Consider the following 87073-nt stretch of genomic DNA (forward strand, 5'->3'; position numbering starts at 1 on the left):
GTGCCCTCGGTGGTCTCACGGGGCGATGCTGACTGCGTGCTCACGAGTACGACCTCCGCTGGTCCGGAGCCGGGATCTGGGCGCCCTTGTACTCGACGGCGATGCCGCCGAGGGGGTAGTCCTTGCGCTGCGGGTGGCCCTGCCAGTCGTCCGGCATCATGATCCGCGTCAGGGCGGGGTGACCGTCGAAGACGATGCCGAAGAAGTCGTACGTCTCGCGCTCGTGCCAGTCGTTCGTCGGGTACACGGAGACGAGCGACGGGACGTGCGGGTCGCTGTCGGGGACGCTGACCTCCAGGCGGATCAGCCGGTTGTGGGTGATCGAGCGCAGGTGGTAGACGGCGTGCAGCTCGCGGCCCTTGTCGTGCGGGTAGTGGACGCCGCTGACGCCCGTGCACAGCTCGAAGCGCAGGGCCGGGTCGTCGCGCAGGGTCCGGGCGACGCGGAGCAGGTGCTCGCGTTCGATGTGGAAGGTGAGTTCGTCGCGGTCGACGACCGTCTTCTCGATGGCGTTGTCGGGCAGCAGGCCCTGTTCCTCCAGTGCGCCCTCGAGTTCGTCGGCGACCTCGTCGAACCAGCCGCCGTAGGGGCGGCTCGCCGGTCCCGGGAGGCGGACCGAGCGGACCAGGCCGCCGTAACCGGAGGTGTCGCCGCCGTTGTTGGCGCCGAACATGCCGCGCTGGACGCGGATCTCCTCGCCGCCCTGGCCCCGCTGGCCGGGGAGGTTGGAGGCGGACAGGTCCTTCTCGGGGTTCGCCCCGTTCGACCCGTTCGCCCCGTTGGTGCCGTTGGCGTCGCTCACCGCAGCAGCCCCTTCATCTCGATCGTGGGCAGGGCCTTGAGCGCCGCTTCCTCCGCCTCACGGGCCGCTTCCTCGGCGTTGACCCCGAGCTTGGAGCCCTGGATCTTCTGGTGCAGCTTGAGGATGGCGTCCATCAGCATCTCGGGCCGTGGCGGACAGCCCGGGAGATAGATGTCGACCGGGACGATGTGGTCGACGCCCTGGACGATCGCGTAGTTGTTGAACATGCCGCCCGAGGAGGCGCAGACCCCCATGGAGATCACCCACTTGGGGTTCGGCATCTGGTCGTAGACCTGCCGGAGCACCGGCGCCATCTTCTGGCTGACCCGGCCGGCGACGATCATCAGGTCGGCCTGGCGCGGCGATCCGCGGAAGACCTCCATGCCGAAGCGCGCCAGGTCGTAGCGGCCGGCGCCGGTCGTCATCATCTCGATGGCGCAGCAGGCGAGGCCGAAGGTGGCCGGGAAGACGGACGCCTTGCGCACCCAGCCCGCGGCCTGTTCGACGGTGGTCAGCAGGAATCCGCTCGGCAGCTTTTCTTCGAGTCCCATGTCTAAAGGCCCCTCAGTCCCATTCCAGGCCGCCGCGCCGCCATACGTACGCGTACGCGACGAAGACGGTGAGCACGAAGAGCAGCATCTCCACGAGCCCGAAGATCCCCAGGGAGTCGAAGGTGACGGCCCAGGGGTAGAGGAAGACGATCTCGATATCGAAGATGATGAAGAGCATCGCCGTCAGGTAGTACTTGATGGGGAAGCGCCCGCCGCCGGCCGGCGTGGGGGTCGGCTCGATTCCGCACTCATAAGCCTCGAGCTTGGCCCGGTTGTACCGCTTCGGACCGATCAGCGTGGCCATGACCACGGAGAAGATCGCAAAGCCTGCCCCGAGGGCTCCCAGTACGAGGATGGGCGCATACGCGTTCACCGCTCCTCGCTCCTCTCAGTCGGCACTGACTGCTGGCGGTTGCACTGGGCTCACCCGCCCCACCGGTCCCACGAACACCGCTCGTCCCGGCGAAGATCGAGAACATGTGAAGCAGGTCACAAGCCCAACTGCCTCGCATCTTATGCCTGCCGGTCTGTGATCTGCGACACGGGGTATTGCACAAGCTTTGTGATCTCCACCACCTGACGAACGATCATGAACACGGATGAGCGGTGATCTTCGCACGTGAAGCGTCCGAGTGATCACCAGAGGTGACATTTTCGCTCGTCGGCGCAGCTCAGAGGGGGCGTCTCCATATCAAGAGGCTTCCCGTGCATGCAAATTGGAGTTGGACCGGAAGACTTGATAGAGGACCGCGTTCACACATCAGAGGGAGCGGCGGGGACCGATGTGGACGCGTGCGCGCGTTCACGAAGTCCGGAGGCGCGATCCGGGCACCGGACGCGCACGAGCCCGTGACCGTTGCGTGACCTCCGCCACACCTGTCAGGGGTCCGTGAGAACCGGGCTTGGCCACTGGTCCCAACCAGTGGTAAGCGCGGGGCAATTCGGACTTAATGATGAAAGACCGTGATCACGGGCAGGATGAGGGCCGTCCGCAATGTCCGTTACGGCGTCAATAAAGGGCGCTCCGCCGGGAATTTGGGGCGTCCGTTGAACAACTGTGGCGCAGCCCACGTTTCTTGAAGGTATGGAGGAGCCCCTGATACCGGTTGTACCCATGTCCCACACCGCTCACATACGCAGCCACCGGAAGCCCCGCCGCACCGCGTCGACCACGATCGCGATGCGCGCCGGAGTTGCCGGTGGCGTCCTCAGCATGGCAGCGGCTGGTGCTGCGGCCACGGCGAACGCCGCCGAGCCGGTCACGCAGACCATCGAACTGCCCACCCTCTCGGGGGACCTGGCGGACCAGCTCGCCCAGTCCGCGGACGCCACGCAGCTGGCGGCGGCGAACTACGAGCTCGAGGCCGAGCGTGACGCGGCCGCCGCCGCGGCGGCCGAGGAGGCCAAGAAGGACCTCGCCCAGGCCAAGAAGAAGGCCGAGGCGAAGAAGAAGGCCGAGGAGGCCCGTAAGGCCGCCGCAGAGGCCGCCGCGTCCCGCAGCACGGAGCGCGCCACCCTGTCCGCCTCCGCGAGCGTCTCCGCCCCGGCGAGCGGCAGCGTCGCGACGGTCATCTCGTTCCTCAAGGCCCAGGTCGGCGACGCGTACGTCATGGGTGCCACCGGCCCCAACGCGTGGGACTGCTCCAGCCTCGTGCAGGCCGCCTTCAAGCAGGTCGGCGTCGACCTGCCGCGGGTCTCCCAGGACCAGTCGATGGCGGGCACCGACATCCCGCTGTCGCAGATCCAGGTCGGCGACATCCTCTACTGGGGCGGCAAGGGTTCCGCCTACCATGTGGGCGTCTACATCGGTAACGGCCAGTACCTGGACGCGGCCAACCCCTCCAAGGGCGTCGTCATCCAGGACCTGTCGGGTTACCCGGCGTCGGGCGCGGTCCGCGTGCTCTGAGCCGTAGAAGATCGACGTGAGGGCCGCAGCCGCTCGGGGGCAGCGGCCCTCACGCGTGCCCGGGGGGCTCCCCCGGGCGGGGCCGGTCAGGCCTTCGGGGCCACCTTGCTCAGGCCGTTGATGATGCGGTCCATCGCGTCGCCGCCGGTCGGGTCGGTGAGGTTCGCCAGGAGCTTCAGCGTGAACCTCATCAGCATCGGGTGGGTCAGACCGCGCTGGGTGGCGATCTTCATGACCTTCGGGTTGCCGATGAGCTTCACGAAGGCGCGGCCCAGCGTGTAGTAGCCGCCGTAGGTGTCCTTGAGGACCCGCGGGTAGCGCTGGAGGGCCATCTCCCGGCCCGCGGGGGTCGAGCGGGCGTGCGCCTGGACGATGACGTCGGCGGCGATCTGCCCGGACTCCATGGCGTAGGCGATGCCCTCGCCGTTGAAGGGGTTCACCAGGCCGCCGGCGTCACCGACGAGGAGCAGGCCCTTGGTGTAGTGCGGCTGGCGGTTGAAGGCCATGGGCAGGGCGGCGCCGCGGATCGGGCCCGTCATGTTCTCCGGGGTGTAGCCCCAGTCCTCCGGCATCGAGGCGCACCACGCCTTCAGGACCTCGCGCCAGTCGAGTTCCTTGAAGGAATCGGAGGTGTTGAGGACGCCGAGTCCGACGTTGGACGTGCCGTCGCCCATGCCGAAGATCCAGCCGTAGCCCGGCAGCAGACGGTCCTCGGGACCCCGGCGGTCCCACAGCTCCAGCCAGGACTCCAGGTAGTCGTCGTCATGGCGGGGGCTCTCGAAGTACGTCCGCACGGCGACGCCCATCGGGCGGTCCTCGCGCCGGTGCAGGCCCATCGCGAGGGACAGCCGGGAGGAGTTGCCGTCGGCGGCGACGACGAGCGGCGCCCGGAAGGTGACCTCGCGCTTCTCCTCGCCGAGCTTGGCGTGCACGCCGATGATCCGGCCCGTGCGGTCGTCGAGGATCGGGGCGCCGACGTTGCAGCGCTCGTAGAGCCGGGCGCCCGCCTTCTGGGCCTGGCGGGCGAGCTGCTCGTCGAAGTCGTCGCGCTTGCGGACGAGTCCGTAGTCGGGGAAGGAGGCGAGATCCGGCCAGTCCAGCTGGAGGCGCACGCCGCCGCCGATGATCCGCAGGCCCTTGTTGCGCAGCCAGCCGGCCTCCTCGGAGATGTCGATGCCCATGGCGACGAGCTGCTTGGTGGCGCGCGGGGTCAGCCCGTCCCCGCAGACCTTCTCCCGGGGGAACTCGGTCTTCTCCAGGAGCAGTACGTCGAGTCCGGCCTTGGCGAGGTGGTACGCGGTGGTGGAGCCGGCTGGGCCCGCTCCGACGACGATGACATCGGCGGTGTTTTCGGAGAGGGGCTCGGTCACGGCGGGAACTCCCCAAGGTTCGAAATCTGCGTGCCGACGGGCACTGGACATGGGCAGTCTATGCAGCAGAATTGATCACCCGGCTGAAGGGCTGCCCTGTGAACCGAGCTCTGCCCGTAGTACGGCTGCGTGTGCCCACCGACGAGGACGCGGTGGCCTGGCACCGGGCCTTCGCCCATCCCGACGTCATGGAGTTCCGCGGCGGCCGGGCCGCCGAACTCTCCGTCTACGAGGAGCTCACCGCCCGCCAGCGCCGGCACGACGCCGAGCGCGGCTTCTGCCTGTGGACGATGCTCGACGAGGACGACCGCGTCATCGGCTTCACCGGCGCCCAGCCCTGGGAGCGGGAGTGGGGTCCCACCGGGCAGATCGAGATCGGCTGGCGGCTGGCCCGGGAGCAGTGGGGCAAGGGGTATGTCACGGCGGCCGCGCGGCAGACGCTGGAGCGGGTCCGGGCCGCCGGGGTGCCGGAGGTCGTCGCGATGGTCGACGCCCGCAACGAGCGGTCGATAGCGGTGACACGGCGGCTGGGCATGCGGCTCGCGGAGGTGTTCGCCACGCCGGACGACCGGCGGGGGCACTGCTACCGGCTCGATCTGAACGCCCCGGCCACGCACGCAGAGTAACCGACTGTCACAGAAAGACACGTGGCGCTTCCGGACGGCACCCCCGGCGGTCTACCCTTCAAGGACCGCTGGGGGTGACATCCGTGCACACAACACCCACGACACCCGAGGTGCGGGTCCCGCGACTCGTCGGGCTGATGGCCATGGACGCCCGCGAGGCGGCCAAGTCCCACGGCCTGTCCCTGACCGCACCCGACCGGCCGGACTTCGCTCTCGTCGTCGTCGACTACGTCGTCCGTCAGTATCCGCGGCCCGGCACCCCGGTGCCGCGGGACTCGACGGTCGCCGTCTGGTTCGACTTCGGCGAGGGAGAGGGCGGCGGAGGAGTCCGCGAGCCGCGCATACCGCGCCCGCCGTCGGGCGGCAGGCCCCGCGCGCTCGACGAGCCCGGCGACCCCTACCCCGTGGTCAGCTCTGCTTGAACCCGCGGTGCAGGGCGACGACCCCGCCCGTCAGGTTCCGCCAGGCCACCTTGGACCAGCCCGCCTTGGTCAGCCGCTCGGCGAGGGCCGGCTGGTCGGGCCAGGCACGGATGGACTCGGCGAGGTAGACGTACGCGTCCGGGTTCGAGGAGACCGCGCGGGCGGCCGGCGGCAGTGCGCGCATCAGGTACTCGGTGTAGACGGTGCGGAAGGGCGCCCACGTCGGGTGCGAGAACTCGCAGATGACGACGCGGCCGCCGGGCCGGGTCACCCGGTGCATCTCGCGCAGGGCGCTGTCGAAGTCCTGCACGTTGCGCAGCCCGAAGGAGATCGTCACGGCGTCGAAGGTGTCGTCCTTGAACGGCAGCTTCGTCGCGTCGCCCGCCGTGTACGGCAGCCAGGCGTTGTTCCGCTTGCCGACGCGGAGCATGCCCTGGGAGAAGTCGCAGGGGACGACGTAGGCGCCGGTGCGGGCGAAGGGCAGGGACGACGTGCCGGTGCCGGCCGCCAGGTCCAGGACCTTCTGCGCGGGCCGCGCGTCGACCGCCTTCGCGACCTCCTTGCGCCATCGCCGGTCCTGCCCGAGGGAGAGCACGTCGTTGGTCAGGTCGTACCGTTCCGCGACGCCGTCGAACATCGAGGCGACTTCATGCGGCTGCTTGTCCAGGGATGCGCGCGTCACGGGCCCATTCTTGCAGCCGCTCCCCGGTCCGCCCGCGGCGGCTTCCCGGACGGCCGCGCGGTCAGCGCCGGCGGTGCACCAGACGGCCTGCCACGACGGTGGCCACGCAGGTGGACGCGCCCTCCCGGACGAGGGCCGCGCGGTCGGGCACGTCGAACACCGCGAACCGCGCGGGCTTCCCGGCGGCGAGGCCCGGCAGCAGGACGAGCGGCACCGGGGAGAGCGCCGGGGGGCCGGGCAGGGACGCCGGGCGTCCCGCCAGGGCGAGCCCGGCCCTGCGGACCGCGTCCAGGGCCTCACGGCCGCGTAGTTCACCGGCGATCGCGACCGTGCCGTGCGCCAGCAGGCGCTGGACGCCGCGGCGGGCGCTGGCTCCCCGCACGGACGGTCCCGCGCCGAGGAGGTCCCGGGCGCGCTCGCCGAACAGCGGCTCGGTGCCGAGCCGGTCCGCCTCGCGCGGGTCGGGATGGTAGGCCTGCTCCAGGAGTTCCGGGCCGTACGGGTTGAGCAGTCCGGGTGTCAGGATGCCGGGCCACTTCCGCAGCCGGGCGTCCGGGTGGGCGGCGGCCAGTTCCTCGTACGGGCCGACGGCGGCGATGTGCGCGCCGTCGACCAGGACGGCGTTCCCGGGCGAGGCGTCGGCGACGTGAAGGGTCAGCACGGGGACGTCAGTTGGAGGCGAGGATCTTCAACTCGGGGTGGGCCGTGCCGCCCTCGATCGCCGTCGAGGAGATGTGGGACATGACGCGGCTGTCGACGGGGTCGTTCGCCGGGTCGTCGTGCACGACGAGGTGCTCGTACGTCGTCGAGCGCTGGGCCGGGACCCGTCCCGCGGAGCGGATCATGTCGATCATCTCCTGGAGGTTGGAGCGGTGCTTGGCACCGGCCGCCGAGACGACGTTCTCCTCCAGCATGACCGAGCCCAGGTCGTCCGCGCCGTAGTGCAGCGTCAGCTGACCCGCGTCCTGGCCGGTGGTCAGCCAGGAGCCCTGGATGTGGGCGATGTTGTCCATGAACAGCCGGGAGATCGCGATCATCCGCAGGTACTCGAAGATCGTGGCCTGCGTGCGGCCCTTCAGGTGGTTGTTCATGGGCTGGTACAGGTACGGGATGAAGGCCCGGAAGCCGCCCGTGCGGTCCTGCACGTCACGGATCATCCGCAGGTGCTCGATCCGCTCGGCGTTGGTCTCACCGGTGCCCATCAGCATGGTGGAGGTGGACTCCACGCCCAGGTTGTGGGCGGTCTCCATGATCTCCAGCCAGCGCTCGCCGGACTCCTTCAGCGGCGCGATGGCCTTGCGAGGGCGCTCGGGGAGCAGCTCGGCGCCGGCGCCGGCGAAGGAGTCGAGGCCGGCCGCGTGGATGCGCCGGATGGCCTCCTCCACGCTCACCTTGGAGATGCGGGCCATGTGCTCGACCTCGCTCGCCCCCAGACTGTGGATGACGAGCTGCGGGAACTCCTTCTTGATGGCCGCGAAGTGCTTCTCGTAGTACTCGACGCCGTAGTCCGGGTGGTGGCCGCCCTGGAACATGATCTGGGTGCCGCCGAGTTCGACGGTCTCGGCGCAGCGGCGCAGGATGTCGTCGAGGTCGCGGGTCCAGCCCTTGGCGGTGTCCTTCGGCGGGGCGTAGAAGGCGCAGAACTTGCACGCCGTGACGCACACGTTCGTGTAGTTGATGTTCCGCTCGATGATGTACGTCGCGATGTGCTCGGTACCCGCGTAGCGGCGGCGGCGCACGGCGTCGGCGGCGGAGCCGAGCGCGTGCAGCGGGGCGTCGCGGTAGAGGTCGAGCGCTTCCTGCGGAGTGATCCGCCCGCCCGCTGCGGCACGGTCGAGGACGGACTGGAGGTCGGCCTTCTCGGTCACCGGGGGCGTCCCTTTCGTCAAGGTCGGGCAGATCGGACCAGCGTACGCCAGGGGCCCGGCACGGCCGACGTCAGGCCGCGTACGCCCCGATCAGCACCCCTGCCAGCGCCCCGCCGAGCAGGAACGGGCCGAAGGGGATCGCCGAGGTGCGGCCGGCGCGGCGCAGCGCGACCAGGCCCCAGCCGTACAGCGCTCCGGAGAGGAACCCGGCGAAGGTGCCGAGCATGACGGTCGGCCAGCCGTACCAGCCGAGGACCGCGCCCGCGCCGAGCGCCAGTTTCACGTCGCCGAAGCCCATGCCGTCGGGGTTGAGCAGATGCAGGCCGTAGTAGAAGGCGCCGAGCGCGAGGGACGCGGCCACGGCGGTGGGCCAGTGCCCGGCGTGTTCGGGGAGGGCGGCGACCAGGCCCAGCAGGGCGAGCGCGCCGCCCGCGAGGGGGAGGGTGAGCGGGTCGGGGAGGCGGCGCACCCGCAGGTCGACGAGCGTCAGGAGGACGCCGGCGGGCGCCAGCAGCAGCCAGGCGCCCAGCTCGGGCCGGGTGCCGGTGGCGGCGGCGAGGGCGGCGCAGACGGCGGCGGTGACGAGGACGGGCACGGTGGCGCCGGGGCCGTACCGGGTACGGGACCCGCACTGCCGGCAGCCGGCCGGCCCGAGCCATCCCAGCACCGGGTGGCCGTCCGGGCAGTGCGCCCGCCACGGCTCCTCGTCGGGCGCGGAGAAACGGTAGGCGGCGCGGGGCAGCAGGGCCCCGGCGAACGCCCCCCACAGCGCGGCCACGGCGACGACGACCGGGGTGCCCACCTCCATCAGCCGCTCCCCTCGCCGGTCTTGGACAGACGGGCCTCGGGCTCGCCCTCCGCCGAGCTCTCCGAGTGGTAGACGAGGTCGTCGCCGTCGGGTGTGATGCGGACGGTGTGCGGCTCCGGGTTGCAGCCGGCGTGGTTGCCCTTCGCGCCCACGGACGTGACGACGAGCTGTTTCGCCGTCACCTCCTTCAGGGTGAGGACGTCGTTGCAGACCCCGCCGAGCAGGTCGGTCTGGCGCAGCCTGCCCACCTCCCCGCCGACCTCGGCCTCGTGCACGGTGAGCCGGAAGGTGCCGGCGGGCAGGGAGCCACCCACGGCCGTGGCCTTCCCCTCCCAGGTGCCGAGGTAGCGGGCGGGGACGGAGCCCTCCGCCCTGCCCGGCGCCCGGGACGAGGCGGCGTCGGAGCCCGCGCTCGTGTCCGGGTCGTCCGTACCCCGGCCCGGCATCCCGTCGAGGACGACGACGGTGCCGAGCGTGACGGCGGCGAGGGCGCCGGCGACGGCCAGGGTCACCGTGCAGCTCACCCGGCGCCCGCGCGCCGCGACGGTCACCCCCGGCCCGCCGGGCGGGGACGTCTCGGTGGAGCCACCGGGCGCAGGCACCGCGTCCCGGGGCGCGGGCACCGGGGCGGGCATCACCGGGGCGGGACCGAACGCGCCGACGGTGACCGGCCGGCTGAACTCCACGGGTCCGGACGGGGCGTCCTCACCGGCCTCCAGGTTCAGCAGCCGTACGGCGCCCCGGCTGACCTGCTCGACCAGCGGGCCGGGCAGCCAGCCGCCCGCCACCAGCCGGGCCGCGCCCTCGGGCGCCAGCCGCGCGGCCAGCTCGCCCGGGGTGGGCCGCGCCCCCGGCTCCTTGGCGAGGCACTGGGCGACCAGCTCGCGCAACGTGTCGTCCAGGGCGTCGAGTTCGGGTTCCTCGTGGACGACCTTGTAGAGCAGGGCCGCCGAGGTGTCCCCGGAGAACGGCGGCTCGCCGGCCGCCGCGTAGGCGAGCACGGCGCCCAGCGAGAAGACGTCGGCCGCGCCCGTGACGCCCTTGCCCAGGATCTGCTCGGGCGCCATGTAGCCGGGCGAGCCGATGGAGACGCCGCTGGAGGTGAGGGAGGCGGTGCCGTCCAGGGCCCGTGCGATGCCGAAGTCGATCAGCAGGGGGCCGTCCAGGGTGAGCAGGACGTTCGACGGCTTCACGTCCCGGTGCACCAGGCCCAGGTCGTGCACGGCGGCCAGCGCCTCCGCGAGTCCGGCGCCCAGGGCCCGTACGGACGGCGCGGGCAGGGCGCCCGAGTCGGCGACGGCACCCGACAGCGACGGGCCGGCCGCGTACCCGGTGGCCACCCAGGGCACCGGGGCCTCCGGGTCGGCGTCCAGCACGGGCGCCGTCCACGCGCCGCCCACCCGCCGGGCCGCCTCGACCTCGCGCCGGAAGCGGGTGCGGAACTCCTCGTCCAGCGCGAGGTGCGGGTGCACGATCTTGACGGCGACCGTGCGGCCCCCGGAGCTGCGGCCCAGGTAGACCCGGCCCATCCCGCCGGACCCGAGCCGGCCGAGGAGCCGGTACGGCCCCACGGCCGTGGGCTCGTCCATGCCGAGTGGCTGCATCGGCGTCCACCTCTCCCCCGTACGGCCCAGCGCCCCCGCGGACTTCGAGCAGATTAGTGCGGATCGGGTCCGCGGTCCGCGTCGCGGGCCGGAACCGCCGCCGCCGATCTTTCAGTCCGATGGGCGCGCGCCCGATGGGTGAAGGTCGGAGCCTGGAAACGCCCTCCGCGGCCCTCCGGACGTGCGGAGGACCGCGGGCAAGCCCTCACCGTGACGCATCGCGGGTGCCGGCCTCGGCGGCCGGGCGTTCACGGATGGAGCAGATCGACCTTCACGTCCGCGGGAAATCCCGTGGTCGGTCCGACGCGGCGGGCGAACTCCGCGACCGCCTCCAGCTGCGGGCCGCCGAAACGGAAGTCGAGGGTCGTGAAGTACCGCTCCAGGACCTTCTCGTCGAAGGCCTCCCAGCGCGCGGCCTGTTCCGCGACCTTGCCGACCTCCTCGAGGGAGAGGTTGCGCGAGGCGAGGAAGGCCTCGTGGACCTTGCGGGTGATGTCCGGCTCCCGCTCCAGATAGTCGCGGCGCGCCGCCCACACGGCGAAGACGAAGGGCAGGCCGGTCCACTCCTTCCAGAGCGCGCCCAGGTCGTGCACCTGGAGCCCGTAGCGCGGGCCGTCGAGCAGGTTGGCCCGCAGCGCCGCGTCGCCGATGAGGACCGCCGCCTCCGCCTCCTGCATCATCACGCTGAGGTCGGGCGGGCAGGTGTAGTAGGCGGGACGCACGCCGTACCGCTCGGCGAGCAGCAGCTGGGCGAGCCGGACCGAGGTGCGTGAGGTCGAGCCGAGGGCGACGCGGGCGCCGTCCAGCTGGTCGAGGGGGACCTGCGAGACGATCACGCACGACATCACCGGTCCGTCGCACCCGACGGCGATGTCGGGGAAGGCGACCAGGTCGTCGGCGTTGCGCAGGAACTCGACGAGGGTGATCGGGCCGATGTCGAGATCGCCGCGCACCAGCTGCTCGCTGAGCTTCTCCGGGGTGTCCTTCGTCAGCTCGAAGTCGAGGAGCGTGCCGGTTCTCGCGAGCCCCCAGTACAGGGGCAGGCAGTTGAGGAACTGGATGTGGCCCACGCGGGGCCGGGTGCGAGAATTGTCCACATCGCGAGACTAGACCCCATGGAGTACCGTTCAGCCTTCAGGGTCGTGACCTACAGGTCATCGGCTTAGGTCAACCACTGACACGGATCTTCAAACGTCCGAGTGAAGTGATCTTGACCTCTATTGCTTTCGGCTGCCTGCGTGCTAGGCTCGCCGCAAGTTGCAGTTTGGTTTCCCTTGCAGTACAGAGCCTGCGGAGCATGTAACCGCGGGCTCTCGTCGTTTTCAGACGTATGCAGTTGTGCGGCACTTTGTTTTCACACTTGCAGGGTTCTGGAGCAGGGCAACCCTTTGGGCCCAAGGAGGGCTTATGGCTACCGGAACCGTGAAGTGGTTCAACGCCGAAAAGGGCTTTGGCTTCATCGCCCAGGAAGGCGGCGGCCCCGACGTCTTCGTTCACTACTCCGCGATCAACGCGAGCGGCTTCCGCTCGCTGGAGGAGAACCAGCAGGTCTCCTTCGACGTGACCCAGGGCCCGAAGGGCCCGCAGGCGGAGAACGTCACCCCCGTCTGATTCGGTCCTCGGAGCCTGGTGCTTTGATCCGGAACTGAGTGCAGTACCCAAGGAGCCCCGCGCCGCAAGGCGGCGGGGCTCCTGCCTTTCGCCGGGCGTCCCTACACGTGCTGCATGACGAGGACGAAGAACGTCCCCGGCTCCAGCGCCTCGTACGCGTGCGGCACGTCCCCCCGGTACGTCATGTAGTCCCCGGCCCCCAGCTCGGCCTCCTCGCCGCGCGGCCCCGCCTTCACCCGGCCCGCCCCGACGATCAGGTGCTCCACGGTGCCCGGGATGTGCGGCTCGGACTCACGGGCCGCGCCCGGCTCCGCGCGCAGGTGGTAGATGTCCCGCCGGGCGCCCGGCGGACTCGCGGAGAGCAGGGTGGCCACGTAGTCGGCGCGCTCGGACGCCACCGCGGGCCCCTCGCCCGCCCGGATCACCTGGACCGCGGGGGCCGGCGGCTCCACCAGCGTGCTGAACGGCACCCCGAGCGCCACGCCGAGCGCCCAGAGCGTCTCGACGCTCGGGTTCCCGCCGCCGCTCTCCAGCTGCGAGAGCGTGGACTTCGCGATGCCGGCCCGTTTGGCCAGCTCGGACAGGGACAGCCCGGCGCGGGCGCGCTCGCGGCGCAGGGAGGCGGCGATCCACGTCAGGGGCTCACCCATCGGCTCACTTCCAGTCGTTCGCTCTGCCGGTCCACCCGTTCGCCTTGACGAACGGCGGCCGCCTGTTCATTCTGGGAAACATGCGTTCGCTGCTCCGAACACCGATGATGGCACCCCTGGTGCGCGACAGCGCCCTCGTGTGGCTGGCGAGCGGGGTCGTCGGCGTGTCCTTCGGCGCGATCGCCGTGGCCGGGGGGCTGCCGCTCTGGGTGCCGGTGGCCATGTCGCTCGTCGTGTACGCCGGCTCGGCGCAGTTCAGCGCCGTCGGGCTGCTGCTGGCCGGGGGCGGGCCGCTCGCCGCGGTGGCCACCGGGCTGATCCTCAACACCCGTACCGCCGCCTTCAGCCTCGCCGTGGCGGACGTCCTCGGCCCGGGCCGGTTCGCCCGGCTGGCCGGGGCGCATCTGGTCACCGACGAGACGGTGGCGTTCACGCTGGCCCAGCCGGACCCGGCTCGCCGCCGGGCCGCGTTCTGGGTGAACGGCCTCGGCCTGTTCGCCGCCTGGAACACCGGTGTCCTGGCCGGGGCCCTCGCCGGCACCGCGCTGGGCGACACGGCGACGTACGGACTCGACGCCGCCTTCCCCGCGGTGCTCGTGGCGCTGGTGCTGCCCGCCCTGCGCACGGACCGCTCCGTCCGCCGGGCCGCGCTGCTCGGCGCCGCGCTCGCCCTGGCCGTCACCCCGGCCGTCCCGGCGGGCGTGCCCGTGCTGCTGGCGCTCGCGGGCCTGGTGGTCCACCGCCACAACGGCGGTGCGGCATGACCTCGACGACGGCGACGGTCGCCGTGATCCTGGTGCTCGCGGCCGGGACGTACGCCTTCCGGCTGGTGGGCCCGGCGCTGCACGGCCGGGTCGCGCTGCCCACGCGGGTGCGGGAGTCGCTGGCGGCCGGTGCGGTGGTGCTGCTCGTGGCCCTGCTGGCCACGGGGGCGCTGACGGAGGGCGGTGGGTTCGCCGGCTGGGCGCGCCCGGCGGGGGTGCTGGTGGGCGGTGTCCTGGCATGGCGGGGCGCCCCGTTCCCGGTCGTGGTGCTGGCGGCGGCGGGATCGGCCGCGCTGCTGCGGGCGGCGGGGGTGGCGTGAGCGGGCCGCGTGGGAGGATCGCCGGATGACAAGCGGTGAGAACGGCGGCGGCCCGGAGCGGGACACGGGCCTGGCGACCGGTGTGTCGCTCGGGATCTCCCTGGGGCTGGCGCTCGGCGTCGTGCTCGGGACGACGGTGTTCGGCAACCTGGCGCTCGGGCTCGGCCTGGGCATGGGAGTGGGCGTGGCGGCCGGCGCGGCCCTGGGCGGCGCACGCGGCGCCGGCCGGACCGGTGCGGACGGCAAGGGGCGGGAGCCCGAATAGAGCGCCCCGCGGGGCCGGTCGGCGCTAAGGTCGCGGCCCATGACCGACGCCGACTTCCTGACCGCCACCCGTACCTTCTACGACGCCATCGCCGAGGACTACGCCAAGCTGTTCGAGGACGAGATGGCGCGACGGCCCGTGGAGCGGGCCGTGCTCCGGGTGTTCGCCGAACTCGTGGACGGCGCCGGGCCGGTGGCCGACCTGGGCTGCGGGCCCGGCCGGACGACGGCCCGCCTCGCCGCGCTGGGCCTGGACGTCTTCGGTGTCGACCTGTCGGAGTCGATGCTCGCGATCGCCCGCCGGGAGAACCCCGGGCTGCGGTTCGAGCGGGGCTCGATGCTGGAGCTGGACCTGCCGGACGGGGCGCTGTCCGGTGCCGTGTCCTTCTACTCCTCCATCCACCTCCCGCAGGACCGGCTGCCGGCGCTCTTCGCCGAGTTCCACCGGGTGCTGGCGCCGGGGGCTCCCCTGCTGGTCGCCTTCCAGGCCGGGGACGAACACCGGCACCACGACCGGCCGTTCGGGCACCCGGTCGCGCTGACCTTCCTGCGCCGCCGCCCGGACGACATGGCCGCGCTGCTGACGCGGGCCGGGTTCGCCCCGCACTCCCGCACGGTCCGGGAGCCGGACCCCGCCCTCGACGAGACGGTCCCGCAGGCCTTCCTGCTCGCCCGCAGGGACACCGCCTGACAGCGGGGCCCGTGCCGTGCGGCTCCCGTCAGCCGAGGCCGATCGCGGCGCAGTCGGCCGCGTACCGCGGGGTGCAGATCTGGTCGACGGTGTAGACGCCGTCCCGGACGACCGTGTCGTCGATGTTCTTGCGGGTGACCGCGACCACTGTGAGCAGCGCCGCCGGGATGTCCTCGCGGGTGGGACTGTCGACCACGTCCTGGGCCAGGGCGTCGAAGGCGACGCCACGGCCCTGCACCTTGTAGACGGCCATGCGGGCGGCGGTGGTCGCCTCCAGCTCGAACGGCTTGTACACCGTCATGTACTGCTCCCCCGCGACGATCCGCTGGATGGCGTCCAGGTTCGCGTCCTGCCCGGTCACCGGCGGCACCTGGCGGGCACCGGCCTCCTTGAGCGCGTCGATGGCGGCGCCCGCCATGCCGTCGTTGGCCGAGTAGACCGCGGCGATGCCGTTCACGCCGACGGCCGCGATGGCCTTGCGCATGTTGGCCTTGGCCGCCTCGGGCGACCACTTGCGCGTGTCGTACTCCTTGACGATGTTCACGTCGCCCCGCAGCTCGGTGACCGCGCCCCGCTTGAAGCGGGCCGTGTTCGGGTCGGCGGGGTCGCCGTGCATCATGACGACCTTGCTGGTCAGGGCCTTGGAGCCGAGGCGCTGGACGAGGGAGCGGGCCTGCACCTCGCCGACGAGTTCGTTGTCGTGGGAGACATAGGCGTCCACGGGGCCCTCGGCCAGGCGGTCGTAGGCGATGACGGGGATGCCGGCGTCCTTGGCCCGGCGTACGTCGGGCCCGATGGCCTTGGAGTCGACGGCGTCCACGAGGATCACGTCCACCCGGTCCTCGATCAGCCGCTGGAACTGGCGGCTCTGCTTCTCGGTGCTGGACGCGGCGTTGGCGTAGACGACCTTGCCCTTGCCGTGGGTGAGGGAGGCGACCTCCTTCTTGATCAGCGGGTGGTCGAACCGTTCGAACCGCGCGGTGGCCGTGTCGGGCAGGAGCAGTCCGACGGTGACGTCGTCGCCCTTGTCGGGCTCCTCGGAGCCGTCGGCGCCCGCGATGCCGTCGACGACACCGCAGGCGGCGAGGGACAGCGCCGCGGCGGTCGCGACGGCGGCCGTACGGGCCCGGCGCAGGGCGGGGTGGTGGGGGGTGCGAGCGTTCACTGCTGCCTTCCGAGCGGGGGGAGTGTGGGGGGTCCGGATGGCCGTGGCCACCGCGGGAGGGGTGGGGCGAGCGGTGGTGCGGGGTCAGCCCGCGTACAGGGCCTCCACGTCGGCCGCGAAGTCGCGCATGACCGCGTCCCGGCGGAGCTTCATCGACGGGGTGAGGTGCCCGTGCGTCTCGGTGAAGTCCACCGGCAGCACGGCGAAGCGGCGGATCGACTCGGGCCGGGACACCAGCTTGTTCGCCTCGTCCACGGCGCGCTGCAGGATGTGCCGCAGCTCCGGGTCGTCCAGGAGGAGTTCGGCGGGGACCGGGTGCCGGCCGTTCATCCGGCGCCAGTGGCTGACACCGTCCATGTCGAGGGTGATCAGCGCGGCGACGTAGGGGCGGCGGTCGCCGACGACCAGGCACTGCGAGATCAGGGGGTGCGCGCGCAGCCAGTTCTCCAGCGGGGCCGGGGCGACGCTCTTGCCGCCCGCGGTGATGAGCAGTTCCTTCTTGCGGCCGGTGATCGTCAGATAGCCCTCGTCGTCCAGGGCGCCGATGTCCCCGGTGGCCAGCCAGCCGTCGGCGGCCGCGGGGACCACGCCGCCCGCCGCCGGGTCCCAGTAGCCGCGCAGCACGTGGTCGCCGGAGAGCAGGACCTCGCCGTCCGCCGCGATCCGGACCCGGGTGCCGGGCAGCGGCCAGCCGACCGTGCCGAGGCGTGGCTTGAGGGGCGGTGTCACGGTGGCCGCGCCGGTCGTCTCGGTGAGCCCGTAGCCCTCGTAGACCTCGATGCCCGCGCCCGCGTAGAACGCCGCGAGCCGGCGGCCCAGCGGGGAGCCGCCGCAGATCGCGTACTTCACCCGGCCGCCCATCGCGTTGCGCAGCCGCCGGTAGACGAGCGGGTCGTACAGGGCGCGGGCCGCCTTGAGCGCGGTCCCCGGGCCCGGGCCGGTGCCGGACTGGCGGGCCTCCAGCGCCTCGCCGTAGCGCTCGGCGACCCCCGCGGCCCGGTCGAAGGTGGACGCCCGGCCGCCCGACTCGGCCTTGGCGCGGGCGGAGTTGTAGATCTTCTCCAACATGTACGGGATGGTCAGCAGACAGGTCGGCCGGAACGCGGCGAGGTCCAGCAGCAGGTCCTCGGCCTTCAGGCTCGGCGCGTGGCCCAGCCGCACCCGGGCGCGCACACAGGCCACCTCCACCATCCGCCCGAACACGTGGGACAGGGGCAGGAACAGCAGCACCGACGCCTCTTCGCTGGTCCGCGCCTTGAAGATCGGGTAGAGGAGTTCGACGGCGTTGTCGACCTCGGCGAAGAAGTTGCCGTGGGTCAGCGCGCATCCCTTGGGCCGGCCGGTGGTGCCCGAGGTGTAGATGAGGGTGGCCAGGGTGTCGGGCACCAGCATGCCGCGCCGGACGGCCACCTCCCCGTCGGGCTGCTCCTGACCGGCCTCCGCCAGCCGGTCCATGTGCCCCTTGTCCATCACCCACAGGCTGCGCAGGTCGGGGACGCGGTCCAGTTCGGGGCCGAGGGCGTTCGCCTGGGCGACGGTCTCGGTGATCAGGGCGACGGCACCGGAGTCCTGGAGGATCCAGCGGGTCTGGAAGGCGGAGGAGGTGGGGTAGATGGGGACCACCACCAGTCCGGCGGCCCAGGCGGCGAAGTCGAGGAGGGTCCACTCGTAGCGGGTGCGGGCCATGACGGCGATGCGGTCGCCGGGCATCAGGCCCTCGCCGATCAGCCCCTTCGCGACGGCCTGCACCTGCCCGGCGAACTCCGCGGCCGTCACGTCCGTCCAGTGCCCGTCGGCGTCCCGGCGGCTGAGGACCACCGCGTCCGGCACCGCCTCGGCGTTGTCGAAGGGCAGGTCGGCCAGCGAACCATGGGTGACGGGCGGGGCGAACGGCGGCACGTACGCCTCCCGGACGGCGCCGTTCAGCCGCCGGGTCTCCGGGCGCACCAGGGCCGGGCCCGGCGCGTCGTCGAAGGCGGCCGAAGGGGCGAAGGAGGGAAGCGGGGTGGACACGGGGCGGCTCCTGCGGGCGTGCAGCGGGAAAACGCTTGCGGCATGAGGTACGTGCCTCGCGCACCGTGGTGTTCACCTGCCGAGGCCTGCGGAAGCGGGTTACCGCTGGTTAGGCACGCGATCGTACGGCGCGGTCGTGGGGACGTTGTGCGGGTTCGGCGGCGGTCCGGGGACGGGTATGTGCAACCTCGCGGGTTATGTGAGGGGTCCTCAGCTTCGCTCCAGGACCGCCGTCACGCCCTGCCCGCCCGCGGCGCACACCGAGATCAGCCCCCGGCCCGGGCCGCCGCGCTCGGCCAGCAGCGCGGCCAGCGTCGCCACGATCCGCGCGCCGGTGGCCGCGAAGGGGTGACCGGTGGCCAGAGAGGAGCCGGCGACGTTCAGCCGGGCGCGGTCCACGGGGTCGAGGCCCCGCTTCTCCCACGCCGCGAGCGTGGCCAGCACCTGGGAGGCGAACGCCTCGTGCACCTCGACGAGGTCGAAGTCGCCGAGGCCGAGCCCGGCCCGCTCCAGCATGCGCGGGACGGCGTACGCCGGTGCCATGAGCAGCCCGTCCTCGCCGTCCGCCACGTCGCCGTGCGGGAAGTCCACGGCGGCCGTCTCGTAGGCGGTGAGGTACGCCAGCGGCTCCAGGCCCCGGGCGGCGGCCCACTCCTCGCTCGCGAGCAGCACGACGGCGGCCCCGTCGGTCAGCGGCGTCGAGTTGCCCGCCGTCATCGTGGGGCCGGGCGCGTCCAGGCCGAACACCGGCTTCAGCGCGGCGAGTTTCTCCGGGGTGGAGCCGGGGCGCAGGTTCTGGTCGCGGTCGAGCCCCCGGAAGGGCACCACGAGGTCCTGGAAGAAGCCCCGCTCGTAGGCGGCTGCCAGCCGCTGGTGGCTCGTCGCCGCCAGCTCGTCCTGGGCCTCGCGGGTGATGCCCCAGGCGCGGGCGGTGACGGCGGCGTGCTCGCCCATGGACAGGCCGGTGCGGGGCTCGGCGTTGCGCGGGATGTCGGGGACGAGATGGGAGGGCCGCACCTTGGCCAGGGCCTTGACCCGGCCGCCGAGGGACCGGGCCCGGCGGGCCTCCAGGAGGAGGCGGCGCAGCCGGTCGTTGACCCCGAGGGGCGCGTCGCTCGCCGTGTCGGCGCCGCCCGCGACGGCCGCCTCGGTCTGCCCGAGCGCGATCTTGTTGGCGGCGGCGACGACGGCCTGCAGTCCCGTGCCGCACGCCTGCTGGATGTCGTACGCGGGGGTGCGCGGGTCGAGCCGTGAGCCGAGGACGGTCTCACGGGCGAGGTTGAAGTCGCGGCTGTGCTTGAGGACGGCTCCGGCGACGAACTCGCCGACGGCTCCCGGCGCTTCGAGGCCGTACCGCTCGACCAGGCCGTCGAGCGCGGCGGTGAGCATGTCCTGGTTGGAGGCGGTGGCGTAGGGGCCGTCGGAGCGGGCGAACGGGATGCGCGTGCCTCCGATGATCGCGACGCGCCGGACCGCCGGGGCCAGCAGGGCGCTCATGTGCCTCACTCCTCACGTCCACGGTGACTTACCTCCGGTAACCTTACTCCCGAGTCAGTTCCGGAGCGCACTGGGAGTCCCGCATGGCCGACCGCTATCTGAGCTTCACGGGGACCGCCCCCGGCCGGTTCCTCACCCGCCGCCTGGGGCTCCCCCAACCCGCCCCGCTGCGCCGCTGGTCGCCCGACCGGCCCGAACTCGACGGGGAGCGGCTGCTGCTGACGGCCGGCAAGTCCGTCCTCGACCTCGCGGCGGCGGACCTCGGGCTCACCACGGCCCCCGCCGAGCACCCGGCCGCCGTCGTGCTCGACGCGACCGGGGTCCGGGACGTCGAGACGCTGGCCGAGGTGCACGCGGCCCTGCACCCCGTGGTGCGGTCGGTGGCGGCGAGCGGGCGGATCGTCGTCCTGGGCGCGCCCCTCGACCCCGCCGACCACCACCAGGCCGCCGCCCAGCAGGCCCTGGAGGGCTTCACCCGCTCCCTCGGCAAGGAGATCGGCCGGGGCAGGACGGTCAACCTGGTGCGGCTCACCGACGCCCGCGCCGCCGCGTCCACCCTCGGCTTCCTCCTCTCCCCCAGGTCCGCGTACGTCAGCGGCCAGGTCGTCGAGGTCGGCCCGCAGGAGGTCACCCCGCCCGACGATCCCGGCAGCCCTCTCGCCGGGCGCACCGCCTTGGTCACCGGCGCCGCCCGCGGCATCGGCGAGGCGGTCGCCGAGACCCTGGCCAGGGACGGCGCCCGGGTCGTCGTCCTCGACGTCCCGCAGGCCGAGCAGGACGCCCGGCGGGTGGCCGACCGGCTCGGCGGCACCGCCCTCGCCCTGGACATCACCGCGCCCGACGCCGGGCAGCGGATCGCGGCGGCGCTGCCGGACGGGCTGGACGTCCTCGTCCACAACGCCGGCATCACCCGCGACCGGCGCCTGGTCAACATGCCCGCCGAGCGCTGGAACGCGGTGCTGGACGTCAACCTCGCGAGCGTGCTGCGCACCACGGACGCGCTGCTCGCGGCCGGCGCCCTGCGGACCGGCGGGCGGATCGTGGCGACCGCGTCGATCGCCGGGCTGGCGGGGAACGCCGGGCAGACCAACTACGGCGCGAGCAAGGCCGGTGTCGCCGGGATGGTGCGCGCCCTCGCGCCGCGCGCGCTCGACGGGCACGGGGTGACGGTGAACGCGGTCGCGCCGGGCTTCATCGAGACGAAGATGACCGCGGCGGTCCCGCTGTTCATCCGGGAGGCGGGCCGGCGCATGAACTCCCTCGCGCAGGGCGGCCTGCCGTCCGACGTCGCCGAGACGACCGCCTGGCTCGCGCACCCGGCGTCGGGCGCCGTCAACGGCCAGGTCGTGCGGGTGTGCGGCCAGAGCCTGCTGGGGGCCTGATGACGACCGTCCTGACCGGTGCGCCCCGGCTGCCCGCCCTGCTCGCCCGGGGCGCGGTGCTCTCCCCGTTCAAACGGCCGCGCCCCGGCGCGGAGTTCCCCCCGACCCGGCTCGTGCTGCCCGGCGTCCGCGTCGATCCGGCACGCCTCGCGGCGTACGAGCGGGTGTGCGGCTTCCCGGCGGACGGCGGCACGCTGCCCGTCACCTACCCGCATCTGCTCGGCTTCCCGCTGGCCATGCGGCTGATGAGCGCGCGGGAGTTCCCGCTGCCCCTGCTCGGGCTCGTCCACACGTCCATCGAGATCACCCGGCACACCGCGCTGCCCGCGTCCGGCACCTACGAGGTCGGGGTGCGGGTCGACCGGCTGGTGCCGCACCGCCGGGGCACCGAGGCGGTCGTGGTCACCGAGGTCCGGTCCGGAGACCGCCTCGTGTGGGAGTCGGCCGGCCACTACCTCGCCCGCCACCGCACGGACGGCCAGGCACCCCCGGCGCCGGCCGGGGAACCGGAGCCGCTGCCCGGGGTCGCCGAGTGGACGGTCCCCGCGGACATCGGACGGCGGTACGGCGCGGCCTCCGGGGACCGCAACCCCATCCATCTGCACCCGCTCACCGCCCGCCTGTTCGGCTTCCCGCGGGCCATCGCGCACGGCATGTGGACGGTGGCCCGCTGTCTGGCCGAGCACGGCACACCGGACGCGGTCCGGGTGCGGGCCGGCTTCCGGGCACCGGTGCTGCTGCCGGCGACCGTGACCTACGGCGCCCGGGACGGGCGGTTCGAACTGCGCGGCGCCGGCCGCCTCCACCTGACCGGGGAGGTCTACCCGCTGGCCTCCTGAGCGGCGTCGGGCGGCGTCCAGCGCCGGCCCTCCCTGAGGTCGCCCAGGCCGGCCCACGCGAAGTTCATCAGCGTGGCCGCCGCCTCGCGCGCGCTCACACCGGGGGTGGTGTTGGCCCAGTCGGCCAGGGACTCGGCGGCCCCCACCAGGGCCTCGGCGACCCCGGCGACCTCCCTCTCGGGAAGGTCGGGGTCGCGGTGCGCCTCACGGGCCGCGACCAGGATCAGCTGCGTGACGAACGCGACGATGTCCGCGCGCATCGCGGCGACCTCGGAGGCGAACGGCTCGCCGTGGGTGCGGGCCTGCAGGTGCAGCACGGACCAGGCGTCCGGGTAGTGCGAGGTGTGGGTGAAGAACGCCCGCAGTCCGTCCCAGAGCTGCCGGTCGGCGGGCAGCTCGGGCCGGACGCCGGACCGGATGGCCGCGACGAGCGCGGCGGACTCCCGCCGGATGCAGGCGGTGAAGAGGTCTTCCTTGGAGTTCAGGTAGAGGTACACCAACGGCTTCGAGACACCCGCGAGTTCGGCGACCTCGTCCATCGACGCGGCCATGTACCCGCGCCGGCCGAAGGTCCGCACGGCGGCGTCCAGCATCTGCTGCTCACGGACGGCCCGCGGCATCCGTTTGGTCTTCACGGCACCCATGGCGCTCAGCGTACGGGCCGGGCGGGAGATCCCGCCCGGCCCGTCGCCAACCCGCCGTCCTACTCGTCGTCGTCGCCCCGCTCCTCGGCGAGCCGTGCCACCCGGTCCGCCCAGGGCCGGGCGTCCGCGGCGGGCAGCGCCGTCAGCCGCGGCAGCAGCTGCGCGGTGAGCAGCGTGGACAGGGCCGAGGTGTCGGCGCTGGAACCGTCGGTGCGCACGACCACCGGCTGCGGGGCCCGCCCGGCGAGCTTCGCGCCCACCTCCAGGCGGCGCCGCGCCAGTTCGTACTGGAGCACGGCCCGGTTGTCGCGGTACGCCTTGGCGAGGGCGCGCTGGGCGCGGGCCTCGTTCTCGGCGGCGATCAGGCCGCTGCGGCCCCGCGTCTCGATCTCGAACCGCACCCGCTGGGCGTTGGTCTCCTGCTCCTCCAGCAGCTGGGCGACCTCCTCGCGGGCCCGGTTCAGCGCGGCCTTGACCTCGACGATCCGGGCGTCACGCACCTTCTTGGCACGCTCGATGTCCATGCCGAGCTGGTCGATGCGGCGCTTGCGGACCAGGCCCCACTCCTGCTCGTAGGCCGTGCGCTCCTTGGCGACCCGCTCCCGGGTGGCCAGGTGCTGCTGGTACTGCGTCGGCAGCTGCACGTCCGGGATGTTGCAGCCGGTGATGCGCACGCCGTAGCCGGACAGCTGCCGGTTGAGCAGCTCCTGCATGTCGGCCACGTCCGAACCGCGCAGGTCGTACGCCCGCTCGGTGCGCATCTTGCGGGCCCGCTGGCGGATGGCGTCCTGCACGGCGCTGGAGAGCACCAGGTCGAAGTTGCCCGCGCCGATCGTGCGGACGAACAGCACGGCGTCGGTGATGCGGAACTTCAGGAAGAACTCGATCGAGCGCAGCGGCACGTTCTCCTGCGTCGGGCAGGCCATCACCGGGGCCGAGTACGGGATCTCGGTGGCGGTGTCCACGACGAAGTCGACCCGGGACCACGGGTGCCACAGGTAGTGCCGGCCGGCGTCGAGGGTGCGGACGACCGCGCCGTAGCGGGTCAGGACGCCGTTGGTGCCCTGCTCGATCTCGACGATGGAGGAACGCCACCACCACAGGGCACCGATCAGCACCAGCACGGCGCCGCCCGCGTAGGACAGGGCGGCCAGGGTGCCGTAGGCGAGGTCCCCGGCGGACGACTCGGCGTCGGCCGCGTGCAGGGACAGCGTCACGCCCATCAGCAGGGCGTAGACGCCGAGCCACAGCGGCAGCATCCACCACACCCGGCGCCGGTGCCGGGGGATGATGACGGGGATCAGGGTGTCGGCCTCGCCGCCGCGCAGCAGCCTGGCGATGTCGGTCCAGGGGGCGACGGCCTCGGAGATGACCGACCGGCGGTGGGTTCGGGCGGTGCTCACTGGGCGGCCTCCTCGGAGAGCTCGATGTCGTCGGTCGCCGCGCCCGGTCCGGGCACGGTGGGCCGGTCGGCGGCCAGCAGCGCGCCGATCTCCTCCTCGCGGGCGGCGATCCGCTCGGACACCTCGCCGAGCCGGGCGCGGACGGCGGCCATGTCGGCGTCGCTGAACAGCTCCGTGCCGCGTTCGCCGACCAGTTCGCGGGCCAGCTCCAGGAAGTCGATGCCGGCGCCGTCGGAGGTGCCGCCGATGCGGACCAGGCGGGGCAGGTGGTCGGCGACCTCCTCCAGGGTGTCCAGCACCTGCTGCTGGTAGCGGTACTCCAGGATCTCCGGCGCCTCCGCGGCGGTCACCGCCCGGATGTCGAGGGCCTGCGCCTCCAGGAGCGCCGCGTTGGCCTTCGCCTCCGACTCGGCCTGGACGTAGCGCTGGCGGGCAAGGGCCTCGGCGCGGTTGGTCTCGCGCTCCACGGCCGTGTCCATCTGCGCCTGGTACTGGGCGATGTCGGCCTGGATCGCGGACAGCGTCTCCTGGCTGGAGGCGAGCTCACGGCTCAGGTCGCCCTCGTCCTGCTCCTTGCGCAGCTGGAGCGCGTACTCGTGCGTGTACGCCTCCTTGGCCATGCGGACCATCTCGGGTGCCGCGAGGTCCATGCGGTAGCGCTGGTCGGACGGCTCGGCGTGGGTGATGTTGGCGTTGGTCAGCTCGACGGCCGGACGGAACTGCTGGTTCAGCTGCTCCAGGAGCCGGCCGGTGTCCTCTCCGACCATGTCGTAGATGCCGGCGGCCTCCTGCTCGTAGATGAGGCTGCGGATCGTCTCGCTGACGGCGTTGCTCAGCTTCTCCTCGAAGCCGCGCACCGCGCCGAGCGTGTACACGAACTCGGTGGGGTCGCTGATCCGGAACTGGATGAACAGGTCGATCGACGCCTTCACCCCGCCCCGGGTCGGGGCCTCGCGCACCGGCGCGTTGAACGGGTACTCACGGGTGGTGTTGACGATGTACGACACCCGCTTCCAGGGGCTCAGCAGCACGACCCGGCCCGGTCCGACGACCTTCTCCAGCTTGCCGAACCGGGTGATCAGCGCCTGGGAGCCGTCGGGCACCATGACCATGCCCTGCCGCCACCACACGAAGGCGACCGCGGCGAGCGAGACGACCCAGTAGTGCACGCCGAACAGGGGGTTGGTCAGCACGTCGGCCCCGGCCGCGCCCACGATCGAGGCGCCCACGGCACCCAGGACGAGCAGGCTCAGCACCGGCAGCATGGAGAGGAACGAGCGGCCCTTCGGCAGCACCATCGGGCAGATGGCGTGCACCACCTCGCCGCCCTTGCGCTCCTGTTCGCTGCGTCCGAGGGCCTCACCGGCCTCGTCCAGCGGCACCGTCTTCTGCCGCATGACGGTCGCGGTCGAGCCGCCCTGCTCCCGGGCGGCCGGGAAGTCGTCCGGGTCGATGTTCCAGCCCTGGGCCTCGTACTCGCCGCCGCCGTCACCGTCCTGCCGGGCTCCCCGACCGCCCGCCTGGCGGCGCAGTTCCTCCTGCGCGGCCCTGCGTGGATCGGTGCCCGAGGCGACCGCCTCGGCCACGCGTCGTGCGCCCGCTTTCGCGCGCCCTCGTGCCACAGTTCCCCCTCTGCGTTGCGTGTACCGGGCATGTGTCGCCGCCCGGCGTGATCCTGGTGTGATCCCCGGTGTGATTCAGGCCATCCCACACCATGGGTCCGGACCAGCGTAAGGGGGGCGGACCGGGGTCTTACCGGACGGTAGGGCGGGGGCGGTCCACGGCAGTGTTGCAGCACGGACGCCGGCGCGTGTTCCTTCCCGTCCTTCGGTGAGGGCGGCGGGTAGGCACGCGCAGGCGGCGCGGCGCGCGGGCTCAGCCCTGCGCGCGGGCGGCGTCGTCGACGTCGTCCTCCTGGCTGCGGTTCGCCTCCAGGTTGGACTTCATCCGGTCGACGCGCTGCACGATGCCGGCGGAGGCGCGGTCACGTTCCTTGCGCAGGACGACGAAGCTGATCGGGGCCGAGAGCAGCAGGGCGAGCAGGATCATCCAGATGCCGTTGGAGGCGCCGAAGCCGCGCGGGACGATGCCGCTGTAGACGAGGCCCCAGACGACCACGAAGCAGCCCACGAAGACCCCGAGGCGCATCAGCGTGTAGCGGAGCATCTCAATCCACTCTTCCGTCAACGGTACGAACATTCCCAAAGGGCATCGTCCAGTGAAGCACGTCCGGGTCCCGATCTTGCAGGGGGCCCTCAGCCGAGCGGCAGCAGCATGATGATGTCGTCGCGGTCGTCGCCGGGCGCCACACGGATCGCGCCGGGGACGCGGCCGACCTCCTTGTAGCCGCAGGAGCCGTAGAACCGCTCCAGGCCGAGGCCGCCCCGGCAGGTGAGCCGGATCGCCTCGATGCCGTCGATGCCGCGGGCGGCGCCCTCGGCGGCGGCGAGCAGGTCGCGGCCGTAGCCCTTGCCCTGGTGGCGGGGGTGCACCATCACCGTGTAGAGCCACAGCCAGTGCGTCATCAGCCGGTGCGTGTTGTGGGTGAGGAAGGCGGCCGCGGCGATCCGTCCGTCCTGGTCGTGCCCGACGAGCAGCCGGGTACGGCCCTCCGCCATCGCGACCAGGTGCTTGACCAGCTCCGGCCGCACCGCCTCGGTCGTCACCGGCGGCACGAACCCGACGGAGCCGCCCGCGTTGGAGACGTCGGTCCACAGGTCGAGGATGCCGTCGCGCAGTGCGGGGGTGACGGCGGGATCCAAGGTGAAAGTAAGGGACACTCAAGCATCGTAACCCTTACGCCAGTATGCGCGCCGCCACTCTCAGATCGGACAGGAGCCCGTCGTAGGCCGACTCCCGGTCGTCCGCGCGCAGCACGGACGACGGGTGGACGGTGGGCACCAGCCGCTCCCTGCGCCCGTGGATCTCCTCCTCCAGCACGGTCCCGCGCACCTGCGTGACCCGGAACGAGGAGCCGAGCAGCGCCTTCCCGGCGGTGGCGCCGAGGACCACGATCAGCTCCGGCTCCACGACGGCCAGCTCGGCGGCGAGCCACGGCCCGCACGCCGTCATCTCCCGCAGCGTCGGCGCCTTGTGGATACGGCGCTTGCGCGGTTCGGCCCGCGTGAACTTGAAGTGCTTCACGGCGTTGGTGACGTATGCCTGGCCCGGGTCGATCCCGGCCTCGGCGAGCGCCCGGTCGAGAAGCTTCCCGGCGGGCCCGACGAAGGGCCTTCCCTGCCGGTCCTCCTGATCGCCGGGCTGTTCACCGACGAGCATCACGCGCGCGTGGGCGTCACCGGCACCGAACACCGTCTGCGTGGCGTCCCGGTGCAGGGGGCAGCCCCGGCAGTCCGCGGCGGCCCGCCGAAGGGCGGGCAGCCCACCCCGCTCAGGAACGAAGGGCTCCGCGGTGAAGCCGTCCTCAGGTGCCTTCCCAGCCATGCGGCCACGAGTACCCTCTAGGGGGTGTCTGACAATCCCCGCCTGCCTCGCGGTGTCCGGCACGCACGCTCGCCGCGCTGCCGAAACGCCCACGTGGACTCCGCCACGCGGGCGCTCCGGCGCCTTGCGATCGCACGCACCGGACGCCGCGAGGCCCGCCCTTCCGGGCGGACGACGGGAATTGTCAGACACCCCCTGGGGGCCCGGGACTGCATCGATGTGCGGATCCGCCGCCGGGCGCGACAGGCCCCGCTCACCCGCGCCCGCCACGCGACCGGTCAGACCCTCATCGGCTGCGGAGCCTCACGCCGCGCCGGGTCCGGGCCGTCGTACTCCCGGATGATCTCGTAGCGCGTGTTGCGCTCCACCGGGCGGAAGCCGGCGTCCCGGATCAGGTCCAGCAGATCGTCACGGGTCAGCTTGTTCGGCGTGCCGAAGTTGTCCGCGTCGTGCGTGATCTTGTACTCGACGACCGAGCCGTCCATGTCGTCGGCTCCGTGCTGGAGGGCCAGCTGGGCGGTCTGCACGCCGTGCATCACCCAGAACACCTTCACGTGCGGCACGTTGTCGAACAGCAGCCGGGAGACCGCGAAGGTCTTCAGCGCCTCGGCGCCGGTCGCCATCTGCGTGCGGGCCTGGAGGCGGTTGCGGACCTTGCCGTCCTTCACGTCCACGAAGTCGTGCTGGTAGCGCAGCGGGATGAAGACCTGGAACCCGCCGGTCTCGTCCTGCAGTTCACGGAGCCTGAGGACGTGGTCGACTCGGTGGCGGGGCTCCTCGATGTGCCCGTACAGCATGGTGCACGGGGTCTTCAGACCCTTCTCGTGCGCCAGGCGGTGGATACGGGACCAGTCCTCCCAGTGGGTGCGGTGGTCCACGATGTGCCGGCGGACCTCCCAGTCGAAGATCTCCGCGCCGCCGCCGGTCAGGGACTCCAGACCGGCGTCGATCAGCTCGTCGAGGATCTCGGAGGCGGACAGCCCGGAGATCGTCTCGAAGTGGTGGATCTCCGTCGCCGTGAACGCCTTCAGCGACACGTCCGGCAGCGCGGCCTTCAACTCCCGCAGCGAGCGCGGGTAGTAGCGCCACGGCAGGTTCGGGTGCAGCCCGTTGACGATGTGCAGCTCGGTGAGGTTCTCGCCCTCCATCGCCTTGGCGAGCTTGACCGCCTCCTCGATGCGCATCGTGTACGCGTCCTTCTCCCCCGGCTTGCGCTGGAAGGAGCAGTACGCGCAGGAGGCCGTGCACACGTTCGTCATGTTGAGGTGACGGTTGACGTTGAAGTGCACGACGTCGCCGTTCTTGCGGGTGCGCACCTCGTGGGCGAGGCCGCCGAGCCACGCCAGGTCGTCCGACTCGTACAGCGCGATGCCGTCCTCGCGGGACAGCCGCTCACCGGAGCGGACCTTCTCCTCCAGCTCGCGCTTGAGCCCGACGTCCATGCCAACACCTTTCCACGAAGCTCGCCCCCACGTTACGCCTGCGCCCTCAGACCTCTTCGGGCAGCTCTCCGACCCGGTTCTCCCACTTGGTGGAGAGCACGATGGTGGTACGGGTCCGGGAGACGCCCTCGGTCGCGCTGAGCCGCCGGATGATCTTCTCCAGGCCGTCCACGTCGGTCGCCCGCACCTTGAGCATGTACGAGTCGTCACCGGCGATGAACCAGCAGTCCTCGACCTCGGAGAGGTCCTTGAGCCGGGTCGCCACGTCCTCGTGGTCGGTGGCGTCCGTCAGCGAGATGCCGATGAGGGCGGTGACGCCGAGGCCGAGCGAGGAGGCGTCGACGGTGGCCCGGTAACCGGTGATGACACCGGCCGCCTCCAGCCGGTTGATGCGGTCGGTGACGCTGGGCCCCGACAGTCCGACGAGGCGCCCCAGCTCCGCGTAGGAGGCCCGCCCGTTCTCCCTCAGGGCCTGGATGAGCTGCCTGTCCACCGCGTCCATGCGATTCGAAGCCTTCCGCTGAAGAGGTCTGACGTGATTGCTGCCGTGCTGCTGCCTGAGGTGCTGAGCCCGCTCAGGCGGGGCGGGCGCCACCGCCGAGTTCGCCCTTCCAGCGGCGGTAGAGCCGGTGCTCCACCCCCGCCGCGTCGAGGACGCGTCCGGCCACGAAGTCCACCAGGTCCTGGATGTGCGTGGCCCCGGCGTAGAAGGCGGGCGAGGCGGGCACGACGACGGCGCCCGCGTCGTCGAGGGTGACGAGATGCCGCAGCGTCTGCCCGTTCAAAGGGGTCTCCCGAACGGCGACGACGAGCCGGCGGCTCTCCTTCAGGGTGACGCTCGCCGCCCGCTGGAGGAGGTCCTTGGAGAGCCCGAGCGCGACACCGGCCACACAGGCCGTCGAGGCGGGCACGACGAGCATGCCCTTCGTGGCGTACGACCCGGAGGACGGGCCCGCGGCCAGGTCCCCCGCCGGCCAGTACCGCACGTCGGTGAGGTCCGTCTCGAAGGTGCCGGGCTTGCCGTCGGCGCCACGGGCGAGCCATTCGCGCAGGTCGTCGCGCCAGTGGGCGTCCCGGAAGGAGATCCCGGTCTCGTCGAGCAGGGTGAGCCGCGAGGCCCGGCTGACCACCAGGTCGACGCTCTCCCCCGCGTCGAGGAGCGCACGCAGCACCGCGGCGGCGTATGGGGTGCCGGAAGCGCCGGACACCCCTACGATCCAAGGCGTTCGGGCCGTCTCTCCTGGCTTGGCTGGGTTCACGACACCGAGCCTATCCGGCGGCACGGGGTGGGAACCGACCAAGGGGGCCCAGGCGTTCCCGTTCGGGGACGAGTCGGACGGTGGGGTTGCCATGACAGGTGTGCGGGACGCGGTGCGCGCGGGGTCGCGCGGGGAGCGCGCGCTGACGGCGGCCAAGCTGATGCTGGGCTGGGTGGCGCTGCTGTGGCTGCTGGAGCTCGTCGACGTGCTGGGCGGACACGCGCTGGACGGCTTCGGGATCGTCCCGCGGACCCCGTCCGAGCTGGTGGACGTGGTCCCGGCGGCGTTCGTCCACTTCGGCTTCGCCCATGTCGCGGCGAACACCGTGCCGCTGCTGGTCCTCGGCTTCCTCGCCGCGCTCGGCGGCATCCGCCGGTTCGCCGCGGTGTGCGCGCTGGTCGTGGTCGCCGACGGGCTGGGCGTATGGCTGATATCGCCGTCCGGCACCAATACGGCGGGCGCCTCCGGCCTGATCTTCGGCCTCTTCGGCTTCCTGCTGGTCACGGGCTTCGTGGAGCGCCGCCCGCTCGGCGTGCTCGTCGGCGTCCTGGTGGCCGCCGTGTGGGGCGGCTCCATGCTGGCGGGCCTCGCCCCGACCCAGTCCGGCGTCAGCTGGCAGGGGCATCTGGTGGGGCTGGTGGCCGGTGTGGCGGCGGCGTTCGTGCTGCGCCGCCGGGACACCGGCCCCCGCGCGGAACCGCCGGTCTGACGGGCCGGGTCAGACGGTCAGTCCGCGCACCAGCAGGTCCAGCAGCGCGCACACGAACAGGGCGATCCCGATGAACCCGTTGACGCTGAAGAACGCCCGGTTCAGCCGGGACAGATCGTGCGGGCGCACGATCGAGTGCTCGTAGAGGAAGGCACCGGCCACGATCAGCGCGCCCAGCCAGAAGAAGGCGCCGGCGCCGGTCGCGACGCCGTACCAGACGAACAGGGCGGTGGTGACGGTGTGGCAGACACGGGCGCCCCAGATCGCCGCCGGGATGCCGAAGCGGGCCGGCACCGACCGGACGCCGATCTCGCGGTCCGTCTCCACGTCCTGGCAGGCGTAGATGAGGTCGAAGCCGCCGATCCAGACGCCGACGGCGAGACCCAGGATCACCGCGTCCCACGACCAGGAGCCGGTGATGGCCAGCCAGCCGCCGACCGGGCCCATCGCCTGGGCGAGACCGAGGATGGCCTGCGGGAAGTTCGTGAACCGCTTGCCGTAGGGGTAGACCACCATCGGCACGACCGCGATCGGGGCGAGCGCCAGGCACAGCGGGTTCAGCAGTGCCGCCGAGCCCAGGAACACGACCAGGGCGATCAGGGCGCCGGTCCAGGCGTGCCGCACCGACATCGCGCCGGTGACCAGTTCGCGGTGGGCGGTGCGCGGATTGCGGGCGTCGATCTCGCGGTCGATGATCCGGTTCACGGCCATCGCGAAGGTGCGCAGCCCGACCATGCAGATCGTCACCAGGAGCAGCCGGCCCCAGTGGATGTTCCGGTCCCACTCGAACATCGCGGTCAGCGCGGCGATGTAGGCGAAGGGCAGCGCGAACACCGAGTGCTCGATCATGACCAGGCGCAGGAACGCCTTGGTGCGTCCGGGCTGCGGGATCGCGGCGGAGGCGCTGCTCACAGGCCGTACTCCTTCCAGCGGCGGTCGACCTTCGCCGCCGTCTCCGGGTCGGACTCGACCATGTCCGGCCAGCCGCCGTCGCGGGTGTAGCCCTCCTCGGGCCACTTCCGCGTGGCGTCGATGCCGGCCTTGCCGCCCCAGAACTGCTGGTAGGAGGCGTGGTCGAGATGGTCGACGGGGCCCTCGACGACGGTGAGGTCCCGGGCGTAGTCGGTGTTGCCCAGGGCCCGCCAGGCGACCTCGTGCAGATCGTGGACGTCGCAGTCGGAGTCGACGACGACGATCAGCTTGGTCAGGGACATCATGTGGGCGCCCCAGACGGCGTGCATGACCTTCTGGGCGTGCTTGGGGTACTTCTTGTCGATCGAGACGATCGCGCAGTTGTGGAAGCCGCCGGCCTCGGGCAGGTGGTAGTCCACGATGTCCGGCACGATGATCTTCAGCAGGGGCAGGAAGAAGCGTTCCGTCGCGCGGCCGAGGGGCCCGTCCTCGGTGGGCGGCCGGCCCACGACGATGGACTGGAGCAGCGGCCGCTTGCGCATCGTCACACAGTCGATGGTGAGCGCCGGGAACGGCTCCTGCGGGGTGTAGAAGCCGGTGTGGTCGCCGAACGGCCCCTCGGGCAGCATCTCGCCGGGCTCCAGCCAGCCCTCCAGGACGACCTCGGCCTGCGCGGGCACCTGCAGCGGCACCGTCTTGCAGTCGACCATCTCGATCCGCTTGCCCGCGACGAAGCCGGCGAACAGGTACTCGTCGATGTCGCCGGGCAGCGGGGCGGTGGAGGCGTAGGTCACGGCGGGCGGGCAGCCGAAGGCGATCGCGACGGGCAGGCGCTCGCCCCTGCGGGCCGCCACCTGGTAGTGGTTGCGGCTGTCCTTGTGGATCTGCCAGTGCATGCCGATGGTGCGCTTGTCGTGGCGCTGGAGCCGGTAGAGCCCGAGGTTGCGGATGCCGCTCTCCGGGTCCTTGGTGTGCGTCAGCCCCAGATTGAAGAAGGAGCCGCCGTCCTTGGGCCAGGTGAACAGGGCGGGCAGCCGGTCCAGGTCGACGTCGTCGCCGGTGAGCACGACCTCCTGGACGGGGGCGTCCTTGACCTTCTTCGGCGGGACGTGCGCCATCGCGCCGAGCTTGCCGAACGCTTCGCGCACCCCGACGAACCCGTGCGGCAGTTCGGGCTTGAGCAGCCCGCCGATCTTGTCGGAGATGTCCGCGTACGACTTCAGGCCCAGGGCCTTCAGCAGCCGGCGGTCCGTGCCGAAGACGTTCATCGCGAGGGGCATCGAGGAGCCCTTCACGTTCTCGAAGAGGAGCGCGGGGCCGCCGGACTTCTGCACCCGGTCGACGATCTCCCCGACCTCCAGGTACGGATCGACCTCCGCCTTCACGCGCTTGAGGTCGCCTTCCCGCTCCAGGGCCCTGAGCAGGGATCGAAGATCGTCGTAAGCCATGGGGTCAAGTATCCCCGAGCGGCTACCCTGGCCTGGAACCCGGGGGCCGTGCCCCCGGCCCGACGACCGTTCCACTGGAGAGGGCCCATGCTCCGGGTGCTGATGTTCCTCGTGCCACTGGCGCTGAGCGTGTACGCGTTCATCGACTGCATCAGCACGGAGGAGAAGGACATCCGCCACATGCCGAAGCCGCTGTGGGCGATCCTCGTGCTCGTCTTCCCGCTGGTCGGCTCCATCTCGTGGCTGATCGCGGGCAAGAAGCGCAGCCCGGCCGCCGACGGCTGGTCGGGCGTACGGGACCGCCGGCGGCAGCAGTGGGTGGCGCCCGACGACAACCCGGACTTCCTGAAGTCCCTGGGCGAGGACGGGAAGACGCGCGACGAGGACGAGGACGGCACCAAGCGCGACGAGCCCTGACGCCGTCGTCCCGATCCCGCGGCACCGGGCTACCGGCCGTGGGCGTCCCGCAGTTCCCTCAGGCGGGCCGTCTCACGTGCGGCGGTCGCGCGGTCGCCCAGATCGAGGGCCATCGTGCCGCGGCCGTAGAGGTAGTACGCGTCCTCCCGGACGCACGGGTCGAGGCCGCGCACCCGGCGCAGCTGGTCGAGGTAGACGTCGAGGGAGAGCCGCGTCCCCGATCTCCAGTCACGGGCCGCCGTCGTGAGGCGGTCGCGCTGGACGTCCTTGACGTGGTCGCGGGTCTGCCGGTCGGTCTCGTCGGGACGCGGGACGCCCGGGTGGTACGGGTGCTCCTCGATGTCGCCGGCCCACCGCTCCAGCGTCGCCACGGCCTTCTCGGCCTCCCACCGGTCGGGGGGCCCGTAGCCGGCCAGGCGCGCCCCCAGGTCCCGCGCCGCACGCGCCCGCTTCTCGTCCTCGCAGCACGCGGCCACGAAGGCCGCCAGCACCCCGCCCCGCTGCCGCAGTTCGGCCACCCGCCAGGCCCGCCCCAAACGTCCCACCAGCACTCCTCACCCCGGCGTCCGTGCGACCGTCCGGGACCCGCAACCCAACACCGCCGGCCGCGCCCCCGCCAGCGAATTACCGCCGCACGCTCCCGGCGAAGGCGTCCAACGCCACGAAGTCCGCCTCCCGCAGCCCGAGCCGGGCGTCGACGCGGTGCAGCAGCGCGGGGGCGTCGTGCCGCGCGGCGACGAAGTCCCGATCGGCGGGACCGAGTTCGTCGTCGACCCACGCGAAGGGCCGCCCCCGCGCGTGCGCGACCAGCGGCCCGGTCTTCCAGAACGTGCCGTCCGGCCGCCCGCCGTCGCCGTCCGTGCCGGGCCACTCCACGACGGGCAGCTCGGGCAGCCCGAGGACGGGCCCGATGAAGGTGTTCGCCTCCGTGCCCCAGGTGGTCGCCCACACCAGCTCGTACCGCTCGGCCAGCTCGCGCAGCCGGCTCCCGTGGCCGGGGTGCAGCCACACCCGCAGGGGCTTCACCCGGTGTGCGGGGGTGTCGCCGTGCCGGGACAGCCAGCCCTCGGGCTTCATCCGGTGGGTCGTGTAGCCGTCCGGCCGGCGCTGGGCCTTGGCGGCGTACGGGTTCAGCGGGCCGTCGACGTCGAGGTAGAGCAGGGGACGCACGGGCCGCTCCTCTCGCCGGGCACGGGCGTGCGGGCGAGCGTAGCGGCGGACCGGGCGCGGGGCCCGGGAATTTCGCGCCGTTGCCCTGAGCCCCGGCGCGCAGGACAGTGGGGCCATGGATCCGGCACAGGCGCGGCGGTGGCTCGGGACCGCGCTCGCGGAGGCGCGGGCGGGGCTCGGCGAGGGCGGTATCCCGATCGGCGCCGCGCTGTACGCGGCCGACGGGACGCTGCTCGGACGGGGCAACAACCGGCGTGTGCAGGACGGCGACCCCTCCCTGCACGCGGAGACGGCCGCGTTCCGGGCGGCGGGCCGGCAGCGGTCGTACCGGGGCACGACCATGGTGACGACGCTGTCGCCGTGCTGGTACTGCTCGGGTCTCGTCCGGCAGTTCGGCATCCCACGGGTCGTGATCGGCGAGGCGGTCACGTTCCGGGGCGGGCACGACTGGCTGGCGGAGCACGGCGTGGAGATCGTGCTCCTCGACGATCCGGAGTGCGTCGCGCTGATGCGGGACTTCGTCGCCCGCCGTCCCGATGTGTGGAACGAGGACATCGGGGAGTGAGACCCCGTTTCGCGCGCCCGGCCGCGCTCAGCCGCGCTCCACGCGCTCGATCAGCCGCTCGAAGCGGGACCGCCAGCGCTGCTCGGTCTCGGCCTCGCCCTGGAACTCGTGGGTGAAGCGCAGCGCGGCCCCGTCCTCGCCGTCCCGTTCCAGGTGGAACCGGATGCGGCCCCGGTCCCCCGTGTACTCGGCGACCCGGTCCACGTCCCAGGCGGTGATGCGCCCGCCGCCCAGCTCTCCCAGGTCGACCGTGCCGCCGAGCCGGGGTTCGAGCGTGTCGACCGGGGTGCACCAGGACGCGAGGCCGTCCTCGGTGGCCAGGTAGGGCCAGACGGCGGCCATCGGACGGGGCAGCCGCACCAGGAAGTGCAGGATGTGCGTGTTCCCGTGGGTCTGGCTGGTGCCCTGTTCTATGGAACCGGTCATGACACCAGCCTGACCCCGCGGGACCCGGCGCGCACCCGTGGGCGGCGCCGGCCCCCGCCGCGGCTCAGACGCCGGCGTAGGAGTGCTTGCCGGAGACGAAGATGTTGACGCCGTAGTAGTTGAACAGCCAGCAACCGAAGGCGATCAGCGCCAGGTAGGCGGCCTTGCGGCCCTTCCAGCCGGCCGTGGCCCGGGCGTGCAGGTAGCCGGCGTAGGCGACCCAGGTGATGAAGGACCAGGTCTCCTTGGGGTCCCAGCCCCAGTAGCGGCCCCACGCGTCGCCCGCCCAGATGGCGCCCGCGATGATCGTGAACGTCCACAGCGGGAACACGGCGGCGTTGACGCGGTAGGAGAACTTGTCCAGGGACGCCGAGGACGGCAGCCGGTCCAGGACGGAGTTCGCGAAGCGGCCGGGCGTGCCGCCGTTCGCGAGCTTGGTCTCGTAGGTGTCCTTGAACAGGTACAGCAGCGTGGAGACCGCGCCGACGTAGAACACCGCGCCGCAGAAGATCGCCGTGGAGACGTGGATGTACAGCCAGTACGAGTGAAGGGCGGGAACCAACTGGTCACTGGCGGTGTACAAGACGGTGACGGCGAGACCGAGGTCGAGGAGGACCGTGGTGATCAGGAACAGCCCGAGCCAGCGCACGTTCTTCTTCAGCGCGAGCAGCCCCAGGTACACGCCGACGGCGACCGTGGAGAAGGTGATGTTGAACTCGTACATGTTGCCCCACGGCGCCCGCTGCACCGAGAGGGCCCGCGTGAGCACCCCGCCGAACTCGACGAGGAAGGCGAGCACGGTGAGGGAGATGGCGATACGCCCGTAGAGGTCGCCCTGCTCGTCACCACCGTGCGCGCCGGGCCCGTCCGGCACGTCCCGCTGTCCGGCGGCGGCCCGCACGACGACCTTCGGCCGCTCCATTACGGCCGTGGAGCCGCCCTTGGTCACGGTCACGGCGGGCGCGGCCGCCTTGGCGGACTTGGCCGGGGTGAGCGCGGCGGCGGTGCGGCCGACCTTGCTGCGGCTGCCGAGGAGCCACTCGGCGATGTACGCGAAGAAGGCCAGGGTGTAGACGGCCATCGACGAGTAGATCAGCGTGTTGCTGATACTGGCCAGGTTCTCGTTGGTGGCGGCGGCCAGATCGGTTGCGGCGGCGAGAGTCACTTCTCAGCCCCTTCGGCAGGTACGGCTTGGGGGTCGGGGGTATCGGAGGGGTCGTCGTCGGTGTCCTCGGGGGCGGCTGCCCCGGGGGCCCGGTCGTAGAGGATCCCGGCGAGGTCGCCCAGTTCCTCGGGCACCTTCGCGGACTCGCTGCGGCCGAGGCCGGCCATCTCGACGACGGTGAGGCCGTCGTCACCGGTGGTGGCCCGCACCCAGACCCGGCGGCGCTGGATGAACAGGGAGCCGGCCAGACCGAAGATCGCCGCGAGGGCGCCGGCGAGCGCCCAGCCGCTGCCCGGCTGGCGGGCGACCTGGAAGCCCGCCCACTCCTTGATCTCCTTCTCGAAGGTGATCGAGCCGGCGCCGCCCGGGAGGGTCAGGGTGTCGCCGGGCCGCAGGTTCTTCCTGAGCTGCGCGCCCTTGTCGTCCTTGAAGCCCGTCAGGTTCTTCTTGTTCAGCTGGTACACGCTCTGCGGGAGGCCCGAATTGACACCGAGATCACCGTGGTAGGCCTCGACGTTCATGATCGGGCTGAGCAGCGCGGGGAACTGCGACGCGAGCTCGTTGCCCGGGACATAGGTCGGCAGGAGGAATGCCTGGAAACCGAGCTGGTCCCACCTGCCCTTGGCGTCGCGGTAGCCGTCCATCACCTTGATCGCGCCCGTGGAGGTGACGTTGCCGTCGAGCGGAAGAAGGGGCACGGCGTCGTGGAAGACCTCGTTGCCCTTGCCGTCGCGGACGGTGATGACGGGGGCATAGCCGTGGCTGACGAGGTAGACCTTGGAGCCGCCGATCTCCAGCGGCTCGTTGACCTTGACGGTGGTCTTCTTCTCCTTGCCGCCGGCGCCCTCGCTGTAGACGAGGTCGGCCTCGTAGGTGCGCGGGGTGCCGCGGTTGGGGCCGGTCGCCTCGTAGGTGCCCTTGAACTCCTTCAGGGTGAAGCTGAACGGGTCCAGGTCGTCCTGGCCGAAGAGGCTGCCGGACTTGAAGTCGTCGTACTGGGTGAGCGTGTTGGAGAAGCCGTCGCCCTCGACGATCAGCTTGTTGCCCTCGGACTTGAACAGCTGGCCCCAGGCGAACGCGACCAGCATCACGATGAGCGCGATGTGGAAGGCGAGGTTGCCGACCTCGCGCAGATAGCCCTTCTCGGCGGCGACGGCGTCACCGGCGAGGTGCGCGCGGAAGCGGCGCTTCTTCAGCAGGGCGAGCGCGGCCTCGCGGACCTGCTCGGGCTCGGCCTCGGTGCGCCAGGTGGTGTAGGCGGGCAGCCGGGTGAGCCGCCTGGGCGCGCCCGGCGGCCGGCCGCGCAGCTGCCCGACGAACTGCCAGGTGCGCGGCACGATGCAGCCGATGAGGGAGACGAACAGCAGGATGTAGATCGCCGAGAACCACACCGAGCTGTAGACGTGGAAGAGGCCGAGCTTGTCGTAGACGGGCGCGAGCGTCCTGTGCGCCTGCCGGAAGGCGGCGACCTTCGTCTCGTCGATGCCGGTCTGGGGGATGAGCGAGCCGGGGATCGCGCCGAGCGACAGCAGCAGGAGCAGCAGCAGCGCCACCCGCATCGAGGTGAGCTGCCGCCAGAACCAGCGGGCCCAGCCGACGACGCCGAGCGAGGGCAGGTTGGGGGCGTCCTCGGCGGGTGCGGTGGAGAGCTGGGAGCCGGCGGCGCCCAGATCCTGGTCCTGGCCCTCGGGGGCGGCCGGGGCGGCCTTGTCGGTCGTGTCGCTCATCGATCAGATCCCCACAGTGAAGCCGTTGGACCAGACCTGCATCTCCTGCACGATGCGGTCCCAGGCGCCGGTCAGCAGCAGCACACCGGTCACGATCATCATCGTGCCGCCGATCCGCATGACCCAGACGTAGTGCTGCTTCACCCAGGCGAAGGCACCGAGCGCCTTGCGGAAGGCTACGGCAGCGAGGACGAAGGGGGCGCCGAGGCCGAGGCAGTAGGCGACGGTGAGCAGGGCGCCGCGGCCCGCGCTCGCCTCGTTGTACGACAGCGCGATCACGGACGTGAGGGTGGGGCCGATGCAGGGCGTCCAGCCGATGCCGAACAGCGCGCCGAGGAAGGGCGCGCCGATCAGCCCGGTCACGGGCCGCCGGTGGAAGCGGAACTCACGCTGGGTCATCCAGGGCATGAGGCCCATGAAGAAGACACCCATGGCGATCATGAGGATGCCGAGCACCTTCGACAGGACGTCCTTGTGCGCCTGGAGGTTGTCGCCGAAGTACCCGAACAGCGCCCCGCTGGAGACGAACACGGCGGTGAAGCCGAGCACGAACAGGGAGGCACCGGCGACCATCCGGCCGCGCCGGGCCTCGGCGAGGTCGGTGCCGGTGACGCCGGTGACGTAGGAGAGATAGCCGGGGACCAGCGGCAGGACGCAGGGCGAGAAGAAGGAGACGAGGCCGCCGAGCAGGGCGACGGGCAGCGCGATCAGCAGGGCGCCGCTCATCACCGTCTGGTTCGGGTCGGCGGCGAGTGGGGTGAGTGCGCTCACGTCACTTCTCCGCGAGGACGGGCTTGATCATGTCCCGCAGGGTGTCCTCACCGAGGGGCATCAGCGCGCGGGCGGCGATCTTCCCGTCCCGGTCGATGACGAGGGTGGAGGGGATCGCCTGCGGGTTGAGCGTGCCCTTCCCGAAGCGGAGCATCTGCTTTCCGGTGGGGTCGTACAGGCTCGGGTACGTGACCCCGAACTCCTTCTCGAAGGCCTTCGCCGGGGTGGTGCTGGTGTCCCGGGTGTTGATGCCGACGAACTGGACGCCCCGGTCCTTGAGGTCGGAGTAGACGGTCTGGAAGTTCTTCGCCTCGGCCCGGCAGGGCGGGCACCAGGACCCCCAGACGTTGACCACGAGGACCTTGCCCTTGTAGTCGGCGGTGGTGAGCTGCTTGCCGTCGATGGTGGCGCCGGACAGCTCCGGGGCGGCGGCGCGCTCGCCCCGCTTCACGGTGTCGACGCCGTTGCCGCCGGCGACGAAGTTGGTGTCCCCGCCACCGCCCGAGGTGCCGCCCGAGCTGCACGCGGACAGGGCCAGCGCGGCAGCGGCGGCGCTGGTGACGGCGAGCGAAGCGGTACGGCTACGGGAGCGGCGGACGGCACTCATGTGAAAAGTTTCGCATGCCCGTACGGGGGATCTTGCGCACCCCCCTCTCGGGCGTAAAACCGCATATCAGGCAGCGTTCGCCGACCCGGTGGAGGAGGTGCCGGACGGAGTGCCGGTGCCGCTCGTGGCGCCGCCCTTGGTGAAGGCGCTCCAGCCTCCGGCGGGCTTCTGCCCGACCTCCAGCGTGCGCAACTTGTCGAGAATGTCCGGCTTCTGGACGTCCAGCCAGTCCACGAACTGCCGGAACGAGACGAGCCGGACGTCGCCGCCCTTCTCCTTCTCCCGCGCCATGTGCTTGAGCGCCTCCTCGACGGCGTCCATGTAGATGCCGCCGTTCCACTGCTCGAAGTGGTTGCCTATGAAGAAGGGTGCACGATTCGTTTCGTATGCCCGCTTGAATCCCTGGATGTACGCCTGCGTCGCCTGCTTCCGCCAGGCCGGGTGGCGGTAGCTCGGGGCGTTCGTCGAGTTGACCGACTGGTTGGCGAGCATGTTGTAGTCCATCGACAGGACCTCGAACGAACGGCCGGGGAAAGGTATCTGCTGGAGCGGCAGGTCCCAGAGCCCCTTCCTCTTCACCGGCCACACCTGACGGCCGCCGGGCGAGGAGGCGTCGTAGCGCCAGCCCAGCTCACGGGCGGTGGGCAGCAGGTTGTCCTGGCCGAGCAGACAGGGCGTACGGCCGCCGACCAGCTCCTTGTCGTAGTCGAACGGCAGGGAGGGCAGCTCGGTCCAGCCGGAGTTGGTGCGCCACTCCTTGACGAAGGACTTGGCCTGGTCGATCTCGCTGCGCCACTGCTGCGGGGTCCAGTTGCCGACGGTGCCGCTGCCGCCGCAGAAGTGCCCGTTGAAGTGGGTGCCTATCTCGTGCCCGTCGAGCCAGGCGCGCCGCACGTTCTTCAGCGTCTGCTTGATGTGGTCGTCGGTGAGATAGCCGATGTCCGAGGCGCCGCGCGGGTTGTTCGGCGGTTCGTAGAGCCGCTTCTTCGACTCGGGGAGCAGATAGAGCCCCGAGAGGAAGAAGGTCATGTGCGCGCCGTGCTGCTCGGCGAGGTCCAGGAAGCGCGGGAAGAGGCCGTTGCCGACCTCGCCGGCCCCGTCCCAGGAGAAGACGACGAACTGGGGCGGCTCCTGACCCGGCTCCAGCGGCACCGGCGTGTCCGGCTGGTGGGGCTGCTTGCCGGTGTGGGAGGTGGAGCCGTCGCCTATCGGGCGGGCGCGGTCGGCCTGCGAGTCGTGCCGGTTGTCCTTGGGAGTGCCGGAACCGCCGGAGCCCGGCGTGTCCTTCGACCCGTCGGACGAGGTGGACGCGCCGCACCCCGCGAGTGTGAGGGCCGCGGCGGCTCCCGCGCCGAGTCCGATGACTCCCCGTCGGCTGATGTCGCGCATGGCTGCCCCGTCCGTCGTGCTGCTGAGCTGGTCACCCAGTCAGAGGGCACGACGAACGGGACGGTTCCCGCCCGCCCTGTGGAGGAATCGCGAGCAATGTCACCCCTGCGCCGCGAGGGTGACATCGGCCACTGGTCAGGCGCCGAAACCCTTGCTCTGCCCCTGCGCCGGCCTGGCCCCGGCCCGCAGATGCTCGGGGACGAGGTCGATCGCCGGCTCGGAGTAGCCGACGGAGACGATCCGGTCGCCCTGGTAGGTGAAGGACGTCAGCGACGCGAGCGTGCACTGGCGCTTGCGCGGGTCGTGCCACAGCCGCCGCTTCTCGACATGGCTGCGCACGATCCAGATCGGCAGCTGGTGGCTCACCAGCACGGCCTCGTGCCCGCGCGCGGCGTCCTTGGCGGCGTCGAGCGCGCCCATCATCCGCTCGACCTGCTCGACGTACGGCTCGCCCCAGGACGGCTTGAACGGGTTGACCAGGTACTTCCAGTTCGCCGGCCGCTTCAGCGCCCCGTCGCCGACGCCGAACGTCTTGCCCTGGAAGACGTTCTCGGCCTCGATGAGCCGGGCGTCGGTCGCGAGGTCGAGCCCGTGCGCCTTGGCGATCGGGGTGGCGGTCTCCTGGGCGCGCTCCAGCGGGGAGGCGCAGACGTAGGTGACGTCCCGGTCGGCGAGGTGCTCGGCGACCCGGTCGGCCATCTGCCTGCCGAGCTCGGACAGGTGGTAGCCGGCCAGGCGCCCGTAGAGGACGCCGTCCGGGTTGGCCACCTCGCCGTGCCGCATGAGGTGGACGACGGTGATGTCGCTGCTGCTGTCGGTCATCGGTGTCCCGGAGTGCTCGGGGGTGGGCGTGTCGTCGCGGGCGGTGTCGTCGCGGGGGGTCTCGCTCATTCCGCCGTGGCCTCCGCCGCCGCTCGGGCCGCCGCCGGGAGGGCGTCGGCGATCCGCTGGACCGCCCGCTCGTCGTGGGCCGTGGACACGAACCAGGACTCGAACGACGAGGGGGGCAGGTAGACGCCCTGCGCCAGCATGGAGTGGAAGAACGCGGTGAAGCGGAACGACTCCTGGCGCTTGGCGTCCTCGTAGGTGCGGACCTCGCGGTCCGTGAAGAAGACGGAGAACATGTTGGAGGCGTTCTGCAGCCGGTGCGCCACGCCCTCCTTGGTGAGGGCCTCGGTGACCAGGCCCTGGATGGTCCTCGACACCTCGTCGATCGTGTCGTACGCGGCCTCGTCGAGGAGGCGCAGCTGGGCGAGACCGGCGGCCGTCGCGACCGGGTTCCCGGACAGCGTGCCGGCCTGGTAGACGGGCCCGGCGGGGGCGAGGTGCTCCATGACGTCGGCGCGTCCGCCGAACGCGGCCGCCGGGAACCCGCCGCCCATGACCTTGCCGAAGGTCATCAGGTCGGGCTTGACCCCGTCCACGCCGTACCAGCCGGCGCGGCTGGTACGGAAGCCGGTCATGACCTCGTCGGAGATGTACAGGGCGCCGTTCTTGCCGCAGGCGTCCTTCAGTCCCTGGTTGAAGCCGGGCTGCGGCGGGACGACGCCCATGTTGCCGGGGGACGCCTCGGTGATGACGCAGGCGATCTCGCCGGGGTAGCGGTGGAACGCCTCGTGCACCGACTCCAGGTCGTTGTACGGCAGGACGATCGTGTCGCCGGCCTGGGCGCCCGTGACACCGGGGGTGTCCGGCAGGGCGAACGTGGCGACGCCCGATCCGGCGGCGGCGAGCAGCGAGTCGACGTGCCCGTGGTAGCAGCCGGCGAACTTGATGACCTTGGTGCGCCGGGTGAACCCGCGGGCGAGACGGATCGCCGACATGGTGGCCTCGGTGCCGCTGGAGACCAGCCGCACCTGCTCCAGGGGCTCGATCCGGGCGACCATCTCCTCGGCGAGCGCGACCTCGCCCTCACCGGGCGTGCCGAAGGAGGTGCCGCGGGCGACGGCCTCCTGCACGGCGGCGATCACCTCGGGGTGGGAGTGCCCGAGGATCATCGGCCCCCAGGAGCAGACGAGGTCGACGTACTCGCGTCCGTCGGCGTCGGTCAGGTACGGGCCGCTGCCGGACACCATGAACCGGGGCGTACCGCCCACCGCGCGGAAGGCGCGCACCGGGGAGTTCACGCCGCCGGGCGTCACGGCGGCCGCACGGTCGAACAGCGCCTGCGAGGCGGGCGCATCGTATGGATAGGGCGTTCCTGAAGAGGGCGCTTCGCTCATGACCTGCGACTACTCCGACCTTTTCCGACTGTCTGAGAGGGTCCGGGACTCCGGTTGCCTGTGACCTCCTCAGGGTAGGCCAGGGCCCACCGGCGGCCGCGAGCCGCCACCGGCGCGCGAACGGCCCTCCCCGGCGCCCGCGTCCCTCCCCGACCCCCGCGTCCCTCCGTACCCCCTCGTCGCCGACGGGTGATCTGCGAGACTGGGCGTGATACACACAGCTCATGCGGGCCGTGGTGATCGGGGACCGGGAACATCTCGCGCAGAGGTGTTTCGCCGCACGTTTCGGCGAGCGGCCGTGGGGGAGGTCACTGACACGATGATCGGGTTGCGCGGCGGGCGCCACGCGTCCTAGAACAGCAGTCGGGTGGAGATATGCATCGCGGTGGCGGACTGGGCGAGGGGACCGACGACCTGGGTCCTCGACGTGCCCGGCGGGGAAGGCACCGACGCGACGCGGAGGATTCGAACGAAGTACGCCAGGGACACGTTGTACCAGGTATGCCAGATGCGACGGGTGTACCGAGTGAGCACGAGCCGTTCGACCGGCGGATCGACAGCCGGGTCGACCGTCTGAGGGCGGGGAGCAGGAATGGTGGTCGGGTGGGGGTGACGTACAAGTACTTCGGCGCTCCGGACGGCGCGACCGCGGCCCGCGTCCCGATCTCGATGCGCCCCGAGGAACTCGGCGGCGACGAACTGGGCATGAACGGCATGTTCACCAAGATCAAGCCGGAGACCATGGCGGCCATGGTGCTGACCGGCATCGAAGGCGTGCCCCTGCACAAGGTGCCGCCCCTGGAGCTGGTCGTCCTCCACCCCGACTACGCCGTGGTCAAGCTGCCGATGACGGTCGTCGACCCGCTGCGCGGCATAGGCGAGGAGGCGGTGGGCGCGGCGGCCTTCATCTGGTCCACGGTCCCGGACCGCGGCGGCCCCCGCGACGCGTTCAACGTCTACCAGCTGCTCCACGAGTGGCAGGACTTCAGCCATCGCCTCCACGAGGCGGGCCACCAGCCGTACTGCCTGGTCTGGCCCTGACCCGGCCCTCCCACCCGACGGGCGGGGTCCTCGGACCTCCTCAGACCCCGCCCTGCGCGTACGGGCCTCTGAACGGCCGGTGACTCCTCACGGCACCTCCCGCGCCGTCCCCGTCCGGCCCTCCCCCGCCCGCCCCGCAGTAAAGCCGATCGCCGTGCCGCCGCCCTCGCGGTGGAAGGCGAACGGGGCGCCGCCGTGGGCGAGGGCCACCTCGCGGACGATCGACAGGCCCAGGCCCGACCCCGGCAGGGACCGCGCGTCGGGGGCGCGGTAGAAGCGGTCGAAGACGCGGAGCAGGTCGTCGTCGGCGATGCCGGGGCCGCGGTCGAGGACCTCGACGCGGACCGTGCCGGGGCGGGCCGGTCCGGCGACGCCGATCTCGATGGGCGAGGTGCCGTCGCGGTCGAACTTCGCGGCGTTCTCGACGAGGTTGGTCAGGGCGCGCTGGAGCATGCCCGGCCGCCCGGTGAGGGTCGTGTCGCCGCAGGCGCGGACCTCGATCCGGCGTCCGGTGCGCCGCCGCGCGAGCACGGCGACGTCCTCGGCGATCTCCGCGAGGTCCACGCGCTGCGCCGGCTCGGTGTCGGACTGCCCGGCGGCCAGGTCGACCAGCTCGTTGACCAGGTCGGTCAGTTCCCGGGCCTCCTGGCCCAGGTCGGCGACCAGCTCCTCGCGGGCGCCGGGCGGCAGTTCGTCGATGCGGCGCAGCAGGGAGATGTTGGTGCGCAGCGAGGTGAGCGGGGTCCGCAGCTCGTGCCCCGCGTCCTGCACGAGGCGCCGCTGGTCCTCCTCCGACTGCGCGAGCCGGCCCAGCATGCGGTCGAAGGCCCGGCCCAGCCGGCCGACCTCGTCGTACCCGGTGACGGGGACCTGGATGCCGAGGCGGCGGGTGCGGGCGACATCCTCGGCGGCGTCGGTGAGGACGACGAGCCGGCGGGTGATGCGCCGGGCCAGCCACCAGCCGAACAGCCCGGCGAGGACGACGATGGCCGACATCAGCAGCAGGGTCCGCTGCTGAAGGGCCCGCAGCAGGTCCTCGGTGTCGCTGAACTCCTGGGCGATCTGCACGGCGCCCCGGCCGCCGCCGAGCGCGACGGTGGCGACGCGGTAGACGTCGCTGCCGACGTCGACGTCCCGGTGCTGGATCATCCGCCCGGCGACCGGGGCGGCCGCCACACGCCGGTCGGCGGCCTCGACGGGCAGCCCGGGGTTGCCGGGGTCGACGACGGCCCCGTCGGGCCCCAGCACCTGCACATCGGTGCGGGCGGGCCGTACCAGGTCGTGGCCGGGCGCGGAGGAGGAGAAGTCGTCCGGTGCCATCGCCCGCTGCCGCACCTCGCCCCGCAGGTCCTGCACGACCTCGTCGAAGACGCTCTCCTGGTCCACCCGCACCAGGCGGGCCGCCGCCGTGTAGGAGAGCAGGCCGACCAGCAGGGTGACGACGGCGGTGACGGCGGCGAAGGACACCGCGAAGGTGCCGCGCAGGGAGAGCAGTCCGGTACGCCGGCGTCCGGTCAGCAGCCGTGCGAGCCGGCGGCGGGCCCGTCCGCGCACTCAGTCCTCCCGCAGCACGTAGCCGACGCCGCGCACCGTGTGGATGAGCTGCGGGGCACCGGGCTCGTCGAGCTTGCGGCGCAGGTAGCCGACGTAGACGGCGAGGTTCTTGGAGCCGGGGCCGAAGTCGTAGCCCCAGATCTTGTCGTAGATGGTGGCGTGGTCCAGCACGATGCCGGCGTTGCGCACGAGCAGTTCCAGCAGCTCGAACTCGGTGCGGGTCAGCTCCAGCTCGCGCTCGCCCCGCCAGGCGCGCCGCGCCTGCGGGTCCATCCGCAGCCCGGCGGCCTCGATGAGCCGCCCGGTGGCGTCGGCGGGGGTCTGCCGGGGTGCTTCGGCGGGGGCCGCGGCGCCGTTCGTCTCACCGCTGCGGCGCAGCAGGGCGCGCAGCCGGGCGAAGACCTCCTCGACGTCGAAGGGCTTGACGACGTAGTCGTCGGCGCCCGCGTCCAGGCCGGCGATGCGGTCCTGGGTCTCCACGAGCGCCGTGAGCATGAGGATCGGTGTGTTGTCGCCCTCGGCGCGCAGCACCCGGCACACCTGGAGGCCGTCGATGCCGGGCATCATCACGTCGAGGACGAGCACGTCCGGAGGGGTGCGGTGGGCCTGGGCCAGCGCCTCGACGCCGTCGGCGACCGCGGTGACCCGGTACCCCTCCAGGGTCAGGGCGCGCTCCAGCGCGTTGCGGATGGCGCGGTCGTCTTCGGCGAGGAGCACAGTGTGGGCCACGCCTTCATAGTGCCAAGGCTCCGGGCCCCTGCGCGGTGAGGGGGCGCCTGCGGTCACCCTTCTTACTGGGATCTCACGGTACGGGCGCCCCGGCCTCAGCCGCCGGAGCGGTCGGCCACGGCGGCCAGCTGCTCGGCGAACGGCACCACGGTGAAGGTGTCCGGGGCCGCCCGCCGCGTCCCGGCCAGGCCCCGCATCAGTGCGGCCAGCTCGCCCGCGGCCCGCTCGATCCGTCCGTCCAGGCCCTCGGCGCCCCAGTCCTCGGAGGCGGCGTACACGCCGGTCGGGACGACGACGGCCTTGAGGTGGGCGAAGAGCGGGCGCAGCGCGTGGTCGAGGACGAGCGAGTGCCGGGCCGTGCCGCCGGTCGCGGCGATCAGCACGGGCACACCGGTGAGCGCGTCCTTGTCGATCACGTCGAAGAAGGACTTGAACAGGCCGCTGTACGACGCGGAGAACACCGGGGTGACGACGATCAGGCCGTCCGCCGAGGTCACCGCGTCGATCGCGGCAGCCAGCCGGCGGCCCGGGAAGCCGTTGGTGAAGTTCTGCGCGATCTCGACGGCGAGTTCGCGCAGCTCGACGATCTCGACGTCCGCCTCGGCCTGCCGGCCGGCCGCGGCGGCCAGCCGGTCGGCGAGGAGCCGGGTGGAGGAGGGGACGCTCAGTCCCGCGGACACGACGACGAGCCTCATGCGACGGTCACCTCTTCCGATTCCGACGTCCGGCGGGCCAGCAGGGAGGCGTGGGTGGGCGCGTCCGGCACCCCGGCCGGGCGCCGGGCGGCGAACTCCTTGCGCAGCACGGGCACGACCTCCTCGCCGAGCAGGTCGAGCTGTTCCAGGACGGTCTTCAGCGGCAGCCCGGCGTGGTCCATCAGGAACAGCTGGCGCTGGTAGTCGCCGGCGTAGTCGCGGAAGGCGAGCGTCTTCTCGATCACCTGCTGCGGGGAGCCGACGGTCAGGGGCGTCTGCTCGGTGAAGTCCTCCAGCGAGGGCCCGTGGCCGTACACCGGCGCGTTGTCGAAGTACGGGCGGAACTCGCGGACCGCGTCCTGGGAGTTCTTCCGCATGAACACCTGGCCGCCGAGGCCGACGATCGCCTGCTCCGGGGTGCCGTGCCCGTAGTGGGCGTACCGGCTGCGGTACAGCTCGACCATCCGCTTGGTGTGGTCGGCGGGCCAGAAGATGTTGTTGTGGAAGAAGCCGTCACCGTAGTAGGCGGCCTGCTCGGCGATCTCCGGGGAGCGGATGGAGCCGTGCCAGACGAAGGGCGGCACGCCGTCCAGCGGGCGGGGCGTGGACGTGAAGCCCTGGAGCGGGGTGCGGAACTTCCCCTCCCAGTTCACGACGTCCTCGCGCCACAGCCGGTGCAGCAGGGCGTAGTTCTCGATGGCGAGGTTGATGCCCTGGCGGATGTCCTGGCCGAACCAGGGGTAGACCGGGCCGGTGTTGCCGCGGCCCATCATGAGGTCCATCCGGCCGTCGGCCAGGTGCTGGAGCATCGCGAAGTCCTCGGCGATCTTCACCGGGTCGTTGGTGGTGATCAGCGTGGTGGACGTCGACAGGACCAGCCGCTCGGTGCGGGCCGCGATGTAGCCGAGCATCGTGGTCGGCGACGACGGCACGAACGGCGGGTTGTGGTGCTCGCCGGTCGCGAAGACGTCCAGGCCGACCTCCTCCGCCTTCAGGGCGATGGCGACCATGGCCTTGATGCGGTCACGCTCGGTCGGTGTACGGCCGGTCGTGGGGTCCGGCGTGACGTCGCCGACGCTGAAGATCCCGAACTGCATGGTCGCTCACCCTCCAGGTTGTTTATGGTTCAACTATACCCGGAGAACGGTGACCCCCCTCGGGCTATTCCCAGCGTGGATCCCGGCCCGTGCGCGCCAGCAGCCGGTCGAACGCGCCGGCCCCCTCGGGCGCCGGCACCGGCTCCCCGAACACCCCCATCGCCCGCGCGGTCGGCTCCAGCGTCGCCACCGCCCCCTCCAGCTCCGCCAGGACGGCCTCGTCGCAGCCCGGGAAGTCCTGGCCCGTCGCCCGCGCCAGATCCCACGCGTGCACGGTGAGGTCCAGCAGCGCCATCGCGCCGACCAGACGCGCGGGCAACCCCATCCCGCCCGTCGTCCCGTCCTCGGCGCCCGGCGCCGACCAGACCGCCGCCGTCCGGCGGGCCTCGTCCGCCAGCCGCTCCCGCCACGCGGGCTCGGAGCCCACCAGATCGGGCGTCTCCCCGAAGTCGGCCGCCTCCCGCACGGCCAGCCGCTGGAACTGCACGACCACCTGGAAGAGATGGTTGACCAGCGCCTTCACGTCGTACTCGGCACACGGTGTGCGCGCGGCGAGCGCCCCGTCGGGCACGGCCCGCACCACCGGCACCGCCCGCTCGCACGCCCGGTCCAGCAGCTCACCGATGCCGTACGTCTTCACCCTGTTCGCGTCCATGCCCCGACCGTAGGGACACCGGGGGCCGCCCTTCTTGAACAAACGCGACGTACGATCCGGCCATGGAGGCACCCCGCCACGACACCCGGGGGATCGTCGACCCGTCCGGGCTGCTCAGCCGCGTCCGGTTCCGGCGCCACACGCCCGCCGAGCCGCTGCGCCGGTACGTCGAGTGGTACTGGCTGATCGACTGGGACCTGCCCGGTCCCTACGCCTCCCACGTCGTCCCGCACCCGGCCGTGAACCTCACCTTCCAGTGGGACGAGGACGAGGGCCCGCCCTACGCCGAGCTGACCGGCGTCGCGCTCGGCCTCTACACCCGCAAGCTGACCGGCCGGGGCCGCGTCTGCGGCGTGAAGTTCCGGCCCGGCGGCTTCCGGCCCCACGCCCCCGCGGCGCCGGTGTCCGCCTGGACGGACCGGGTCCTCCCCGCCGCCGAAGTCTTCCCCGGCGCCACCGGGGACACCGCCCGCACCGTCGTCGGCGCCGCGCGGGACGAGGACCGGGTGGCCGCCCTCGACGCCTTCCTCCTCGCCCTCCCCCGGGACCCGGACCCCCGGGCCGACCTCGCCGTCGACCTGGTCGCGCGCATCCGCGCCGACCGCTCCATCCGCCGGGTCGCCGATCTCGCGCGGGACCACGGACTGTCGGTGCGCGCCCTGCAACGGCTGTTCTCCGCGTACGTCGGCGTCAGCCCCAAGTGGTGCATCCTGCGCTACCGCATCCACGACGCTCTCGACCACGCCGGCACCCGTACCGGCGTCGACTGGGCCGCACTCGCCCACGAACTCGGCTACGCGGACCAGGCCCACCTGGTACGGGACTTCACGGCGACGGTGGGCGTCCCGCCGACGGCGTACGCCCAGGCCGAACGCGAGGACGACCAGGACGCCCGGGACGACCCAGACGCCTAGAAGGCGTATGCGTCCCCGGTCTCCAGCACCAGCACCCGCTGCCCGGCGCCCGCCCGGTCGCCGTCCGCCAGGGTGGCGAACTCCAGCCGCACCTCGGGCGACGCCTGCCGCAGCCGTACCCGCAGCACGACCGGCTCCCCGACGCCGTCCGCCTCCAGCGGCCCGACCCGGCACACGACCGCCCGCTCCTCGGCCCGCGCACACGACGGCGGCAGGACCTGGCCGTCGGCCAGCGGCTCCGACCAGCGCACGCGCACCACCGACTCCGGTACGGCCGCCGGGCCGTGGTTGTGCGGGGTGAACCGCACGCCGACCAGACCGCCGGAGAGCACGGCCGAGCCGTGATAGGCGACCTCCGCGCCGGCACCCCACGGCGCGGCCGGTGCCGGAGCCGTCCCGCCGGCCGCCGCCAGGACCGCCGTCGCACCCACCACGACACCACGCGTCGACCACGTCATGTCCGCTCCTTCCACCGAGGTCGAAGCGATGTATCCCCCGCGGCGCGGCGGGCAGGCGCCGTCCAACAGGTGACATGAGGGGCCGTGCGGCGGCGTGCGAAGCTGGCGGCCATGCTGATCCTTCGCTCCGTCGCCCTGTTCGTGCTCGCCGCGCTGTTCGAGATCGGCGGCGCCTGGCTGGTGTGGCAGGGCGTACGGGGACACCGGGGCTGGGTCTGGATCGGCGCGGGCGTCCTCGCCCTCGGCGCCTACGGCTTCGTCGCCACCCTCCAGCCCGACGCCCACTTCGGCCGCATCCTCGCCGCGTACGGCGGGATCTTCGTCGCCGGCTCACTGGCCTGGGGCATGGTCGCCGACGGCTACCGCCCGGACCGCTGGGACGTCACGGGGGCCCTGATCTGCCTGGCCGGCATGGCCGTGATCATGTGGGCCCCGCGAAACCAGTAGGTGCCTCCGGTTCCGGCCCGCCTATCCTGGCCGGACCGTCTTTCGAGGCCGGCAACCCGTCCGCGTACGCCCGAGGAGCAGTCCATGGCCACCGCCGCACCGTCCGCCGCCTCCCGCATCGCCGTCGTCACCGGTGCGAGCAGCGGGATCGGAGCCGCCACGGCACGGCAGCTGGCCGCCGCCGGCCACCGCGTGGTGCTCACCGCCCGCCGCAAGGACCGGATCGAGGCGCTGGCCGAGGAGATCACCGCGGCCGGCCACTCCGCCACCGCCTACCAGCTCGACGTCACGGACCGCGCGGCCGTGGACGAGTTCGCCTCCGCCTTCCGGACCGTCGGCGTCCTCGTGAACAACGCGGGCGGTGCCCTCGGCGCCGACCCGGTGGCCACCGGCGACCCGGACGACTGGCGCACGATGTACGAGACGAACGTCATCGGCACCCTGAACCTCACCCAGGCCCTGCTCCCCAAGCTGGAGGCGAGCGGCGACGGCACCGTGGTGGTCGTCTCCTCCACCGCCGGTCACGCCACGTACGAAGGCGGCGCCGGATACGTCGCGGCCAAGCACGGCGCGCACGTCCTGGCCGAGACCCTGCGCCTGGAGATCGTGGGCAGGCCGGTGCGGGTGATCGAGGTGGCCCCCGGCATGGTGCGGACCGAGGAGTTCGCGCTGACCCGCTTCGGCGGCGACGCCGAGAAGGCCGCGAAGGTCTACGAGGGCGTGGCCGAGCCCCTGACCGCCGACGACGTCGCCGACACGATCACCTGGGCGGTCACCCGCCCCAGCCATGTGAACATCGACCTGCTGGTGGTCCGCCCCCGCGCCCAGGCGTCCAACACCAAGGTGCACCGGGAATCCCGGTGACCGGCACCGGCAAGGACCCGCACGACGAACGCCAGATGTGGTGGTGGCTCGGCTACTTCCTCTTCGGCATCCACATCGTGGCCTTCGTCATGATCTACGCGGTGACCCACGCGCCCGAGTAGGCGGTGGGTCCCCGCGTCCGGTCAGCCCTTGACGCAGACGACCTGCTTCAGCTTCGCGACGACCTCCACGAGGTCCCGCTGCTGGTCGATGACCCGCTCGATGGGCTTGTAGGCGCCCGGGATCTCGTCCACGACACCGGAGTCCTTGCGGCACTCCACGCCCCGTGTCTGCTCCTCCAGGTCCTTCGTCGAGAACCGCTTCTTCGCGGCGGTCCGGCTCATCCGCCGACCGGCCCCGTGCGAGGCGGAGTTGAAGGACAGCGGGTTCCCGAGGCCCTTCACGATGTACGAACCCGTCCCCATGGAACCGGGGATGATGCCGTAGTCGCCGGAGCCGGCCCGGATCGCGCCCTTGCGGGTCACGAGCAGGTCCATGCCGTCGTAGCGCTCCTCGGCCACGTAGTTGTGGTGGGCGCTGATCTCGGGCTCGAAGGCCGGCTTGGCCTTCTTGAACTCCTTGCGGACGACGTCCTTGAACAGGGCCATCATGATCGTGCGGTTGTACTTGGCGTACTCCTGCGCCCAGAACAGGTCGTTGCGGTACGCCGCCATCTGCGGGGTGTCCGCGACGAAGACGGCGAGGTCGCGGTCGACCAGGCCCTGGTTGTGCGGGAGCCTCTGCGCGACGCCGATGTGGAACTCGGCGAGTTCCTTGCCGATGTTCCGCGAACCGGAGTGCAGCATCAGCCACACGGCGCCCTCGGTGTCGGTGCACAGCTCGATGAAGTGGTTGCCCGATCCGAGCGTCCCCATCTGCTTCGTCGCCCGCTCCTCGCGGAACTTCACCGCGTCGGCGACCGTGCCGAACCGCTGCCAGAAGGCGTCCCACCCGGCCGTGCCGAAACCGTGCAGCCGCGCCGGGTCGACGGGGCTGTCGTGCATGCCCCGGCCCACCGGGATCGCCTGCTCGATCTTCGAGCGCAGCCGCGAGAGGTCTCCCGGCAGGTCGTTCACCGTCAGGGACGTCTTCACCGCCGACATCCCGCAGCCGATGTCCACGCCGACCGCGGCCGGGCACACGGCCCCGCGCATCGCGATGACGGACCCGACCGTCGCGCCCTTGCCGTAGTGCACGTCCGGCATCACGGCGAGGCCCTTGATCCACGGCAGCGTCGCGACGTTCCGCAGCTGCTGGAGAGCGGACTCCTCGACCGTCGCCGGGTCGGTCCACATCCGGATGGGTACCTTCGCACCCGGCATCTCCACGTACGACATCTCGCCCTCAACCCCCTGGAAACCACATACAAGTCTGAAATAGCAAAACTGGCGCCAAGGTCGACGAAATGGGACAGCGGACCGGCGTTCACAGCAGTGCGTGCGATACACATTGTCTGCAGGGGGCGCCCCCGCGCGGCAAGCGATTAACCAGCGGGGACACTGAAGGACCGGCGAACACACCGGCCACACCGCACCGTCGAGAGGAGCCTCACCGTGCAGCGGAAGGCGTACGTATCCGGCGTCGCCGCGCTCCTCGCGGTGCTGCTGGCCGGCTGCACCGGCGGCTCCGGCGAGGGCGGCGCCACCGACGACTCCAACCCCGGCGACTCCGGCACGGCGAGCGCGGTGGCCGAGCCCGGCCGGTACCGCAACCTGCCCGAGCCCTGCGGCACGGTCGGCGAGGAGACCCTCGACGAGCTGCTGCCCGGCATACGGGAGATGACCGACGAGAAGCGCCGCGAGAAGGCGTACGAGGGCACCCCGACCCTCACCTTCGACACGGACCGCAAGGTCGGCTGCCGCTGGAAGGTCGAGTCGGCGCAGGCCACCGACCACCTCTTCGTCAACTTCGAGCGCGTGGTGGCGTACGACTCCGCGACCAGCGACGACAGCGAGGCGGAGCGGCTGTTCGCGAGGCAGCGGGACGCCGCCGACCTGCCCGAGCCGGTGAGCACCGTGACGCCGGGCGCCGAGGTGACCGGGTCCTCCTCGCCGTCGCCGTCCGGCTCGTCCTCGGACTCCTCCTCGGCGTCCTCCTCTCCGTCCTCCTCCGCCTCCGCGTCCGGCGGCACCCCGCCCGAACTCCAGCCGCGTGTGCTGGAGGACCTCGGGGACGAGGCGTTCCTCGACGACGCGCTCAACACGTCCGGTTCGACGGCCCAGCAGCGCAAGGTGACTGTGGCGTTCCGCACGTCCAACGTGATCGTCACGATCGAGTACGAGGAGCAGCCGATGACCGTCGGCGCCGTGCCCGACAGCGAGGAAATGCAGGACAGGGCCCAGAAACTGGCCGCGCAACTGGCGGACGCGCTGGGCGACTAGCGCCGTCCTCGCACCCCTTCGCCCCCTCCCGCGACGTAACCGAAACGAGACCACACACCTTCTTCACCGCGTACCGTGGCCCCTCGGACCCGATCCGACCGCAGGAACCACGAGTGGCAGTCATGAGTGAAGGAACCATGCAGCGAGCAGCGATGCGAGATCAGCTTGACCGGCGTGACCAGCGTGAGCAGCGGGCGAAGGGTCTGCGCCGGGCCCTTGTCTGCGCCGCGGCCGTCCCGGTGATGCTGGTGGCCGCGGGCTGCTCCTCGGACTCCGGTTCCGGCGACAAGGCGCCCGAGGGCAAAGACGGCGGGGCGACGTCCTCGGCGTCGTCGCCGGCGAGCGCGTCGCCGACCGTGCAGGCCGCCGCGTACAAGGCGCTCCCCGAGGCGTGCAAGGTGCTGTCCGAGAAGACGCTGGACGACCTGGTGCCGAAGGCCAAGTCCGGCAAGAAGGGCTCCTCCGACGACACGTCGACGCGGGGCTCCTGCTCCTGGAGCAGCCTCGACAACAACGGTGTGAAGGGCTCCCAGTTCCGCTGGCTCAACGTCTCCCTGCTGCGCTTCGAGTCGGACGCCTCGCGGGGTGCGGGCGACAAGCTGGCGCAGGAGTACTACCGGGCGCAGGCGCAGGACGCCCGGTCGGTGACCGGCGCGAAGAACACCAAGTCGGAGCCCGTGCAGGGCGTCGGCGACGAGGCGACGGCGGTGCGCTACGACCTGAAGAAGAAGGAGGGGTCCTTCAAGCAGGAGACGGTCGTGGCACGCACCGAGAACGTCGTGGTCACCGTCGACTACAACGGCGCCGGCCTGGCCGGTGAGAAGACCCCGGACGGCGACAAGCTGAACAAGCTGGCGCAGAAGGCGCTCAAGGAGGCCGTCGCGGCGGTCGCGAAGGCCAACGGCGCGGGCGGCGACGCGGGCACGCCGAGCAGCGCCCCTTCGAAGCCGGCGTCGAAGTCTCCCTCGGCCAAGCCGTCGAAGGACGCGTCGCGCTCCCCCTCCCCGTCAGCGTCGAAGAAGAGCTGACTGTCACACCCCGCCCACCGCTGCGTCACAACACGCAGCTCAGCGGGGGACGTTGACCGGGCCCGGTTCCCCTCGGGGACCGGGCTCGTGCCGGTCCGGGGGCACGGGCACCGTCCGGATGTGCCACTCTGTTGCGCGCAACAACACGCATGGGGAGGGGAGTACGAGTGGCCGGGCCACCGCAGCTGACTCGGATGCACCGCGTTCTCATCGGCGTGGTCGTCTTCGGCGCCCTGATCATCGCCGGTATCGGCTTCGCCGGTTCGTACGCGGCCGTCCGCGAGCTGGCCATCGAGAAGGGCTTCGGGAACTTCAGCTATGTGTTCCCGATCGGCATCGACGCGGGCATCTGCGTCCTGCTGGCCCTGGATCTGCTGCTGACGTGGATCCGCATCCCCTTCCCGCTGTTGCGCCAGACGGCCTGGCTGCTGACGGCCGCCACGATCGCCTTCAACGGCGCAGCGGCCTGGCCGGACCCGCTGGGCGTCGGTATGCACGGCGTCATCCCGATCCTGTTCGTCGTGTCGGTCGAGGCGGCGCGGCACGCGATCGGCCGCATAGCCGACATCACGGCCGACAAGCACATGGAGGGCGTCCGCCTCACCCGGTGGCTGCTGTCGCCGGTGCCGACGTTCCTGCTGTGGCGCCGTATGAAGCTGTGGGAGCTGCGCTCCTACGAGCAGGTGATCAAGCTGGAGCAGGAGCGGCTGGTCTACCAGGCGCGGCTGCGCTCGCGCTTCGGTCGCGCCTGGCGCCGCAAGGCCCCGGTGGAGTCCCTGATGCCGCTGCGGCTGGCGCGGTACGGCGTCCCGCTCGCGGAGACCGCTCCGGCGGGCCTGGCGGCGGCGGGCATCGAGCCGGCGCTGCTGCCCCCGGCGCCCGCGCAGGCGCAGGCGCGGGACGCGGTGCCCGCGGCGGCCGGTCCGGCGGCCCTGGGCGGCGCGGAACGTCCGGCGGTGGCCGCCTCCATCCCCCGGCAGGCGGGCCCCGTGGACGAGTTCCCGCACCCGGCGGGACCGCCGGAGCCCGAGCCGGAGTATGTGCAGGACTGGTTCAACACGCCCCGGCAGGTCGAGTACCACGGCGGCTACGACGCCCAGTACGACCCCCAGGGGCACCTGGAGGACTGGTACGCGGAGCAGCAGCAGGCCGATCAGTACCGCGACCAGTACGAGGAGGAGCCTCCGCTTCAGGAGCCCTCCCCCGAGGACACGGGCACGTTCCCGATCCCGGTGACGTCGGCCCGTACCCGGCAGCTCGGCGAGGGCGGCGGCACGCCGGCCCCGGAGCCGTCGGAGGAGGACTACTACCAGGTCTTCCGGGAGTCGATAAAGGGCGGGAACGGGGCGCCGACCCCGCGCGGTTTCATCGCCGACGTCGAGGCGACCTACGGCGTGAAGCTGGACGAGGCGGAGGTCAAGCGCATGATGAACCGCTTCTCCAACCGGCTCAACGCGGAGCTGACGGACGAGCACATCGCCTGAGCCGCCCGCCTGCTCAGGACATGGAAGAGGGGCCCTCGATCCCGAGGGCCCCTCTTCCGTGTCCGGTCAGGCGCCGAGCAGGGTCCTCACCCGCTCCTGACCGACCGCCAGCAGCAGCGTGGGCAGGCGCGGCCCGGTGTCCCGGCCCACCAGCAGGTGGTAGAGCAGGGCGAAGAACGAGCGCTGGGCCGTCTTGATCTCCGGCGGCAGCTCCTTGGGCGTGGCGTCCGCGGAGAAGCCGGCCTGCACCTTGGGCACGCCGTACACGAGGTGGGTCAGGCCGTCGAGCGACCAGTGCTCGGCGAGCCCGTCGAGCAGCAGCCGCAGCGACTGCCGGGACGCCTCGTCGAGGGACTTCAGCAGCTCGGTGTCGGGCTCGTCGCGCACGATGGTCCGCTGGTCGGCGGGGACGTGCGTGTTGATCCAGGCCTCGGCCTTGTCGTAGCGCGGACGCGCCTCGTCCAGGTCGGACAGCGGGTTCTCCGGGTCGAGCTCGGAGAGGATCCGCAGCGCCTGGTCCTGGTGTCCGGCGGTGATGTCCGCGACCGACGCGAGCGTGCGGTACGGCAGCGGGCGCGGCGTGCGGGGCAGCTCACCGGCGGCGGTGCCCACGGCGCGGGAGTACGCGGCGACGTCGGCGGGCAGTGCGGTGCCGTCGGCGACCTTGGCGTCGAGCTTGTCCCACTCGTCGTAGAGCCGCTGGATCTCCTGGTCGAAGGCGATCTTGAACGACTGGTTGGGGCGGCGGCGGGCGTACAGCCAGCGCAGCAGCTGCGGCTCCATGATCTTCAGCGCGTCGGCCGGGGTGGGCACCCCGCCCCTGGACGACGACATCTTCGCCATGCCGCTGATGCCGACGAACGCGTACATCGGGCCGATGGGCTGCTTGCCGCCGAAGATGCCGACGATCTGCCCGCCGACCTGGAACGACGAACCCGGCGAGGAGTGGTCGACGCCGCTCGGCTCGAAGATCACGCCCTCGTAGGCCCAGCGCATCGGCCAGTCGACCTTCCAGACCAGCTTGCCGCGGTTGAACTCCTCCAGCCGCACGGTCTCCGCGAAGCCGCACGCGTCGCACGTGTACGACAGCTCGGTGGTGTCGTCGTCGTACGAGGTGACGGTGGTGAGGTCCTTCTCGCAGTTGCCGCAGTACGGCTTGTACGGGAAGTACCCGGCGGAGCCGGAGCTGCCGTCGTCCTCGGCGGCGGCGCCGGAGCCCTCGGCGGCCTCCAGCTCGGCCTCGTCGACCGGCTTCTGCTGCTGCTTCTTCGCGGGGGCCTTCTTGGTGCGGTACTGGGCGAGGATCGCGTCGATGTCGCCGCGGTGCTTCATGGCGTGCAGGATCTGCTCGCGGTAGACGCCCGAGGTGTACTGCTCCGTCTGGCTGATGCCGTCGAACTCCACGCCCAGCTCGGCAAGGGACTCGACCATCGCGGCCTTGAAGTGCTCGGCCCAGTTCGGGTACGCGGAGCCCTTCGGGGCGGGGACCGAGGTCAGCGGCTTGCCGATGTGCTCGGACCAGGTCTCCTCGTCGACCCCGGCGATGCCCTTGGGCACCTTGCGGTAGCGGTCGTAGTCGTCCCAGGAGATCAGATGCCGGACCTCACGGCCGCGACGGCGGATCTCGTCGGCGACCAGGTGCGGGGTCATGACCTCGCGCAGGTTGCCCAGGTGGATGGGGCCGGACGGGGAGAGACCGGACGCGACGACGACCGGTTTGCCCGGGGCCCGACGCTCCGACTCCTCGATGACCTCATCCGCGAAACGGGAGACCCAGTCGGTGGTCTCGGTGCTCTGAGCCACGATCGGCACGTCCTTCTTTCTCCACAGGGCAGCCGCACGGTCCGCGGCCGACACGTCATTCTCCCAGACGGCCTCGCGCTCGAGAAAATGGCTTTACCACCCATGGGATACTGGCTGGGTCTATCCGTCCCACGAGGAGAACGGCATCCCATCCCATGGCCTCGGTCACGCCCCTCAGCGCTTCTGTCGAGCAGCAGCTCACGTCCGCCCTCTCGGCCACCCTGCCGGAGGCGACCGACGTCGACCCGCTGCTCCGACGCAGCGACCGGGCGGACTACCAGGCGAACGGCATCCTCGCCCTCGCCAAGAAGGCCAAGTCGAACCCCAGGGAGCTGGCCGGCCAGGTCGTGGCGGGCATCACCACCGGTGACGTGATCCAGGACGTCGAGGTCTCCGGCCCCGGCTTCCTCAACATCACGCTCGCGGACCGCGCCATCACCGAGAACCTGGCCGCGCGGTACGCCGACGGCGACCGGCTCGGCGTGGCGCCCAAGGCCGGGCCCGGTGTCACGGTCATCGACTACGCCCAGCCGAACGTGGCCAAGGAGATGCACGTCGGCCACCTGCGCTCCGCCGTGATCGGCGACGCCCTGCGGGGCATGCTCGACTTCACCGGCGAGAAGACGATCGGCCGGCACCACATCGGCGACTGGGGCACGCAGTTCGGCATGCTCATCCAGTACCTGATGGAGCACCCGGGCGAGCTGGCGCCGCCGTCGGAGGTCGACGGCCAGGAGGCCATGTCGAACCTCAACCGCGTCTACAAGGCCTCGCGGGCGCTCTTCGACGCCGACGACGACTTCAAGGAGCGGGCCCGCAAGCGGGTCGTCGCCCTGCAGTCCGGCGACAAGGAGACCCTGGAGCTCTGGCAGCAGTTCGTGGACGAGTCGAAGGTCTACTTCTACTCGGTCTTCGAGAAGCTGGACATGGAGATCCGCGACGAGGAGATCGTCGGCGAGTCCGCGTACAACGACGGCATGCCGGAGACGGCCCGCCTCCTGGAGGAGATGGGTGTCGCGGTGCGCTCCGAGGGCGCGCTCGTCGTGTTCTTCGACGACATCCGGGGCAAGGACGACCAGCCGGTCCCGCTGATCGTGCAGAAGGCGGACGGCGGCTTCGGCTACGCGGCCTCCGACCTGACGGCGATCCGCAACAGGGTGCAGGACCTGCACGCGACGACGCTGCTGTACGTGGTGGACGTCCGTCAGTCGCTGCACTTCAAGATGGTCTTCGAGACGGCCCGGCGGGCCGGCTGGCTGGGCGACGACGTCACCGCGCACAACATGGGCTACGGCACCGTGCTCGGCGCGGACGGCAAGCCGTTCAAGACGCGTGAGGGCGAGACCGTACGGCTGGAGGACCTGCTGGACGAGGCGGTGCAGCGGGCCGCCGAGGTCGTCCGGGAGAAGGCCCAGGACCTCACCGAGGACGAGATCCAGGAGCGGGCCGCGCAGGTGGGCATCGGCGCGGTGAAGTACGCCGACCTGTCCACGTCCCCCAACCGGGACTACAAGTTCGACCTGGACCAGATGGTGTCGCTGAACGGCGACACGTCCGTCTACCTCCAGTACGCCTACGCCCGGATCCAGTCGATCCTGCGCAAGGCCGGTGACGTCGGGCCCGCCGCCCACCCCGAGCTGGAGCTGCACCCGGCGGAGCGCGCGCTGGGCCTGCACCTGGACGCGTTCGGCGACACGGTCTTCGAGGCGGCGGCGGAGTACGCCCCGCACAAGGTGGCCGCGTACCTGTACCAGCTGGCGTCGCTGTACACGACGTTCTACGACAAGTGCCCGGTGCTGAAGGCCGAGACGTCCGCGCAGGTGGAGAACCGCCTGTTCCTGTGCGACCTGACGGCCCGCACCCTGCACCGGGGCATGGCCCTGCTGGGCATCCGGACGCCCGAGCGTCTCTGAGCCCGGCGCACGCACGCAGGCACGCGGCCCGTCCTCTCCGATGCGGAGCAGGACGGGCCGCGTGCGTGAAGAGCCGGCGTGTCGTCAGGCGTTGGCGAACCGCTTGAACGCCGCCTTGGTCCCGGACCCGGCGATCCCGTCGATGGCTCCGGTGTAGCCGTAGTTCCTGAGCAGCCGCTGGAGCGCCTTGATGGTGTTCGGCCCGACGACGCCGTCGATCGAGTCGGTGTAGCCCCAGTACTGCTTGAGGCAGCGCTGGAACGCCTTCCAGCTGTTGGTGCCGAGCTGTCCGTCGATCGAATCGGTGTAGCCCCAGTACTCCTTGAGCCAGCTCTGGACCTTCTTCGCCTCGGCCGTGCTCAGTCCGAGGTTGTTCACCGCGAGGACACTGACCTCGGAGCTCACCGCCGGCTGCTTGTCCGGCGCCGCGAAGCTCGTCCCGGCGGTCGCGAGGCTGCCGGCGGCGAGGCCGGCGACGGCGGTGACGCTGACGAGGGTCCTGGTCCAGACATTCGGTCGCATACGTGTCCCTCTCGATCTCGGTCGGGTGGCGGCCGGTGCCGCCTGGCTGGCGATACGAGCCTGTGGGCTGCCCCGGACCGGGTGCCACGGTCTCCGCCGAAGTGACGTCGCCGTGGGACGTCCCACCCGCCGACCTGCGCGGACGCCGCCCCGCGGGACGTCACGGCGGGACGCCCGGGGCCGGGCGGTGGCCGAATCGCCACCGCTGCCGGAACCGGCTTTCGGTGCGGGCCGTGGTTGCTGATGCAGAATGCGGCGGGGGGCGCGGGGGCCACTGACCACGGACCGCGGGCCCACACCGTGAACGCGAATGGGGGGAACATGTCGCGTTGGGCAGCGCTGCCCGCGGAACTGGATCCGCGTGTACGCCGGTTCGTGGTGTGCACGCGCCGTGTGAAGGACCACAGCGGGCTGAGTCTGCGGCAGCTCGCGGCACGCACCGGGTACAGCCAGAAGTCCTGGGAGCGGTATCTGAGCGGCCGTTCGCTGCCGCCCGGGGAGGCCGTCGAGGCGCTGGCGCGGGCGGTCGGGGAGGATCCGACGCGGCTGCTCGCGCTGCGCGAGGTGGCGGCGGAGGCGTGGCGCAGGGGACGCGCCGGTCCGCCCGAACCGCTCGTGGCGCAGGACGACGCCGATGGCCCGCCCCCGCCCGGCCGTTCGGCGCGGGTCGCCCTGGTGGCGGGGGCCGTGGCGCTGGTGCTGGCGCTCTCCACGACCGTGCTGCTCGCCGTACGGCTGAGCGGCCGAGAGCAGGACGGGCCGCCGGCGACGCTCGTGGCGACCGACGTGCCGTCGTCGGCGCCCCCCTCGCCCACGGCACCGCTCTACACCTGCCGCCTCGAACGCTTCGACGGCCGCTGGTACGCGGGACTCAGCCGCACCCGGGACGCCATCCTGGCCCAGGGCCACGCGGGGCCGGACGTCGCCGAGGCGCAGTGCCTGCTGCGCCGGGCCGGTCTCACCCCGGGCGCCGTCGACGGGATCTTCGGTCCGGTGACGCGGCGAGCGGTCGAGGACCTGCAGCGGCGGGACGGTCTCGTGGTGGACGGCATCGTCGGTCCGCACACCTGGAAGGCGCTACGGGGATGACGGCGCCGTCACCGACACCGTCACCGGAACGGGCCCGGCTGGCGTCCGCGCTGCGGGAGTTCAAGGACCGGACCGGGCTGAGCCTGGCCGGTCTGGCCGGCAAGACCACGTTCAGCAAGTCGTCCTGGGACCGCTACCTCAACGGCCGGACGCTGCCCCCGCGCGAGGCGGTACGGGAGCTGTGCCGTCTCGCCGGGGAGCCGGAGGGGCGCTGCCTGGCGCTGTGGGAGATCGCGGAGTCGGAGGGCAGCGGCCGGGCGGCGGAGCGCGCGGAGCCCGCCCCGCCGCCGGAACCCGCGCCTGCTCCCGCCCAGGAACGGACCCTGCTGGAGCAGGACTCCGCGCACCGCCGGGCGACCCTCGCCGCCGTGCTCGCGGCGGTGTCCGCCGTGATCCTCGGGGCCGTCGCCGCGGTGGCCCTGCTGCTGCCGGGCCAGGACGGCGGGCCGGGGGCCTCGCCGGCGCCGTCCACGACCAGGCCGCGTTGCCAGGGCGCGGTCTGCGAGGGCAAGAGCCCCATGCACATGGAGTGCGCGGGCGCGCCGCAGACCCTCGCCGCGTACCGGACGGCGACCGGCGCCTGGCTGGAGCTGCGCTACAGCCAGGAGTGCGGGACGAGTTGGGCCCGGATGTGGGGGACGCGGATCGGCGACCGGCTGGAGATGTCGGCGGCCCCGGGCGCCGGGGCGGCGGAGGGCCGGGTGCGCGGCGTGCGCATCGAGGACGGCGTCGACGCGGAATCCTACGTCTACACGCCCATGACCGCGGCCACGCCGGGCAGCGTCGTCCGGGCCTGCTTCGACCCGGCCTCGGGCGGCGGCGAGGAGTGCTTCGACAGCCGTATCGCGCGGTGAGTTGTCAGTGCCGCCCCCTACAGTCACCGGCATGGCGACTCTTCCCAACCCGCTGCCGAAGCTCATGAGCGACCCCACCGGGGCCGTTCTCGGTCTCCGACTCCCGCCCGGGCGGCTCGTCGACGCCACCCACCAGGGCGTCTCGCCCGAGCCGCTGCTGTGGCTCGCGGACGCGCCGGCCGCGCCCGGCGACTGGGCCGAGCTGGCCCCGGCCCGGCGGTCCGCCGGGCTGCTGCCGGTCGTCGTCGACGCGGGCGGCGGGCAGGGCGGCCCGCAGGAGTGGGAGCTGGCGCCCGACGCGATGTCGTACCCGGGGGACCATGACGCCGACAAGGTGCTGGCGGACCTGTGGGAGGAGTACGCCGCCGGGGAGACCGGCCAGGACTGGCCCGGCCTGACCGAGGCCACCGCCGCCGACCCCGATCCGGACTCGCCGCAGGACCCGGACGCGGTGGCGATGACCCTCGTGGACGAGCTGGTGGAGAGCGGCGGCCTGCTGGAGGACCCCCGGCTGGCCCTCGTCCCGGCCCGCCGCAGCGCGGACATCCCGGCGGCGATCGGCTGGTCGGGCCCGGTGAACCACGAGGGCGACACCGCGCGCCTGTGCGCGGTGCTCCGCTCCTGGGAGGACCGCTTCGGCATACGCGTGGTGGCGCTGGGCTTCGACCACCTGCTGGTCTCCGTCGCGGCGCCCCCGCTCACCCCGGCCGAGGCGGAGGCCGTCGCCGCCGAGCACTTCGCGTTCTGCCCGGACAACATCCTGCAGAGCGGCGACCCGAGCGTGCGCGCCTACGCCGAGACCCGCGTGCTGGGGCAGCCGGCCTGGTCCTTCTGGTGGGACTGACCCCCGGCCTCCGGACTCAGGAGAGGAGCCCCTCCCCCAGCCGCCGCAGCCCCTCCGCGATCTCCTCGGGCGTCTGCGTCACGAAGCACAGCCGCAGCGTGGACCGGTCCGGCTCCCCGGCGTAGAAGGGCGCCCCGGGGACGTAGGCCACGTCGTGCCGCACCACCCGGGGCAGCAGCGCGGTGGTGTCGTACGACGCGGGCAGCCGGACCCAGACGAACATGCCGCCCTCGGGCCGCTGCCAGAGGGAGCCCTCCGGGAGCGCGTCCGGCAGCCCGGCCAGCAGGGCGTCGCGGCGGACGTGGTAGACCTCGCGGACCCCGGCCACATGGGTGTCGAGACCGGGCAGGCAGCGGGCGGCGACGAGCTGGTTGACGGTCGGGGTGTGCAGGTCGGCGGCCTGCTTGGCGACCGCGCACGCCCTGCGCAGCGCGGCCGGGGCGCGCAGCCAGCCCAGCCGCAGCCCCGGCGCCATCACCTTGGAGAAGGAGCCGAGCAGCGCGGTGCGGTCCTCGGCGCCCGGGTACGAGGCGATCCAGGGCACGCGCTCGCCCTCGTAGCGCAGTTCGCCGTACGGGTCGTCCTCGACGATCCACAGTCCGCGCCGCGCGGCGACCCGGGCGACGGCGGCCCGGCGGTCGGGGGGCAGGGTCCGGCCGGTCGGGTTCTGGAAGGTGGGCACGGTGTAGAGGAGCTTGGGCCGCTCCCGGGCGACGAGTTCCTCCAGCGCGTCGGGATCCACGCCGTCCGCGTCGCCGGGCACGGCCACGATCCGCGCCCCGGCGAGCCCGAACGCCTGAAGTGCCGCCAGATAGCAGGGCTCTTCGACGAGCACGGTGTCGCCGGGTTCCAGCAGGGCGGTCGCCAGGAGGGACAGACCCTGCTGGGAGCCGGTCGTCACGAGGACGTCGTCGGCGTCCGTGGCCAGGCCCTGCGCGGTCGTCCGGGCGGCGAGCCCGGAGCGCAGAGCGGGCTCGCCCTCGGTCGTGGAGTACTGGAGCGCCTGCGCGGGCACCTCGGTCAGCACGGACTGGAAGGCGGCGGCGACGGCCTGACGGTCGAACAGCTCGGGCGCGGGCAGCCCGCCCGCGAAGTTGATGACCTCGGGCCGGGCGGTGACGGCGAGGATGTCCCGGACGGGCGATCCGCCGACGGCGGTGGTCCGCGCCGCGAGCGGCGGTACGGCCGCCGGAGTGCGGTGGGTTGCGGGCGCGGGCTCGGCGACGGTCATCGGACGGCTCCTTCGGCTGAGGCGACGGGTGCGCTTCCCTGCCCGGCAGCCTAGAGATCCATGTGCCCTGTACAACGACCTTTCCGCGATACGGACGCCGCCGTCCCGCCGTCCCACGATCGCGTCCCGACCCTCCACATCCCCGCAGGTCGGAGAGGTGCGCCGACCTCAGGCGTCCCAGGTTTCCCACACGGGGTGGCGACGGGCCCCGGCGATCGAGCAGGCTGGGCACGATCCCACCCCGCAGTCACCCCGTACTCAGCCCGTACTCGTACTCAGGGAGAGGGCCGCACATGTCCGCACACCCCCCACGCTTCCGCGCCCGGCTGGGCGCCGCCACGCTGGTGGCGGTCGCCGCCCTCACGCTCACCGCGTGCGAGGACGGCAAGGGCCTGCGCGACGAGGGACCGTCGAAGGCGGCGGCCGACAGCGGGCCGTCGCGGAACTCCGCTACTGACGGCCGAGCTTCTGCGCGACCTCCGTCGCCCAGTAGGTGAGGATGTTCCGCGCGCCCGCGCGCCGGATACCGGTCAGCGACTCCATGATGGCCCGGTCGCGGTCGATCCAGCCCTTCTCGGCGGCGGCCTCGATCATCGAGTACTCGCCGGAGATCTGATAGGCCGCCACCGGCACGTCCACCGCGTCGGAGACCCGCGCCAGGATGTCGAGGTAGGGCCCGGCCGGCTTGACCATCACCATGTCGGCGCCCTCCTCCAGGTCGAGCGCCAGCTCGCGCAGGGACTCCCGGACGTTCGCCGGGTCCTGCTGGTACGTCTTGCGGTCGCCCTTGAGGGACGAGCCGACGGCCTCCCGGAAGGGGCCGTAGAACGCGGAGGCGTACTTGACGGTGTAGGCCAGGATGGCGACGTCCTCGCGCCCGATCTGGTCGAGCGCGTCGCGGATGACACCGATCTGCCCGTCCATCATCCCGCTGGGCCCGACGACATGGGCACCGGCGTCGGCCTGGACCTGCGCCATCTCGGCGTACCGCTCCAGGGTGGCGTCGTTGTCGACCCGCCCGTGCTCGTCGAGGACCCCGCAGTGCCCGTGGTCGGTGGTCTCGTCCAGGCACAGGTCGGACATGACGAGCAGGTCGTCGCCGACCTCGGCCCGCACGTCCCGCAGGGCGACCTGGAGGATGCCGTCCGGATCGGTGCCCGCCGTGCCGACGGCGTCCTTCTTGCTCTCCTCCGGCACGCCGAACAGCATGATCCCGGACACACCGGCCGCGACGGCCTCCGCGGCGGCCTTCTTCAGGCTGTCCCGCGTGTGCTGGACGACGCCGGGCATCGCCTCGATCGGCACCGGCTCACTGACGCCCTCCCGCACGAAGGCCGGGAGGATGAGGTCGGCGGGGTGCAGCCGGGTCTCGGCGACCATGCGCCGCATGGCGGGGGTGGTCCGCAGACGCCGCGGCCGAGTACCGGGGAAGGATCCGTACGTCGTCATACCTCTACGCTACGCCCGCCCCACACCTGCCTTTGCCGACGCACAGTCGGCCCCGGGGGGCCCGTTGTCAGTCCCGGCCCCTACCGTGCACGCGTGGACCGGACGACGACAGAAGACGACCGCACCCTCCCCGCGCCCCTCGCGGAACTGGCGCGCACGGAGATCGACTACGCCGACGGCGAGGGCATCGACTTCGAGCCCTACGACGCCTTCGAATCGGCCGAGGAGACCACCGGCTGGCTGCGCCAGTGGACGGGGAACGGTGAACTCGACGGCGCCGCCTACCGGGTGTTCGGGCAGGACGGGACGGGCGGCCTCGCGGCCCTGTGGCTCGTGCGCCCAGGCCGCCCCCTCGCCGAGCAGCCCGTGGTGTTCATGGGCTCGGAGGGCGAGGTCGGCGTCGTCGCCGGGAACCTCTCGGACTTCCTGTGGATGCTGGCCGACGGCTGCGGCCCCATGGAGGCCGTGCAGTTCGGGGTCGGGGAGCCCCGCCCGGATGCGGCCCTCACCGCCCTCGCCGAACGCCACGCGACGACGCCCCGCCGCCCGGCCCAGGTCGTCGTGGACGAGGCCCGCGCCGAGTTCCCGACCTTCGCCGAGGACATCGAGGCGCTCTGCCGCTGACCCCGCTCACGCCACCTGCGGTGGTGCGGGCAAGGCGACGGACCGGCAGTCCCGGCAGCGGCCGGGATGGGCGGCGCGGAAGGCCCGTTCGCAGCCGTCGCAGGTCTGCAGGGGCAGGGGGCGATCCCTTCTGCCGTCCGCGAGCGGCGGCGAGGGCGCGGGACGGGGCGGCAGCGCCACCGGCAGCAGGGCATCGAGCCGGTAGCCGATCAGCCTCGCCGGGTTCCTGAGGTCGATCGGGAGGTTGTCGGTCAGCGCATGCTGGATCATGACGGCCGACACTCCGTTGTCGAGCCACGCGGTGACGGCCGGCGTCAGCCGGTCGACATCCCGGCGGGAGAGGATCAGGCGGTCGTCCGCGCGACGCAGACCGGCGAGGAGGGCGGCGGCCCTGTCGTGCCGGGGGTCACGGGGTGCCGACGGCTCCACGGGTGGTGCTTCGGCCGGGGGCGTCTGGCGGGGAGGGGCTTGGTCGCCCTCCTCGGGAGCGGCCCGCACGTCCCCGCGTGCCACCGGTTGACGCTCGACGGCCCGGCGACGGGCCTGGGGACGCTCCGCCACACGCAGCGGCGTGACGGCCGCCGCCGTCACCGGAGCGTGGTGGGCGTACGTGCGGGTGACCAGGCGACCGGACTCGGTGTGTTCGCGGACCCTGCGCAGGTAGCCGTGCTCCTCCAACTCGCGCAGGGCGGAGGCGATCCGGTCCCGCCCCTCGGGGAAGCGCTCGGTGAGACTGCGGATGTCGACCGGCGTGCCCTCGGGCACCGAGAAGATGTGGGTCGCGAGCCCGATGGCGGTCAGCGAGAGCTGACGGTGCTGGGCGAGGTGATTGCCGACGACGACGTACTGCCCGGACTGGTACGCGCGTACGTGGGTGACACCGGAGTGGGTGGCGCTCCGCCGAAGCTCCTGATTCGGGCGCACGGCAGCGTTAGGCTTCATCTCAGCCATGGGGAAGGTCTCTTCTTCCTCGTTGGTCAGGCCCTCGCACTGGGATTGCCGTCCCGGCGGGGGCCGATGCATATGTGGATGTCATGAGGGCGTTCGTCCGGCGCATATGCCTCGACCGCCTCGGGCTGAGCCTGCACGCTCGAAGGCCCGCCGCACCAGCCGGACCGACCACATTCACCCGCCCGAGTGACGGATGCCGGGTTTGGTTTGGTTGGTTGGTTTTTTCCCTGGGTTCTTTGGTCTTTTACCGCCCGCGGCCCCGCTCCGCGCATCGCCGCACGACGTGTTTCCAGGCTCCGGTGCGAGCGGATCTGTCCGGCCTCTGTCCGGGCCGTCCGGGGTGACCCGCGCACCGGCACCGAGTTGGTCCGGGGAAGGGGTGATGGCATGAGCGGCTGGGAGACGGGGCTGGACGACGAGGAGGCCGGGGCCGTCATGCGCACGGTCGCACGGCAGTTGAAGGTGTGGCGGGAGGCGGCGGGGCTCACCCAGGCGGAGCTGGCGGCGGCCATGGGGTACGGCGAGGAACTGGTCTCCGCGGTGGAGCGCGGCCGCCGCATTCCCCGGCCGGAGTACCTGGACGCGGCGGACCGGGCCCTGGGTGCGGGCGGGAAGATCGCCGCGATGAAGCGGGACGTGGCGGAGGTCCGGTACCCGAAGAGGGTGCGGGACCTGAAGAGGCTGGAGGCGGAGGCGGTGGAGCTCGCCGCGTACAACAACTCGGTCATTCATGGGCTGTTGCAGACCGAGGCGTACGCACGGGCGGTGCTCAGCGCCCGCCGACCGCCCTTCACCAGCGACCAGTTGGAGCAGCAGATCGCGGCCCGTGTGGCGCGGCAGGAGATCGTCGACGACAGGGCGGGCCGGGCCGCCTTCAGTTTCGTCCAGTGCGAGTCGACGCTTCGTCGGCCCATCGGAGGCAGGATGGTGATGCGTGGGCAACTCGAACGACTGCTGGAAGTCGCCATGTTCCGCAACGTCGACCTCCAGGTTCTGCCCCTGGGCCGCGAGGAGAACTCGGGGCTCGACGGCTCATTCAGGTTGCTGAGGCTCCGGGACGGCACCGCGGCCGGCCATGTCGAGGTGGCCCACATCAGCCGAGTGATCACGGAGCCGAAAGAGGTGCAGCTCCTGGACATCCAGTATGGAATCATCCGGGCGCAGGCTCTCAGCCCACGGGAGTCGGTGGCCCTCATCGAGATAGTGCTGGGAGAGACATGAAGCTGGAGTGGATAAAGAGCAGTTACAGCACGTCCAGCGGCCCCGACTGCGTCGAAGTCGCCCCCACCCCCGACCGCATACTCGTCCGCGACTCCAAGGACCCCGACGGCCCCCGCCTCACCCTCACCCCCACCACCTGGACGGCCTTCCTGCCGTACGCCACCGCCCCCCGGCGCTGACGGAGGGAACGCGAACGGCCCGCACCCGGGAAACCCAGGTGCGGGCCGTCTCTCACGGTCAGGTCGTCGACCGGCGTCTGCGCGCCCCGGGCCGCCGCTCGCTCGGCCGGGTCACCGGGTCGCCCGCGTCGAGCGCGGCCGCACGGCGCCGCGCGCCGAAGTCGGCCAGCGCCTCCGCCAGCTTGTGCACCGACGGCTCGGGAGCCATCACGTCCACCCGCAGGCCGTGCTCCTCGGCGGTCTTGGCCGTGGCCGGGCCGATACAGGCGATCACCGTCACGTTGTGCGGCTTGCCCGCGATACCGACCAGGTTGCGGACCGTGGAGGACGACGTGAAGAGCACGGCGTCGAAGCCGCCGCCCTTGATCGCCTCGCGGGTCTCCGCCGGCGGCGGCGAGGCCCGTACGGTCCGGTAGGCCGTGACGTCGTCGACCTCCCAGCCCAGCTCGATCAGCCCGGCGACGAGGGTCTCCGTGGCGATGTCGGCGCGGGGCAGGAAGACGCGGTCGATCGGGTCGAAGACCGGGTCGTAGGGCGGCCAGTCCTCCAGCAGGCCCGCGGCCGACTGCTCGCCGCTCGGTACGAGGTCCGGCTTCACGCCGAAGGCGATCAGCGCCTTCGCGGTCTGCTCGCCCACCGCCGCGACCTTGATCCCGGCGAAGGCGCGGGCGTCGAGCCCGTACTCCTCGAACTTCTCCCGGACCGCCTTGACCGCGTTGACCGAGGTGAACGCGATCCACTCGTAGCGGCCGGTGACGAGGCCCTTGACGGCCCGTTCCATCTGCTGGGGCGTGCGCGGGGGTTCGACGGCGATCGTCGGCACCTCGTGCGGCACGGCCCCGTAGGAGCGCAGCTGGTCGGAGAGCGAGGCCGCCTGCTCCTTCGTCCTCGGCACGAGCACCCGCCAGCCGAACAGCGGCTTGGACTCGAACCAGGACAACTGGTCGCGCTGGGCGGCCGCGGAACGCTCGCCGACCACGGCTATCACCGGCCGGCCGCCCTCGGGCGAGGGCAGCACCTTGGCCTGCTTCAGCGTCTGGGCGATCGTCCCGAGGGTCGCGGTCCACGTCCGCTGCCGGGTGGTGGTGCCGGCGACGGTCACCGTGAGCGGGGTGTCGGGCTTGCGCCCGGCCGACACCAGCTCACCGGCCGCGGCGGCCACGCTGTCGAGGGTCGTCGACACGACGACGGTCCCGTCCGACGCGCCCACCTCGGTCCAGCACCGGTCGGTCGCGGTGCGCGCGTCGACGAACCGGACGTCCGTGCCCTGCGCGTCCCGCAGCGGCACACCGGCGTACGCGGGCACGCCGACGGCCGTGGCGACACCGGGCACGACCTCGAACGGCACGCCGGCCGCGGCGCAGGCCAGCATCTCGTCGGCGGCGTACGTGTCGAGCCCGGGGTCCCCGGACACCGCACGCACGACCCGCCTGCCGCCCCGCGCGGCCTCCATGACAAGATGTGCGGCATCCCGCACCGCGGGTAGCGCAGCGGTCGTTGACGCACCGTCAACCACGGCCAGCTGGGGCGTGCCTGTGCCCGGGACGGTGTCCCCGTCGGGGCCCGTGTCCGTGTGCACTTCGGCGACGCCCTGCCTGGCGTGCTGACGTACGACGTCGAGCACCTCGTGCTCGGCGACGAGGACGTCCGCGTGCGCCAGCGCCTCGACGGCGCGCAGAGTCAGCAGCCCCGGATCCCCGGGTCCGGCACCCAGGAAGGTGACGTGCCCGTGATCGAGGCCGGCGGGAAGGGTGGTGGGGCTCACTGTGCTCGCTCCCCCATCAGACCGGCCGCGCCCTGGGCAAGCATCTCGGTGGCGAGTTCGCGACCGAGCGCCAGCGCTTGGTCGTGCGTCTCGGGCACGGGACCGGTGGTGGACAGCTGCACCGTCCGCGTGCCGTCGGGAGTACCGACGGCGCCGCGCAGGCGCATTTCCTTGACAATCTGCCGTTCGGCCTGGGGGTTCCCGCGCTCCAGCGGAGCCGTGAGCGGGGGAAGGTCGGCCAGCGCGCCCACAGGGGCGGAGCAACCGGCTTCCAGGGCGGCGAGCAGGGACCGCTCGGCGGTGACGGCGACCCGGGTGAAGGGGTCGTCGAGCTCGCCGAGCGCGGCGATGAGGTCCGCGTTGTCCGCGGTGCACTCGATCGCCAGGGCCCCCTGGCCGGGGGCGGGCAAAACCGTGTCGACCGACAGGAAGTCGGTCACCTCGTCGAGGCGGCCGATGCGGCTCAGGCCGGCCGCGGCCAGGACGACCGCGTCCAGCTCGCCGTCGTGCACGTACCGGATGCGGGTGTCGACGTTGCCGCGGATCGGGACCGTCTCGATGTCGAGGCCGTGGCCGCGGGCGTACGCGTTGAGCTGGGCGGCCCGGCGGGCCGAGCCCGTGCCGATGCGGGCGCCGCGCGGCAGGTCGGTGAGCTTGAGCTCGTGCCGCGCGACGAGGACGTCGCGCGGGTCCTCGCGCTCGGGGACCGCCGCCAGGACCAGCTCCTCGGGCTGGGTGGTCGGCAGGTCCTTCAGGGAGTGCACCGCGAAGTCCACCTCCCCGCGCAGCAGGGCGTCGCGCAGCGCGGTGACGAACACACCCGTGCCGCCGATCTGCGACAGGGCCTCGCGCGAGACGTCACCGTACGTGGTGATCTCGACGAGTTCGACGGGGCGTCCGGTCACCTGGCGCACGGTGTCCGCGACCTGCCCGGACTGGGCCATGGCGAGCTTGCTGCGCCGGGTGCCGAGCCGTAGTGGCTGCTGAGTCATCGTGGGCCTCGGTTCTTCTCGGTGCTGTCCTCGGCCCGGGAGACGGAGGCCACCGTCTCCTGGTCGAGGTCGAACAGGGTCCGCAGGGCGTCCGCGTACCCGGCGCCGCCGGGCTCCGCGGCGAGCTGCTTGACCCGTACGGTCGGGGCGTGCAGCAGCTTGTCGACCACGCGCCGCACGGTCTGCGTGATCTCGCTGCGGTGCTTGTCGTCCAGACCGGGCAGTCGGCCCTCCAGGCGGGCGATCTCGCCGGCCACGACGTCCGCGGCCATCGTGCGCAGGGCGACGACGGTCGGCGTGATGTGCGCGGCCCGCTGCGCCGCCCCGAAGGCGGTGACCTCGTCGGCGACGATACGGCGGACCTGGTCGACGTCGGCCGCCATGGGGGCGTCGGCCGAGGCCTCCGCCAGCGACTCGATGTCCACCAGCCGCACTCCGGTGAGCCGGTGCACGGCGGCGTCGATGTCCCGCGGCATGGCGAGGTCGAGGAGCGCGAGCACGGGGGCCCGGCGGGGCGTCTCGGCGACCGGTTCGGGCCTGCGGCGCTCGGGGATGCGGCCGACGGTGGCCGCGGTCGCGGCGAGCGCGGTGATCAGTTCTGCGTCGGCCTCGGGGCTGCGGCGGGTCGCCTCGCGGCGGTCGACGGCGCCGCCGGCCGCCCAGGCCGCGTGCTGCTCCAGGGTGGCCGCGTCCATGCCGGCGACGGCGGCCTCGCCGTGCACGGAGAAACCTCCCTGCACCGCGGCGAGGTCCAGCGGGCACTCCTCGTCGGTGCCGACCCCGGAGGGCGGCAGCGGGGTCCGCGGCACGTCGGTGCCGTCGGCCTCCGTGCGGGGCGCGGGCGCCGTACGCCCGGTGCCGTCGAAGGCGGCCGGCCGGCCGGTGCGGCCCTCGACCGCGCCGACGACGTCCTCGGCGGTCAGGACGAGGCCGGTGGCGCCGGTGCAGGACACGACGACGTCGGCACGTGTCAGCTCGACCGGCACCGCGTCCATCGGTACCGCGCGGGCCGGCACGTGGGTGCCGTCGGTGAGGATCTCGGCGAGGCGCTCGGCGCGCTCCCGGGTGCGGTTGGCGACGACGATCTCGCCGACGCCGGCCCGCGCGAGGGTCGCCGCGGCCAGGGAGGACATCGAGCCCGCCCCGATGACCAGGGCCTTCTTGCCGCGCGCCCAGACGGCGACGTCCGCGCCGTCGGCGAGCTGCTCCAGGCCGAAGGTGACCAGGGACTGCCCGGCGCGGTCGATGCCGGTCTCGGAGTGGGCGCGCTTGCCGACCCGCAGGGCCTGCTGGAACAGGTCGTTCAGCAGCCGCCCGGCGCTGTGCAGGTCCTGCGCCTTGGCCAGGGAGTCCTTGATCTGGCCGAGGATCTGGCCCTCGCCGACGACCATGGAGTCCAGCCCGCAGGCCACCGAGAAGAGGTGGTGGACGGCCCGGTCCTCGTAGTGGACGTACAGGTAGGGCGTGAGCTCCTCGAGGCCCACCCCGCTGTGCTGGGCGAGCAGCGTGGACAGCTCGGCGACACCGGCGTGGAACTTGTCCACGTCGGCGTACAGCTCGATGCGGTTGCAGGTGGCGAGCACCGCGGCCTCGGTGGCCGGCTCGGCGGCGACCGTGTCCTGGACCAGCTTGACCTGGGCGTCCGCGCTCAGCGCGGCGCGCTCCAGGACGCTGACGGGGGCGCTGCGGTGGCTCAGCCCGACGACGAGCAGACTCATGCCGGCATCACGGCGGGTACGTCCCCGTCGGGTCCCTGGTCGGCGGAGTCGCCGCGCGCGGCGGCGGTCCGGGCACCGCCGTCGGAGGCGGCCTCCTCGCCGGCCTTGCGCTGCTCGTGGAAGGCGAGGATCTGCAGCTCGATGGAGAGGTCGACCTTGCGCACGTCGACGCCGTCCGGCACGGACAGCACGGTCGGCGCGAAGTTCAGGATGGAGGTGACGCCGGCGGCCACGAGGCGGTCGCACACGGCCTGGGCGGCGCCGGCCGGGGTGGCGATGACCCCGATGGACACGCCGTTGTCCTGGATGATCCGCTCCAGGTCGTCGGAGTGCTGCACGGGGATGCCGGCGACGGGCTTGCCCGCCATCGCGGGGTCGGCGTCGATGAGCGCGGCGACCCGGAAGCCGCGGGAGGCGAACCCGCCGTAGTTGGCGAGGGCGGCACCCAGGTTTCCGATGCCGACGATCACTACCGGCCAGTCCTGGGTGAGCCCGAGCTCACGGGAGATCTGGTACACGAGATACTCGACGTCGTACCCCACGCCACGGGTCCCGTAGGAGCCGAGGTAGGAGAAGTCCTTGCGCAGCTTCGCGGAGTTGACCCCCGCCGCGGCCGCGAGCTCCTCGGAGGAGACCGTGGGGACCGAGCGCTCCGACAGTGCGGTCAGGGCTCGGAGGTACAGCGGAAGCCGGGCGACGGTGGCCTCGGGAATCCCTCGGCTGCGGGTCGCCGGTCGGTGAGTTCGGCCAGTTGCCACGGTGCTCCTGCGGGTAGAGCGGGGCTGTAGGCGGTCACACGTCCCTACATGACCGCCCCGTCGAATGCAGGCTATGTCTTTGTGAACGCGTGCACAAAGATGGTGTCCGATTTGCCCGCCCAACGTGACCGGGCTCACGCACGCCCGGCGCGCTGATCTGGAACCGGCGCATACGCACCACCGTTCCTCTGCTCCTGGGGGCAAAACCGCACACTCTCCTCGACGATCCCCGCCCCCGAGACCACTTCGCCGTCGATCCTAAGCCGTTTCCGGAGAACTTTGGACTACCCGGTCAGTGCTTTGCGGAGGCGATCCCCGTCCACGCGCCAGAACGTGTGCTGCTCCCCGTCGACGAGGACCACGGGGATCTGCTCCCAGTACTGGTCGTGCAGCCGCGGGTCCTGGGTGATGTCCTTCCACTCCCACGGCACGCCCGCCTCGGCGCACACCCGCTCCACCACACTCTGTGCGTCATCACACAGATGGCAGTCGGGTTTGCCGATGAGGGTGACGAGCCGGTCCTGCGGAGGCTTGGCCTGAGTACGACGGAAGAGCGGGCTCATGTCGGCCATTGTCCCGCGCTCCGGCACCGATGTCCGACCACGCCCTTTAACTGCGCGGTCGCGGAGAGTTCACAGCTTTTGAACGTCGCGGCTCCAGGGCCTCCGAACAGAATGGCTATGCTCACGGACATGGCCGCTCTTGGATGGCTCACTCCCCGTAGGCGCCCCGCCACGGCGCGGAGCGTGTTGGCTGGCGAGGCCTCGGCGGAGGCAGCGCGCAAGTCCTCGCAGGAGGTCGCGGAGGTCTCCGCCGCCGAACCGGAGTTCCCGGTGCTCGGCGACGACCGGGCCGCCGCGTTCTTCGACCTGGACAACACGGTGATGCAGGGCGCCGCCCTCTTCCACTTCGGGCGGGGCCTGTACAAGCGCAAGTTCTTCGAGACGCGCGAGCTGGCCCGGTTCGCCTGGCAGCAGGCGTGGTTCCGGCTGGCCGGCGTCGAGGACCCCGAGCACATGCAGGAGGCCCGCGACTCGGCGCTGTCGATCGTCAAGGGCCACCGCGTCGCCGAACTCCAGTCGATCGGCGAGGAGATCTACGACGAGTACATGGCCGAGCGCATCTGGCCCGGCACCCGCGCCCTCGCCCAGGCCCACCTCGACGCGGGCCAGAAGGTGTGGCTCGTCACGGCGGCACCGGTGGAGATCGCCACGGTGATCGCCCGCCGCCTCGGCCTGACCGGCGCCCTCGGCACGGTCGCGGAGTCGATCGACGGCGTCTACACCGGCAAGCTCGTCGGCGAGCCCCTGCACGGCCCGGCGAAGGCGGAGGCCGTCCGCGCCCTCGCCCTGGCGGAGGGCCTGGACCTGTCGCGGTGCGCCGCGTACAGCGACTCGCACAACGACATCCCGATGCTCTCCCTGGTCGGGCACCCCTACGCGATCAACCCCGACGCCAAGCTGCGCAAGCACGCCCGCAAGCTCGACTGGCGGCTGCGCGACTACCGCACGGGCCGCAAGGCGGCGAAGGTCGGCATCCCCGCGGCGGCGGGCGTCGGCGCGGTGGCCGGGGGCACGGCGGCCGCGATCGCCCTGCACCGGCGCCGGCGCTAGCGAACTGCCGGAGCTCCCTGGCACACGCCCGGCCCGCGGGCCGATCCGCCTTCCTACCCAGGCACCCGTCTGTCCAGTCACGTTGGCTGCACACGGCCACAAGACGCCCCGTTGTCAGCCGGAACACGGACGGACTCGATCAACAAACGGTCACTCTGTGGCACTTGATCGGGCGTCAATCGGTTACAGAAGAGACGCAATCGGTGATTTGAGCAACTGGGCGTAGCAGTGCCTGCACGAAGCGTTATTCTCCTCAGACGCATTCCGGTACCTCTCCGTCGCTACGACGGGTGAACGGTCCCGTACTGCACGTGATGGAAGCTCTGCCTCTGGGAGTCCCGTGTACCCACACGTCGGGGTTGACGCCTCGGGCCTGGCTACGCTCCGCGCGACGGTCCTCGACCTGTTGCGCGGTTTCGTCCCCACCGCGTACGCCGTCCCCGCCCTCGCCGTAACCGCCGCACCCGTAGGCCCGTGCTACGCGCTCGCCGAGGGGAGCGCCGCCGTCGGCAGACGGGGGCGCTCGACCGGCGCGACGACCGCCCGCCGGCCCGCCGCCGACAGCGACAGCGCGCGCATGATGGACCTGGTGGAACGCGCGCAGGCCGGCGAGGCCGACGCGTTCGGCCGGCTCTACGACCAGTACAGCGACACCGTGTACCGCTACATCTACTACCGGGTCGGAGGGAAGGCCACCGCCGAGGACCTCACCAGCGAGACCTTTCTGCGGGCCCTGCGCCGCATCGGCACCTTCACCTGGCAGGGCCGGGACTTCGGCGCCTGGCTCGTCACCATCGCCCGCAACCTGGTCGCCGACCACTTCAAGTCCAGCCGCTTCCGGCTGGAGGTGACCACCGGCGAGATGCTCGACGCGAACGAGGTCGAGCGCTCCCCCGAGGACTCCGTCCTCGAATCGCTCTCCAACGCCGCGCTGCTGGAGGCCGTCCGGCGGCTCAACCCGCAGCAGCAGGAGTGCGTCACCCTCCGCTTCCTCCAGGGCCTCTCCGTCGCGGAGACCGCCCGCGTCATGGGCAAGAACGAGGGCGCCATCAAGACCCTCCAGTACCGGGCCGTCCGCACCCTCGCCCGGCTCCTCCCGGACGACGCGCGCTGACCGCGTCCCCCTTACCGCGCCGACACTCTCCGCAATCCCCAACTCACCCACGGTGAAAGTCCGTTGACTTCGCGGCTCGTTCATTCTCCGTCCGTAACCCAAGTGCCGCGCCACTCGTTGTGCGGGATGCAGGCTCCCTGTGGTCACTCCCTGATCCACTTCGATCACCCGATCGTGTGGATTCGATCAGGGGGTGCAACCCTCAGGACCCCCTGGGGAGTCGACCGTCATGACGAGAGGAGGTGCCGCCAGTGATCGCGAACGTATCGGCGCACCGGCGGGCGAGCGCCTTCGCCCAGGCCCTGGAGGAGTCGACCGACCGGGGCACGGCGGCCGAGCAGGCCGAGCAGCCCGGGGCACCGGCACCGGCTGCTGCGGAACAGACCGAGCACGGGCGCCTGTTGGCCCTGGCCACGGGTCTCGGCGAGCTGCCCAAGCCCGTGCTCGACCCCGAGGTCAAGGTCGTGCAGCGAGCCCAGCTCGTGGCCGCGATGGAGGCCATGCTCCAAGAGGGCACCGCGGCGGGCGAGGCGGGCCCCGCCCTGCCCGGGCAGCGGTCCGACCGGGCACGCGGGGCCCACCGGGCCACCCCGATGAGCAGGCTCCGCCCGCGCTCACGCCTCGCCAAGGGCCTCACCGCCGGCGGACTCAGCGTCGGAGTCGCGGCCGGAGCCTTCGGCGGAGTGGCCGCCGCCAGCGGCGACGCCCTGCCCGGCGACTCCCTCTACGGCCTCAAACGCGGCATCGAGGACTTCAAGCTCAACGTCCTGGCCGACGGCGAGGACGAACGCGGACGCGTCTACCTCGACCAGGCCTCCACCCGGCTGAGTGAGGCCCGCCGCCTGATGGAGCGCGGCCGCGGCGGCCAGTACGACCACGAGTCGCTCGCCGAGATCCGCCGCGCCCTGTCCGGCATGCAGCACGACGCCTCCGAGGGGCACCGGCTGCTGCGCGAGGCGTACGAGCGCGACCCCGAGTCCCTGGGCCCCATCCAGGCCCTCTCCGCGTTCTCCCGCTCCCACCGCGCCACCTGGGGCAGCATGCGCGAGCGGCTCCCCCTCCAGCTCGGCGACGTCAGCGAGCGGGTGTCGTCCGTCTTCGACGCCATAGACGAAGACGTCGCCCCGCTCCAGTCCCTGCTCCCGCCGCCCACGCAGGACGGCGGCGACGGCAAGGGCCGGGGCGGCTCCGGCTCGTCCTCCACCGGCCCGTCCGGCGCCGACAAGTCGGCCCGCCCCAGCGCCGGCGGCAGCGGCGCCGCCGAGGGCGGCCACCGCACCAGCAGCCCCAGCAAGTCGGCCGAGGGCTCCGCCGGCGAGGACGAGGGCCTGCTCGGCGGGAACACGGGCGGCCTGCTCGACCCGCCCAAGGCCACCGGAGGCTCCGGCGCCTCCCCGTCCGCGTCCGCCCCGGCGGGCGGCCCGGCGGTCACGCTCCCGCCGCTGCTCCCGGGCCTCCTGCCCGGCCTGGGCATCGAGGGCGAGGACGCCGACTAGCGCCCCCACAAGCAGCGCGTACGACGATGGGGCACCCCTTCCACGGAGGGTGCCCCATCGTCGCGTACGCGCCTGTTCGTGTGCGCGTCCGCCAGAACGTCAGAAGAAGACGGACCGGCGCTGCACCAGCAGTTTGTAGAGCGTGTGCTGGATCTGCTCCCTGACCTGGTCGGTGAGGTTGAACATCAGCATCGGGTCCTCGGCCGCCTCCGGCGGATAGCCGTCGGTGTGGATCGGCTCGCCGAACTGGATCGTCCACTTCGTCGGCAGCGGGATCGCGCCCAGCGGACCCAGCCACGGGAAGGTCGGCGTCAGCGGGAAGTACGGGATGCCCAGCACCCGGGCCAGCGTCTTCGCGTTGCCGATCATCGGGTAGATCTCCTCGGCCCCGACGATCGAGCACGGGATGATCGGAGTACGGCGGCGCAGCGCCGTGGACACGAAACCGCCCCGGCCGAAGCGCTGCAGCTTGTACCGCTCCCCGAAGGGCTTGCCGATGCCCTTGAAGCCCTCCGGCATCACCCCGACCAACTCGCCCTGCCCGAGCAGCCGGTCGGCGTCCTCCGCGCAGGCCAGCGTGTGCCCGAGCTTGCGGGCGAGCTCGTTGACCACCGGCAGCATGAACACCAGGTCGGCGGCCAGCAGCCGCAGATGGCGTCCCGCGGGATGGTGGTCGTGCACGGCGACCTGCATCATCAGGCCGTCCAGCGGCAGCGTCCCGGAGTGGTTGGCGACGATCAGCGCGCCGCCGTCGGCCGGGATGTTCTCCACGCCCTTCACGTCGACCCGGAAGTACTTCTCGTACACCGGCCGCAGCAGGGACATCAGGACCTGGTCGGTCAGCTCCTCGTCGTATCCGAAGTCGTCGACCTCGTAGTCCCCGGTGAGGCGCCGGCGCAGGAAGGCCAGGCCGCTCGCGACGCGCCGCTCCAGACCGCCGTCGTCCGGGGTCTGCGGGGCCGGCTCTTCCTCAGGGGTCACAGGGACATCATCCTGCGCGAGAGACCGTCCCGGCAGGGGCTGGACCTCGCCGACCGGCCCGCCCTCACCGTTCTTGCGCCGGCTCGCCGTGCTCCGGCGCCGCGGCGGCCGCTGTACGGCGCCTCCGCGGGACCGGTCGTCGTCGAACGGAATGACCTTGGCGTCCGCCATCGTTGATGCGCTCCTCAGTTGGCGCTCTGCGTCGGGGGGTGACCGCCGTCCAGGACGGGCAGCGCGGCGATCCGGTCGACGGCCCCCGCGAGGGCCTCGGGCGGCAGCAGTCCCGGGCCGCGGCCGCTCGCGAAGTCCGCGAACGTCTGGGCCGTCGTGTACTTCGGCTGGAATCCGAGGGTCTCGCGCATCTGGTCCGTGGACACCACCCGGCCGTGGGTGAGCAACCGGATCTGCTCCGGCGAGAAGTCCGACATCCCCAGCGTACGCACCAGGGTGCCCGCCCACGTCACGGCGGGCAGCAGCAGCGGCACCGTGGGCCGGCCCAGCCTCCGCGCGCACTGGGAGAGCAGCAGGACGCCGTCCCCCGCGATGTTGAAGGTGCCGCTGTTCAGCGTGCCCCGGCGCGGCTCGTGCGAGGCGATGCGCAGCACCTCGATGACGTCGTCCTCGTGCACGAACTGCAGGCGCGGGTCGTACCCGAGGACGGTCGGCAGGACGGGCAGCGAGAAGTACGAGGCGAGCGGGGTGTCCGCGCTGGGGCCGAGGATGTTGGCGAACCGCAGCACGCACACGGCGACGTCGGGCCGCCGCCGGGCGAACCCGCGCACATAGCCCTCGACCTCGACGGTGTCCTTCGCGAAGCCGCCGCTGGGCAGGGACTTGGGCGGGGTGGTCTCGGTGAAGACGGCCGGGTCGCGGGGCGCCGACCCGTACACGTTCGTACTGGACTTCACCACCAGCCGCTTGACCAAAGGGGACTTCTGGCAGGCGCCGAGGAGCTGCATCGTCCCGATGACGTTGGTCTCCTTGACCGTGGTCCGGCTGCCGCTGGCCAGCGCGGTCCCCGTCACGTCCATGTGCACGACCGTGTCGGCGCCGCTCTCCGCGAGGACCCGCGCGATGGTGGGCTGCCGGATGTCGGCCTGGATGAAGTCCGCGCCGCCCAGGTGGTGCTCCGGCGGGACCGCGTCCACGGCGATCACCCGGTCCACCTGGGGGTCCCGCTGGATCCGGCGTACGAAGCGGCCCCCGAGTTGACGGGCCACCCCGGTGACGAGCACGACCTTGCCCAAGATCAGCGCCTTCCTTCCAGCCCTCGTACCCCAGCCGAGTTCCCCGTGTGCCGCCAACTTAGCGGGTCGTTGTTGCGCTGTGATGACCACCCGATGCGTGACGTGACGGAAATTCCCCCGTCATACACCTGTGGCCCCCCACCGGATGCGGTGGGGGGCCACAGACACGCCGCTTCGCGCGGCGCCGCCTACTTCTTGTTGCGACGCTGGACGCGCGTGCGCTTGAGCAGCTTGCGGTGCTTCTTCTTGGCCATCCGCTTGCGCCGCTTCTTGATAACAGAGCCCACGACTACCCTCGCTCACTTCTCATCACTCGGTGTTTGGGCGCCATGGGCCCACACGACCTACGAGGGGCTAGCCTACCCGCCCGAGCGCTGAGGTCGTAATCGAGGGGGCGAGGGGGGTCACCGGCGGTCCCGGGCACCCCCCGGCCCACTGCCGTCAGGCGGTGTCCACCCCCACGTAACTCTCGCGAAGGTACTCGTGAACCGCTTGCTCCGGGACACGGAACGACCGTCCCACCCGGATCGCGGGCAGATGACCGCTGTGCACCAGCCGGTACACGGTCATCTTCGACACTCGCATCACCGAGGCGACCTCCGCCACGGTAAGGAACTGAACCTCGTTCAGAGGCCTCTCGCCAGCTGCAGCCATGACACACCTGAACCTTCCGCACTCGACGGCCACCGGCTTCCCCTTCCGGTGACTCTTCGTCGTTGCGTGCTCACTCCCCAATGTAGGTGCGGGTGATGCGAGTGGGGAAGAGGTGCAGCCATCGGCGACCTACTGTGACAGACACGCTCGATTGAGTACGTAGCGGGTAAGCGGCCGGTAGTAATCGGACCGCACGGCGTCATCAAGTGGAACGGCGACGGACACGGACCCCTCGGCCTCCCCCACGAAGAGCGCGGGGTCATTGGTATCGGCGAGCCCAATGGCCTCGAACCCCAGCTGACCTGCCCCGCAGACCCAGCCGTGGTCTCCGATCACCAGCTGTGGCAGCGGCCCGCCGGCCTCGGCGGCAGCGGCCAGCGCCAGCCGAACCGGGAGGGGGGAGTGCGTGTGTGCGCCCGGCTCACAACCGGAGCGGGACGCGTCGGGCGCCCGCACCAGCGCGACTCCCCGTACGTAGGCGAGGTTGTACGTACGTAGACCGAACCGGGTCGTTATGTCGACACAGCGACCATGCGCGGGGGTGAGGACGGTACACCCCGCCGCCGAGAGCGCGTCTGCCAGGTCACCGTAGAACCCGAGCAGCCGGTGGGGATGGCCCGTGCCGAGCAGCACCGGTCCGCCACGCTGGGCGACCGTCGCGATCCGATCGGAAAAGGCGTCCAGAGCGGTCAAAGTCCGTTCAGGATCGATCGCATCGGGTCCCGAGACACAGCAAGGATCGGCTGAGACGCCACACTTCTCCGCCATCAGGGCGAGCAGCTCACGCTGCCCCCAGGCCCCCTCGGGATCCAGCCCGATGAGCACCCGGGGATCCCGGGCGGCGAACAGCCGGTAACTCCTGAGACTCGCCTCACGGGAGGTGGCCACGGTCCCGGCCAGCCCCACGGCCACGAGGTGAGCGCGAAGCGCCGCGGTACTCAGCACCCCAGCGATGCTGGCGGACCACACCCCCCAAGGACGCCCGAACCGGGCGAAGACCCCACGGTCGGGCTAACGGAACAGGGCTGGCGGAAGACCGGGCCGGCGGAACACAGGGCTGGCGGAAGACCGGGCCACCGGAACAAGGGCTGACGGAAACAGCCTTCAGGCGAGCAGCCCCCGCAGCGGGAACACCGCCTTGCGCGTCGCCAGTACCGCCTGGTCCAGCCGGTCCGCGGGGTCGTACCCCGACTCCCAGTCCGCCCAGGCCACCGGCCACCGCCCGTCGGTCATCCGCGCCGGTCCCAACTGCCGCGTCCGTGCGTACACTTCCCGCCGCCAGCTCTCCGGGATCAGCGTCGTGGGCTCCACCGGCCGCCCCGCCGCGATCGCCACCAGATGCGTCCACGACCGCGGCACCACCTCGACCACGGCGTACCCACCGCCGCCCAGCGCGAGCCACTTCCCGTCGGCGTACTCGTGCGCCAGGTCGTGACAGGCCACCTGCACGGCCCGCTGCGCGTCCAGCGACACCGCCAGATGCGCCAGCGGGTCCTCGAAGTGCGTGTCGGCCCCGTGCTGCGTCACCAGCACCTGCGGGCGGAAGTCCGCGAGCAGCTCCGGCACCACGGCGTGGAACGCCCGCAGCCAGCCCTGGTCCCCGGTGCCCGCCGGCAGCGCCACGTTCACCGCGGACCCCTCGGCGGCGCCGGTCTCCTGCGGCCACCCGGTCTGCGGGAACAACGTCGCGGGGTGCTCGTGCAGCGAGATCGTCAGCACCCGCGGGTCCTCCCAGAACGCCGCCTGCACCCCGTCCCCGTGGTGTACGTCGACGTCCACGTACGCGACCCGCTCCGCACCCAGCTCCAGCAGCCGGGCGATCGCGAGCGCCGCGTCGTTGTAGACGCAGAACCCGGACGCGGCGGCCGGCATCGCGTGGTGCAGCCCGCCCGCGAAGTTCACCGCGTGCAGCGCGCTCCCCCGCCACACCGCCTCCGCGGCCCCCACCGACTGCCCGGCGATCAGCGCCGACACCTCGTGCATCCCGGCGAACGCCGGATCGTCCAGGGTGCCGAGCCCGTACGACTGGTCCGCGGACCGCGGATCGGCCGACGCCGCCTTCACGGCCTCGATGTAGTCCTCCCGGTGCACCAGCCGCAGCGTCGACTCACCGGCCGGCTGGGCCGCGACGACGTCCATGTGCTGGTCCAGCTCGAAGGCTTCGACGAGTTTCCTGGTCAGACCGAGGCGCACCGGGTCCATCGGATGGTCCCGGCCGAAGTCATAGCCCGTTACTGCCTGGTCCCACATCAGCTGTGCGCGGCCGCTCATGCCCGCCACCGTATCGGTCCGGCCTCGGGGCGAACGAAGGGGCGTACACGAGCGTCACCAGCACCAACACCATCGGCACCAGCATCGCCCCGCGATAGCTCCACGCGTCGCCCAGCGCCCCCACCAGCGGGGAACCGATCAGGAAGCCCACGTAGTTGAAGACGTTGAGCCGCGCGACAGCAGCGTCCGACGCCCCCGGGAACAGCCTCCCGGCCGCCGCGAACGTCTGCGGCACCAGCACGCACAGCCCCAGCCCGAGCAGCGTGAACCCCAGCATCCCGACCCACGCGCCCGGCGCCGACGCCACCACCGCGAACCCGACGGCCGCCACCAGCGCCCCCAGCCGCACCACGGCCACCGCCCCGAGCCGCCGCACCCCGAAGTCCCCGATGGCCCGCCCCAGCAGCGTGGTCACCATGTACACGTTGTACGGCACGGTCGCCAGCTGCTCGGAGCTGCCCAGCACGTCCTGGAGGTACTTCGCGCTCCAGTTGGAGACCGTCGAGTCCCCGATGTACGCGAAGGTCATCACCAGGCACAGCGGCAGCAGCACCTTGAACACGACGGGCCCCTGCCCGGCCTCCCCCGCACCCTGCTCCTCGGCCGCCTCCGTCCTCGTGGCGTCGACGTACCACCGGCTCCCCACCAGCGCCGCCGGCAACAGCACCACGACGACCGGCAGATACGACACCGCCAACGGCAGATCCCAGTGCGCCCCCGCCCACGCCAGCGAGGCCCCGACGATGCCGCCCAGGCTGTACGCCGCGTGGAAGCTGAGCATGATGCTCCGCCCGTACGCCCGCTGCAGGCTCACCCCGAGCATGTTCATCGTGGCGTCCAGCGCCCCCACGGCCAGCCCGAACGCCGCGAGCGAGACAGCCAGTTCGACCATGGTGTCCCCGGCCCCCACACCGAGCAGCGCCAGCAGCACCACGGGCTGCGACCAGCGCAGCAGCCGGCTGGGACGGATGCGCCGCACCAGCCGCTCGGTCGTGACGCTGCCGACCCCGGCGAGGATCGGCACAGCCGCGAGGAAGGCCGGCAGCAGCGCGTCGGACACCCCGTACCGGTCCTGGATGGCCGGGATCCGCGTCACGAGCAGAGCGAAGGCGACGCCCTGGGCGAAGAAACCGAACGCCAGCGAGGCCCTGCCGCGCCGCAGCACATCAGTCATGGCGGCGAGCGTAGGGCCCCGGGGTACCCGTGGGTAGATCCAGCCAAAGGTGAATTTCCCTCAGCTTCAACCGGCGGCGACGAGGGGCGCGGTGGACGGACCGCTCACCACGGGCTCGCCCTGGCGTGCGTCCCGCTCGGCCCACGCCTTCGTCTCGGCGACGACCATCGCGGCCATCGGCCCCGCTCCCAGCGCGCCTCCGACGAGGAAGCCGAGCACCATCGCGACGATCATGATCACATTGCCGAGCCACACCATGGTGTCCACCGGCAGGCTGTACGCCCCCACGACCCGCACCACACACTCGGCGAGCAGGACCACACCCCACACCAGCGAGAACATCCGCTCGGCCCGCCGGAACCGCGCCGAACCCCGGTGCAGTCGCGCCCAGGCGGCCTCCCGGCCCGCGTCGCCCTTCACCACCCAGGGCTTCATCCCGGCGGTCATCATCGGCTTGCCCAGCACCACCGAGACGATGATGCCGATCCCGATCGTGCTGCTGATGGCGCTGTCCTTGGCCATCATCAGTCGCGGGTCACCCGCCACGAAGCTCAGCAGCAGCGAGACGACGTTCACGACCAGGATGAGCGCGGCCATCCCGTTGACCTCCCGCGCCCTCCACACGCTCCACCCGGTGCGTACGGCCGGCACGACGCTGCTGAGCGCGAGCGCCATCAGGGTGCTCATGCCGAAGCCGTTCTTCAGCAGGTAGTACGCGCCGAGCGGCACCGCCACATCGATGATCAGCGGCAGGAAGTTCCGCAACCGCCTGCTCCGCCCACCGGCCGTGCTCTTCTCGGTCGTGCTTCCCTCGGTCGTCCCCGTGTTCGTCGTCATGCCCTTAGCTTCGCGGCCGGGCGGGGGTCGCCGGTAGAAACGATCGTCCGGCCCTCGGCATGACAAATGTCAGCCCAGCAGGCCGACCAACTCGCCCATGTCGGCGAAGAGTTCGTTCGCCCCGGACAGCCGCTCGGCCGGCGTCATGGCGGTGAACCCGAGGACGTCCATGCCCGCGGCCACGGCCGCCCGCACCCCCAGCGGACTGTCCTCGACGACGACACACCGCTCGGGCGCGACCCCCATCCGCCGGGCGGCATGGAGGAAGAGGTCCGGCGCGGGCTTCCCGCGCCCCACATCCTGCGAACTGAAGATCCGGGCGTCGTCGAACCACCGGTCCAGGCCCGTCGTCCGATGCCCCACCCTGATCCGCTCATGGCTCCCCGAGGACGCCACGCAGTACGGCACTCCGCGCGCCGCAAGCGCCTCCAGGACGTCCACGGCGCCGGCCACGGGCTTCAGCTCCCGTTCGAACGCGGCGAACACCCTGGCGTGGAAGACATCGTCGAAGTCCGCCGGAAGCCGCTCCCCCGTGCGCTCCAGCACCAGGTCGTGCACCCGGTGCATCGCCGACCCCATGTAGTCCCGGATGGAGTTCTCGTACGACGTCGGGTGCCCGAGCTCGGTCAGGTACGCGGCGAGGAGCCGATTGGAAATGGGCTCGCTGTCGACGAGAACACCGTCGTTGTCGAAAATGACGAGGTCGTAGCGCATAAACCCGAGCTTAAACGCAGAAAGGGCCCACACCGTAAGGTGTGAGCCCTTTCTCAAAAATTGTTCGGCGGTGTCCTACTCTCCCACAGGGTCCCCCCTGCAGTACCATCGGCGCTGTAAGGCTTAGCTTCCGGGTTCGGAATGTAACCGGGCGTTT

The 87073-nt window shown here is 72.0% G+C and carries 93 protein-coding genes and 1 rRNA gene (1 of these 94 running past the window's edge); 31 read left to right on the forward strand and 63 right to left on the reverse strand.

The features are described from left to right. The 4 genes in view from ACFV46_RS03890 to ACFV46_RS03905 are tightly spaced (at most 13 nt apart) and all read right to left on the reverse strand, a layout consistent with a single transcriptional unit that may run on beyond the window. On the reverse strand, positions 1-44 hold the start of the coding sequence (locus ACFV46_RS03890; protein ID WP_361925531.1) for an NADH-quinone oxidoreductase subunit D. Its footprint begins 1279 nt before the window's first position; 44 of the gene's 1323 nt are visible here — the first part of the coding sequence; its start codon is at positions 42-44; its stop codon lies beyond the left edge, outside the window. After that, positions 41-802, reverse strand: a complete 762-nt coding sequence (locus ACFV46_RS03895) for an NADH-quinone oxidoreductase subunit C (RefSeq protein ID WP_385496914.1) — start codon at positions 800-802, stop codon at positions 41-43. Before ACFV46_RS03895 ends, ACFV46_RS03890 begins: the two co-directional genes overlap by 4 nt. Next, positions 799-1353, reverse strand: a complete 555-nt coding sequence (locus ACFV46_RS03900) for an NADH-quinone oxidoreductase subunit B family protein (protein WP_030494814.1) — start codon at positions 1351-1353, stop codon at positions 799-801. Before ACFV46_RS03900 ends, ACFV46_RS03895 begins: the two co-directional genes overlap by 4 nt. Before the next feature lie 13 nt (positions 1354-1366). Then, entirely contained in the window at positions 1367-1726 is a 360-nt protein-coding gene (locus ACFV46_RS03905) for an NADH-quinone oxidoreductase subunit A (RefSeq protein ID WP_030950624.1), read from the reverse strand. Between the two features lie 711 nt (positions 1727-2437). On the opposite strand from ACFV46_RS03905, the gene ACFV46_RS03910 reads away from it, so the two are divergent. Continuing rightward, a complete protein-coding gene (locus ACFV46_RS03910) occupies positions 2438-3259 on the forward strand; it encodes a C40 family peptidase (protein WP_361925527.1) in 822 nt (273 codons plus the stop codon). Between the two features lie 86 nt (positions 3260-3345). Here the strand turns inward: ACFV46_RS03910 and ACFV46_RS03915 are convergent, their stop codons facing one another. Beyond that, positions 3346-4680: a geranylgeranyl reductase family protein gene (locus ACFV46_RS03915; protein WP_385496915.1), complete on the reverse strand. Its 1335-nt coding sequence runs from the start codon at positions 4678-4680 to the stop codon at positions 3346-3348. A 20-nt stretch (positions 4681-4700) separates the two neighbouring features. On the opposite strand from ACFV46_RS03915, the gene ACFV46_RS03920 reads away from it, so the two are divergent. Together ACFV46_RS03920 and ACFV46_RS03925 are read left to right on the forward strand one after the other, a co-directional pair. Then, positions 4701-5255 carry a GNAT family N-acetyltransferase gene (locus ACFV46_RS03920; protein ID WP_385496916.1) on the forward strand — a complete coding sequence of 185 codons (555 nt, stop codon included), beginning with the start codon at positions 4701-4703 and terminating at the stop codon, positions 5253-5255. Positions 5256-5338: 83 nt separating this feature from the next. Beyond that, entirely contained in the window at positions 5339-5677 is a 339-nt protein-coding gene (locus ACFV46_RS03925) for a PASTA domain-containing protein (protein ID WP_385496917.1), read from the forward strand. On the opposite strand, the gene ACFV46_RS03930 is transcribed toward ACFV46_RS03925, so the two are convergent. From ACFV46_RS03930 to ACFV46_RS03955, 6 genes are all read right to left on the reverse strand, one after another. After that, positions 5664-6359 (reverse strand): demethylmenaquinone methyltransferase, encoded by a 696-nt coding sequence (locus tag ACFV46_RS03930; RefSeq protein WP_385496919.1) that lies wholly within the window; start codon positions 6357-6359, stop codon positions 5664-5666. The genes ACFV46_RS03925 and ACFV46_RS03930 overlap by 14 nt on opposite strands. Before the next feature lie 61 nt (positions 6360-6420). Next, positions 6421-7020 carry a hypothetical protein gene (locus tag ACFV46_RS03935; RefSeq protein WP_361925517.1) on the reverse strand — a complete coding sequence of 200 codons (600 nt, stop codon included), beginning with the start codon at positions 7018-7020 and terminating at the stop codon, positions 6421-6423. A gap of 7 nt (positions 7021-7027) precedes the next feature. Then, on the reverse strand, positions 7028-8227 hold the full coding sequence (gene mqnC, locus ACFV46_RS03940) for a cyclic dehypoxanthinyl futalosine synthase (protein WP_385496920.1): 1200 nt from the start codon (positions 8225-8227) through the stop codon (positions 7028-7030). 70 nt (positions 8228-8297) lie between these two features. Beyond that, positions 8298-9035: a prepilin peptidase gene (locus ACFV46_RS03945; protein ID WP_385496921.1), complete on the reverse strand. Its 738-nt coding sequence runs from the start codon at positions 9033-9035 to the stop codon at positions 8298-8300. After that, entirely contained in the window at positions 9035-10639 is a 1605-nt protein-coding gene (locus tag ACFV46_RS03950) for a serine/threonine-protein kinase (protein WP_385496922.1), read from the reverse strand. The genes ACFV46_RS03945 and ACFV46_RS03950 overlap by 1 nt, the downstream gene beginning before the upstream one ends. A 248-nt stretch (positions 10640-10887) precedes the next feature. After that, positions 10888-11736, reverse strand: coding sequence for a menaquinone biosynthetic enzyme MqnA/MqnD family protein (locus ACFV46_RS03955; protein WP_151785329.1), 849 nt, complete (start codon positions 11734-11736; stop codon positions 10888-10890). Positions 11737-12046: 310 nt separating this feature from the next. Here ACFV46_RS03955 and ACFV46_RS03960 point away from each other — a divergent pair, with 310 nt between their 5' ends. Then, positions 12047-12250 (forward strand): cold-shock protein, encoded by a 204-nt coding sequence (locus tag ACFV46_RS03960; protein ID WP_003992177.1) that lies wholly within the window; start codon positions 12047-12049, stop codon positions 12248-12250. A 101-nt stretch (positions 12251-12351) separates the two neighbouring features. Here the strand turns inward: ACFV46_RS03960 and ACFV46_RS03965 are convergent, their stop codons facing one another. Further along, positions 12352-12900: a helix-turn-helix domain-containing protein gene (locus tag ACFV46_RS03965; RefSeq protein WP_376728931.1), complete on the reverse strand. Its 549-nt coding sequence runs from the start codon at positions 12898-12900 to the stop codon at positions 12352-12354. Between the two features lie 80 nt (positions 12901-12980). Between ACFV46_RS03965 and ACFV46_RS03970 the strand changes: the two genes are divergently transcribed. The 4 genes from ACFV46_RS03970 to ACFV46_RS03985 are packed head-to-tail and all read left to right on the forward strand — an operon-like array spanning position 12981 to position 14939. Continuing rightward, on the forward strand, positions 12981-13664 hold the full coding sequence (locus ACFV46_RS03970; protein WP_385496923.1) for an AzlC family ABC transporter permease: 684 nt from the start codon (positions 12981-12983) through the stop codon (positions 13662-13664). Next, positions 13661-13984, forward strand: a complete 324-nt coding sequence (locus ACFV46_RS03975; protein ID WP_385496925.1) for an AzlD domain-containing protein — start codon at positions 13661-13663, stop codon at positions 13982-13984. Before ACFV46_RS03970 ends, ACFV46_RS03975 begins: the two co-directional genes overlap by 4 nt. A gap of 25 nt (positions 13985-14009) precedes the next feature. Next, a complete protein-coding gene (locus ACFV46_RS03980) occupies positions 14010-14249 on the forward strand; it encodes a hypothetical protein (protein ID WP_385496926.1) in 240 nt (79 codons plus the stop codon). 39 nt (positions 14250-14288) lie between these two features. Then, a complete protein-coding gene (locus ACFV46_RS03985; RefSeq protein WP_361925502.1) occupies positions 14289-14939 on the forward strand; it encodes a methyltransferase domain-containing protein in 651 nt (216 codons plus the stop codon). Between the two features lie 28 nt (positions 14940-14967). On the opposite strand, the gene ACFV46_RS03990 is transcribed toward ACFV46_RS03985, so the two are convergent. The 3 genes from ACFV46_RS03990 to ACFV46_RS04000 all read right to left on the reverse strand — a co-directional run bounded on the left by ACFV46_RS03990 (position 14968) and on the right by ACFV46_RS04000 (position 19614). Further along, the gene (locus ACFV46_RS03990) at positions 14968-16104 is read right to left on the reverse strand and encodes a sugar ABC transporter substrate-binding protein (protein ID WP_385496927.1); all 1137 of its coding nucleotides are present in this window, start codon (positions 16102-16104) and stop codon (positions 14968-14970) included. 84 nt (positions 16105-16188) lie between these two features. Next, positions 16189-18117 carry an AMP-dependent synthetase/ligase gene (locus ACFV46_RS03995; RefSeq protein WP_385496928.1) on the reverse strand — a complete coding sequence of 643 codons (1929 nt, stop codon included), beginning with the start codon at positions 18115-18117 and terminating at the stop codon, positions 16189-16191. Between the two features lie 210 nt (positions 18118-18327). Continuing rightward, positions 18328-19614 (reverse strand): acetyl-CoA C-acetyltransferase, encoded by a 1287-nt coding sequence (locus tag ACFV46_RS04000; protein ID WP_385496930.1) that lies wholly within the window; start codon positions 19612-19614, stop codon positions 18328-18330. A gap of 83 nt (positions 19615-19697) precedes the next feature. Here ACFV46_RS04000 and ACFV46_RS04005 point away from each other — a divergent pair, with 83 nt between their 5' ends. Both ACFV46_RS04005 and ACFV46_RS04010 read left to right on the forward strand, forming a co-directional pair. Beyond that, positions 19698-20996, forward strand: a complete 1299-nt coding sequence (locus ACFV46_RS04005; protein ID WP_385496931.1) for a 3-oxoacyl-ACP reductase — start codon at positions 19698-19700, stop codon at positions 20994-20996. Further along, positions 20996-21835, forward strand: a complete 840-nt coding sequence (locus ACFV46_RS04010; RefSeq protein WP_385496932.1) for a MaoC family dehydratase — start codon at positions 20996-20998, stop codon at positions 21833-21835. Before ACFV46_RS04005 ends, ACFV46_RS04010 begins: the two co-directional genes overlap by 1 nt. Here the strand turns inward: ACFV46_RS04010 and ACFV46_RS04015 are convergent. The 9 genes from ACFV46_RS04015 to ACFV46_RS04055 all read right to left on the reverse strand — a co-directional run bounded on the left by ACFV46_RS04015 (position 21817) and on the right by ACFV46_RS04055 (position 30027). Further along, positions 21817-22479 (reverse strand): TetR/AcrR family transcriptional regulator, encoded by a 663-nt coding sequence (locus tag ACFV46_RS04015; protein WP_361925490.1) that lies wholly within the window; start codon positions 22477-22479, stop codon positions 21817-21819. The two genes, ACFV46_RS04010 and ACFV46_RS04015, sit on opposite strands and share 19 nt — an antisense overlap. A 59-nt stretch (positions 22480-22538) precedes the next feature. Then, entirely contained in the window at positions 22539-23882 is a 1344-nt protein-coding gene (locus tag ACFV46_RS04020) for an SPFH domain-containing protein (RefSeq protein ID WP_385496933.1), read from the reverse strand. Next, complete coding sequence (locus tag ACFV46_RS04025; RefSeq protein WP_385496934.1) at positions 23879-25504, reverse strand: SPFH domain-containing protein; 1626 nt, start codon at positions 25502-25504, stop codon at positions 23879-23881. The genes ACFV46_RS04020 and ACFV46_RS04025 overlap by 4 nt, the downstream gene beginning before the upstream one ends. A gap of 253 nt (positions 25505-25757) precedes the next feature. Next, positions 25758-26048: a DUF4229 domain-containing protein gene (locus ACFV46_RS04030; protein ID WP_361925484.1), complete on the reverse strand. Its 291-nt coding sequence runs from the start codon at positions 26046-26048 to the stop codon at positions 25758-25760. Positions 26049-26137: 89 nt separating this feature from the next. Further along, the gene (locus ACFV46_RS04035) at positions 26138-26662 is read right to left on the reverse strand and encodes a GNAT family N-acetyltransferase (RefSeq protein ID WP_385496936.1); all 525 of its coding nucleotides are present in this window, start codon (positions 26660-26662) and stop codon (positions 26138-26140) included. A 16-nt stretch (positions 26663-26678) separates the two neighbouring features. Further along, positions 26679-27326, reverse strand: coding sequence for a UdgX family uracil-DNA binding protein (locus ACFV46_RS04040; protein WP_361925482.1), 648 nt, complete (start codon positions 27324-27326; stop codon positions 26679-26681). 278 nt (positions 27327-27604) lie between these two features. Next, on the reverse strand, positions 27605-28768 hold the full coding sequence (gene mqnE / locus ACFV46_RS04045; protein ID WP_361925480.1) for an aminofutalosine synthase MqnE: 1164 nt from the start codon (positions 28766-28768) through the stop codon (positions 27605-27607). 46 nt (positions 28769-28814) lie between these two features. Next, on the reverse strand, positions 28815-29270 hold the full coding sequence (locus ACFV46_RS04050) for an Lrp/AsnC family transcriptional regulator (RefSeq protein WP_062664259.1): 456 nt from the start codon (positions 29268-29270) through the stop codon (positions 28815-28817). Between the two features lie 73 nt (positions 29271-29343). Next, on the reverse strand, positions 29344-30027 hold the full coding sequence (locus tag ACFV46_RS04055; protein WP_376728919.1) for a UbiX family flavin prenyltransferase: 684 nt from the start codon (positions 30025-30027) through the stop codon (positions 29344-29346). Between the two features lie 91 nt (positions 30028-30118). Between ACFV46_RS04055 and ACFV46_RS04060 the strand changes: the two genes are divergently transcribed. Next, positions 30119-30736 (forward strand): rhomboid family intramembrane serine protease, encoded by a 618-nt coding sequence (locus ACFV46_RS04060; RefSeq protein WP_385496937.1) that lies wholly within the window; start codon positions 30119-30121, stop codon positions 30734-30736. 9 nt (positions 30737-30745) lie between these two features. Here ACFV46_RS04060 and mqnP read toward each other — a convergent pair whose 3' ends face one another. Both mqnP and ACFV46_RS04070 read right to left on the reverse strand, forming a co-directional pair. Then, positions 30746-31648 carry a menaquinone biosynthesis prenyltransferase MqnP gene (mqnP, locus tag ACFV46_RS04065; RefSeq protein ID WP_376728917.1) on the reverse strand — a complete coding sequence of 301 codons (903 nt, stop codon included), beginning with the start codon at positions 31646-31648 and terminating at the stop codon, positions 30746-30748. Beyond that, complete coding sequence (locus ACFV46_RS04070) at positions 31645-33096, reverse strand: menaquinone biosynthesis decarboxylase (protein ID WP_361925473.1); 1452 nt, start codon at positions 33094-33096, stop codon at positions 31645-31647. The genes mqnP and ACFV46_RS04070 overlap by 4 nt, the downstream gene beginning before the upstream one ends. 87 nt (positions 33097-33183) lie before the next feature. Here ACFV46_RS04070 and ACFV46_RS04075 point away from each other — a divergent pair, with 87 nt between their 5' ends. Beyond that, positions 33184-33513, forward strand: coding sequence for a PLD nuclease N-terminal domain-containing protein (locus ACFV46_RS04075; protein ID WP_361925471.1), 330 nt, complete (start codon positions 33184-33186; stop codon positions 33511-33513). A 29-nt stretch (positions 33514-33542) separates the two neighbouring features. Here ACFV46_RS04075 and ACFV46_RS04080 read toward each other — a convergent pair whose 3' ends face one another. Both ACFV46_RS04080 and ACFV46_RS04085 read right to left on the reverse strand, forming a co-directional pair. Next, complete coding sequence (locus ACFV46_RS04080) at positions 33543-34058, reverse strand: hypothetical protein (RefSeq protein WP_385496938.1); 516 nt, start codon at positions 34056-34058, stop codon at positions 33543-33545. A 79-nt stretch (positions 34059-34137) separates the two neighbouring features. Further along, positions 34138-34683, reverse strand: coding sequence for a hypothetical protein (locus ACFV46_RS04085; RefSeq protein ID WP_385496939.1), 546 nt, complete (start codon positions 34681-34683; stop codon positions 34138-34140). A gap of 115 nt (positions 34684-34798) precedes the next feature. Between ACFV46_RS04085 and ACFV46_RS04090 the strand changes: the two genes are divergently transcribed. Next, positions 34799-35248: a nucleoside deaminase gene (locus ACFV46_RS04090; RefSeq protein ID WP_361925465.1), complete on the forward strand. Its 450-nt coding sequence runs from the start codon at positions 34799-34801 to the stop codon at positions 35246-35248. Between the two features lie 27 nt (positions 35249-35275). On the opposite strand, the gene ACFV46_RS04095 is transcribed toward ACFV46_RS04090, so the two are convergent. The 8 genes from ACFV46_RS04095 to hemL form a co-directional block, all read right to left on the reverse strand. Beyond that, positions 35276-35674: a hypothetical protein gene (locus ACFV46_RS04095; RefSeq protein ID WP_361925463.1), complete on the reverse strand. Its 399-nt coding sequence runs from the start codon at positions 35672-35674 to the stop codon at positions 35276-35278. A 64-nt stretch (positions 35675-35738) separates the two neighbouring features. Beyond that, a complete protein-coding gene (gene ccsB, locus ACFV46_RS04100) occupies positions 35739-36839 on the reverse strand; it encodes a c-type cytochrome biogenesis protein CcsB (protein WP_385496940.1) in 1101 nt (366 codons plus the stop codon). Next, positions 36836-38566 (reverse strand): cytochrome c biogenesis protein ResB, encoded by a 1731-nt coding sequence (locus tag ACFV46_RS04105; RefSeq protein ID WP_385496941.1) that lies wholly within the window; start codon positions 38564-38566, stop codon positions 36836-36838. Before ACFV46_RS04105 ends, ccsB begins: the two co-directional genes overlap by 4 nt. A gap of 3 nt (positions 38567-38569) precedes the next feature. Further along, positions 38570-39337: a cytochrome c biogenesis CcdA family protein gene (locus ACFV46_RS04110; protein ID WP_385496942.1), complete on the reverse strand. Its 768-nt coding sequence runs from the start codon at positions 39335-39337 to the stop codon at positions 38570-38572. A gap of 1 nt (position 39338) precedes the next feature. Further along, the gene (locus ACFV46_RS04115) at positions 39339-39944 is read right to left on the reverse strand and encodes a TlpA disulfide reductase family protein (protein ID WP_361925455.1); all 606 of its coding nucleotides are present in this window, start codon (positions 39942-39944) and stop codon (positions 39339-39341) included. A gap of 66 nt (positions 39945-40010) precedes the next feature. Next, positions 40011-41333, reverse strand: coding sequence for a hypothetical protein (locus ACFV46_RS04120; protein ID WP_385496943.1), 1323 nt, complete (start codon positions 41331-41333; stop codon positions 40011-40013). Between the two features lie 135 nt (positions 41334-41468). Continuing rightward, positions 41469-42155: a histidine phosphatase family protein gene (locus ACFV46_RS04125; protein WP_361925790.1), complete on the reverse strand. Its 687-nt coding sequence runs from the start codon at positions 42153-42155 to the stop codon at positions 41469-41471. A gap of 65 nt (positions 42156-42220) precedes the next feature. Beyond that, entirely contained in the window at positions 42221-43555 is a 1335-nt protein-coding gene (hemL, locus tag ACFV46_RS04130) for a glutamate-1-semialdehyde 2,1-aminomutase (RefSeq protein ID WP_361925451.1), read from the reverse strand. Positions 43556-44158: 603 nt separating this feature from the next. Between hemL and ACFV46_RS04135 the strand changes: the two genes are divergently transcribed. Next, positions 44159-44596, forward strand: coding sequence for a hypothetical protein (locus ACFV46_RS04135; protein ID WP_003974483.1), 438 nt, complete (start codon positions 44159-44161; stop codon positions 44594-44596). A gap of 87 nt (positions 44597-44683) precedes the next feature. Here the strand turns inward: ACFV46_RS04135 and ACFV46_RS04140 are convergent, their stop codons facing one another. The 5 genes from ACFV46_RS04140 to ACFV46_RS04160 form a co-directional block, all read right to left on the reverse strand. Continuing rightward, on the reverse strand, positions 44684-46150 hold the full coding sequence (locus ACFV46_RS04140) for an ATP-binding protein (RefSeq protein WP_385496944.1): 1467 nt from the start codon (positions 46148-46150) through the stop codon (positions 44684-44686). Next, on the reverse strand, positions 46151-46879 hold the full coding sequence (locus ACFV46_RS04145) for a response regulator transcription factor (protein WP_361925447.1): 729 nt from the start codon (positions 46877-46879) through the stop codon (positions 46151-46153). Between the two features lie 95 nt (positions 46880-46974). After that, positions 46975-47574, reverse strand: a complete 600-nt coding sequence (locus tag ACFV46_RS04150) for a CE1759 family FMN reductase (protein ID WP_361925445.1) — start codon at positions 47572-47574, stop codon at positions 46975-46977. Further along, the gene (locus ACFV46_RS04155) at positions 47571-48671 is read right to left on the reverse strand and encodes an LLM class flavin-dependent oxidoreductase (protein WP_361925443.1); all 1101 of its coding nucleotides are present in this window, start codon (positions 48669-48671) and stop codon (positions 47571-47573) included. The genes ACFV46_RS04150 and ACFV46_RS04155 overlap by 4 nt, the downstream gene beginning before the upstream one ends. A 64-nt stretch (positions 48672-48735) precedes the next feature. Continuing rightward, entirely contained in the window at positions 48736-49326 is a 591-nt protein-coding gene (locus tag ACFV46_RS04160; RefSeq protein WP_361925441.1) for a TIGR03086 family metal-binding protein, read from the reverse strand. A gap of 62 nt (positions 49327-49388) precedes the next feature. On the opposite strand from ACFV46_RS04160, the gene ACFV46_RS04165 reads away from it, so the two are divergent. After that, positions 49389-50240 carry a DUF6597 domain-containing transcriptional factor gene (locus ACFV46_RS04165; RefSeq protein WP_385496946.1) on the forward strand — a complete coding sequence of 284 codons (852 nt, stop codon included), beginning with the start codon at positions 49389-49391 and terminating at the stop codon, positions 50238-50240. On the opposite strand, the gene ACFV46_RS04170 is transcribed toward ACFV46_RS04165, so the two are convergent. Further along, entirely contained in the window at positions 50237-50698 is a 462-nt protein-coding gene (locus tag ACFV46_RS04170) for a hypothetical protein (protein ID WP_385496947.1), read from the reverse strand. The genes ACFV46_RS04165 and ACFV46_RS04170 overlap by 4 nt on opposite strands. Positions 50699-50809: 111 nt before the next feature. On the opposite strand from ACFV46_RS04170, the gene ACFV46_RS04175 reads away from it, so the two are divergent. The 3 genes from ACFV46_RS04175 (at position 50810) to ACFV46_RS04185 (ending at position 52131) form a co-directional block, all read left to right on the forward strand. Further along, the gene (locus tag ACFV46_RS04175; RefSeq protein ID WP_385496948.1) at positions 50810-51145 is read left to right on the forward strand and encodes a YnfA family protein; all 336 of its coding nucleotides are present in this window, start codon (positions 50810-50812) and stop codon (positions 51143-51145) included. Positions 51146-51229: 84 nt separating this feature from the next. Further along, positions 51230-52009, forward strand: a complete 780-nt coding sequence (locus ACFV46_RS04180) for an SDR family NAD(P)-dependent oxidoreductase (protein ID WP_376728905.1) — start codon at positions 51230-51232, stop codon at positions 52007-52009. Further along, the gene (locus ACFV46_RS04185) at positions 52006-52131 is read left to right on the forward strand and encodes a hypothetical protein (protein ID WP_361925433.1); all 126 of its coding nucleotides are present in this window, start codon (positions 52006-52008) and stop codon (positions 52129-52131) included. The genes ACFV46_RS04180 and ACFV46_RS04185 overlap by 4 nt, the downstream gene beginning before the upstream one ends. Positions 52132-52152: 21 nt before the next feature. On the opposite strand, the gene ACFV46_RS04190 is transcribed toward ACFV46_RS04185, so the two are convergent. Further along, positions 52153-53346: an RtcB family protein gene (locus ACFV46_RS04190; protein ID WP_385496950.1), complete on the reverse strand. Its 1194-nt coding sequence runs from the start codon at positions 53344-53346 to the stop codon at positions 52153-52155. A 216-nt stretch (positions 53347-53562) separates the two neighbouring features. Here ACFV46_RS04190 and ACFV46_RS04195 point away from each other — a divergent pair, with 216 nt between their 5' ends. The 3 genes from ACFV46_RS04195 (at position 53563) to ACFV46_RS04205 (ending at position 56902) form a co-directional block, all read left to right on the forward strand. Then, positions 53563-54390 carry a DUF3558 domain-containing protein gene (locus ACFV46_RS04195; RefSeq protein WP_385496951.1) on the forward strand — a complete coding sequence of 276 codons (828 nt, stop codon included), beginning with the start codon at positions 53563-53565 and terminating at the stop codon, positions 54388-54390. Positions 54391-54527: 137 nt separating this feature from the next. Beyond that, positions 54528-55418 (forward strand): DUF3558 family protein, encoded by an 891-nt coding sequence (locus tag ACFV46_RS04200; protein ID WP_361925428.1) that lies wholly within the window; start codon positions 54528-54530, stop codon positions 55416-55418. Between the two features lie 167 nt (positions 55419-55585). Continuing rightward, a complete protein-coding gene (locus ACFV46_RS04205) occupies positions 55586-56902 on the forward strand; it encodes a DUF2637 domain-containing protein (protein ID WP_361925427.1) in 1317 nt (438 codons plus the stop codon). 66 nt (positions 56903-56968) lie between these two features. Here the strand turns inward: ACFV46_RS04205 and lysS are convergent, their stop codons facing one another. Beyond that, entirely contained in the window at positions 56969-58714 is a 1746-nt protein-coding gene (gene lysS / locus ACFV46_RS04210; RefSeq protein ID WP_376728903.1) for a lysine--tRNA ligase, read from the reverse strand. A gap of 146 nt (positions 58715-58860) precedes the next feature. Here lysS and argS point away from each other — a divergent pair, with 146 nt between their 5' ends. Further along, positions 58861-60618, forward strand: coding sequence for an arginine--tRNA ligase (gene argS / locus ACFV46_RS04215; protein WP_385496952.1), 1758 nt, complete (start codon positions 58861-58863; stop codon positions 60616-60618). Between the two features lie 84 nt (positions 60619-60702). Here the strand turns inward: argS and ACFV46_RS04220 are convergent, their stop codons facing one another. Then, positions 60703-61140: a peptidoglycan-binding protein gene (locus ACFV46_RS04220; protein WP_361925421.1), complete on the reverse strand. Its 438-nt coding sequence runs from the start codon at positions 61138-61140 to the stop codon at positions 60703-60705. Between the two features lie 321 nt (positions 61141-61461). Between ACFV46_RS04220 and ACFV46_RS04225 the strand changes: the two genes are divergently transcribed. From ACFV46_RS04225 to ACFV46_RS04235, 3 genes are read left to right on the forward strand one after another with little or no spacing between them, the layout of a single operon-like run. After that, positions 61462-62229 carry a peptidoglycan-binding protein gene (locus ACFV46_RS04225; RefSeq protein ID WP_385496954.1) on the forward strand — a complete coding sequence of 256 codons (768 nt, stop codon included), beginning with the start codon at positions 61462-61464 and terminating at the stop codon, positions 62227-62229. Continuing rightward, positions 62226-63083: a DUF2690 domain-containing protein gene (locus ACFV46_RS04230; RefSeq protein ID WP_385496955.1), complete on the forward strand. Its 858-nt coding sequence runs from the start codon at positions 62226-62228 to the stop codon at positions 63081-63083. Before ACFV46_RS04225 ends, ACFV46_RS04230 begins: the two co-directional genes overlap by 4 nt. Positions 63084-63114: 31 nt before the next feature. After that, positions 63115-63927 (forward strand): DUF4253 domain-containing protein, encoded by an 813-nt coding sequence (locus ACFV46_RS04235; RefSeq protein WP_385496956.1) that lies wholly within the window; start codon positions 63115-63117, stop codon positions 63925-63927. A 16-nt stretch (positions 63928-63943) separates the two neighbouring features. Here the strand turns inward: ACFV46_RS04235 and ACFV46_RS04240 are convergent, their stop codons facing one another. Both ACFV46_RS04240 and hemB read right to left on the reverse strand, forming a co-directional pair. After that, positions 63944-65158: a PLP-dependent aminotransferase family protein gene (locus ACFV46_RS04240; RefSeq protein WP_385496957.1), complete on the reverse strand. Its 1215-nt coding sequence runs from the start codon at positions 65156-65158 to the stop codon at positions 63944-63946. 450 nt (positions 65159-65608) lie between these two features. Continuing rightward, positions 65609-66607, reverse strand: a complete 999-nt coding sequence (gene hemB / locus ACFV46_RS04245; protein WP_361925412.1) for a porphobilinogen synthase — start codon at positions 66605-66607, stop codon at positions 65609-65611. 93 nt (positions 66608-66700) lie between these two features. Here hemB and ACFV46_RS04250 point away from each other — a divergent pair, with 93 nt between their 5' ends. Further along, positions 66701-67231 carry an SMI1/KNR4 family protein gene (locus ACFV46_RS04250; RefSeq protein WP_361925411.1) on the forward strand — a complete coding sequence of 177 codons (531 nt, stop codon included), beginning with the start codon at positions 66701-66703 and terminating at the stop codon, positions 67229-67231. Positions 67232-67237: 6 nt separating this feature from the next. Here ACFV46_RS04250 and ACFV46_RS04255 read toward each other — a convergent pair whose 3' ends face one another. Continuing rightward, the gene (locus tag ACFV46_RS04255; protein WP_385496959.1) at positions 67238-68182 is read right to left on the reverse strand and encodes a helix-turn-helix domain-containing protein; all 945 of its coding nucleotides are present in this window, start codon (positions 68180-68182) and stop codon (positions 67238-67240) included. Positions 68183-68569: 387 nt separating this feature from the next. On the opposite strand from ACFV46_RS04255, the gene ACFV46_RS04260 reads away from it, so the two are divergent. Together ACFV46_RS04260 and ACFV46_RS04265 are read left to right on the forward strand one after the other, a co-directional pair. Further along, positions 68570-69403 carry a helix-turn-helix transcriptional regulator gene (locus ACFV46_RS04260; protein ID WP_385496960.1) on the forward strand — a complete coding sequence of 278 codons (834 nt, stop codon included), beginning with the start codon at positions 68570-68572 and terminating at the stop codon, positions 69401-69403. Beyond that, complete coding sequence (locus ACFV46_RS04265) at positions 69400-69582, forward strand: DUF397 domain-containing protein (protein WP_385496963.1); 183 nt, start codon at positions 69400-69402, stop codon at positions 69580-69582. Before ACFV46_RS04260 ends, ACFV46_RS04265 begins: the two co-directional genes overlap by 4 nt. Positions 69583-69640: 58 nt before the next feature. On the opposite strand, the gene ACFV46_RS04270 is transcribed toward ACFV46_RS04265, so the two are convergent. The 5 genes from ACFV46_RS04270 to ACFV46_RS04290 all read right to left on the reverse strand — a co-directional run bounded on the left by ACFV46_RS04270 (position 69641) and on the right by ACFV46_RS04290 (position 75387). After that, complete coding sequence (locus tag ACFV46_RS04270; RefSeq protein WP_361925404.1) at positions 69641-71347, reverse strand: uroporphyrinogen-III synthase; 1707 nt, start codon at positions 71345-71347, stop codon at positions 69641-69643. Next, positions 71344-72339, reverse strand: coding sequence for a hydroxymethylbilane synthase (gene hemC / locus ACFV46_RS04275; protein ID WP_361925403.1), 996 nt, complete (start codon positions 72337-72339; stop codon positions 71344-71346). Before hemC ends, ACFV46_RS04270 begins: the two co-directional genes overlap by 4 nt. Continuing rightward, the gene (locus ACFV46_RS04280; protein ID WP_385496964.1) at positions 72336-74057 is read right to left on the reverse strand and encodes a glutamyl-tRNA reductase; all 1722 of its coding nucleotides are present in this window, start codon (positions 74055-74057) and stop codon (positions 72336-72338) included. Before ACFV46_RS04280 ends, hemC begins: the two co-directional genes overlap by 4 nt. Then, positions 74054-74815 carry a redox-sensing transcriptional repressor Rex gene (locus tag ACFV46_RS04285; RefSeq protein WP_361925399.1) on the reverse strand — a complete coding sequence of 254 codons (762 nt, stop codon included), beginning with the start codon at positions 74813-74815 and terminating at the stop codon, positions 74054-74056. Before ACFV46_RS04285 ends, ACFV46_RS04280 begins: the two co-directional genes overlap by 4 nt. A 284-nt stretch (positions 74816-75099) precedes the next feature. Then, a complete protein-coding gene (locus ACFV46_RS04290) occupies positions 75100-75387 on the reverse strand; it encodes a glutaredoxin family protein (protein WP_151785268.1) in 288 nt (95 codons plus the stop codon). Positions 75388-75507: 120 nt separating this feature from the next. Between ACFV46_RS04290 and ACFV46_RS04295 the strand changes: the two genes are divergently transcribed. The 3 genes from ACFV46_RS04295 (at position 75508) to ACFV46_RS04305 (ending at position 79038) form a co-directional block, all read left to right on the forward strand. After that, complete coding sequence (locus ACFV46_RS04295; protein WP_361925397.1) at positions 75508-76428, forward strand: HAD-IB family hydrolase; 921 nt, start codon at positions 75508-75510, stop codon at positions 76426-76428. A gap of 340 nt (positions 76429-76768) precedes the next feature. Further along, positions 76769-77542 (forward strand): ECF subfamily RNA polymerase sigma factor, BldN family, encoded by a 774-nt coding sequence (locus ACFV46_RS04300; protein WP_361348708.1) that lies wholly within the window; start codon positions 76769-76771, stop codon positions 77540-77542. 251 nt (positions 77543-77793) lie between these two features. Beyond that, on the forward strand, positions 77794-79038 hold the full coding sequence (locus tag ACFV46_RS04305; RefSeq protein WP_385496965.1) for a DUF5667 domain-containing protein: 1245 nt from the start codon (positions 77794-77796) through the stop codon (positions 79036-79038). Positions 79039-79137: 99 nt separating this feature from the next. On the opposite strand, the gene ACFV46_RS04310 is transcribed toward ACFV46_RS04305, so the two are convergent. The 10 genes from ACFV46_RS04310 to rrf all read right to left on the reverse strand — a co-directional run. Next, the gene (locus tag ACFV46_RS04310; RefSeq protein ID WP_376728892.1) at positions 79138-80190 is read right to left on the reverse strand and encodes a lysophospholipid acyltransferase family protein; all 1053 of its coding nucleotides are present in this window, start codon (positions 80188-80190) and stop codon (positions 79138-79140) included. A 14-nt stretch (positions 80191-80204) separates the two neighbouring features. Next, positions 80205-81266 (reverse strand): NAD-dependent epimerase/dehydratase family protein, encoded by a 1062-nt coding sequence (locus ACFV46_RS04315; RefSeq protein ID WP_385496966.1) that lies wholly within the window; start codon positions 81264-81266, stop codon positions 80205-80207. 188 nt (positions 81267-81454) lie between these two features. Further along, positions 81455-81553, reverse strand: coding sequence for a 30S ribosomal protein bS22 (locus tag ACFV46_RS04320; RefSeq protein WP_003948845.1), 99 nt, complete (start codon positions 81551-81553; stop codon positions 81455-81457). Between the two features lie 154 nt (positions 81554-81707). After that, positions 81708-81920, reverse strand: a complete 213-nt coding sequence (locus ACFV46_RS04325) for a helix-turn-helix domain-containing protein (RefSeq protein WP_157842153.1) — start codon at positions 81918-81920, stop codon at positions 81708-81710. 129 nt (positions 81921-82049) lie between these two features. Continuing rightward, a complete protein-coding gene (locus ACFV46_RS04330) occupies positions 82050-82865 on the reverse strand; it encodes a phosphatase (RefSeq protein WP_376728890.1) in 816 nt (271 codons plus the stop codon). A gap of 159 nt (positions 82866-83024) precedes the next feature. Further along, complete coding sequence (locus ACFV46_RS04335) at positions 83025-84191, reverse strand: acetoin utilization protein AcuC (RefSeq protein WP_385496967.1); 1167 nt, start codon at positions 84189-84191, stop codon at positions 83025-83027. Further along, the gene (locus ACFV46_RS04340; protein ID WP_361925386.1) at positions 84142-85365 is read right to left on the reverse strand and encodes an MFS transporter; all 1224 of its coding nucleotides are present in this window, start codon (positions 85363-85365) and stop codon (positions 84142-84144) included. The genes ACFV46_RS04335 and ACFV46_RS04340 overlap by 50 nt, the downstream gene beginning before the upstream one ends. 66 nt (positions 85366-85431) lie before the next feature. Next, positions 85432-86202: a VC0807 family protein gene (locus tag ACFV46_RS04345; protein WP_385496968.1), complete on the reverse strand. Its 771-nt coding sequence runs from the start codon at positions 86200-86202 to the stop codon at positions 85432-85434. Between the two features lie 69 nt (positions 86203-86271). Beyond that, positions 86272-86916 carry an HAD family hydrolase gene (locus ACFV46_RS04350; protein WP_385496969.1) on the reverse strand — a complete coding sequence of 215 codons (645 nt, stop codon included), beginning with the start codon at positions 86914-86916 and terminating at the stop codon, positions 86272-86274. Between the two features lie 62 nt (positions 86917-86978). Further along, positions 86979-87073: ribosomal RNA gene (gene rrf / locus ACFV46_RS04355) — 5S ribosomal RNA — on the reverse strand; the annotation flags it as partial.

The organism is Streptomyces sp. NPDC059852, from assembly GCF_042731455.1.
In the GTDB taxonomy this organism is placed as follows: Bacteria; Actinomycetota; Actinomycetes; order Streptomycetales; family Streptomycetaceae; genus Streptomyces.

Coding starts and splice junctions, on each gene's coding strand:
- ACFV46_RS04105 (WP_385496941.1), bottom strand. CDS start 38,566: ATGAGCGACACGACCGACAAGGCCGCCCCGGCCGCCCCCGAGGGCCAG.
- ACFV46_RS04240 (WP_385496957.1), bottom strand. CDS start 65,158: ATGACCGTCGCCGAGCCCGCGCCCGCAACCCACCGCACTCCGGCGGCC.
- ACFV46_RS04220 (WP_361925421.1), bottom strand. CDS start 61,140: ATGCGACCGAATGTCTGGACCAGGACCCTCGTCAGCGTCACCGCCGTC.
- ACFV46_RS04030 (WP_361925484.1), bottom strand. CDS start 26,048: ATGCTCCGCTACACGCTGATGCGCCTCGGGGTCTTCGTGGGCTGCTTC.
- ACFV46_RS03980 (WP_385496926.1), top strand. CDS start 14,010: ATGACAAGCGGTGAGAACGGCGGCGGCCCGGAGCGGGACACGGGCCTG.
- ACFV46_RS03900 (WP_030494814.1), bottom strand. CDS start 1,353: ATGGGACTCGAAGAAAAGCTGCCGAGCGGATTCCTGCTGACCACCGTC.
- ACFV46_RS04015 (WP_361925490.1), bottom strand. CDS start 22,479: ATGGGTGCCGTGAAGACCAAACGGATGCCGCGGGCCGTCCGTGAGCAG.
- ACFV46_RS04335 (WP_385496967.1), bottom strand. CDS start 84,191: ATGAGCGGCCGCGCACAGCTGATGTGGGACCAGGCAGTAACGGGCTAT.
- ACFV46_RS04265 (WP_385496963.1), top strand. CDS start 69,400: ATGAAGCTGGAGTGGATAAAGAGCAGTTACAGCACGTCCAGCGGCCCC.
- ACFV46_RS04115 (WP_361925455.1), bottom strand. CDS start 39,944: ATGAGTGCCGTCCGCCGCTCCCGTAGCCGTACCGCTTCGCTCGCCGTC.
- hemB (WP_361925412.1), bottom strand. CDS start 66,607: ATGACGACGTACGGATCCTTCCCCGGTACTCGGCCGCGGCGTCTGCGG.
- ACFV46_RS04090 (WP_361925465.1), top strand. CDS start 34,799: ATGGATCCGGCACAGGCGCGGCGGTGGCTCGGGACCGCGCTCGCGGAG.
- ACFV46_RS03985 (WP_361925502.1), top strand. CDS start 14,289: ATGACCGACGCCGACTTCCTGACCGCCACCCGTACCTTCTACGACGCC.
- ACFV46_RS04075 (WP_361925471.1), top strand. CDS start 33,184: ATGCTCCGGGTGCTGATGTTCCTCGTGCCACTGGCGCTGAGCGTGTAC.
- ACFV46_RS04310 (WP_376728892.1), bottom strand. CDS start 80,190: ATGGCGGACGCCAAGGTCATTCCGTTCGACGACGACCGGTCCCGCGGA.
- ACFV46_RS04050 (WP_062664259.1), bottom strand. CDS start 29,270: ATGGACGCGGTGGACAGGCAGCTCATCCAGGCCCTGAGGGAGAACGGG.
- ACFV46_RS04155 (WP_361925443.1), bottom strand. CDS start 48,671: ATGCAGTTCGGGATCTTCAGCGTCGGCGACGTCACGCCGGACCCCACG.
- ACFV46_RS04095 (WP_361925463.1), bottom strand. CDS start 35,674: ATGACCGGTTCCATAGAACAGGGCACCAGCCAGACCCACGGGAACACG.
- ACFV46_RS04340 (WP_361925386.1), bottom strand. CDS start 85,365: ATGACTGATGTGCTGCGGCGCGGCAGGGCCTCGCTGGCGTTCGGTTTC.
- ACFV46_RS04255 (WP_385496959.1), bottom strand. CDS start 68,182: ATGGCTGAGATGAAGCCTAACGCTGCCGTGCGCCCGAATCAGGAGCTT.
- ACFV46_RS04190 (WP_385496950.1), bottom strand. CDS start 53,346: ATGTCGTACGTGGAGATGCCGGGTGCGAAGGTACCCATCCGGATGTGG.
- ACFV46_RS04150 (WP_361925445.1), bottom strand. CDS start 47,574: ATGAGGCTCGTCGTCGTGTCCGCGGGACTGAGCGTCCCCTCCTCCACC.
- ACFV46_RS03915 (WP_385496915.1), bottom strand. CDS start 4,680: ATGTCCAGTGCCCGTCGGCACGCAGATTTCGAACCTTGGGGAGTTCCC.
- ACFV46_RS04235 (WP_385496956.1), top strand. CDS start 63,115: ATGGCGACTCTTCCCAACCCGCTGCCGAAGCTCATGAGCGACCCCACC.
- ACFV46_RS04125 (WP_361925790.1), bottom strand. CDS start 42,155: ATGACCGACAGCAGCAGCGACATCACCGTCGTCCACCTCATGCGGCAC.
- mqnE (WP_361925480.1), bottom strand. CDS start 28,768: ATGGACGTCGGGCTCAAGCGCGAGCTGGAGGAGAAGGTCCGCTCCGGT.
- ACFV46_RS04350 (WP_385496969.1), bottom strand. CDS start 86,916: ATGCGCTACGACCTCGTCATTTTCGACAACGACGGTGTTCTCGTCGAC.
- ACFV46_RS03965 (WP_376728931.1), bottom strand. CDS start 12,900: ATGGGTGAGCCCCTGACGTGGATCGCCGCCTCCCTGCGCCGCGAGCGC.
- ACFV46_RS04345 (WP_385496968.1), bottom strand. CDS start 86,202: ATGACGACGAACACGGGGACGACCGAGGGAAGCACGACCGAGAAGAGC.
- ACFV46_RS04200 (WP_361925428.1), top strand. CDS start 54,528: ATGCAGCGAGCAGCGATGCGAGATCAGCTTGACCGGCGTGACCAGCGT.
- ACFV46_RS04120 (WP_385496943.1), bottom strand. CDS start 41,333: ATGCGCGACATCAGCCGACGGGGAGTCATCGGACTCGGCGCGGGAGCC.
- ACFV46_RS03970 (WP_385496923.1), top strand. CDS start 12,981: ATGCGTTCGCTGCTCCGAACACCGATGATGGCACCCCTGGTGCGCGAC.
- ACFV46_RS04295 (WP_361925397.1), top strand. CDS start 75,508: ATGGCCGCTCTTGGATGGCTCACTCCCCGTAGGCGCCCCGCCACGGCG.
- ACFV46_RS04070 (WP_361925473.1), bottom strand. CDS start 33,096: ATGGCTTACGACGATCTTCGATCCCTGCTCAGGGCCCTGGAGCGGGAA.
- ACFV46_RS04225 (WP_385496954.1), top strand. CDS start 61,462: ATGTCGCGTTGGGCAGCGCTGCCCGCGGAACTGGATCCGCGTGTACGC.
- ACFV46_RS04230 (WP_385496955.1), top strand. CDS start 62,226: ATGACGGCGCCGTCACCGACACCGTCACCGGAACGGGCCCGGCTGGCG.
- ACFV46_RS04175 (WP_385496948.1), top strand. CDS start 50,810: ATGCTGATCCTTCGCTCCGTCGCCCTGTTCGTGCTCGCCGCGCTGTTC.
- ACFV46_RS04005 (WP_385496931.1), top strand. CDS start 19,698: ATGGCCGACCGCTATCTGAGCTTCACGGGGACCGCCCCCGGCCGGTTC.
- ACFV46_RS04165 (WP_385496946.1), top strand. CDS start 49,389: ATGGAGGCACCCCGCCACGACACCCGGGGGATCGTCGACCCGTCCGGG.
- ACFV46_RS03960 (WP_003992177.1), top strand. CDS start 12,047: ATGGCTACCGGAACCGTGAAGTGGTTCAACGCCGAAAAGGGCTTTGGC.
- ACFV46_RS03910 (WP_361925527.1), top strand. CDS start 2,438: ATGGAGGAGCCCCTGATACCGGTTGTACCCATGTCCCACACCGCTCAC.
- ACFV46_RS03950 (WP_385496922.1), bottom strand. CDS start 10,639: ATGCAGCCACTCGGCATGGACGAGCCCACGGCCGTGGGGCCGTACCGG.
- argS (WP_385496952.1), top strand. CDS start 58,861: ATGGCCTCGGTCACGCCCCTCAGCGCTTCTGTCGAGCAGCAGCTCACG.
- ACFV46_RS04280 (WP_385496964.1), bottom strand. CDS start 74,057: ATGAGTCTGCTCGTCGTCGGGCTGAGCCACCGCAGCGCCCCCGTCAGC.
- ACFV46_RS04160 (WP_361925441.1), bottom strand. CDS start 49,326: ATGGACGCGAACAGGGTGAAGACGTACGGCATCGGTGAGCTGCTGGAC.
- ACFV46_RS04290 (WP_151785268.1), bottom strand. CDS start 75,387: ATGGCCGACATGAGCCCGCTCTTCCGTCGTACTCAGGCCAAGCCTCCG.
- ACFV46_RS03945 (WP_385496921.1), bottom strand. CDS start 9,035: ATGGAGGTGGGCACCCCGGTCGTCGTCGCCGTGGCCGCGCTGTGGGGG.
- ACFV46_RS04010 (WP_385496932.1), top strand. CDS start 20,996: ATGACGACCGTCCTGACCGGTGCGCCCCGGCTGCCCGCCCTGCTCGCC.
- ACFV46_RS04170 (WP_385496947.1), bottom strand. CDS start 50,698: ATGACGTGGTCGACGCGTGGTGTCGTGGTGGGTGCGACGGCGGTCCTG.
- ACFV46_RS04260 (WP_385496960.1), top strand. CDS start 68,570: ATGAGCGGCTGGGAGACGGGGCTGGACGACGAGGAGGCCGGGGCCGTC.
- hemC (WP_361925403.1), bottom strand. CDS start 72,339: ATGACTCAGCAGCCACTACGGCTCGGCACCCGGCGCAGCAAGCTCGCC.
- ACFV46_RS04040 (WP_361925482.1), bottom strand. CDS start 27,326: ATGGCTGGGAAGGCACCTGAGGACGGCTTCACCGCGGAGCCCTTCGTT.
- ACFV46_RS04325 (WP_157842153.1), bottom strand. CDS start 81,920: ATGGCTGCAGCTGGCGAGAGGCCTCTGAACGAGGTTCAGTTCCTTACC.
- ACFV46_RS04180 (WP_376728905.1), top strand. CDS start 51,230: ATGGCCACCGCCGCACCGTCCGCCGCCTCCCGCATCGCCGTCGTCACC.
- hemL (WP_361925451.1), bottom strand. CDS start 43,555: ATGAGCGAAGCGCCCTCTTCAGGAACGCCCTATCCATACGATGCGCCC.
- ACFV46_RS04060 (WP_385496937.1), top strand. CDS start 30,119: ATGACAGGTGTGCGGGACGCGGTGCGCGCGGGGTCGCGCGGGGAGCGC.
- ACFV46_RS03975 (WP_385496925.1), top strand. CDS start 13,661: ATGACCTCGACGACGGCGACGGTCGCCGTGATCCTGGTGCTCGCGGCC.
- ACFV46_RS04000 (WP_385496930.1), bottom strand. CDS start 19,614: ATGAGCGCCCTGCTGGCCCCGGCGGTCCGGCGCGTCGCGATCATCGGA.